Here is a 105,505-nt window from a genome sequence, read left to right on the forward strand (position 1 = left end):
CCACCGGGCGGGGTGTCGGCGCGCGATCATGGGGTATGGCCGTCGAGTACCGCAGATTCGCCCCGCCCGCGGCGGCGCGCGACCTCGTCGAGCACCTGTGGGTCGTGCGCCAGCCGGCGGGTGTCGTCACGCGCGAGGTGCTGCTGCCCGACGGCCACGGCCTCGCGCTCGTGACGCTCGGCGCGCGCGGGTCGCACGTCGACGCGCTCACCCGGCGCCGGACCGCCGACGGCCCGGGCGTCCGGGGGCCGTCGAGCCGCCCCGTCGTCCGTGAGCAGCCGGGACCGTCGGTCCGGCTCGGCGCCCAGCTCGGGCCGCTCGCGCTCGCGCGGCTGCGCGTGCACGTCGCGCCCGACGAGGTCGTCCCGCTCGACCGCGCCTTCGCGACGGCCGACGTCGCGGCCTGCCAGGCGGCGCTCGAGGCGGGTGACGACGCGCGCGCTGTCGAGCTGCTCGGCGCCGCGCTGGCCGGGGCGCTCGCGGCGACCGAGGAGCCCGCGGAGCTGACGCTGCTCGAGCCCGCGGTGCACGAGGCGCTCGCGTCGCGGGGTCTCGTCACCGTCGCCGACCTCGCACGGGCGGCGGAGCTGCCGGTCGGCACGCTGCACCGGTGGTCGGTCGAGCACCTCGGGCTCACGCCCGACGCGCTGCTCGCCGCGGTGCGGTTCTCCGCGTTCGTGCGCGACGCCGTCGGTCCCGGCCCGGTCCGCCCCGAGGACGCGCTCGGCGCGATCCGCTGGTACGTGCAGGCGGGCTACCCGCCGCGCGAGGTCGAGCGGTTCACCGGCTCGACGCCGCTCGAGCTGCGGCGCATCGAGCAGGGGATCGCGGCGGCGCTGGGGGCACCGGTCGCCGGATAGGGTTTCACCCCGTGAGCGAACCGATCAGGGTGGCCGTCCTGGGCGCGGCCGGACGCATGGGCTCGACCGTCGTCCGGGCCGTCGACGACGCGCCCGACCTCGAGCTGGCCGTCGCGCTCGACGCGGGCGGCGACCTGTCCGCGGTCGTCGACGCGGGCGCCCAGGTGGCCGTCGACTTCACCGTCCCGTCCGTGACCGAGGGGAACGTGCACGCGCTCGTCGACGCGGGCGTGCACGCCGTCGTCGGCACGACCGGCTGGGACGAGGCGTCGCTCGCACGGGTCCGCGACCACCTGGCCGACCGCCCGGGCGTCGGCGTGCTCGTCGCCCCGAACTTCGCGCTCGGCGCGGTGCTGGCCATGGCGTTCGCCGCGCGCGCCGCGCGCTGGTTCGAGTCCGCCGAGGTCGTCGAGCTGCACCACCCCGACAAGGTCGACGCACCGTCCGGCACCGCACGCCACACGGCCGCCGCGATCGCCGCGGCGCGCGCCGCCGCGGGACTAGGCCCGATGCCCGACGCGACCGCGCAGACGCTCGACGGTGCGCGCGGTGCCGACGTCGACGGCGTGCGCGTGCACGCGGTCCGGCTGCGCGGCCTCGTCGCGCACGAGGAGATCCTGCTGGGCAACGCGGGCGAGCAGCTGACGATCCGGCACGACTCGTTCGACCGCGTGAGCTTCATGCCCGGCGTGCTGCTCGGCGTCCGGCAGGTCGGCCGCCGGCCGGGGCTCACCGTCGGCCTCGAGCACCTGCTCGACCTCTGACCGTGGCCGAGCCCTCCCGCCGCCGGCGCACCGGGATCGCGGCCGCGGTCGCGATGACCGGGCTGCTCGCCCTCTACGTCTGGCTCGTCGCCGTGCGGGCGACCGCGCTCGTGACGAGCGGCGAACCCGTGGGGGTGGTGCTCGGGATCGCGTTCTGGGTGCTGCCGCTGCTCGTGATCGGCCTCGTCGCGCGCGAGTGGCGGCTCGCCGTCGACGTGCAGCGCATGGCCGACGAGCTCGCCGACGCCGACGAGCTGCCCGTCGACACGCTCCCGCGCTCGCCCGGCGGGCGGATCGACCGCGCCGCCGCGCGCGAGGCCTTCGAGGACGCACGTGCCGTCGTCGACGCCGCGCCGGAGGACTGGCGCTCGTGGTACCACCTCGCGTTCGCCTACGACGCGGCGGGGGACCGGCGGCGTGCGCGCGAGTCGCTGCGGACCGCGAGCCGGCTGCACCGCGCGGCCTGACGAGTCGTCGTCGGCCGCCGGTCAGATCGAGGCGGACCAGCGGCGCTCGACGACGATGCGCTCGGCCCCCTGCTCGTCGCGCGCGGGCGCGAGCTCACGCACCGCACCGTCCGCGCCGAGCCCGCACGACGCGAGGAACTGCTCGCGCGCGGTGTCGCCGTCGAGCACCCACGTGAGGACCTGGTCGGCGCCGTCCGCACGGAGCAGGTCGACGGCCGCGGCGAGCAGCCGCGACCCGTGCCCCTGCCGCTGCCGCAGCGGGTCGACCTCGAGCGCGAGCACGACGCCACCGGGCGCGGCGGTCGGGTCGTCGGCGGGCGCCGGCACCGGGGCGACGGAGGCGACGCCGACGACGGCGGGCCCGTCGCACGCCACCAGGACGTGGAAGCCGGTCGACGGCGGCGACGTGATCGCCGTCGACCAGCGGTCCCGCACGGCGCCCTCGTCGACGAGCGCGAGCGCGGCGCTGCCGAGGGTCTCGGCGTGAGCGAGCCGCCACGCCGCGACCTGCACGCGGGCGATGCGGCTCTCGTCGCCGGGGACGGCCGGCCGGACGGAGACGTCGGCGTTCACGCCGCACCTCCCGTAGCCGCCGGCACGCGCCGGGCGGTCGCGGCGGTCCGCGAGGTCGGGGCGCCGCACGGGCACGACCGGTGGTGCTGCACGGGTCCTCCGGGAGATCGGGCCGCCGGTGCGTGGCGACCGGCGGGGTCGGGCGAGGCTATCAACCGGGCGGGCCGGCCTCAGGGCATGCCGAGCGCGCGCAGGACCGCAGCGGTGACCGCGGCGAGCACGACGACCACGATGAACGGTGCACGCAGGGCGAGCGCGACCGCCGCGACGGCCAGCGCGGGGAGCCGCGCGTCGAGGACGATCGCGCGGCCCGTGGTGGCGGCCTGGACCGCGACGAGCGCGGACAGCAGCGCGACGGTGACGAGCGCGGCGGCACGGGCGACGCGCGGCTCGGCCAGCCAGTGCTCGGGCACGAGATGGCCGACGAGCTTGATGCCGAGGCAGACGAGACCCGCGGCGACGATCGCGACCCACAGCACGACGTCGCTCACGAGGCGGCTCCCTCGCGCGCGGGCGGGGCGTCCATGGGGTCGGGGGGCGCCGCGACGACGCCCACGACGATCGCGACCGCGGCCGCGAGCAGGACGGGCACCCCGGCCGGCACGAACGGCGTCGCGGCGAGCGCGACGAGGACCGCACCGACCGCGACGAGTCGCGCGAGGTGCGCCGACGGCCCGGTCAGGCGCGGCCAGACGAGCGCGAGGAACGCGGCGGCCGCGGCGGCGTCCAGCCCGTACCTCCGCGGGTCGCCGAGCGCGTCACCGAGCACGGCACCGACGAGCGTGAACGCGTTCCACAGGACGAACACGCCGACGCCCGTCCACCAGAACCCGGCGCGGGCCGCGGCCCGGCCGCGCTGCGCCGTGCCCACCGCCGTCGACTCGTCGATCGTGAGGTGCGCGGCGAGCAGGCGGCGCCAGCCGTGCACGCCGAGCAACGGTGCGACCTGCGGACCGTAGAGCCCGTTGCGCACGCCCAGCAGCCCTGCGGTCGCGATCGCGGCGCCCGCCGCGCCGCCCGCGCCGACGACGCCGATGAACGCGAACTGCGAGCCGCCGGAGAACATGAGGATGCTGAGGGCGGCCGTCTGAGGGAGGTTCAGCCCGGCCGCGACCGCGAGCGCGCCGAAGGACACGCCGTACAGGCCCGTCGCGACCGACACCGACACCGCCTGGCGGACGGCCGTCCGCGTCTCGTCGTCCCGTGCCACGCGCGCCACTGTCGCACACCGCGGGGTGCGGTCCGCGACGTGAGACGTCAGAGCGCCACGTACACCGGCTCGAGGTACTCCTCGAGGCCCGCCTCGCCGCCCTCGCGTCCCAGCCCCGACGACTTCACGCCGCCGAACGGGGCGCTCGCGTCCGAGACCATGCCGCGGTTCACGCCGAGCATCCCGGTCTCGAGGGCCTCCGCGAGCCGCATGACGCGTCCGACGTCGCGCGTGTACGCGTACGCGACCAGCCCGAACGGCGTGCCGTTGGCGAGCCGGACGCCGTCCTCCTCGGATCCGAACGTCACGACGGGTGCGACCGGGCCGAAGATCTCCTCGCGGACCAGCCGCGCGTCGGGGTCGACCCGGTCGACGACCGTCGGGGCGTAGAAGTACCCGGGCCGGTCCGGCCGCTCACCGCCGACGTGCACGCGCGCCCCGCCGTCGACGGCCTCGGCGACGACCTCCTCGACGCGGTCGACGGCCGACGCCTCGATGAGCGGCCCGACGGTCGTGCCGGGGTCGGCGCCGTGCCCGACGACGAGGTCGCCGAACGCGGCCGTCAGCCGTCGCGTGAACTCCTCCGCGACGCCCTCCTGCACGAGGAAGCGGTTGGCCGCGACGCACGTCTGCCCCGCGTTGCGCATCTTCGCCTGCACGGCACCCTCGACCGCCGCGTCCAGGTCGGCGTCGTCGAACACGAGGAACGGCGCGTTCCCCCCGAGCTCCATCGACGTGCGCAGGATGCGGTCCGCGGACGCCTTGAGCAGCGTCGCGCCGACCTCGGTCGAGCCGGTGAACGACAGCTTGCGCAGCCGCGGGTCGGCGAGCAGCGGGCCCGACACGGTCCGCGCGGACGAGGTGGGCACGACGTTGAGGACGCCCGTGGGCAGGTCGCGGGCGTCGAGCTCCTCCCGGACGATCTCCGCGACGAACGCCGTCGTCAGCGGCGTGAGCTGCGCGGGCTTCACGACGGCGGTGCAGCCCGCGGCGAGGGCGGGCGCGACCTTGCGCGCGATCATCGCGATCGGGAAGTTCCACGGCGCGATGAGCAGCGCGGGCCCGACGGGACGCCGCAGCACGAGCTGGTGGTGCGTGCCTGCGGGCGCACGCCGCGCGAGGCCGTCGACGCGCACCGCCTGCTCGGAGTACCACCGCACGTACTCCGCCGCGTACGCGACCTCCGCCCGCGACTCCGCGAGCGGCTTGCCGCCCTCCGCGGTGACGAGCGCCGCGACGTCCTCGGTCCGGCGCGTGAGGGTGTCGAAGACCGCGCGCAGCACGTCCGAGCGCACGCGCGGCGGTGCGGCGCGCCACTCCTCGAAGCAGTCGTCGGCGGCCGTGAGCGCGTCGAGCGCGTCCTGCTCGTCGCCGTCCGCCACGTCGAACAGCACCTCGGTCGTGGCGGGGTCGGCGACCTCGAACGTGCGCCCGGAGTGCGCGGGCCGCCAGGCGCCGCCGACGAGGACGCCCGTGGGGACGTGCGCGGCGACCGTGGGGGGCAGGTGGGAGGACGTCGTCGTCATCGGTCCAGTGTCGCCCGACGGCTGCGGGGGCACACCAGGAACGTGACGTCGGCCCTCGGGCGACCGACCGTCCGGTCGGCCCGTCGACCGGTCGGGAGGACGGGCACGGCCCGAACGGGTCGGTCGCACCGACCTAGCATGGCGGCCGTGAGCCTGAACCTGGTGTGGGCGCAGACCCCCGCGGGCGTCATCGGCGCGGACGGGCGCATCCCGTGGCACGTGCCCGAGGACCAGGCGCGGTTCCGCCGGCTCACGACCGGGCACGCGGTCGTCATGGGCCGCGCGACGTGGCAGTCGCTGCCCCCGCACGTCCGCCCGCTGCCCGGTCGCAGGAACGTCGTCCTGTCGCGGGACCCGGCGTTCACGGCGCCCGGGGCCGAGGTCGCGCGCTCGTTCGCGGACGCGCTCGCGCTCGTCGGCGACGCCGAGGCGTGGGTGATCGGTGGGCGCGCGGTGCTCGACGCCGCGGTGCCCGTCGCCGACCGTGCGGAGGTCACGCTCGTCGACCTCGACGTCCCCGGGGACGCGTACGCGCCGCGGCTCGACCCGGGGGAGTGGCGCGAGCAGGACCCCGAGGACACCACCGGAGACTGGCAGACGTCGGGCGTCGTCCGGTTCCGCTACCGCACGTGGGTGCGCCGCTGAGGGACGTCCGGGGCATGGTCCGGGCACCTGTGCAGGTCCGCCGGGCGGTACCGTGAGCGCATGACCCGCGCCGCCACGCCCGCCCGTCCGTTCGGGGCCGTGCTCACCGCGATGGTGACGCCGATGACCCCCGACGGTGCCGTCGACCTCGGTGCGGCGGTCACCCTCGCGAAGCGTCTGGTCGAGCAGGGCAACGACGGCCTCGTGCTCAACGGCACGACGGGCGAGGCACCGACCACGCACGCCCCCGAGAAGGCCGAGCTCGTGCAGGCCGTCGTCGAGGCCGTCGGCGAGGACGCGTTCGTGCTCGCGGGCGCGGGGTCCAACGACACCGCGCACGCCGTCCGGATGGCCGAGCAGGCCGCGGAGGCGGGCGCCCACGGGCTCCTCGTCGTCTCCCCGTACTACTCGCGCCCGTCGCAGGCCGGCCTCGTCGCGCACGTCACGGCGATCGTCGACGCCACCGACGTGCCCGTCATGCTCTACGACGTCCCCGGCCGCACCGGCGTGCGCTTCGCACCCGAGAGCATCGCCACCCTCGCCGCGCACGACCGCGTCGTCGCGATGAAGGACGCGTCCGGCGACGCGTTCACCGCCACGAAGGTGATCGAGCGCACCGGCCTCGCCTGGTACTCGGGCGACGACGGCGCGCTCCTCACGCTCCTCGCGGCGGGTGCCGTCGGCATCGTCAGCGTCTCCGGCCACGTCGCCGGGCCCCAGCTCGCGGCGGTCGTGCGCGCCTGGGACGCCGGCGACCACGCCGAGGCGCTGCGCCAGTTCCGTGCCGTGGTGCCCGCGATCGACGCCCTCAACGGCGCCGGCTTCCAGGGTGTCGCCGCCAAGGCCGCGTGCGAGATCCTCGGCCTCATCCCCACCCGCGCCACGCGGCTGCCGCTCGTGCCCGCGACCGACGACGAGGTCGACGCGATCCGGGACGGCCTGCGCGCCGCCGGGCTGCTCGACGTCGCGCTCCGCTGACCCAGGAGAGATTCTTTGAGCCACCCCCACCCCGAGCTCACCCTGCCCCCGGCGCTGCCCGACGGCGCGCTGCGCGTCGTCGCCCTTGGCGGGCTCGGCGAGGTCGGACGCAACATGGCCGTCCTCGAGTACGCCGGCCGGCTGCTCGTCATCGACTGCGGCGTCCTGTTCCCCGAGGACCACCAGCCCGGCGTCGACCTGATCCTCCCGGACTTCGACTACATCCGGGACCGGCTCGACGACATCGAGGCGATCGTCCTCACGCACGGCCACGAGGACCACATCGGCGCCGTCCCGTACCTGCTGCGGCTGCGTCGTGACATCCCGCTCCTCGGCTCCCAGCTGACCCTCGCGTTCGTCGAGGCGAAGCTCAAGGAGCACCGCATCCAGCCGTTCACGCTCGCGGTGCGCGAGGGCCAGACGGAGACGCTCGGCGTGTTCGAGTGCGAGTTCGTCGCGGTGAACCACTCGATCCCCGACGCGCTCGCTGTCGCCGTCCGCACCGGTGCCGGCACCGTGCTGCACACCGGCGACTTCAAGATGGACCAGCTCCCGCTCGACGGTCGCATCACCGACCTGCGCGCGTTCGCGCGGCTCGGCGAGCAGGGCGTGGACCTGTTCATGGTCGACTCGACCAACGCAGAGGTGCCCGGGTTCGTCGCGCAGGAGCGCGGCATCGGCCCGGTGCTCGACTCGGTGTTCGCCGACTCGACGAAGCGCATCATCGTCGCGTCGTTCGCGTCGCACGTGCACCGCGTCCAGCAGGTCCTCGACGCCGCCGTCGCGCACGGCCGGCGCGTCGCGCTCGTGGGCCGCTCGATGGTCCGCAACATGGCCATCGCGTCCGAGCTGGGCTACCTCACCGTCCCCGACGGCGTGCTGATCGACCTCAAGGCGGTCGACGACCTCCCGGACGACGAGGTCGTGCTCATGTGCACGGGCTCGCAGGGCGAGCCGATGGCGGCGCTGTCGCGCATCGCGAACAACGACCACAAGGTGTCCGTCGGCCCCGGCGACACGGTCATCCTCGCGTCGTCGCTCATCCCGGGGAACGAGAACGCGGTGTTCCGCGTCATCAACGGGCTGACCCGTCTCGGCGCGCGCGTCGTGCACTCGGGCAACGCGAAGGTGCACGTGTCGGGCCACGCGAGCGCCGGCGAGCTCCTGTACTGCTACAACATCCTCCGCCCGCGCAACGTCATGCCCGTGCACGGCGAGGTGCGGCACCTGGTCGCGAACGCCGCGCTCGCGGTGCAGACCGGCGTGCCCGCGGACCGCGTCGTGCTCGCGGAGGACGGTGTGGTCGTCGACCTCGTCGACGGCAAGGCGTCGGTCGTGGGCGCGGTGCCGTGCGGCTACGTGTACGTCGACGGCTCCAGCGTGGGCGGGATCACCGAGGCCGAGCTCAAGGACCGTCGGATCCTGGGCGACGAGGGCTTCATCTCGATCTTCGCGGTGGTCAGCTCGGCCGACGGCAAGGTGCTCGCGGGCCCGCAGATCCACGCGCGCGGCTTCGCCGAGCAGGACGAGGTGTTCGAGGACATCCTCCCGGAGCTCACGCGTGCGCTCGAGGAGGCCGCCGCGCAGGGCGCGGTGGACACGCACCAGCTGCAGCAGGTGATGCGTCGCGTCGTCGGGCGGTGGGTGTCGAACCGGCTCCGTCGCCGGCCGATGATCATCCCGGTGGTCGTGGAGGCGTAGCCGCGCCGACGGCCACGGTGGCCTCGCCCGCGGGCACGGCCTCGGTGGCCTTCTCGTCGCCCGGTCCTCGGCCCGACGTGCGGCGCGACGCCGCCGCCGAGCCGACGAGGATGAGCGCCGTCGCCACGACGACCGCGACCGTGAGCTGCTCGTCGAGCACGAGCGCGCCCAGCAGGACCGCGACGACCGGGTTGAGGTAGGCGACGAGCGTCGAGCGGGCGGCGCCGACCTCGGCGATGAGGCGGAAGAACAGGACGAACGCGAGCGCGGTGCACACGGCACCCAGGGCGACGAGCGACAGCACGGCGGGCGTCGACGGCCACGCGTGCGGCCCGGTCAGGGCCACGACCGGCGCGTACGCGAGGGCGGAGAGCGCGAGGCACGCCGTCGTCAGCGGGATCGCCGGGACGTCGCGCAGGTGGCGGTCGGCGATCATCGGCGCGATCGCGTAGCCGAGGGCGGCGAGCAGGACCTGCGCGACGGCCCACGGGTCGTCGGCGCCCGCGCCCGGGCCGAGCAGCAGGGCCACGCCGCCGAGCGCGACGAGCAGTCCCGCCCAGCGCACGAGCGCGACGTGCTCGTGCTGGACCACGCGGGCCACCACGACCGCGGCGATCGGGACGGTCGCGATGAGCAGCCCCGTGAGCGAGCTCGACAGCGTCCGCTCGGCGTTGGACAGCAGGATCCACGGCCCGACGATCTCGAGGACCGCGAACGCGACGACGGCCCGCCAGTGGCCGCGCAGCACGCGCAGCCCGCCGCCGCGCAGCGCGAACGGCACGAGGAGCAGCGCGCCCAGACCCGTCCGGACGAAGACGACCATGGCGGGGGTGACCTCGCCGACGGCGACCTTGATCAGCAGGTAGGGGACGCCCCAGATCACGCCCATGGCGACGAGCAGGAGCCAGCCCCGGCGGCTCACGAGCGGCCTCCGGCGGGGTGCGTGGACGTCATGGCGCCACGCTAGGACCGACCACCGACAGCGGTCGTCGTCATTCCTGCCGGAAAGCGGCGCGATGCTGCCGCGGGCTCGTGCGGAACCGCCGCGCGAAGTGCGCGCGCAGCGAGGCGGCCGAGCCGAACCCGGACCGGTGCGCCACGACCTCGACGGGCTCGTCACCCTGCTCCAGCAGGGCGCGGGCGCGCGCGAGCCGCTGCTCGAGGAGCCACGCCGACGGGCTCGTGCCGGTCCGGGCGCGGAACTGGCGCGTGAACGTCCGGCGCGACACGTGCGCGTGGGCGGCCCAGGTGTCGAGGTCGAGCGGCTCGTCGAGACGCTGGGTCGCCCACGCCATGGCACGCGCGACCGCGTCGGTGCCGTCGGCCGGCGCGACCGGCACGGGGACGAACTGCGCCTGCGACCCGTCGCGGTGGGGCGCCAGCACCAGCGAGCGCGCGACCTCGGCGGCGGCGTGCGCGCCGAGGTCGGTGCGCAGCACGTGCAGGCAGCAGTCGAGCGCCGCGGCGACGCCGGCGGACGTCACGACGTCGCCGAGGTCGGACCACAGCACGTCGGACCGGACGCGCACCGAGGGGTGGCGCTGCGCGAGCGTGTCCGCGGCGTGCCAGTGCGTCGCGGCCTCGCGGCCGTCGACGAGGCCCGCGGCGGCGACGAGGAAGGCGCCGAGGCAGAGGCCGACCACGCGTGCGCCGCGTGCGTGCGCGGCTCGGACGGCGTCGAGCAGCGCCGTGGGCGGCTCCCGTGCGGTGTCCCAGCTGGGCAGCACGACGAGGTCGGCGCCGCGGAGCAGGTCCAGGCCGTGCCGGACGGCCACGTCGTACCCCGCGTCGGTGCGGAGCGGGCCGGGTGAGACCGCGCAGACCTGCACGTCGTACGCCGTGCCGCGCAGCGGACGGGCGCCGAACACCGCGTGCGGCACGGCGAGGTGGAAGGGGCTGATGCCGTCGAACGCGACGACCCCCACGAGGCGTGTCACGCGCTGAGCGTAGTGGCCCGATCTTGGCGACAGGTGTCCTGCGGGCCACTTCTCGCCGACCCGCGGTCGCGGCAGGCTCGTCGGCATGACGACCACGCACCCCGACGACCACGACGACGTCCGCTCGACCACCCACGCCGCGGAGGCTGCGCACCCGACCCCGTCCGACGGCCGCTCGACCCCGGCGGCGCGCGTGGGTGCGACGTTCGTCGGTGGCCCGACGCTCCTGCTGCGGTACGCCGGGCTCGCCCTCCTGACGGACCCCACGTTCGACGACGCGCCCGCCGAGTACCCCGGCCCCGTGACGCTGCGCAAGCTCGTCGGCCCCGCGGTCCCGCCCGACGCGCTCGGCCCCGTCGACGTCGTGCTGCTGTCGCACGACCAGCACGCGGACAACCTCGACGTGCGCGGCCGTGCGCTGCTCGCCGACGTGCCCACGGTCCTGTCGACCCCCGAGGCGGCGGGCCGGCTGCCCGGCGTGCGGGGGCTCGAGCCCTGGGAGGCCACGGTCGTCGGCGACCGCGTCGAGGTCACCGCGGTGCCCGCGGTGCACGGCCCGCACGGCGGCGAGGCGCTCAGCGGACCGGTCACGGGATTCGTGCTGCGCGCGCCCGGGGAGCCCACCGTGTACGTCTCGGGGGACAACGCGCAGGTCGACGTCGTCGCGCAGGTCGCGGAGCGGTTCCCGGACGTCGGGCTCGCCGTGCTGTTCGTCGGCGGCGCGAACGTCGGGCGGTTCGGCGCCGAGCCGGTGACGCTCGACGCGCCCCGTGCGGTCGAGGCGATGCGGCTGCTCCCCGGTGCGCGCGTCGTCCCCGTGCACCACACCGACTGGGCCCACTTCGTCGACCCGCTCGACGCGTTCCTCGACGCGGCCGCGGACACCGGCGTGGCGGACCGCGTCACGGTGCTCGAGCGGGGCGTCCCGACGCTGGTCTGACGCGGTCAGGCGCGGTCGAGGCCGCGGAACTCGGCCAGGCGTGCGTGCTCGGCGTCGACGGCGCGGTGCACGTCGCGCGACCACGGCACCCACGGGTCGAGCTCGAGGCCGAGCCGGCGGCCGCGGGCGCGCGGGCGCCACGTCCCCACGACGTCACCGTCGACGACGACCGCGCCGGGGCGGCCCAGCACGGGCCACAGAGCGCGTCGTCGGGCGGGGTCCGGGACGAGGACCTCCCGGTCGCGCGACTGCAGGAAGAGGTCGTACGGGCCGAGCAGCCGGACGACCGGCTCGTCGAAGGGGGCGGCGTCGGTCAGCGCGTCGGCGTCCTCCGCGAGGACCGACCGCGTCGCTCCCTCGACCTCGACGTCGACCGTGTCCGCCGGCCAGCGCTCCCGCACGTCGGCGACGGGTGCGTCGAGGAACACCGCGACCTGCTTGGCGTCGGCGGGACCCAGGAGGTGGAGCACGAGGCGCACCGGGTCGAGCGCGTCCGTGCGGGCCGACCGCCCGCGCTCGACGCGGCCGACGCGCGACGCGGGCCACCCGGGGATGCGCCGCAGGACGGGCGGGGACGTGCCGGGCTCGAGCTCGAGCCCGCCGTGCAGCGCCGCGAGCCGGAACGTCATCTCCCACATGTGCGTGGCACGGCACGCGCGGCACCAGCGCACGTACGGCTCGGGCAGCTCCTGCGTCATGCGCGTCGAGACGGTCCCCTTGACCATGGGCTCCGAGACGACCGTGCGCATCGTCCGTGCGGCGTGGGCGAGGCCGTCGACCGGCCGGACGCCCGCCGCGCGCAAGGGCTTGGCGGCGTCGTAGATGCGCGAGGCGGCATCCGCGTCGGAGTAGGGACGCAGCGCGGCCTGGACGTCGCGCAACCGGTCCCGCGGGTACGCGTGCGGGGCACCGCGGAGCGACCAGACGAGCGCGAGGTCGTCCTGCGGCCAGGCGCGCGCCGACACCGGCACGCCACGGACGGCGAGCGCCCACAGTGCCCCGTCGGGTCCGGTGTCCTGCACGCCGAGGTCGAGCACGGCGGCGTCGGTCACGGCGCGCGTCGGGTCGACAGGCCGGTCGAGCTGCTGGACGCGCACGCGGTGGCGCAGCACCTGGTCGCGGCTGACGGACGGGACTCCCACGCCGTCACGCTCCCACACGGGTCCGACACCGACGCGCGGACGGGTGCGGCGGGACGGGGCGGGCCGGCTGGGCCGCGTCAGGCGTCCTGCAGGATCCCGGGGCCGGCGGCGCGCAGCACCGACGCGTAGCGCGTGGCGGCGGCGTCCGTGTCACCGGGCAGCAACCCGCCGAGCTCGAGGTCGACGAGCCCGTGCACGAGCGCCCAGAGGCCCTCCGCGGCGCGCACCGCGCGCGCGTCCGCGTCGGGTGCGCCCGCGTCGTGCAGGACGGCGTGCGCGGCGTCGCGGAGGACGCGGAAGGTCGCCGCCTGCGCGACGGGTGCGGCGGCGGGGTCGTCGTCGGCGCGCGTGCCGAACATCACGCGGTAGAAGTGCGGCTCGGCGAGCGCCCAGTCCCGGTAGGCGATCCCCAGGGCGAGCAGGTCGGCCGCCGGGTCGCCGGTGCGGGGGGCCGCGTCGAGCGACGCGGCGAACCGTGCCTCGGCCTCGGCGCGGACCGCGTGCAGCAGCGGCTCACGGCCGCCGAACAGCGAGTAGACGGCCGACGCCGACGTGCCCGCCGCGCGCGCGACGTCGCGGACGGTCACGGCGTCCGGCCCGCCGTGCGAGATCGCGCGCGAGGTCTCCTCGAGAAGGCGCGCGCGCAGCGCGTCGTCGTGCACGCGGGGACGGCCCATGCCGGGAGTCTACGGCTTGACGCGCGTTCCGGAACGATGTTCCATAACAGTGTTCGTAAAAACTGCGCCGCGGTCGGAGGGTGCCATCGTGATCGAGCTCAGCGACGCCGCGCGCGTCACCGCCGGGATCGTGGCGCTCACGATCGTCGCCATCGAGTCGGGCGGCTGGTTCCTGCTCCGCGTCGGCGGAGGGGCCGTCCCGGCCACGGACTTCCAGCGGTCGTTCTTCCGGGCCGGGCACGCGCACGCGGGCGTGCTCGTCACGCTCGGGCTGGTCTGCGTGCTGCTCGGGGAGGCGACGTCGCTCGACGGGTTCTGGCGCTGGCTCGCGCAGACGGGCGTCCTCGTCGCCGCGATCCTCATGCCCGCCGGCTTCTTCCTGTCCGCCGTCGGTGCGGGACGCACGAGGCCGAGCCGGCTCGTCGTGCTCCTGCCCGCGGGCGCGACCGTGCTCGCCGCGGGTGTGGTCACGCTCGGCGTGGGCCTGCTGACGGCCTGACGTCGGGCGCCGCCCCTGGCCGTCCCGACGCGCGCGAAGGGCCCCCGCGCGCACCTGGCCGGACACCCGTCCGTGCGACACGCGGCCGTGCCACCGGGAGGCCGTCGGCACCGCCCACTAGCGTGAGGACCATGGCGACCCGTACCCCCTCGTCCCGGACGCGCTCCGGCGCGTCCGGCGGCGCCTCGCGCCAGGGCCGCCCCGCGACACCGCGCGGCGGCTCGTCGCGACCCACCGGCCGCGGGCCCGCCCCGGCACCGAAGCGGCCGGCGCTCCCGCTGCGCATGCTCCGCGGCGTCTGGATGGGGTCCGCGCACCTCGTCGGCGGCGCCGCGCGCAAGGTGGGCCACGGTGCACGCGACCTCGACCCCGCGCACCGCCGTGACGGTCTCGCGTTCACGCTGCTCGGTCTCGCGATCGTCATCGCGGCGCGCGAGTGGTGGAGCCTGTCGGGCACCGCCGGCGACGTCGTGCACGCGGTCGTGGCCGGCACGTTCGGCACGGTCGGCGTCGTCGTGCCCGTCGTGCTGCTCGGCCTGTCCGTCCGACTCATGCGCCACCCCGACCGCGTGCAGGCGAACTCGCGCATCAGCATCGGCCTCACCGCGATCACGCTCGCGGTCTGCGGGCTCGTGCACATCGGTGCCGGGCTGCCCACGACGGACGACTTCGCCGCGCTGCGCAGCGCGGGCGGCATGGTCGGGTTCCTCGTCGGGACGCCGCTCGCGAGCCTCCTGACGTCGGGCGTCGCGGTCGCGCTGCTGCTGCTGCTCGCGTTCTTCGGCGTGCTGGTCGTCACCGCGACCCCGGTGCACCAGATCGTGCCGCGCCTGCGCGACCTCTACCACCGGCTCACGGGCGGTCACCACGACGCCGACGCCGAGGAGGACGACGACGCGCCGCTCGTCATCAACGCCGGTCACACCGCGCTGCCCGAGGTCGAGCCGCCGAAGAAGAAGACGCGCCTGCTCGGTCGCCGCAAGCGCGCGGACCACGCCGACGAGGCCGACCCCGACCGGCTCGACGCGTACGTGGGCGACGAGGCGTTCGAGCGTGCCGCGGTCGTCGAGGCGCTCGCGGGCGACGCCGAGCCCGCCCCCGTCACCGAGCCCACCGCGGTCGTCCCGGCCCCGCGGCCGCCGGCCGAGCTGCGCGCGCCCGAGCCGAAGGGCGTCCCGCGCGGCGAGCAGCCGATGCTCGAGGGCGACGTGCTCTACACGCTGCCGAGCGAGGACAGCCTCGCCAAGGGTGCGCCGCACAAGGTGCGCTCCGCCGCGAACGACCGTGTCGTCGAGTCGCTCACGACGGTGCTGGACCAGTTCGAGATCGACGCCAAGGTCACCGGCTTCACGCGCGGGCCGACGGTCACCCGCTACGAGGTCGAGCTCGGGCCTGCCGTCAAGGTCGAGCGCGTCACCGCGCTGAGCAAGAACATCGCGTACGCGGTCGCCAGCGCCGACGTGCGCATCCTGTCGCCGATCCCCGGCAAGTCCGCGATCGGCATCGAGATCCCCAACACCGACCGCGAGACCGTCTCGCTCGGCGACGTGCTGCGCTCGAGCGCCGCGAAGCGGTCCGAGCACCCGATGGTCATCGGCGTGGGCAAGGACGTCGAGGGCGGGTACGTCACCGCGAACCTCGCGAAGATGCCGCACCTGCTCGTCGCGGGCGCCACCGGCGCGGGCAAGTCGAGCTTCGTCAACTCGATGATCGTCTCGATCCTCATGCGCGCCACGCCCGACGAGGTCCGCATGGTGCTCGTCGACCCCAAGCGCGTCGAGCTCACGATCTACGAGGGCATCCCGCACCTCATCACGCCCATCATCACGAACCCCAAGAAGGCCGCCGAGGCGCTCGAGTGGGTCGTGCGCGAGATGGAGGCGCGGTACGACGACCTCGCGCTGTTCGGGTTCAAGCACGTCGACGACTTCAACGTCGCCGTCCGGGCCGGCAAGGTCAAGCCGCTGCCCGGCTCCGAGCGCAAGATCGCGCCGTACCCGTACCTGCTGGTGATCGTCGACGAGCTCGCCGACCTCATGATGGTCGCGCCGCGCGACGTCGAGGCGTCGATCCAGCGCATCACGCAGCTCGCGCGCGCCGCCGGCATCCACCTCGTGCTCGCCACGCAGCGCCCGTCGGTCGACGTCGTCACCGGTCTCATCAAGGCCAACGTGCCGTCGCGGCTCGCGTTCGCCACGAGCTCGCTCACCGACTCGCGCGTCGTGCTCGACCAGCCGGGCGCCGAGAAGCTCATCGGCCAGGGCGACGCGCTGTTCCTGCCCATGGGCGCCGCCAAGCCGATGCGCACGCAGGGCGCCTGGGTGTCCGAGTCGGAGATCCACGCGGTCGTCGAGCACGTCAAGAAGCAGCTCAAGCCCGTCTACCGCGAGGACGTCGCCGTCACCGCGGCCAAGAAGCAGGTCGACGAGGACATCGGCGACGACCTCGACCTGCTGCTGCAGGCCGCCGAGCTCGTCGTGACGTCGCAGTTCGGCTCGACGTCGATGCTGCAGCGCAAGCTGCGCGTCGGGTTCGCGAAGGCCGGGCGGCTCATGGACCTGCTCGAGTCGCGCGAGATCGTCGGGCCGTCCGAGGGGTCGAAGGCGCGCGAGGTGCTCGTCCAGCCCGACGACCTGCCCGGCACGCTCGCGATGCTCCGGGGCGAGCCGGGGGCCGAGGACGACGGCGCGCTGCCCGGCGACCCGCCCGTCGCGACCGACTACTTCGACGACGCCGAGGAGGACGACGCAGGACCCTGGTCCGGCGGCGGCCGATGAACCTGTCGGTGACCGACCCGCGGAGCCTGGTCTCCACGGTCATCGCCGTCGTCGCGATCGTCGCGCTGATCGCCGTCCTCGTCCTGCTCGCGCGCCAGCGTCGGCAGGTCCGCACCGCGAACCAGCTGCTCGAGCTCTCGCGCGAGCTGCGCCAGCGCTACGACGCGCTGCAGTCGGTCACCCGGGAGGGCGTGCTCGTCCAGTCGCTCTCCGGGCACGTGCTCGACATCTCCGAGCGGGCGGCGGCGATCCTCGGCGTCGACCCCGCCGCCGCGCTCGGGCGGCCCGTGACCGACCTGCCGCTCGTCCTCGTCAACGAGCAGGGGCTCTCGATGAACCCGGCCGCGGTCCTCGGGCACCGGGGCGTGGGCGCGCTCGGAGGCGCCGAGAGCGGCCCGGAGCTGGTCGGCGTCGCACTGCCCGACAGCGCGGGCACGCACGTGCGGATGGTCCAGGTCGCGAGCCGGCTCGTGCCCGCGGGCGACGGCGAGCACCCCGCGGTCCTCACGACGCTCGTCGACGTCACCGGTCGGCGCGAGGTCGAGGCCGCGCTGTCGCGCAGCGAGACGCAGTTCCGCGTCGCGATGGAGAACGCGCCCATCGGCATGGCGCTCGTCGACCTCGACTGGTGCGTCGTCGAGGCCAACTCGGCGCTCGCCGAGCTGCTGGGGACGCGTGTCGACGCGCTGCGCGGCTACCCCATGTCGGAGCTCGGTGAGCCCGAGGGCCGCGCGGCGGAGCGCGTCGAGGTCGACAAGCTGCTCGCGGGCGGTGCGCCCCGCTTCTCGCTCGAGCAGAAGTACGTGCGCGCCGACGGGCACGCCGTCTGGGTCGTGCTCGACGCGGCGCTCGTGCGGTCCGCGAGCGGGATGCCCGACCACTTCGTCGTGCAGGTGCGCGACTCGACCGAGTCGCGGCTCCAGGCGGAGATGCTCACGCACCGGGCGATGCACGACCCGCTCACCGGGCTCGCGAACCGCACGCTCATGCAGGAGGTGCTCCAGTCCGTGCTGGAGCAGCCCGGCGTCGTCGACCGTGTCGCCGTCATCGCGTGCGACCTCGACGGCTTCAAGCAGGTCAACGACCGGTACGGGCACGCGGCCGGCGACGAGCTGCTCGTGCACGTCGCGGGCGTCCTGCGAGCCGCGACCGCCCGGCGGGGGACCGTCGCCCGGCTGGGCGGCGACGAGTTCGTCGTCGTCGTGCAGGACACCGACGGTCCGAAGGCGGTGTTCGAGATCGCCGCCGCGATCCACGCGGGGCTCGTCGAGCCCGCGCGCGTCGCCCGGCGCCGCGTGCAGGTCGCCGCGAGCATCGGCATCGCGCTCGCCGACCCCGAGACCGTCGAGGGCGGTGCGCCCGCGCTGCTCGCCGCCGCCGACGCCGCGCTCTACCGCGCCAAGGCCGCCGGGCGCGGACGGACCGAGGTGTACGACGCGTCGATGAGCGCGACCTCGACGACCGGCGTGCACCGCGAGCTCGCCGACGCCATCGCCGGGCGCGAGCTCGTCGTGCACTACCAGCCGATCGTCGACCTCGCCGACATGCGCGTCGTCGGGTACGAGGCGCTCGTGCGCTGGCAGCACCCGCACCGCGGCCTGCTGCTGCCGGGGTCGTTCCTGTCGCTCGTGCAGGAGGCCGGGCTCTCGGTGCCGCTCGCGCAGTACGTCGCGACCTCCGTGGTCGACTTCGTCGCCCGCACGCGCGACCGGACGCGGTGGGTGTCCGTCAACGTGTCGGCCGACCAGCTCGGCGACGGCGAGTTCGCGACGACGCTGCTCGGCGAGATCTCGCGCCGCCGCGTCACACCCGGGCGGATCGTCGTCGAGCTCACCGAGTCCTCGCTCGTCGCGTCGAGCACGCGCATCCGGCACGAGCTCACGCAGCTGTCCGCCGCAGGCGTGCCGATCCTGCTCGACGACTTCGGCACCGGTGTCTCCCCGCTGTCCTACCTGCGCGACCTGCCCGTCGCCGGCGTCAAGCTCGACATGTCCTTCACGTCGGGCATCCCGGACGACCCGACCGCGGGCAAGGTCGCGCGCGCGCTCGGCGCGCTCGCCCGGGAGCTCGCGATGGTGACGATCGCCGAGGGCATCGAGCACGAGGAGCAGGCGCGCTACCTGCACCGCAACGGGTGGCGGTACGGGCAGGGGTGGCTCTTCGGCGGTGCGCAGCCCGCCGAGGCGACACGGACCTGAGTGGTCAGCCGCCGGTGCGCGGCACCACGACCGCGGCGGGTCCGGTCGAGGTGACCGGCGTCGTCCGCTCGGGCGCCTGCGGACCTGCGGCCGCCCGCACGCGCGCGGTGCGCTCGGCGACCTGCGCGGGGGACAGCGTCCCGGTGCCCTGCGGGACGTCGACGAGCGCGTGGACCCGGTGCCCGCCCCTGCGGTCGACCGTGACGGGGGTCCACTCGACGCCCGTGACCTCGACGGGCCCGGCGGCGACGCCGCGCGCGGGGTCCGCTCCGGTCGCCCGCAGGTGCGCGGTGAGCAGCAGGCCCGAGCTCGTCCCGGGCGCGCAGCACGCCTCGTCCTGGTTCGACAGGTAGTTGCCGAGGCCGTAGGCGACCCACATGCCCGCCCCGCGCGGACCGCCCGCGAGGCGCTCGACCGGCTGCGGCACGTGCGCGTGGTGCCCGATGACGAGGTCGACGACGCCCGAGTCGGCGAGCTCCTGGTCGATCGCGACCTGCTCGGCGGTCGGCTCGGTCCGGTACTCGACGCAGCAGTGGACGCTCGCGACGACGACGTCGGCCCCGGCGGCGCGCGCCGCGGTCGCGGCGGCGACGAGCGCGGGCACGTCGATCCGGTCGACCGACCAGGGCTTGTCCGCGTCGACCGGCATGCCGTTCGTGCCGTAGGTCGCGGCGAGGTTCGCGACGGTGACCGTGCGCCCGGCCCGCTCGAGCCGGTAGAGCTGCGGCTGCGCCTGCTCGGCCGCCGTGCGGGCGGTGCCGACGTGGCCGAGCCCCGCCGCGTCGAGCGCGTCGAGCGTGGCGGTCACCCCGGTGAAGCCGCGGTCGACGGCGTGGTTGGACGCGGTCGAGCAGCCGTCCCAGCCCTGCCCGCGCAGCGCCTGCGCGACCGACGCGGGGGAGCCGAACGTCGGGTAGCCGCTGGGGCGCGTCCCGGCCGGCGCCACCGGGACCTCGAGGTGGCACAGCGCGAGATCGGCGGGCTGGACCCACCGGTCGAGCTCGGCCAGCAGGGGCGCGAAGTCGTACCCGTCGGCGGTCCGCGCGGACGCGAGCACCGGGAGATGGGGGAGGACGTCGCCGGCGGCGACGAGGGTGAGCGCGACGTCGGGCTCTGCGGTCGGCGTCGGGACGGGCGGCGGTACGGGCGTCACGACGTCACCGGGCGACGCGCCCGCGGGTGTCGCCGTCACGCTCGGCGGCAGCTCGTGCCGCGCACCCGCGACGATCCCGCCCGCGGAGCGCGAGGACGCGACCGCCGCCGCACCCCCCACGCCGACCAGCACGCACGCGAGCGCGACCAGCGCGCCCACCGCGGGCGACCGGCGTCGTCCGGCGCGGGCGTGGCGGGTCACAGCGCGGACAGTAGCGGCGGGGCCCCGTCCGGAGGACACGCGTCACCCGGACGGTCGTGCGCGGTGCGCGTCGCAGTCCGAACTAGGCTGGGCGGGTGGTCGACGCCGTCCCCTCCGCCTGGAACCTGGCGAACGTGCTCACGGTGGCCCGCATCGTGCTCGTCCCCTTCTTCGCCTGGGCGCTCCTCGCCGACGGCGGCCACACCGTGACGGGCCGCCTGCTCGCGACGGGCATCTTCGTCGTCGCCGCCCTCACCGACCGGCTCGACGGCTGGCTCGCGCGCCGCTCGGGGAAGATCACCGACCTCGGCAAGCTGCTCGACCCGATCGCCGACAAGCTGCTCGTCGGCACCGCGCTCGTCCTGCTGTCGTGGCTCGGCGACCTGCCGTGGTGGGTCACGGTCGTGATCCTGGTCCGCGAGCTCGGCATCACGGCGATGCGCTTCTTCCTCCTGCGGTACGTCGTCCTGCCGGCGTCGCGCGGCGGCAAGCTCAAGACGGTCCTGCAGTCGGTGGCGATCGGCCTCTACCTCCTGCCGCTCGACCAGCTCCCGACGGCGGTCGAGGTGGTCGCCGCGATCACGATGGGCGCCGCGGTGCTCGTGACCGTCGCGACCGGGCTCGACTACGTGCGCACCGCCGTGCGCATCCGGCGCGCTGCCGCGGTGCCGCCCGCGGCGGGCGTGTAGGCGGCGCGGGTGACGGACCCGGAGCCTCGTGACGCGCAGGGCGGCGACGGCGTGCCCTCGGACGACGCGACGCCCCCTGCCGCCACGCCCGCCGGGTCGCGGGCGGCGGCGCTGCTCGACGCCGTCGGCGCGCGGGGGTGGACGCTCGCGGTCGCCGAGTCGCTCACGGGCGGTCTCGTGTGCGCGACGCTCGTCGAGGTGCCGGGGGCCTCGGCGGTCCTGCGGGGCGGCGTGGTCGCCTACGCGACGGACCTCAAGGGTGCGCTGCTGGGCGTCGACGCGACGCTGCTCGCCGAGCGCGGTGCGGTCGACCCGGACGTCGCGGCGGCCATGGCGACCGGGGTCCGTGCGCGGCTCGGCGCGGACGTCGGCCTCGCCACGACGGGCGTCGCCGGACCGACCCCGCAGGACGGCAAGGCGCCGGGCACGGTGCACGTCGCCGTCGCGACGCCGGCGGGCGTCACCGTGCGCTCGGTCCACCTCGACGGCGACAGGCCCGCGGTCCGGGCCGCCGCGGTCGACACCGTCGTCCGACTCGCGCTCGACGAGCTCGCCCGACACGCGTCCGGCCCGGGAACACCCGAGGCCCTCGGACCGTTGCACACCACGTGATGAGCACTCGACCCCCGGCCCGACGCACGCCCGCGCGCGCGGGAGGTGCGCGGTACGGTGGGAGTCTCCCGGCACAGACGAAGCCGGGGGCGGTGGTGACGGTCCCCCCGCGGGTACCGGCGCCGAGCGATGGGCCGGCACGCGACGCGAGAGGGGGAGCCCGGATGGTTGTGCTACGTCGAGAGATCGGCGACGTCCTGCGGGACGCTCGTCAGCGCCAGGGGCGCACCCTGCGTGAGGTGTCGTCCGCGGCCCGTGTCTCGCTGGGCTACCTCAGCGAGGTCGAGCGAGGGCAGAAGGAGGCGTCGTCGGAGCTGCTGAACAGCATCTGCGAGGCGCTGGACGTCCCGATGTCCCTCGTGCTGCGCGAGGTCAGCGACCGTGTCGCGGTGGCGGAGGGTCTGCTGATCCCCGACACCGTCCCGGCCGACCTCGCGGCGTCCGTCGGCGGCAGCGCCGACAACGGCTGGCAGCGCGGTCGAGCGGAGCTCGCCCCCATCGGGTGAGCCCTCGCCCGTCCGGGCGTCGCCAGGCTCACGGTCCGTGGACCCTGGTCCGCGGACCGTGCCATGTCTGCCGCTCCGCACCCGAGGCCGGCTCGAGGACGAGCCGCGTTGCGCCGCGCGGGTGACGCGTGCGTCCGGAGTGTGGTCACACCCGGGTGAAAACCCGCCCTCACGCCGTCGGGCGGGGGGCCTGGCACCGCGGGCAGTAGAAGACCGGCCGCTCCATCGGCGGCCGCTGCGCCGTGCCGCGCGCGATCGGGGTGCCGCACCGCACGCACGGTCGCTGCATCCGCCCGTGCACGCGCTCCTCGGGGCGGCCCGTCGCGACCGAGCGCTGCATGAGGCGGCGCGCCGTGGCGAGGACCCGCGCCGGGTCACCGACCTCGTCCGCCGGCGTCCACGGCCACGTCCGCTCCGCGAAGAGCGACTCCGCCATGAAGATCGTGCCGATGCCGGCCACGACCGTCTGGTCGAGCAGCACCTCCGCGACCGGCGTCCGTCCGCGCGCGGCCCACCGTCGCAGCGCCTCGGCCACGTCGAAGTCGTCGTCCAGCACGTCCGGGCCGAGGTGGCCGACGAGCGTGTGCTCGTCGCGCGTCGCGACGACGTCGAGCATCCCCAGCAACCGCCCGAGAGCCGTCCACCGGTCGGTCGCGAGCACCGCACGGATCTGCGGCGCGCGGGCCTGCGCCTGCGGCGTGCCCGTCGCCGCGACCCGCCACGTCCCGTCCATGCGCAGGTGCGTGTGCAGCGTACGGCCGTCGTCGAACCGGGTGAGCAGGTGCTTGCCGTACGGCGTCGTGCCGAGGACGGTCCGGCCGACGAGGTGCACCCCGGCAGCCGTCGGCCAGCGGAGCTCCGCACGCACGAGCGGCGAACCGACGAGCGCCGCGTCCAGGCGCGCGGCCGTGCGCCGCAGGACGTCACCCTCGGGCATGGGTCGCCCGTCGGCACCGCGACCGCGAGGTCCAGGCGCCCCGGTCGGGCAGCCCCGTCCGTGCGCCCGTCACGACTGTCCCCGCAGACGCAGCCCGCGCGGCCGTCACGACTGTCCCCGCAGACGCAGCCCGCGGGGCCGTCACGACTGTCCCCGCAGACGCAGGCCGCGTGGGGTCGGGGTGAAGCCGGCCGCGACGAGCGCCTGACCCACCGGCCCGTGCAGCGCGCCGTCGGCCAGCACCTCCGCACCGTCGAGCCGCGTGACCGTGAGCCGGCCCGTGTGGCGGTTCCGAACCGTCTCGGCGAGCCCGTGCGCCGCGGCCTCGAGGACGGCGCCGTCGGCGCTGAACGACAGGGCGGTGCGGCCGCCCCGCTCGAGGTACAGGACGAGCGCACCGTCGACGAGGACGACGAGCGCCCCCGCCTTGCGTCCCGGCCGGTGCCGCCCGGGCGTGGACGCGGGGGTCGGCCGCGTCGGGTCCGCCGGGCCCGGCGCGTCGCGGTCGACGTCGCCGCTCGGCCACGCGAGCGCGGCGCCGTAGGGGTTGGCCGGGTCGGTGGCGGCCAGCACGACGACGACCGGTCCCTCGCCCTCGGCGCGCAGGGGCGTGCCGTGCGGGTCCTCCGTCGCGTCGGCGGCGCGCTCGGCGGCCCGCTCGACCACCTGCGCGTCGACCCGGAGGCGGTCCACGGCGCCCGGGAGCGCGAACTGCGAGCCGCCGAGCCGCTCGACGAAGTACCCGCGGCGCACCTGGCCGCCGTTCTCGAGCGCCGTGAGCACGCGGTACACGTCCGCGAAGCGCGCGCCGAGCCCCTCCGACGGCGCGACGGCGCGCGTCAGCACGCCGTGCCGGTCGAGCAGCTGGGCGGCGGCCGCGTGCGCACGCAGCGTGGGGTCCGGCTCGCGCCCGGGCACGAGCGACCAGCGGCCGCCCGCAGCCGCGGCCGAGGCCGTGCCGACCCCGCCGGACGTCCCCGCGCCTCCCGCGGCGCCGGCCGGCCCGCCGTCCGCGGCGTACGCGCGCAGACCCGCCCGCAGGCCGAGCCGCGGACGCAGCGCACGACCGCGCGGCGACGGGGCGCGGGTGCGGTGCGCCGTCGTGCCGGTGCCGAGCCACGCGCGCAGCGGCGCGATGCTGTCGTTGGTGACGAGCCCGGCCCACACGAGGTCCCACAGCGCGGTCGCGACGTCGGTCGACGACGGCGGCGTCTCCTCGGGCGACGTGACGCGCACGCGCTCGACGAGCTGGTGCAGGAACCAGGCACCGCCGCCCGCGAGGGCCTCGAGCACGCCGTCGTGCAGCACCGTCGAGGTCGGGTCGTCGGCGTCGCGCTCGCGCGCGGGCGGCAGCGTCAGGTCGGCGACGGACGTCGGGTGCAGCGAGACGAGCCCGTCGTGCCCGGCGAGCGCGCCGTGCCCGGCCCACAGCACCTCGCCCGCGGCGGTCAGCTCGTCGAGCATCCCGGGGGCGTAGTCGGGGACGCGTGCGGGCAGGACGTGCGTCTCCCACGCCGACGCCGGCAGCACCGCACCAGCGAGCTGCTCGACGACACGCGCGACCCCGTCGACGCCGCGCAGCGACGCCGTCCCCGCGGTGCGTCCCGGCAGCCGCACGGGCTGCACGCCCTGCCAGCGCGGCAGGAAGACGCCGAGCGCCTGCGGGTCGACGGGCTCGACCTGGGCGCGCAGCGCGGCCAGCGACCGGCGCCGGAGCGTCCGCAGCACCTGCGCGTCGCAGAACTCGTCGCCCGTCCCGCCGAGCTCGTCGGGTCGCAGGCGCCCGTGCACGAGCACGCCCGTGCTCTCCATGCGTTGCAGCACGTCCGACACGACCGCCACGCCGAACCCGAACCGCGCCGCCGCCGAGGCCGCCGTGAACGGTCCCCGCGTGCGCGCGTGCCGGCGCAGCAGGTCACCCACCGGGTCGGGGACGAGCTCGGTGAACACCTCGGGCACGCCGACGGGCAGCGCGACACCGAGCGCGTCGCGCAGCCGCCCGGCGTCCTCGACCGCCGCCCACTGCTCCGCGCGCTCGGACGGCAGCCCGCCGAGCCGGACCCGGATCGCCCGCCGGGCGCGGGCCAGGTCGTCGAGCCACGCGGGCACGTCGCCCCGGTGGTCCTCGACGACGCGCTGCGCCGCCTCGTCGACCGTCAGCGGACCGTGCCGGCGCAGCACGTCGGCCAGACCCTCGAGCGACGACACCTGGCGGTCGGGCGCGGTGCCGGCGAGCTCCGCCTCGGTCCGGACGACCGCCGCGGGGTCCAGCAGGTCGGCGAGCTGCGACTCGCCGCCCTGCCCGAGGAGCTCCGCGAGGAGCGTGGGATCGAGCGTGAGCGCCGCCGCACGCCGCTCCGCGAGGGGCGCGTCGCCCTCGTACAGGAACTGCGCGGTGTAGCCGAACAGGAGCGCCTGCGCGAACGGCGACGGCTGCTGCGTCGTCACCTCGACCACGCGCACGCGCCCGTTGGCGACGTCGCGCATGAGCGTCGTGAGCGCCTCGGTGTCGAAGTCGTCCTGGAGGCACTCGCGCACCGCCTCGAGCAGGATCGGGAAGTCCGGGTACTGCGCCGCGACGGACAGCAGCTGGGCGGACCGCTGGCGCTGCTGCCACAGCGGCTGGCGGCGGTCAGGGCGGCGACGCGGGAGCAGCAGCGCGCGGCTCGCCGCCTCCCGGAACCGCGCGCCGAACATCGCCGACGAGCCGAGCTCGGAGCGGACGGTGTCGAGGACCTCGGCGGGGTCGACCAGCAGGTCGTCGAGGCCGACGGCCGGGCCGGCGTCCGCGTCGCCGCCGTCCGCCCACGCGTCGTCGCCGATCACGTCGGGCAACCGCAGGACGATGCCGTCGTCGGCGTGCATCGCGGCGGCGTCGACGCCGTACCGCTCGCGCAGCCGCGCCCCCACGACGATCGCCCAGGGCGCGTGCACGCGTGCGCCGTACGGGGAGTGCAGGACGACGCGCCAGTCGCCGATCTCGTCACGGAACCGCTCGACGACGAGCACGGTGTCGGTGGGCAGGTCGCCCGTCGCCGCGCGCTGCTCGCTCAGGTACGTCAGCAGGTTGTCGGCGGCCCACGGGTCGAGCCCGGCCGCCTCGACGCGCGCGCGTGCGGCGGGCTCGGGCAGGGTGCCGAGCTCGCGCACCCACGCGCCCATCGCGCGGCCGAGCTCCGCGGGCCGGCCCTGCGAGTCGCCCTTCCAGAACGGCAGCCGCCCGGGGACGCCCGGTGCGGGCGTCACGAGCACGCGGTCGGGCGTGATGTCGTCGATGCGCCACGTGCTCGACCCGAGCGTGAACGTGTCGCCGACGCGCGACTCGTAGACCATCTCCTCGTCGAGCTCGCCGACGCGCCGGCCGCCGCGGACGCGTCCGCCCGTGCGCTCGGCGTCGACCGGGACGTCGCTCGTCGTCGCACCGCTCGCGAGGAACACCCCGAACAGCCCGCGGTCGGGGATCGTGCCGCCGCTCGTCACGGCGAGCCGGAGCGAGCCGGGCCGGGCCGTGAGCGTGTCGGTCACGCGGTCCCACACGAGCCGCGGCCGCAGCTCGGCGAACTCCTCGCTCGGGTAGCGGCCCGCGAGCATGTCGAGGACGGCCCGCAGCGTCGCGTCGCCCAGCGTCGAGAAGGGCGCGGCACGGCGGACGACGGCGGCGAGGTCGTCGACGGACCAGTCCTCGGTCGCGACCATCGCGACGACCTGCTGCGCGAGCACGTCGAGCGGGTTGCGCGGCACGGACAGCGGCTCGAGCGTGCCGCCGCGCATCCGCTCGGCGGTGACCGCGGCCGGGACGAGCTCACCCCGGAACGTGGGGAACACGACGCCGCGCGACACCGCGCCGACCTGGTGGCCCGCGCGCCCGACGCGCTGCAGCCCGCTCGCCACCGACGGGGGAGCCCCGACCTGGACGACGAGGTCGACCGCGCCCATGTCGATGCCGAGCTCGAGCGAGCTCGTCGCGACGACCGCGGGCAGGCGGCCGGCCTTGAGCTCGGACTCGGTGCGGGTGCGCTCCGCGCGGCTCATCGAGCCGTGGTGCGCGCGCGCGAGGATCGTCTCCGCGGTGCGCGTGTCGACGCCGACCGCGGTCCCGGACTGCGCGGGGACGGCCGCAGGCCGCAGCGTGCCCGGGTCCGGCACGTCCTCGCCCTGCCGGGTGGCCCACACCTCGTTGATCCGGGCCGTCAGCCGTTCCGCGCCGCGCCGCGAGTTGGTGAACACGAGCGTCGAGCGGTGGTCCGCGACGAGGTCGACGACGCGCTCCTCGACGTGCGGCCAGATCGACGGGCGCGCGAGCGGGCGGTCGGCCTCGCCCGTGAGGTCGAGGTCGGGCAGCGGCGTGCCGGCGCCCGCCGCCGTCCCCAGCTCCGTAAGGTCGGGCACCGGGACGACGACGTCGACCTCGATCTGCTTGGTCGACGGCGGCTGCACGACGGTCACCGTGCGCCCACCCTGGGCCGCGGGCCGCGCACCGCCGAGGAACTCGGCGACGGTCTCGACCGGCCGCACGGTGGCCGACAGCCCGATCCGCTGGACCGGTCCCGGGCCGTCGGGACGGTCCAGGAGCGCGTCGAGCCGCTCGAGCGACAGCGCCAGGTGCGCGCCCCGCTTCGTGCCCGCGACGGCGTGGATCTCGTCGACGATGACCGTGCGGACGCCCGCCAGGCCCGACCGGGCCGCCGAGGTCAGGACGAGGTAGAGCGACTCGGGCGTCGTGATGAGGATGTCGGGCGGCTTGGTCGCGAACGCCCTGCGCTCGGCGGGCGGGGTGTCGCCCGTCCGGATGCCCACCGACACGTCGGGCAGCGTCCGACCGAGCCGCGCCGCCGCCTGCCGGATGCCGACGAGCGGGGACTGCAGGTTGCGCTCGACGTCCGTCGCGAGCGCCTTGAGCGGCGACACGTAGACGACGCGGCAGCGCGCGGCCGGGTCCTCGGGCGGCTCCTGCGTCAGCAGGCCGTCGAGCGCCCACAGGAACGCGGCGAGCGTCTTGCCGGAGCCCGTCGGCGCGACGACGAGCGCGTGCTCGCCGCCCGACACCGCCGTCCACGCCCCGGTCTGAGCGGCGGTGGGGTGCTCGAACGCGCCGGAGAACCACGCCTGCGTCGCGTCGGAGAACCGGGAGAGCACCACCGCGTCATCGTGCCAGGCGGCGCCCACACCCGCGCCCCGCGCGTCCCTCCGACGGTGTGGGCGGAGCGCGCGCGGGGTGGCAGGCTGTGGGCCGTGAGGTACCGCGAGTTCTGGGATCTGGTCGACGACGTCCTGGGCAGCGCCCAGGGTCGCGCGCTCGTGCGCGAGCTCGTCATCGGCGAGCTCGACCACCGGACCGCGCAGCAGGCGCTCGACGACGGCGAGGAGCCCCGGACCGTCTGGCACGCCCTGTGCGACGCGCTCGGCGTCCCCGACGCGGCCCGCTGGGGCAGCGACCCGCACCGCGCCGCCCCGCCGAGGCGCTGACCGCCCGATGCCCGCCGACGAGCGCCCCGACCGCCCGCCCCGCCGGTGGGTGCCGACGCTCGCCGACGTGGGCGACGTCCTGCTCGGGCTCGCGACCACGGCCCTCGGTCTCGGCGTCGCGATCGCGCTCGTCGACGGCGTCACCGCCGCGTCGCCGCTGGGCGTCGTGGTCGTCGCGCTCGCGGTCGCGGTCGGGGACCTCCTCCTGCGCGCGCCGCTGCGCTGGTTCGCGGCCGTGGCCGGCGCGATGGGTGCGCTCGTCGCCGGGCTCGTCGTGCAGGTGGCCGTGGCGTGGGTCGCGCTCGCGTACGCGCCCGGCATCGAGCTCGACTCGGCGTGGGCGACCGCCGCCGTCCTCGTCGTCACCGCGGTCGTCATGGCCGCCGCGCGCTGGGTCTGGGGCGCGAACGACAGCGACTACGTGATCGCCGACGTCCTGCGCCGCGCGCGCCGCCACGCCCGTCGCTCCGGTGCGGCTCCCGACGGTGCCCGGCAGGCCGGGCTCCTCGTCGTCCAGCTCGACGGCGTCGCCGAGCCCGTGCTCCAGCAGGCGATCGAGGCCGGGCTCGCGCCGACGATGCAGCGCTGGCTCACCGACGGCACGCACCGGCTCGAGCAGTGGTGGGCGCGCGTGCCGTCGACGACCCCGGCGAGCCAGGCCGGCCTGCTGCACGGCGACTCCACGCAGATCCCGGCGTTCCGCTGGTGGGACCGCGGGCTGGGACGGCTGGTCGTGACGAACCACCCCGTCGACGCCGCGCTCGTCGAGACGCGCCTCACGACGGGCAAGGGCCTGCTCGCGGGCGGCGGCACCGCGGTGTCGACCATGTTCTCCGGCGACGCCGCGTCGTCGTACGTGGTGATGAGCCGCACGCGCAGCCGCGGACCCGACGGCGAGCGTGCCGGGCTGGGTCCCGGGCCCTCGTTCCTGCGGTTCTTCGCGAGCCCGTTCGTCCTCGCGCGCGCCGTCAGCCTGTCGCTCGGGGAGATGGTCAAGGAGCTCTACCAGGCCCGACGCCAGCGCGTGCGCGACGTGCGCCCCCGCATCTCCCGTGGCGGCTGGTACGTCGTGCTGCGCGGTGTGACCAACGTCCTCATGCGCGACCTGTCGACGTCGCTCGTCGCGGAGGCGCTCATGCGGGGCGACCCGACGGTCTACGTCGACCTCGTCGACTACGACGAGATCGCGCACCACGCCGGCCCCACCCGGCCGGAGTCGATGCGCTCGCTCGAAGGGCTCGACCGGGTCCTGCGCACGCTCGAGGCCGTGTGCGCCGTCGCGCCGCGGAGCTACCGGATCGTCGTGCTCTCCGACCACGGGCAGGCGCTGGGGGCGACGTTCGAGGACGTCGAGGGCCGCAGCCTGCTCGACACGGTCCGGGCGCTCATGGCCGCACCCGCGGCGCCCGGCGTGCAGAGCGGCACGGGCGAGGACTGGGGTCCGCTCAACGCGCTGCTGACGTCGGCGTTCGGCGGCGGTCGGACGTCGACCGTCGTCGGCCCCGACGCGCGGGACCTGCGCGCGGCGCGGGAGGGGACCGCCACGGGCGACGTGCCCGAGGTCGTGGTCGTGGGGTCCGGCAACCTGGGGCTCGTCTGGTTCCCGCGCACGCAGCACCGGCTCGCGCTGGAGGACCTGCAGGAGCGGTGGCCGGGGCTCGTCGTCGGGCTGGCCGCGGTCCCGACCGTCGGCGTCGTCGTCGTCGACACCCGTGACCGGGGTCTCGTCGCGATCGGCGCGCGCGGGCTCGTGCTGCTGGAGCAGGACGACGCGGAGCCCGAGGGCGAGGACCCGCTCGCGCCCTACGGGCCGCGCGGACGGGCGGACCTCGTGCGCGCGGCGCGGCTCGCGCACTCGGGCGACCTCCTGCTCGTGTCCACCGTGTCCGACCGCGGGCACGTGCACGCGTTCGAGGGGCAGGTGGGGTCGCACGGTGGCATCGGAGGCGACCAGAACCGCGCCCTGCTGCTGCACCCGACGGACTGGCCCGTCGACGACGACCTGCGCGAGGACGTCGGCGCACGGCCGATGCTCGTCGGCGCCGAGGCCGTGCACGCGCAGCTCGTGCGGTGGGCGACCGCGGCGGGGCTGCGCCCGTGACGGCACCCGGCACGCTGCGGCTGCGCTGGCTCGGTCACGCCACGGTCGCGCTCGACGTCGACGGGGTGCGGATCCTCACCGACCCGCTGCTGCGGGGCAACGCGGGCCTGCTGCGGCGCCGCGGGGAGGCGCCCGACGCCGCGCACTGGGAGGGTGCCGCCGCCGTCCTCGTCTCGCACCTGCACCACGACCACGCCGAGCTCGGGTCGCTGCGCCTGCTGCCCGGCGCGCCCGTGCTGTCGGCCCCGGCAAACGCGCGCTGGTTGCGCGCGCACGGCGTCGACGGCGCGCTCGGGCTGCCCGACCACGTGTGGTGGTCCGTCCCGGGCTCGGACGTGCGGATCCAGCTCGCGCCGGCCGTGCACGCCGACCGGCCCATGCCGCACCGCCCGAACACCGCGCACGGCTTCCTCGTCGACGCGCCCTCGGGCCGCGTGTGGTTCGCGGGCGACACCGCACCCTTCGCCGCGATGGCCGACCTCCCGGCGCTGCTCGGCGGCCCCGTCGACCTCGCGCTCGTGCCCGTGGGCGGATGGGGTCCGCGCTTGTCCGGCGGCCACATGGACCCGTCGCAGGCCGCGCGTGCGTGCGCGGTCGTCGGCGCCCGGGCGGCCGTGCCGGTGCACTGGGGCACGCTGCACGCGCCGGTCTCGCGCCGCCTGCCGCCGGGGTGGATGGACCGCGCAGGGCCGGCGTTCGCGCACGCCGCGGTGCGGTACGCGCCGCGCTGCCGCGTGCACGTCCTGGCGCCGGGGGAGCAGGTCGAGGTCGTCGGGCACGCCGCGCAGGCCTGACCCTGCCGGGACGACGCGGCGTCGTGGGAGCCCGTCGGGACGACCCGGCGACACGCGCGGCGTGTCGGCTTCCGTCGAACACGTGTTCGGGTAGTGTCGACCGCGGGTGACACGGCCGAGCCGTCCACAGCCCCCGTCCGGCAGCGCCGGTCCACGGGCTGACGGGGGACGCGGCCGCATGTCGGTGGTCGGGCATAGCGTCACCCACGACGAAGACCAGCCCCCGCAGGCGCAGCCGGACGCTGCTCGAACGACGAGGTGGAACATGCCCGCACCCCAGGACCGCGAGAAGGCCCTCGAGGCCGCTCTCAGCCAGATCGACCGCCAGTTCGGCAAGGGCTCGGTCATGCGCCTCGGCGACGAGGGGCGCCCGCCGGTCGAGGTCATCCCGACCGGCTCGATCGCGCTCGACGTGGCGCTCGGCATCGGCGGCCTGCCGCGCGGCCGCATCATCGAGGTCTACGGGCCGGAGTCCTCCGGCAAGACGACCGTCGCGCTGCACGCCGTGGCGAACGCGCAGAAGGCCGGCGGCATCGCGGCGTTCATCGACGCCGAGCACGCGCTCGACCCCGAGTACGCCAAGAAGCTCGGCGTGGACACCGACGCGCTGCTCGTCTCGCAGCCGGACACCGGTGAGCAGGCGCTCGAGATCATGGACATGCTGATCCGCTCGGGCGCGATCGACATCATCGTCATCGACTCGGTCGCGGCGCTCGTGCCCAAGGCCGAGATCGAGGGGGAGATGGGCGACAGCCACGTCGGCCTCCAGGCCCGCCTCATGTCGCAGGCGCTGCGCAAGATCACCGGTGCGCTCAACGCGTCGGGCACGACGGCGATCTTCATCAACCAGCTGCGCGAGAAGATCGGCGTCTTCTTCGGCTCGCCCGAGACGACGACCGGTGGCAAGGCGCTCAAGTTCTACGCGTCCGTCCGCATGGACATCCGCCGCATCGAGACCCTCAAGGAGGGCACCGACGCCGTCGGCAACCGGACCCGCGTGAAGGTCGTCAAGAACAAGATGGCGCCGCCGTTCAAGCAGGCCGAGTTCGACATCCTGTACGGCGTCGGCATCTCCCGCGAGGGCAGCCTCATCGACCTCGGCGTCGAGCACGGCTTCGTCCGCAAGTCCGGTGCCTGGTACACGTACGAGGGCGACCAGCTCGGCCAGGGCAAGGAGAACGCCCGCAAGTTCCTCAAGGACAACCCCGACCTCGCGGACGAGATCGACAAGAAGATCAAGGAGAAGCTCGGCGTCGGGGCCCGGGTCGACGCGCCCGCGGACGCGCCGGCGCCGGTCGACTTCTGAGGCGCGGCTTGTCCCGCACGAGCACGGGTCACCGTCGGGGGCGCGGCAGCGAGCCGCCCCCGACGGGGTCCGCCGCACAGGACGCGGAGCCCGATCCCGAGTCGGTCGCTCGTGCCATCGCGCTCCGCATGCTGACCGGCGCGCCGCGCAGCCGAGCGCAGCTCGCGGAGGGCATGGCGCGACGTGACGTGCCCGAGGAGGTCGCCGAGCGCGTCCTCGATCGTTTCACCGAGGTGGGTCTCGTCGACGACGTCGCCTACGCGGAGACCCTCGTCCGGACGCGGCACGCCGAGCGTGGGCTGTCACGTCGGGCGCTCGCGGTCGAGCTGCGGCGCAAGGGGGTCGCGGACGAGGACGCGGAGCGCGCGCTCGAGCAGGTCGACGCGGACGACGAGGAAGAAGCCGCCCGACGCCTGGTGCGCCGCCGGCTGGCCTCGACCGTCGGGCTCGACGCCGCGACCCGCACGCGTCGGACGTTCGCGGCGCTCGGCCGCAAGGGCTACTCGCCGGGGCTCGTGTCGCGCCTCGTCCGGGAGGAGCTCGCGACCGAGGGCGTGGACCCCTCAGGGCTGGCAGAGCCCGACTTGGACTGATCTGCGCGCGGACGACCCCCGCACGAGCGAAGGCCCCCGCGACCCGATGTGGTCGCGGGGGCCTTCGTGGTCCCACGGGCTGCCGGAGGGGGCCCGTGGATCGCGCCGCGACGTCACGCGGAGGTGTGGGCCTCGCTGCTCGTGCCGATCTGCGCGGTGGACGCACCGTGCTGCACCTCGATGCGGCGCGGCTTCGCCTCCTCCGCGACGGGGATCGTCAGCGTGAGGACGCCGTCGGTGTAGGTCGCGCTGATGGAGTCGAGCGCCAGGCCGCGGCCCACCGTGAGCTGGCGGGCGTACGTGCCGACGGGCCGCTCCTTGGCGAGCCACTGCACGTCCTGCTCGGTGCGCGCCGACCGCTGCGCGCGGATGGTCAGCGTGCGGTCCTCGACGTTGACGTCGATCGTCCCCGGGTCGACTCCCGGCAGGTCGACGTGCAGCACGTAGTGGTCGCCCGAGCGGTACAGGTCCATCGGCATGGTCGCCGACGCGCGGTCCGCGGCGAACATCTGGCCGAGCATCCGGTCCATCTCCTGGAACGGGTCGAAACGGGTAGCCACGCCCCTCACCTCCTCGTCGTCGGGTCGCGGACCTCCCGCGACCCGGGTGCTTCCCGGCGACCTGCCGCCGGGTTCGGCTACATCTCCTGTGTTAGCACTCTCGGTGCGCGAGTGCCAGTCCTTCGGCGGCGCTGTTCGCGCTCGGAGAACACCGGTGACGCCGCGCGGCGGGGTACCAGATCGCTCGCGCCGGACGTGTCGGCGGCGAACGTGCAGCACGTGCGGCGCGCGGTGGGTGAGAATGTCGCCAGAGGTCGGGAGCGCGCGCCGCGGGCCCCGCACGACGGGAGGACACGTGGAGCCAGGTCCCATCGCCACGGTGATCGGGCTGCTCGGCGCGTGCCTGGTCGCCCTCATCCTCGTGCTCGTGGCCCGGCGGGAGGCCGCCGCTCAGCGCGCTCGCGCCGAGCAGGACGTGGCGAGCATCAAGGATGAGGCCCGTGCGCTCCTCGCCGACGCCGACCGCCGCGAGCGGCGGCTCGCGGAGCGCGAGCGTGCGCTCGCCTCGGACCGTGCGCAGGTCGAGGAGCTCGACCGCAAGGCGCGTGCCCGGGCGGAGGAGGCCGCCGACGCCCGGCAGGAGGCGGCGCGCCGGCTCGACGACGCCCAGCGGGAGGCGGACCGTCGCCTCGCCGCGGCCGAGCGCGAGGCGCAGGCCCGGCTGGCCGAGGCGGACGCGATCGCCGGACGGCGCGTCGTGGAGGCGGAACGCGACGCGCTCGCCGAGCTCGAGTCGACCAGCGGACTGACGCGCGAGGACGCGCTCGAGGAGCTGCGCCGTCGGCTCGTGGACCGGGCCGCGAACGACGCGGCCGCCCAGGTGCGGCGCACCGAGGCCCAGGCGCGCCGGACGGCGGAGGCGCGCGCCCGCCGGATCGTGACCACCGCGGTCCAGCGGACCGCGGTCGCGACCAGCGCGCAGGCCTCGACGACGTCGCTGGCGCTGCCGTCGGACGACATGAAGGGCCGCATCATCGGCAAGGAGGGGCGCAACATCCGCGCCTTCGAGGCGCTCACCGGCGTCAACGTGCTGGTCGACGAGCAGCCGGGCGCAGTCGTGCTCTCGTGCTTCGACCCCGAGCGCCGGGAGGTCGCCCAGGTCGCGCTCGAGGCGCTCATGGCCGACGGGCGCATCCACCCGCAGCGGATCGAGGCCGCGTACGCGGACGCGCTCGCGTCGGCCGACGAGCGCACCGACGCCGCGGGACACGACGCGGCGGAGCGTGCCGGCGTCGCCGGTCTGCACCCGGACCTCGTCCGGACCCTCGGGCGCCTGCGGCTGCGGACGTCCTACGGCCAGAACGTCCTCGAGCACCTGGTTGAGAGCGCGCTGCTCGCGGCGCAGCTCGCCGCGGAGACGGGCACCGACGTCGAGGTCGCGCGCCGCGGGGCGTTCCTGCACGACGTCGGCAAGGCGCTCACGGCCGAGGTACCCGGGACGCACGCGACCGTGGGCGCGGACCTCGCGCGGCGGCTGGGGGAGTCCGACGAGGTCGTGAACGCGATCGCGGCGCACCACGACGAGGTGCCGGCCCAGACAGTCGAGGCGGTGCTCGTGCAGGTCGCCGACGCGATCTCCGCCGCGCGGCCCGGGGCGCGGCGCGAGGAGCTCGACCAGTACGTCGAGCGCATGGACAAGCTCGAGCAGCTCGTGAGCGAGCACGACGGTGTCCGCCGCGCGCTCGTCATGTCGGCCGGGCACGAGGTGCGGGTCGTCGTGGAGCCGTCGGCGGTCGTCGACGCCGACCTGCCGCAGCTGGCCGTCCGGATCGCGCGCCACATCGAGCGCGACCTGGCCTACCCGGGCGAGATCAAGGTGACGGTCGTGCGCGAGACGCGCGCGAGCGCGACCGCCGGCTGAGCAGCGCCGGGAACGTCTGGCGCGCGCCGCGACGAGGCGGCTCGCGTGCGGCACGGTTCTCACGCGGCACGGTTCTCACGCGGCACCGTTCTCACGCGGCGCGGTGCGCACGCGTCCCGTGCGCACGCGGTGCGGTGCGTACACGGCGCGATGCGCGTGCCGCGCGATGCTCGTGTGGCGCGCGTGACGAGGCTCGTCCCGTCGCCGCCGAGAGGATCCGGCAGCGCAGGGCGGCGTCGACCGTCGGCGTCCGTCGCTGCGCTTCGCCGTCAGCGGCCCGTCGAGACGACGAGGCTCGGTGCCTCGGCGCGCGCGCGCCCCGCGGTGCGCCGTCCGACGCGCCCCGCGAGCAGCCCGGCGAGCCGGGTGAGCGCGTAGTTGATGACGATGAAGATCAGGGCGGCGACGACGAGCGACTGCAGGATGTTGCCCTGGCTCGAGCCGAGCCGCCGGGCCGCGTCGAGCAGCTCGGGGTACGTGATGATGTAGCCGAGCGCGGTGTCCTTGAGGATGACGACGAGCTGGCTCGCGATGGCCGGGAGCATCGCGATGAGCGCCTGCGGCACTTCTACGAGTCGCAGCGACTGGCCGCGCCCGAGCCCGACGGCGAGTGCGGCCTCGCGCTGGCCGCGCGGGAGGCTGTGCACGCCGGAGCGCACGAGCTCGGCGAACACCGACCCGTTGTACAGCGTGAGCGCGAGGACGACCGCGACGAGGGGGAGGTCGCTCGGCTCGAAGAACCGCAGCTGCGCGAGCCCGAGCCAGAAGAAGATCATCATGAGCAGGACCGGTACGGCGCGGAAGAACTCCACCACCGTGCCGCACACCGCGCGGACCCAGGCTGCCGCGGACAGGCGTCCGAGGCCGAACACGAGCCCGAACACCGCGGACGTCACGATGGCGATGCCGGCCGCGCGCAGCGTCCCCACCAGGCCCGGCAGCAGGTAGTCCACCCACGGGTCCGGCGTGAGGAAGACGGTCCACAGGCTCGGCTCGAGCTGCCCGTTGGCACCGAGCCGCGCGAGAGCCCACACCCCGATCGCGATGACGACGAGCGTCGCGGCGACGTTGATCCACACCATGCGCCGTCGGGTGCGCGGCCCCGCCGCGTCGAACAGGACGGTCTCGTTCACCGTGCCACCGCCCATCGGCGCGAGAGGGAGGTCGTCGCGAGCCCGAGGGGTACGACGATGATGACGAAGCCGAGCGCGAACGTGAAGAAGATCAGCAGGATGACGTCGGGCCGGAACTCGATCATCGTCTTCATGAGGCCGGACGCCTCGGCCACGGAGCCGGCTGCGGCGACCGTGGAGTTCTTGGTGAGCGCGATGAGGACGTTGCCGAGCGGTGCGACGGCCCCCCGGAACGCCTGCGGGAGGATCACGAGCCGCGCGGCGGCACCGAAGCCGAGCCCGATCGCGCGTGCGGCCTCCGCCTGCCCGACCGGCACGGTGTTGACCCCGGAGCGCAGCGCCTCGCAGACGAACGCCGCGTGGTAGACCGCGAGCCCGAGCACCGCGAGGCGGAAGAAGTTGGTCTGGAAGTCCTGCGAGAGCTGGATGCCGAGCTGCCCCCAGAGCCCGAGCACGCAGAACACGATGATGATCGTGAGCGGCGTGTTCCGCAGGAGCGTCACGTAGGTCGAGCCGGCCCACCGCAGGCTGGGGACCGGGGAGATCCGCATGACCGCGAGCGCGGTGCCGAGCACCAGGGCGAGCACACCCGCGAAGAAGGTCAGCTGGATGTTCACCCAGAAGGCGCCGACCACGTCGAACTCGCTGAAGAGCGACGTGAACTGCGCCCAGGTGCCGTCGTCCACCGGCACTCCTCTCGTCCAGGGGGTCTCCGGGGCGGGGGCGTGCGGCCCCGGAGCGATGCGGCCGGGTGGTCCGCGCGACGTCGCCGCGCGGACCACCCGGTGTCACGGTCAGGCGCAGGCGGCCTGCGCCGGCGGGTTGAGGTCGGCGTTGTACTCGAAGCCGGACGCGCCGACGTTCTTGTCGAGGAGCTCCTCCCACGTGCCGTCGTCGATCATCGCGGTGATGGCCTCGTTGATCGCCTCGCACTTGTCGGAGTCCATCGGCAGGCCGACGCCGTAGTTCTCCTCGGAGAACGGGTTGCCGACGACCTTGACCTTGCCCTCGTTGGCGGGGACGGCGGCGAGGCCGGCGAGGATGATGTCGTCGGTCGTGACCGCGTCGACCTGGCCCGCGGTGAGCGCGGTGACACACTCGGCGTAGCCGGGCTGCTCGAGCAGGTTGGTGCCCGCCGCGTACTCGTCCTTGATGCGCTGCGCGCTCGTCGAGCCCGTGACGGAGCAGAGGTTCTTGCCCTCGAGGTCCTCTGGTCCGGTGATGGAGTCGTCGTCCGCCGCGACGAGCAGGTCCTGCCCGGCGACGAAGTACGGACCGGCGAAGGAGACGACCTCCTTGCGCTTGTCGGTGATCGAGTACGTCGCGAAGATCATGTCGACCTGGCCGGTCTGCAGCAGGTTCTCGCGCTGCGCGGACGGGGCCTGGACCCACTCGATCTGGTCCTCGGAGTAGCCGAGCGCCTCGGCGACGGTCCGGGCGACGTCGACGTCGAACCCGGTGTAGTCCGACCCGTCCTTGAAGCCGAGCCCGGGCTGGTCGAACTTGATGCCGATCCGGATCGTGCCCTCGGCGCCGCCGGTCGTCTCGGTCGAGTCGCCGGTGGCGCCGGCGTCGGTGTCGTCGTCACCACCGCCGCTGGAACAGGCGGCGAGCGTGAGCGTGGCGGCGGCCGCGAGTGCGACCAGTCGTCGTGCGCGCATGGTGGTCCCCTTCTTCTGCGTGGACGTGCGGTGTGTCGGTCAGAGGGTCGGATCGTGTCCGGGTGGAGGTCGGGGGCGGGGTTCGGCTCGGTGCGGTCAGTGCGTGAGGATCTTCGACAGGAAGTCGCGGGCGCGGGCGCTCGTGGGCGCGGTGAAGAACGTCTCGGGGTCGGCCTGCTCGACGATCTGGCCACCGTCCATGAAGACGACGCGGTGCGCGGCACGGCGCGCGAACCCCATCTCGTGCGTGACGACGAGCATCGTCATGCCCTCGCGTGCGAGGCCGACCATGACGTCGAGGACCTCGTTGATCATCTCCGGGTCGAGCGCGGACGTCGGCTCGTCGAACAGCATGACCTTGGGGTCCATCGCGAGCGCACGCGCGATCGCGACGCGCTGCTGCTGTCCGCCTGACAGCTGGGCGGGGAGCTTCTGCGCCTGGTTCGCGACGCCGACGCGGTCGAGCAGCTCCATCGCGCGCGCGCTCGCGACCGACTTCTTGACGCCCTTGGCGCGCGTCGGGCCGAGCGTGACGTTCTCGAGCACAGTCTTGTGCGCGAAGAGGTTGAACGACTGGAACACCATGCCGACGTCGGCGCGCAGACGCGCGAGGTCGCGGCCCTCGGCGGGCAGCTCCTTGCCGTCGATCGTGATGGTGCCCGAGTCGATCGTCTCGAGCCGGTTGATCGTGCGGCACAGCGTCGACTTGCCGCTGCCCGACGGCCCGATGACGACGACGACCTCACCGCGGCGCACGGTCAGGTCGACGGACTGCAGCACGTGCAGGGGACCGAAGTGCTTGTCGACGCCGGTCAGGACGACGAGCGGGTCCCCGACGGGGCGGTCGGCGGCGGTGGGGGACGGTTCCGTCGCGAGGTCAGCCATTCGACGACGCTAGAGGGCACACGTCCGATCTGGCCACCCGTGGGGGTCACGGTTGTGCAACACCGCAGTCAAGTGCGCTGGCCGAGGGCTGCTGGACGGCGGTCCGCGACGGGCGGCCGCCGCCCTGCCGACGCGGGCCGGCACGGCGGTGCTGGGCGCGTGTCCGGCGGGTCGTACCCTTGTCGGTGATGTCCACGACCCTGCCCGCCCCGACGCCGCTCGCCCCCGAGGTCACCGGCGCGTCGCCGCGCACCTACCTCGTCAAGACGCTCGGCTGCCAGATGAACGTGCACGACTCGGAGCACATGGCGGGCATGCTCGAGCAGGCCGGGTACGTCCCGGCGACGGCGGAGGACGCCGCGGCGGAGGACGCCGACGTCATCGTCATCAACACGTGCGCGGTGCGGGAGAACGCGGCCGACAAGCTCTACGGCAACCTCGGTCGCCTCGCGGGCACCAAGCGCGCGCGCCCGGGCATGCAGATCGCCGTGGGCGGCTGCCTCGCGCAGAAGGACCGCGCCGGGATCGTCGAGCGCGCTCCGTGGGTCGACGTCGTGTTCGGCACGCACAACCTCGACGTGCTGCCCGTCCTGCTCGAGCGCGCGCGGCACAACGAGCGCGCCGAGGTCGAGATCGCGGAGTCGCTGCAGGTCTTCCCGTCGACGCTGCCGACCCGCCGCGAGTCCGCCTACGCGGGCTGGGTGTCGATCAGCGTCGGCTGCAACAACACGTGCACGTTCTGCATCGTCCCGCACCTGCGAGGCAAGGAGCGTGACCGACGGCCCGGCGAGATCCTCGCCGAGGTCGAGGCGCTCGTGCAGCAGGGCGCGATCGAGGTCACGCTGCTCGGGCAGAACGTCAACTCCTACGGCGTGGAGTTCGGTGACCGGGGTGCGTTCGCGAAGCTGCTGCGCGCCGCCGGCGCGATCGAGGGCCTGGAGCGGCTGCGCTTCACGTCGCCCCACCCGGCCGCGTTCACGGACGACGTCATCGACGCGATGGCCGCGACGCCGACCGTCATGCCGCAGCTCCACATGCCGCTGCAGTCCGGGTCCGACCGCATCCTGCGCGCGATGCGCCGCTCGTACCGCTCGGAGAAGTTCCTCGGCATCCTCGACCGCGTGCGCGCCGCGATGCCGCACGCCGCGATCACGACCGACATCATCGTGGGCTTCCCGGGCGAGACCGAGGAGGACTTCGCGGAGACGCTGCGCGTCGTCGAGGCCTCCCGCTTCGCGTCCGCGTTCACGTTCCAGTACTCGCCGCGTCCCGGCACGCCCGCCGCCGACCTGCCCGACCAGCTGCCGAAGGCCGTCGTGCAGGAGCGCTACGAGCGGCTGGTCGCGCTGCAGGAGCGCATCTCCCTCGAGGAGAACCAGGCGCAGGTCGGCCGCACCCTCGACGTGCTCATGGCCGAGGGCGAGGGACGCAAGGACGGCACGACCGAGCGTCGCTCCGGCCGGGCCGAGGACAACCGGCTCGTCCACCTCGCGCTGCCCGCGGGGCTCGCGCCGCAGGACGCCCCGCGACCCGGCGACGTCGTGACGGTGACCGTGACCCACGGCGCCCCGCACCACCTCGTCGCCGACTCGGGCGCGACGGGCGGCACGTTCGCGGTGCGCCGGACGCGCGCGGGCGACGCGTGGGAGGCCCGACAGGCCGGCGGTGACGCGCACGACCACGGGGGGTCCGGGGCGGCCTGCGGGACGGGTGCACCGGCTCCGGCGGGTCCCGTCGTGCTCGGGCTGCCGACGATCGGCCTGCGCGGCTGAGCTCCCGCGCGGTCGCTCCACGACGGGCGGTCAGTTGTCCGGCAGGTCCGGCGGGGGAGCGTCGTCGCGCGGCAGCAGGCCCTCGAGCGACGCGAACATCTGCACGCCGGTGCCGAGCCCGCACGCGACGAGCTGCGCGAGCTGCAGGTCCGTGACGCCGGGCTCGAAGTCGGCGGACACCTCGCTGTAGAGCGCGATGACCCCGTCCTCCTCGCGCAGGTACGCCTTGGGCCAGATCCGCTCACGGTTCCAGTCGTTGACCGCGAGGCCCACGGCCGCACGCTGCTCGAGCGCGAACGTGCGGTGCCAGCGCCCACGCACCTGGAGGATCTCCTGGTGCTCGCCGAGCATGAGGAACCAGAACCGGCTGCCGTCCCACGTCCCGGTGAGGTCGCCGTCCTCGTCGACGACGAACCGGTACCCGCGGCCGAGCAGGTAGTCGCCGATCCGGTCCCGTGTCAGGGGGCGCGGCGGCTCGTCGTCGGCCGACGGTCGCTTGGTGGGCTTGGGCAGCCCGCCGAGGACCCGCAGCAGCCAGCCGGGTCCGCTCATCGTGCCTCCTGCCTCATGGTGCGACCCCCGCGGGGTCGGGATAGCGCTCGTCGAGCGCGTCGAAGAACATGCTGCCGGTCGACAGCCCGCAGAACAGCATCTGGCTCAGCTGGGCGTCGGTCGCGCCGTGCTCGAGGTCGGTCGCGACCTCGGAGACGACGTGCACGCGCCCGTTGTCCCGCACCCGGACGTACGCCTTGGGCCAGATCCGGTCGGCGTTCCACTCGTTGCACAGGTCGAGCACCTCCTCGAGGCGCTCGATCGCGATCTCGCGGTGCCACTGCCCGCGGACCTGCAGGATCTCCGCCTTCTCGCCGAAGAGGAAGAAGTAGAACAGCCGGCCGCGCCACAGGCCGCCCAGGTCGCCGTCGTTGTCGACGAAGTAGCTGAACTGGTTCTGCGTCATCCACGCCGCGATCCGCGCGGGCGTCACGGCCGTGGGGACGTCCTCGGCGGGCTCGGCGACGCCCAGCTCGCGGGCCAGCAGCGCGGCGACGCGTTCGTGCAGCTCGTCGTCCGTGGGCTCCGGCGCGACGACGTCGCGCGAGGCGTGACGAACCGGCCGCTGGCGGCGCGCGAGCCAACGGCGGGCACGGTCGGCGAACGGTGCCATGCGGACGACCCTACCCGCGCCCGCCGACGCCGCGCGGTCACGGGCCGCGGTCGTCCGTCCGCCACCCGATACGGTCGGGGGCATGCTCGTCGCCGCGGCCCTGGTGCCCGACACCGCCCTCCTGGTCCCGGGGGTCTCCGGCCGCCACGACGCTCTTCCCGGGCTCCGCGACGCGGCGCTCGCCGCGGTCGCCCACGCCGTGGCGGGGGCCGCGTCGGTCGTCGTCGTCGCACCCGCGCGGCAGGCCGCCGAGCCGACCGGGACGCTGCGCGGCTCGCTCACCGCGGTCGGCGTCCCCGACGCGCTGCTCGGCTGGCCCGTGCCGGAGGTCGTCGTCGGCGACGCGGGTCCCGCGGTCGTGCCCGCGGTCGCGTCCGCCGTGGCCCTGCACCTGCTCGCGCGCGCCGGGTGGGACGGACCCGTGCGCGTCGTCGAGGTCGAGCGCGACCCCGCCGCCGCCGGGTCCGCCGCGGCGCTGGCCGCACGCGGTGCCGCGCTCGTCGCCGGGGCCGGGGGACCGCTCGCGCTGGTCGTCGTCGGGTCGGGCAGCGGTCGCCACGGTCCTGACGCCCCGCTGGCCGACGACGAGCGCGCGCTGGCGCTCGACGCGTCGCTCACGGCCGACCTCGCGCGAGCGGACCGGGCCGCGCGCGAGCGGATCGCGTCCCTCGACGCCGGGCTCGCGTCGGCGCTCGCCGTCTCCGGCTGGGCGTCGTGGCAGGTGCTGCTCGGCGCTGTCGGGACTCAGCACGTGGGGGCGACGCTCCTCGCCGAGGACGTGTCGCTCGGTGCGCACCACGTCGCCGCGCTGTGGCGGGTGACCGACACCCCGTCCGGGGCCGCGCCGACCGGCGTCCCGACCGCCGTCTCCGCGGCCGGCGCTGACTCGACCGGTGCCGCCGGGGTCGCCGACCCGTCGACGGGCACGGCGCCGTGAGCCTGGTCGTCGCGGTGGTCGGACCCACCGCCACGGGCAAGTCCGACCTGGGCATCGCGCTCGCGCTCGCGCTCGGCGGGGAGGTCGTCAACACCGACGCGATGCAGCTCTACCGCGGCATGGACATCGGCACGGCGAAGGTCCCCGTCGACGAGCGCCGCGGCGTCCCGCACCACCTCCTCGACGTGCTCGAGCCGTCCCAGGACGCGACCGTCGCGGATTACCAGCAGCGGGCACGCGCGACGCTGACCGACCTCGACGCGCGGGGTGCGCGCGCGGTCGCGGTCGGCGGGTCCGGCCTCTACGTGCGCGCGCTGCTGGACCACATGGAGTTCCCCGGCACGGACCCCGAGCTGCGCGCCCGGCTGGAGGAGCGCGTCGAGCGCGAGGGGTCGCGCGCGCTGCACGCCGAGCTCGCGGCCGCGGACCCGGTCGCCGCCGAGGGCATCGGACCGCGCAACGCGCGCCGGGTCGTGCGCGCGCTCGAGGTCATCGCGCTCACCGGCCATCCTTACTCGGCGTCGCTGCCCCAGCACGTCTACGAGGTGCCGGCCGTCCAGATCGGGCTCGACTGCGACCGGCCGACGCTCGACGCGCGCGTCGCCGGCCGCGTCGACCGCATGTGGGCCGCGGGTCTGGTGGCCGAGGTCGAGGACCTGCTCGCGCGCGGTCTCGGCCGGACCGCGTCGCGCGCCGTGGGGTACGCGGAGGTCGCGGCGATGCTGCGCGGCGAGCTCACGGAGCAGGAGGCCCGCGACGCGACGACCGCGGGCACGCGGCGGCTCGCCCGCAAGCAGATGGGCTGGTTCGGCCGCGACCCGCGCGTGCACTGGCTCGACGCGCAGGACCCGGACCTCGTCGAGCGTGCCCTCGACCTCGTCGCCCGGGCCGACGCCGGCACGCTCGGACCGGCCACCGACGACCCCGCACCGCGCCGTAGTCTGGGGTCATGACGACCGTCCCCGTGTCCGCCGACGCGCCCGCCGACCTGCCCCTCGCGGTCGGGCTCCCGGTGACCAAGGGCCACGGTACGCAGAACGACTTCGTGCTCGTCGACGACCGCGACGGCCTGCTCGACCTCACGGCGCCGCTCGTACGCGAGCTCGCCGACCGCCGCGCCGGGCTCGGTGGCGACGGTGTCATCCGTCTCGTCGCGAGCCGGCTGCTGCCCGAGGGTGCCGCGGTGCTCGCCGAGGACCCGGCCGCGACCTGGTTCATGGACTACCGCAACGCCGACGGCTCGGTCGCCGAGATGTGCGGCAACGGCGTGCGCGTCTTCGCGGCTTTCGCCCAGCGCCTCGGCCTGTGGGACGCCGAGGACGAGCTCGTCCTCGGCACGCGGGCCGGCGTGCGCCGCGTGCGCCGCGTGCCGGTGCCGGCCGGTCTCGACGACGACGTCTGGTACGCGGTCGACATGGGCCGCTGGTCGGTCCCCGGCGGCGACGAGGCCGTGCAGGCCGGTTTCGACGCGCAGGTGCACGTCCCGGGCCTCGACGACGTCCGCCCCGCGCTGTCGCTCGACGTCGGCAACCCGCACACGGTCCTCGCGCTCGCGGGCCCCGACGAGCTCGCCGCCGCGGACCTCACGCGTCCGCCCGAGGTCCGGCCCGTGCCGCCGCACGGCACCAACGTCGAGCTCGTCGTGCCGCTCACCGAGGACCGCGCCGCCGACGGCACCCTCGTCGGGCACGTCGCGATGCGCGTGCACGAGCGTGGTGTGGGGGAGACGCGGTCGTGCGGCACGGGCGCGTGCGCGGCTGCGATGGCCGTCCGCACCTGGGCCGGCGCGGGCGCGCCCGACGTCTGGCTCGTGGACGTGCCCGGCGGGACCGTGCGCGTCACCGCGCTCGCGGACGGACACGTCGAGCTCGCCGGACCGGCCGTCCTCGTCGCGACCGCGACGGTCGACCTCGCCGCCGTCGCGGGGGCCACGGGTCGATGACCGAGGCCGCGCGGACGACGCACGGCCCGGGGGACGCGCCGGCGACGGGCGTCGCCCCGGCCCTCCGCGGTCCGCGGGTCGCGCCGTCGTCGGACGTCACGCTGACCTCCGACGACCTGGGCGGTGCACCCCTCGGCGCGCGCGCCACGGTCGTGCAGTTCTCCAGCACGTTCTGCGTGCCGTGCCGACGCACCCGCCAGGTCGTGGAGCACGCGCTGCGCACGGAGGGCGGCGTGACGCACGTCGACCTCGACGTCGCGGACCACCTCGCGCTGGGCGAGCGGCTCGCGATCACCTCGACGCCCACCGTCCTGGTCCTCGACGCGACCGGACGCGTCCGTCGGCGCGCCTCCGGGGTGCCGTCGCTCGCTCAGCTCCGCGCGGCGGTCGCCGACGCGTCGGCCGCGCCGGCTCCCGAGGTCGCCTCCTCCTGACGGGCGGGACGGCCGGCCCAGGGGTGCCCCGCGTCCGCCTCAGGAGTCCCGCACGACGAGGACCCGGAAGCCCTTCGCGCTCGCGGCCCGCTCGACCACGACCCCGTCACCGAGCGTCGCGGCGAGCCAGCGCTGCAACGAGTCGGCACCGAGGTTCTTCCCGACGACGAGGTGGGCGTCGCCGCCCGCGGCACGCCGTGGCAGCCAGCGCAGCAGGAGCTCGTGCAGCGCGTCCTTGCCGACGCGGATCGGCGGGTTGGACCGGATCGTCGCGAACCGCACGTCGTCGGGGACGTCGTCGGGCAGGGCCGCCACGACGTTGCCGAGGCCGAGCGTCGCGGCGTTGCGCCGGACCAGGTCGAGCGCCCGCTCGTTGACGTCGACGGCCCACACGCGCGCGTCGGGCGACTCGAGCGCGAGCGACAGCGCGACGGGACCCCAGCCGCAGCCGAGGTCGAGCAGGTCGCCGGTCGCCGGCGGTGGCGGGGCCGCCCGCAGCAGGACCTGCGTGCCGTGGTCGACGTGGTCGGGGGAGAAGACGCCGCCCGCCGTCTGCACCTGCACCGGTCGCCCGGCGAGCTCGACGGTCAGCGTGCGCAGGTCCGCCGGGGACGCGGGCTGCGCGGTGAAGTAGTGCTCCTGCCCGCTCACGGGGCGACCCTACCGGGCAGCGCTCGGCCCGCAGCGAAATGGATCGCACGCCGGGGAAGCGCGTGCGACCCTGGAAGAGCAGCCGACGAAGCCGATCCGAGAGGAACCGCGTGAACGACCCGCAGCACACCACCCACGAGACCGAGGCGTACGAGCCTCGCTCCGTGCAGGACGTCGCCGATGACGTCGTCGCGCGTGTGCTCGCCCGGGCCGGCACCGCGCTGCAGGACGGCGGCACCGTCCACTCCACGTACGACGGGGACCAGCTCGACCTCGAGGAGCGCACGTCGCTGCGCCGGGTCGCGGCCCTGTCCACCGAGCTCGAGGACGTCACCGAGGTCGAGTACCGCCAGCTCCGCCTGGAGAAGGTCGTGCTCGTCGGCGTCTGGGGCACGGGCACCGCGGAGGACGCCGAGGTCTCGCTGCGCGAGCTCGCGGCCCTCGCCGAGACAGCCGGGTCGCAGGTCCTCGACGGCGTGATCCAGCGTCGCCGCACACCCGACCCGGGCACGTACCTCGGGTCGGGCAAGGCCGCCGAGCTCGCGATGCTCGTCGCGTCGGTCGGCGCGGACACCGTCGTCGTCGACGGGGAGCTCGCCCCGTCCCAGCGGCGCGCGCTCGAGGACATCGTGCGGGTCAAGGTCGTCGACCGGACCGCGCTGATCCTCGACATCTTCGCCCAGCACGCCAAGTCCCGGGAGGGCAAGGCGCAGGTCGAGCTCGCGCAGCTCGAGTACCTGCTCCCGCGCCTGCGCGGGTGGGGCGAGTCGATGTCCCGGCAGGCCGGTGGCCAGGTCGGCGGCGCCGGCGCGGGCATGGGCTCGCGTGGTCCCGGTGAGACGAAGATCGAGCTCGACCGCCGGCGGATCCGCAACCGGATGGCCAAGCTGCGCCGCGAGATCGCCGCGATGGAGCCGGCGCGCCTCACCAAGCGCGCGTCGCGCCGCAAGAACGCGATCCCGTCGGTCGCCATCGCCGGGTACACGAACGCGGGCAAGTCGTCGCTGCTCAACCGGCTGACCAACGCCGGCGTCCTCGTCGAGAACGCGCTGTTCGCGACGCTGGACCCGACGGTCCGGCGCGCCGAGACCACCGACGGCCGCGTCTACACGCTGGCCGACACCGTCGGGTTCGTGCGGGCGCTCCCGCACCAGCTCGTCGAGGCGTTCCGGTCGACGCTCGAGGAGGTCGCCGACGCGGACCTCATCCTGCACGTCGTCGACGCGTCCCACCCGGACCCGGAGGGGCAGATCGCGGCCGTGCGGCACGTGTTCGCCGACATCCCGGGCGCCATGGACGTGCCGGAGATCGTCGTCCTCAACAAGGCGGACCGCGCGTCCGACGAGGCGATCACCCGGCTCCGGTCGCGCGAGGTGCACTCGGTCGTCGTCTCGGCCCACACGGGCGAGGGGATCGCGGAGCTCCAGGCGCTCATCGCCGACCAGCTCCCGCGGCCCGGTGTGGCCGTCGACGTCGTGGTCCCGTACGACCGTGGCGACCTGGTCAGCCGGGTGCACGAGCACGGTGACATCGACCACGAGGAGCACACGGCGCAGGGCACCGCGCTGCGCGCCCGCGTCGACTCGCAGCTCGCGTCCGAGCTCAACGCCGCGGCGGTCCGGACCGCCTGACCGGAGCCGTGGGTGACCGCGACTACGCTGTCGCGGTGCCCGATGCGGAACCGACGGTCGACGACCTCCTGGACCTCGCCGTCGGCGCCCTCGGCGGCGCCCGCCGCGACGGTCAGCACACGATGGCGCAGGCCGTCGCACGGTCGCTCGAGACGGGCGAGCACCTGCTCGTGCAGGCGGGGACCGGCACCGGCAAGTCGCTCGGGTACCTCGTCCCCGCCGTCCGGCACGCGGTCCTCGCGGACGAGCACGTCGTCGTCTCGACCGCGACGCTCGCGCTGCAGCGGCAGGTCGTCACGCGCGACCTGCCGCTCGTCGCGGACGCGCTCGCGCCGCGGCTCCCGCGCAAGCCGCACATCGCGCTCCTCAAGGGCTGGCACAACTACCTCTGCGTGCACAAGGTCGCGGGCGGCTACCCGGAGGACGAGCCGGGCACGCTGTTCGACCTCGGCGACCACGCGGGCGCCGCCGACCACCCTGCACCCGCCGGCGCCGGGCGGCGCGACGGCAGCGAGTCGCTCGGCGAGCAGGTCCTGCGGCTGCGCGAGTGGGCCGAGGAGACCGACACGGGCGACCGCGACGACCTCGTCCCGGGCGTGACCGACCGCGCGTGGCGGCAGGTGTCCGTGACGTCGCTCGAGTGCCTCGGAACGCGCTGCCCGATGATCGAGGAGTGCTTCCCCGAGCGCGCACGCGCGTCGGCGCGGGAGGCCGACGTCGTCGTGACGAACCACGCGATGCTCGGGATCGCCGCGTCGGGCTCGCCCGGGGTCCTGCCGGAGCACGACGTGCTCGTCGTCGACGAGGCCCACGAGCTCACGGACCGCGTGACCGCGCAGGCGACGTCGGACCTGTCGTTCGCGACGGTCGACCATGCCGCGCGTCTCGCACGGCGGCACGGGGGAGTGCCGACGACCGACCTCGACGCGGCCGCGCAGGCGCTCGCGGCGGTGCTCGTCGAGCTCCCCGAGGGACGGTTCCCCGACGGCCTGCCCGACGCCGCACGCGACGCGGTCGCCGCGGTCCGCGACGCGTCGCGCACGCTGCTGAGCGCGCTCAAGCCCGACTCGACGGCCGGCCGGCCGGCGGCCCCCGACGGCGGGCTCAAGATGGCGGCGTCGGCGATGCTCGCGCTCTTCGAGGTGGCCGACCGCATGGCCGCCGACCCGGAGGACAACCGGCACACCGTGCTGTGGTGCGCGCGCGGCGAGGACCGGCGCGGGGGCGTCCTGACACGCCTGCACGCCGCGCCGCTCGCCGTGAACGGGCTGATCCGCACCAACCTGCTGGCGGGGCGCACGGGCGTGCTGACGTCGGCGACGCTGTCGCTCGGCGGCTCCTTCGACCCGGTCGCGCGCTCCGTGGGCCTCGAGGTGCGGCCCGACGCCGAGCCGGTGGGGCCGTCGCGGCTGCCGGGTTCGCCCGGGGACGACGACGCCGCGGCGACGCCGGCGGACGACGGAACGCGCACCGCTGTCGACGAGGCGGGTCCGCTCACGTGGCACGGCCTCGACGTCGGCAGCCCGTTCGACTACGCCCGGCAGGGGATCCTGTACGTCGCGCGCCGCCTCCCGCCGCCGGGCCGCGAGCCCGCGACCGACGCGCAGCTCGACGAGATCGAGGCGCTCGTGCGCGCCGCGGGCGGTCGCACGCTGGGGCTGTTCTCGTCGCGCCGGGCCGCCACCGCGGCCGCGCTCGCGATGCGCGAGCGTCTCGACGTGCCCGTGCTGCTGCAGGGCGACGACCAGCTCCCGACGCTCGTGGCGCAGTTCGCGGCCGACGAGCCCACCTGCCTCTTCGGGACCCTGTCGCTGTGGCAGGGCGTCGACGTGCCGGGCCCGGCGTGCCGCCTCGTCCTCATCGACCGGATCCCGTTCCCGCGCCCGGACGACCCCGTGCGCTCGGCCCGGACCGAGGCGGTCGCGGCCGCCGGCGGCAACGGCTTCATGTCGGTGTCGGCGACGCACGCCGCGCTCCTGCTCGCCCAGGGCGCCGGACGGCTCGTGCGGACCACGGAGGACCGCGGCGTCGTGGCGGTCCTCGACCCGCGGCTCGTCACGGCCCGCTACGGCGAGTTCCTCGCGCGGTCGCTGCCGGGCTTCTGGCGGACGACCGAACGCGACGTGGCCGTGTCCGCCCTGCGCCGCCTCACCGGGTCGGACTAGCCTCGGAACTGCGCCGACGTGCGGTGCCGGGGGTTCGACCGGCACCGACGCGCACCCCGACCGACCCGGGCCCGGGCGGTCGCACGACGACGCCGGAGAGACCGATGACCGAGACCCCTGACCTCGACGACGCCGTGACGCCGCACGTCCCGCGTCGCCGCACGTCCAAGCTGGCGATCGTGGGGGCGGGTGCCGTCGGCTCGACGATGGCGTACGCCGCGCTCATGCGCGGCGCGGCCCGGACCGTCGCGCTCTACGACATCAACAAGGCCAAGGTGCAGGCCGAGGCCCTCGACCTGGGCCACGGCATCCAGTTCATGCCGATGGCACAGGTCGTGGGGTCCGACGACATCGCCGTGTGCGCCGACGCCGACGTCGTGATGTTCACCGCGGGCGCGAAGCAGAAGCCCGGGCAGACGCGCCTCGACCTGGCCGAGGCGACGATCTCGCTGGTCCGCAAGGTGCTCCCGGCGGTCGTGGAGGTCGCGCCCGACGCGACCTACGTCATGGTCACCAACCCGGTCGACGTCGTGACGTACGCGTCGCTGCGGATCTCCGGCCTCCCGCCGTCGCGCCTGTTCGGCTCCGGCACCGTGCTCGACTCGTCGCGGCTGCGCTACCTCATCGCGCGCGAGACCGGTGTCGCGGTGCAGAACGTGCACGCCTACGTCGCCGGCGAGCACGGCGACAGCGAGCTGCCGCTGTGGAGCTCCGCGAGCATCGGGGCGGTGCCGCTGCTGGAGTGGAACGGGCTCGGCGGTCGGGGCGGCGCGCTCACGTCGGAGGTGCGCGAGCGGATCGCGCGCGAGGTCGTCGACTCCGCGTACCAGATCATCGAGGGCAAGGGCGCCACCAACTACGCCGTCGCGCTCGCCGGCTCCCGGATCATCGAGGCCGTCCTCAACGACGAGTCGCGCATCCTGCCGGTCTCGTCGCTGCTCGACGACTACTACGGCATCTCGGACGTGTGCCTCTCCGTGCCCGCCGTCGTCGGCGCGAAGGGCGTCGAGGACCGGCTCGCCGTGCCGATGTCCGCCGACGAGCTCGCCGGCCTGCGCCGCTCCGCCGAGGCCGTCAAGGACGTCGCGCGCCAGTTCGGCTTCTGACCTGCGGACGCTGACCCGCGACCACCTCACGGCGTCGCGGCGCGCAGCGGGCGCGCGGACGCCGTGAGGTGGTGACGCGACGGGTTGCGCGGGCGCCCGCCCGCGCAACCCCCCGGGTCCGGTGACCGTCAGTGCGAGCGCAGCGCGCGGATGAGCTCCGCCTTGCGCATGCGCGACCGTCCCTCGATGCCGACGTCTGCCGCCTTCTTGCGCAGGTCGTCGACGGTCCAGTCGTCGTAGTCGCCCGACCTGCCGCCCTTGCGTCCGACGGAGGACCGTGACGAGCCGGCGGCGGCGTTGGCGATGCGCGCCGACTTCTCCTTGCTGTTGCCCTCGTCGCGCAGCCGCTCGTAGAGCTTCGCGTCCTTCACGCTGGGTCCGGGGTCCCGCATGCGTCCGGGCATCGTTCCTCCTCGGTCGAGGCCGGGGGCGTCGTCCTCACCCCGGACCAGCGTCGCCCGCACCTCGCGGAGTCGCACGCGCAGCGGCGCGGAGCCGAGGCGCCCGCGCGCTCCGACTCGTCGCGCCGGCGACCTCGCGGCCGCGCTCCGGGCCTGACCGCTCCGGCGGTCGGCGGGTGTGCGCCCTTCGGTGGGCCGTCGGCGTCAGAGGCTGCGCAGGACGGAGACCACCCGGCCGAGGATGGTCGCCTCGTCGCCGACGATGGGCGCGTAGGCGGTGTTGTGCGGCATGAGCCACACGTGCCCGTCCGCGCGGCGCAGGGTCTTGACGGTCGCCTCGCCGTCGATCATCGCGGCGACGATCTCGCCGTTCTCGGCGACCGGCTGCCGGCGCACGACGACCCAGTCGCCGTCGCAGATGGCCGCGTCGATCATCGAGTCGCCCGCGACGCGGAGCAGGAAGAGCTCACCGTCGCCCACGAGCTGGCGGGGCAGCGGGAAGACGTCCTCCACGACCTGCTCGGCGAGGATCGGCCCGCCGGCGGCGATGCGACCGACCACCGGCACGTACGAGGGGCTCGGGACCCGCTCGTCCTCCGTGCCTACCGGGGCCGAGAACGGCGTGCGGGTGCCGTCGGGCGCGGTCCACGTCGACACGCCCCGGGAGTCGTCCGGGTGGACGACCTCGATCGCGCGCGGGCGGTTCGGGTCGCGCCGCAGGTAGCCCTTGCGCTCGAGCGCGGTGAGCTGGTGCTTGACGCTGGACGGGCTCGTGAGGCCGACCGCCTCGCCGATCTCGCGCATGCTCGGCGGGTACCCGCGCGACTCCACCGACGCGCGGATGGTGTCGAGGACGAGCCGCTGTCGTGCGGTGAGGCCGTCCGGGCCGTCCGGCCCGTCGGGGAGGGCGTGGACGCTCGCCACCCGGTCCCGTGTGCCGGTCGTGGTGTCCCCGCTCGTGCTCACTGCAGCCCTCCTGACGTCGTCGGCCGGTCGCCGCCTGCTCGGTGCGGACGTGCGCACCCCTGCTGACGTGCCGCGGGACTGCCGGTCGGGGGCGATGTCAGTGGTCGGTGGTGCGCTTGTCCTGCGCGGCCAGCCTAGGGAGTGCGAGCAGCGAGATCAAACATCTGTTCGATCTTCTCTGGACGCGTGTCGCACCCTGGTGGTAGACATCGTACAGACGTTCGACGAACAGGCGTTCGAACACGACGGAGCGGAGAGACGACATGAGCGCTGCGGTGCTGTCGCCGGCGCGGCCGGGAGCGGTGCGTCCGGACCTGCGGGTCGTGCGGTCGTCGGCGGTCCCGGTGTCGCGCGGTGCGCGGCGCGGCGAGCCCGCCGTCGCCCGCGGGCGAGACGGGTCGGGCTCCGCGCGCGACGACCGGCTCGTCGCGGGATCCCGTCCTGCGCCCCTCGTGCTGACCGCGCGCGGTCGCCTGGTCGTCGTGGTGCTGGGCCTCCTGCTCGCGATCGGGGTCTCGGCGATCGCGGCGAAGGCGACGGCCGACGGTCCGTCGAGCTCGGCGGTCGAGGTCACGCGGCACGTCGTCCTCGAGGGCGAGACGATGTGGGGCCTGGCTGCCCAGGTCGCGAGCCCGGGTGAGGACGTCCGGGACGTCGTGCTCGAGCTCGTCCGTCTCAACGACCTGCCGAGCGCAGGCCTCATGGCGGGCCAGGAGATCCTGCTGCCCCGCTCGTGAGCCGGGCCGTGCCCGTGGGGAAGGCGGGCACCGCGGTGCCGGGCACCGTCGCGCGACACGGCATCGCGCGGACCGAGGTAGGTCGGTCCGAGGCCCGGGACGCGAGCGTCCCGACGGAGGCGGCCGCGAGCAGCGGCCGCCTCCGTGCGTGGTCCGGGCACGCACCCGGAGTGGGCGGGCGACGTACCTCGCGCCGAGCGACGCGGTCGGACGAGTGGTGGAGAGCATGTGCCTTGCGACGCCGTGGGGCGGTGTCCTAGCGTCGCCGGGACGAGGACGAGCGGGGCAGGCGCCTCGCTGCCCCTGACAGCGAGGAGACATCGCGGTGCACTGCCCGTTCTGCCGACACCCGGACTCCCGCGTCGTCGACTCCCGCACGTCGGACGACGGCGCGTCGATCCGTCGCCGGCGCCAGTGCCCGCAGTGCAACCGCCGGTTCACGACGGTCGAGACCGCGAGCCTCTCCGTGGTCAAGCGCTCCGGCGTCACCGAGCCGTTCAGCCGCGAGAAGATCGCGAACGGCGTCCGCAAGGCCTGCCAGGGACGCCCCGTGAGCGAGGACGACCTCGCACTGCTCGCGCAGCGCGTCGAGGAGACGCTGCGGGCGTCCGGCTCGGCGGAGATCGACGCCTACGAGATCGGGCTCGCGATCCTGGGACCGCTGCGCGAGCTCGACGAGGTGGCCTACCTCCGGTTCGCGAGCGTGTACCAGGCGTTCGACTCGCTCGAGGACTTCGAGGCGGCCATCACGGTGCTGCGCGCGGACCGCGAGGGGCGGGTCGGCGACGACGACCGGGGCGCCGACGCGATCGCCTCCGGTGCGGACCCGGCCACGCCGGCCCCGACCGCCTGAGCTCACGTCCCGTCCGCGCGATGCGCGCGCTGCCTCGCCCGATCCGGAGGGCCGGCGGTTGCCCCCCGACGGTCGCCCCGGTCGACGCGGTCCGCAGCCGACGCGGTCCGGCGTCGGGTCGCACGCCGCACGCGAGCGAGGCACCGCTGCTCGTCACGTAGGTTCGTCCGGTGACGCCTGACGACCTCCCCCTGCTCTCCGTCCCCTCCGCTCCCGCCGTGCTGCCCGACGGGTCCGCCGCGATCGTCGCGGTGACGCACCCCGACCTCGAGACCGACGAGTACGCGGGCCAGCTCTGGCTCGTCCCGCTCGGCTCGGAGGCGGCGCCGGGGCGGCTGACGCGAGGGCACCGCGACACGTCGCCCGACGTGTCGCCCGACGGCCGCTGGGTGGCGTTCTGCCGTGCGGAGCCGAAGGGCAGGCCCCAGCTGTACGTCGTCGAGGCGACGGGCGGCGAGCCCGTGCGCCTGACGGACGCGCCGCTGGGGGTGTCCGCACCCCGGTTCTCGCCGGACGGCCGCCGCGTCGCGTACCTCGCGCGCGTCCCCGAGGACGGCCGCTACGTGGCGGGTGGCGACCCCGCGGCAGAGCCCGCCCGCCACATCACGTCGTTCCGGTACCGCGGCGACGGCGTCGGGTTCGAACGGGACAAGCGTCAGCACGTCTTCGTCGTCGACGTGCCGTTCACCGCCGACGTGCCGGCGCAGCTCGACGCGACGTCGCAGGTCCCGGACGCCACGGCCCTCACGCGCGGTGACGCGGAGGTGCGCGGGGCGCGGTGGCTCCCGTCGGGCGACGCGCTGGTCGCGGTCGTGGCACGGCATGCCGCGCGCGAGGAGGACCTGCGGCGGGACGCGGTTCTGGTGCCGGCGGGTTCGTCGGCGACGGACGTCCTCGACCTCGTGCCCGTGACGGACGCGGACCGGGGGAGCGCGCTGGCTGTCGAGGTCGCCGTACCGTCGACGGACGGCGCGTCGGTGTGGCTCCTCGCGTCCGACCTCGGTGACTCCGGCCGCGACTTCGTCGCCGCCCACCTCGGGCTGTTCCGCGTCGGTCTGCCGGTCGCCGGGGAGGCGCCGACGGCTCCGACCCGCCTGACCGACGCCGACTCCGTCGACCTCGACCTCGGCGTGCTCGCGGAGTCGCCCGACGGTCCGCTCGTGGGCGTCCAGCACCGCGGTGCAGTGCACCTCGCCCGCGTCGGGGCGGACGGCTCGCTGGTCACGCTCCTCGGAGGGCGGCACGTGGTGTCGGGTGCGGCCGTCGCCGCGGGAGCCCCGTCGTCCGCGGTCGTCACGGCGGCAAGCCCCACGTCGGCGGGGGACGTCCTGACCGTCCCGCTCGGCGAGGAAGGCGCCGTCACGTCGCGCACGGACCTGTCGTCGCGCCTGCGGGCGACCGGGCTGCGCGAGCCGCGCGAGCTGGAGACGTCCGCCCCGGACGGCTACCCGGTGCACGGCTGGGTCGTCACGCCGGACCCGGAGCGGCACGGTACGGGCCCGTACCCGACGATCCTCATGATCCACGGCGGGCCGCACGCGCAGTACACGCACGCGGTGTTCGACGAGGTGCAGGTGCTCGCCGCCGCGGGGTGGGCGGTCGTGCTGGGCAACCCGCGCGGCTCGTCGGGCTACGGGCGCGCGCACGGGCGGGCGATCCACCGCGCGTTCGGGACCGTCGACACGGACGACGTGCTCGCGCTCCTCGAGGCGGCGTCGGCGCTGCCCGAGATCGACGGGGAGCGTGTCGGCGTCATGGGCGGGTCCTACGGCGGCTACCTGACGGCGTGGCTGACCACGCGGACCGACCGGTTCGCGGCGGCCATCGTCGAGCGCGGGTTCCTCGACCCGGTGAGCTTCGTCGGGTCGAGCGACATCGGGTGGTTCTTCGGGCTCGAGTACCTGGGCGACGCCGGCGACGACGACGGAGCGCGTGCGGTCGCCGCGCAGTCGCCGATGGCGCACGTGGGCGAGGTCCGGACGCCGACGCTCGTGATCCACTCGGAGCAGGACTGGCGGTGCCCGGTCGAGCAGGGTCAGCGGTGGTTCGTCGAGCTGCGCCGCCGCGGCGTCGAGGCGGAGCTCCTGCTGTTCCCGGGCGAGGGGCACGAGCTCACGCGGTCGGGACGCCCGCGCCACCGCCAGCAGCGGTTCGAGCACGTGCTCGCGTGGTGGTCCCGGCACCTGCCGGCGTCCTGAGCGTCCCTGAGCGTCCCTGAGCGTCCCTGAGCGCCCGGGGCGGCGTCAGCGGTCGCTCGACCGCGGCCCCCACAGGTTGATGCCCGCGTCCACGGCGTGCGCGTCCACCGCGGCGATCTCGTCGTCGTCGAGCGGGGCCGCGGTCGCGGCGGCGAGGTTGTCGTCGAGCTGCTCGACGGTCCGGGCGCCCACGAGGACGGACGTGACGCGGGGGTCGCGCAGGACCCAGGCGAGCGCGAGCTGCGGCAGCGTCCGACCACCGGCGCGTGCGACGCCGTCGAGCGCCCGGACGTGGTCGAGCACCTCGTCGGTGAGCCACTCGGGGCGGAGCGGACCGCCCCGGGCGGCCCTCGAGTCGGGGGGCACGCCGTCGAGGTACCGGGACGTGAGCATGCCCTGAGCGAGCGGGGAGAACGCGACGACGGCCATGCCGGCGTCGGCGGCGACGTCGAGCAGCGACCGCCCGTCGGTCCCGGGCGTCTCGACCCACCGGTTGAGGATCGAGTAGGCGGGCTGGTGCACCGCGAGGCGCACGCCGAGGCGCTCGGCGACCGCGAGCGCCTCGGTCGTGCGGTCGGCGGAGTACGACGAGATGCCGACGTGCACCGCCTTGCCGGCGCGCACCGCGGCGGCGAGCGCACCGATCGTCTCCTCGAGCGGCGTCGCGGGGTCGTAGCGGTGGCTGTAGAACACGTCGACGGCGTCCACGCCGAGCCGGCGGAGCGACTCGTCGAGCGACGCCCGGAGGTACTTCGCCGACCCGTGCTCGCCGTAGGGGCCGGGCCACGCGCGGTAGCCGGCCTTCGTCGTGACGACGAGCTCGTCGCGGTGACCGCGCAGGTCGGTCGCGAGCAGGCGCCCGACGGTCTCCTCCGCGGCGAACGGCGGCGGGCCGTAGTTGTTCGCGAGGTCGAGGTGGACGACCCCGCGGTCGACGGCGTGCAGGACCACCTCGCGCTGCTGCGCGAACGGGCGCGCGTCGCCGAAGTTCTGCCAGAGCCCGAGCGAGACGACCGGCAACGACAGGCCGCCGACGCGCCGGTGCGGCAAGGGCGGGGGAGCGCTCACGGCCCGACCGTACCCCGGGCGGGCGAGGGCCAGGCGCAGCACCTCGCTCGTCCTGGACCTCCTCGACGCTCGCGCAGGTCGGTGCGGAAACGGGTGGCGCTGCCGGGCCCCGTCCGCGAGGCTGGACCGACGCGCCCCCCGCGGGTGCGCCGACGGACCGAGAACGACCGAGGAGACGCCGATGAGCAACGACAGCGCGAAGCCGGCAGCGGAGGCGGTGAGCGAGGACGCCAAGGCGAAGTTCCGGGAGGCGCTCGACCGCAAGAAGGCGGCGCAGCACCGGACGGCCGCGGGCTCCACGAACACCGGACAGGTCCACGGGTCGGAGACGACGGGACCGGCCCAGCGCCGCTTCCAGCGCAAGTCCGGCTCGTCCTGAGCCTCAGCTCCCGCACGACGTAGGGCCCCGTCGACGACCGACGGGGCCCTTCGTCGTGCAGGGGGTCGGCCGCGAGGCCCGCCCGCCGGCGCGTCAGGACAGCAGGCGCAGGCGCACGCTCTCGGGTCGCGACGACAGCGCGTCGACGACGGCCTGGTCGACCGCCGAGCCGGCGTCGGTGACCACGTAGCCGAGGTCGCCGCGCGTCGCGAGGAGCTGGCCCTCGATGTTGACGCCGTGCTCGGCGAGCGTGGCGTTCACCGCGGCGAGGACCCCCGGCACGTTGCGGTGCAGGTAGGCGAGCCGGTGCACGCCCGGGGGCTGGTCGAGCGCGAGGTTCGGGACGTTGACGCTGAGCGTCGTCGAGCCCGTCGACAGGTAGTCGCGCACCTTGTTCGACACGAACTGCCCGATCGCCTCCTGCGCCTCCTCGGTCGAGCCGCCCGTGTGCGGCGTGAGGATGACGTTGGGCAGGCCGCGCAGCTCGGAGTCGAACGGGTCGCCCTTGCGCTTGGGCTCGACCGGGAAGACGTCCACGGCGGCACCGCTCACGTGGCCCGACACGATCGCGTCGCGCAGCGCGGAGTAGTCGACGACGAAACCGCGCGAGAGGTTGAGGAACACCGAGCCGGGGCGCATGCGCGCGAACTGCTTGGCGCCGAACAGGCCCGCGTTGCCGCTGCGGCCGTCGACGTGCAGCGTCACGATGTCGGCAGCCTCGAGGAGCTCGTCGAGCGTGTCCATCCGGCGCGCGTTGCCGAGCGCGAGCTTCTCGGCGGTGTCGTAGAAGACGACGGACATGCCGAGGTTCTCGGCGAGCACCGACAGCTGGGTGCCGATGTTGCCGTAGCCGATGATGCCGAGCGTGCGGCCGCGGACCTCGTGCGCGCCGGTCGCGGACTTGTTCCACACGCCGTCGTGCATGGCCTTGTCGAACTCGGTGAGGCGGCGGGTCAGCGCGATGATCTCGGAGATCGCGATCTCGACGACCGAGCGCGTGTTCGAGAACGGCGCGTTGAACGTCGCGACGCCGCGCGACGCGGCCGCGGCGAGGTCGATCTGGTTGGTCCCGATGCAGTACGCGCCGATGGCGACGAGGTCTGACGCCTGCTCGAGCACCGCGGACGTGACGTGCGTCTTGGAGCGGATGCCGAGGAGCTGGACCCCCTCCAGGGCCTCGACGAGCTCGTGCTCGTCGAGCGCACCCGTGCGGGTGGTCACGTCGTAGCCGGCGGACTCGAGGATCGAGCGCGCCTGCGGGTGGAGGTTCTCGAGCAGCAGGGCCTTGGGCACGCCCCTATGGTGCGCCCGGTCCGGCCCGCGACCCAAGACGGTCCGGTCCTCGGACACGCTCCGCCCGGCGGCGGCGACGCGTCAGCGCGTCGTCCACCCGGCGGGCAGCGCGGTGCTGTGCAGCACGCGCAGCGCGCGCGTCGGCCGGGTCATCGCGACGTACAGGTCGCCTGCCGACGCGGCGAGGACGTCGGCGGGCTCCACGAGCACGACCACGTCGAACTCCAGGCCCTTCGCCTCGCGCGGCGTCAGCAGGACGAGCGGTGCGTCGAGGTCGGCGCTCGACGCGCCGGCGCCCAGCACCGCGGGGGTCCCGGCGTCGCGCAGCGCCTCGTGCACGCGGGTCAGGTGCGCGGGCGTCCCGACGACCGCGACGCGGCCGGCGCCCGAGGCGTCGCTCACCTCGGTGACCGCCTTCTCCGCGTACCGGGCGGCCGACGCGCCGAGGGCGTCGGACCCGACGCCCTCCACGACAAGCGCGTCGGGCACGTCACGCGCGGACGTCAGCGGGCTGACGGGCAGGCCCGCGGCGACGGCGACGCGACGCGCGGTGTCCGCGACGACGGCCGGCGTCCGGTAGTTGACGGTGAGCTCCGCGAGCCGCCACGACGAGCGCAGCACGGGGTCGAGCATGCGCGCCCAGTCGCGCGCACCCGCGGCGGCCGTCGTCTGCGCGACGTCGCCCACGATCGTGAGCGAGCGCGTCGGGACGCGGCGCAGCAGCGCGCGCCAGGCCATCGCGGACAGCTCCTGCGCCTCGTCGACGACGACGTGCCCGTAGGTCCAGCTCCGGTCGGCCGCCGCGCGTTCCGCCGTGGTCAGCGCGGGCCCCGACGACGCGAACCGGTCGGCGAGCATCTCCGCCGAGACGAGCGCACCGCTCCCGGTGGACTCGAGCACCTGGCGGGCGTACTCGAGCTCCGACTGGCGCCGCTCCGCGGCGGCCCTGGCCTGCGCGCGAGCGGCCTGGTCGTCCTCGCCGAGCAGCTCCGCGGCCTCGTCGAGCAGCGGCACGTCGGCTGGCGTCCACGGCGCGTCGGGGTCGCGCGCGAGCAGCCGGCGCTGCGCGGGGGACATCTGCGGTGCCGCGGACTCGAGCCGCCACGGCTTGGCCCACAGGTCCGCGAGGAGCTTCTCCGGCGTCAGGGGCATCCACGCGAGGTTGAGCGCGATGCGGATCTCGCGCGTGGTGCGCAGCTCCTCGAGGATCTCGCCCCGCTCGTCGGCCGGGATCTCGCCGCCGAGCTGCTGGACGTACTGCTCGGCGAGCCGCGCGAGCATGTCGCGCACGAAGCCGACGCGCGCGAGGTTGTGCGGCCGATGGTTGCGGCGAGCGCGCGCGATCGCGGACGCGACGTCCTGGGGGCGCACCACGATCGTCCGCCCGTCGACGCGCACGGTCGTCGGCTCGGCGGGCACGCGCTGCCGGTCGCGCACGGCGCGTGCGACGACCGAGGCCATGACCGCGCGCCCCTTGAGCTCGGCGACCGCCTCCGGCTCCGTCCCCGTCGCGACGAGCCCCGGCACGAGCTCGGCGACGGTCGTCGTGACCACGCCGGTCTCGCCGAGCGCCGGGAGCACCTGGTCGATGTAGCGCAGGAAGGTCCGGCTCGGACCGACCAGCAGGACGCCCGAGCGCTCGAGGACGCGCCGGTGCGCGTAGAGCAGGTAGGCGGCACGGTGCAGCGCGACCGCCGTCTTGCCCGTGCCCGGGCCGCCCTGCACGACGAGCGCGCCGTGCAGCTCGTCGCGGATGATGCGGTCCTGCTCGGCCTGGATGGTCGCGACGATGTCGCCCATCCGGCCCGTGCGCCCGGCCGCGAGCCCGGCGAGCAGCGCGCCCTCGCCCGACAGGCCCGACAGGCGCGCGTCGTCACCGTCGGCGAGGAGGTCGAGGTCGAGCACCTCGTCCTCGACGCCCGTGACCGTGCGTCCGCGCGTGACGACGTGCCGCCGGCGGACCACGCCGTCGGGCTGGGCCGCGGTGGCCCGGTAGAACGGCTGCGCGGCGGGTGCGCGCCAGTCGGTGAGCAGCGGAGACTGCTCCTCGTCGGTCAGCCCGATGCGACCGACGTAGCGCCGCACGCCGTCCTCGAGGTCGAGCCGGCCGAACACGAGGCGCTCCTCGACGGCCTCGAGCTGCGCGACGCGGTCCTCGTAGAGCGTCGCGAAGGCGTCGCGCTCGCTGCGGTTCTGCGGCGAGCCCGACGGTCCCGACCGGCGGACCCGGGCGAGGCGGTCGCGCGTCTGCGCCCGCAGGTCGTCGAGCCGCGCGTAGAGCCCGTCGACCGTCCGCTGCTCGGCGGCGAGCTCTGCCTCGATACCTGCCACGTGCGCGATCCTCCGTCCGCGGAACGGTGCTCCGCTCGAACCTGCCGCTCGTTCACCCGGTCGGGTCGACCGGCGCCGAAAGCGGCCGTCCATTATCCGCCACGACCGCGCCGCCTCGCACCGCCCCGCACGCCACGGCTCGCGAACCTGCGACGACGCGGGACGCGCGAGGGCGTCGCGGGGCCTAGGCTTCCCCCAGCCCGACGAGAGGAGAGCCGTGACCCACGCGACGACCGCGGGCGACGACGCCCGCGGCACCGCCACGCCCGGTCCCGTCGGCTCCCGCGACGGTGTGGTCCGGATCCTCCTGGTCGAGGACGACGACGGCGACGCGCTCCTCGTGCGGGAGCACCTGAGCGACGCCGGCCTCCCGGTGGACCTCGTGTGGGTGCGCTCCCTCGACGAGGCGCTCGAGCACCTCGACGTCGACTGCGTGCTGCTCGACCTGGGCCTGCCCGACGCCATGGGCATCGGCGCGCTCGAGCGGCTGCTCGGCGCCGGTGCCCCCGCGGTCGTCGTCCTGACCGGTCTGTCGGGCTCCGACGCGGGCGTACAGGCGGTCGCGGCGGGCGCGCAGGACTACCTGGTCAAGGGCGAGGTCGACGGCGAGCTGCTCTCGCGCTCGGTGCGGTACGCGGTCCAGCGCCGCCGGCTCGAGGAGACCGACCGCGCGCTGTACCGCAGCCTGGTCCGCGCGGAGGAGACCACGCGCCTCGAGCGCGCGCTGCTGCCCACCCCGGCCGTCCGGGACGAGGGGCTCGAGGTCCGGGTGGGCTACCGCGCGGGGCGCGACGGCCTGCTCGGCGGCGACTTCTACGACGTGGTCGAGCTGCCCGACGGGCGGGTCCTCGCCCTCGTCGGTGACGTGTGCGGCCACGGTCCGGACGAGGCGGCGCTGGGCGCGACCCTGCGCACGGCCTGGCGGACGCTCGTGCTGGCCGGGACCCCGGCGGGGGAGATCCTCGGTCTCCTGGAGCGCGTGCTCGCGTTCGAGCGCGCGCGTCCGGAGGTGTTCACCACCGCCACCATGGTCGTCGTCTCCGCGGACCGCACGAGCGCCGACCTGTACCAGGCCGGGCACCCCGTGCCGTTCCTGCTCGGCCCGCCGTCGGCGCTCCTGCCCACGCAGCGGCGCGGTCGGGCGCTCGGCATCCCCGTGCCGGGCGGGTGGGAGCCGGAGCGGCTCGCGCTCGACGGCACCTGGCGGATCCTCATGTACACCGACGGGCTGCTCGAGGCCACCGTGCACGGCGGCCCCGAGCGCGTCGGCAAGGCCGGCCTGCTCGCCGTCGTCGACCGGGTCCTCGCCGCGGAGCGACCGACCGTCGCGCGTGCGGACGACGCCGACCCGGTCGACGTCGTCGAGCGTGTGCTGCACGAGGTCCGCGAGCTGCACGGGGGCGACCTCGTCGACGACGCCGCCGTGGTCCTGCTCGGGTGGGGTGCATGAGCGCACCCGTCACGACCCCCGTCCGGGGGCGGGTGACGCTGCGGCGCCGCCTGCTCTCGCTGCTCGTCACGGCCGGCGTCGTCCTGGCCCTCGTCGTCGTCGGCGCGACGTTCGTCCTGTCGCGCGTGGTCGAACGGCAGGAAGCGGTCACGCAGACCTACTTCGAGGCGATCACGCAGGCCGACGGCGCCTACATCCAGCTCGTCGACGCCGAGACGTCGGTGCGCGGCTACGCCCTGACGGGCGACGACGTGACGCTCGAGCCCTATCAGCGCGCGCTCGAGGACGACCTCTCCTTCCGGGTGCTCGCGGAGCGGGAGAGCGCTCGCGGCGCGGACGCCGAGCTCGTGGCGGCCGCCCGGGCCGCGGCGGAGGCCGGGGCGCGGTGGAACGAGGAGTTCGCCCAGCCGGTCATGGCGCACGTCGCCTCCGAGGGCACCTCCGCGGTCACCACGGAGGAGATCGAGGCCGGCCGCGAGCTGTTCGACGACGCGCGCGCCAAGGCGGAGACGTACATCACGCTGCTGCGCGACCGGCGCCAGGACGCCGTCGACGAGCTCTCGCACTGGATGCTCGTCGCCGCCCTGTCCGTCGTGCTGCTCGTCGTCGCGGCCGTCGGCGTCGGCGTCGCCCTCTGGGTCGCGCTGCGCCGGTGGGTCCTCGAGCCGCTCGGCGACCTCGCGGCCGACGCGCGGGCCGTCGCGTCCGGTGACCTCGCGCACCCGGTCGACGCGACCGGGCCGGGAGAGATCGCCGACCTCGCGGACGACGTGGAGCGCATGCGCGTCGCGCTCGTCACCGAGGTCCGCGCGGTCGAGCGGTCGCGCGCGGAGATCACCGACGCGCACGACCAGCTGACCGCCCAGGCCGAGGAGCTGCGCCGGTCGAACCGGGACCTCGAGCAGTTCGCCTACGTCGCGTCGCACGACCTGCAGGAGCCGCTGCGCAAGGTCGCGAGCTTCACGCAGCTGCTCCAGAAGCGCTACGGCGGCCAGCTCGACGAGCGCGCCGACCAGTACATCGACTTCGCGGTCGACGGCGCCAAGCGCATGCAGCGGCTGATCAACGACCTGCTGGGCTTCTCGCGCGTCGGCCGGCACGGCGGCGAGGTGAGCGACGTGCACCTGGAGGCGGCGCTCGCGGAGGCGATCGACAACCTCGAGGAGCGCATCGCCGAGACGGGCGCGGTCGTCACCCACGACCCGCTCCCGACCGTGCGCGGGGAGGAGGCGCTGCTCGTCCAGCTCTTCCAGAACGTCGTCGGCAACGCCGTGAAGTTCCGCCACCCCGACCGCGTCCCGCACGTGCACCTCGGCGCGCGTCTCGTCGGCGACGAGTGGCAGCTCGAGTGCCGCGACAACGGCATCGGCATCGACGCGCAGTACGCCGAGCGGGTCTTCGTGATCTTCCAGCGGCTGCACGCGAAGGACGTCTACGAGGGCACCGGGATCGGGCTCGCGCTGTGCAAGAAGATCGTCGAGTTCCACGGCGGGCGGATCTGGATCGAGCCGTCGCAGGACGTCGGGACCCGTATCCTCTGGACGTTGCCCGCACCGGCGACCGACACCTCTACCGTCTGAACGGAGCTCCCGTGCCCTCCAGCACCAAGGTCATCGACGTCCTTCTCGTCGAGGACGACCCGGGCGACGTCCTGATGACGCGCGAGGCCTTCGAGCACAACAAGGTCCGCAACCGCCTGTGGGTCGTGGCGGACGGCGTGAGCGCGATGGAGTTCCTGCGCAAGGAGGGCGAGCACGTCGAGGCGCCCACGCCCGACCTGATCCTGCTCGACCTGAACCTCCCGCGGATGGACGGCCGCGAGGTGCTGCAGGCGCTCAAGGCCGACGAGTCCCTGCGCTCGATCCCTGTCGTCGTGCTGACGACGTCGGAGGCGGAGGAGGACGTCGTCCGCAGCTACTCGCTGCACGCCAACGCCTACGTCACCAAGCCCGTCGACTTCGACCGGTTCATCGACGTCGTCCGTCAGATCGACGAGTTCTTCGTCGAGGTCGTGCGTCTGCCCGGTCGCTGAGTCGCTGAGCGGCGGGAAGACTTCCGGCCCTCCGGGCGTTGTGGCGGGCGTACCCACCCGTGGCGGGTGGGCGGTCTGAGGAAGGCGAACGCCCACGATGTTGGACCCCAGCGAGATCTACGACGTCGACCCGCAGGCGGCTGCGGCGCTCGAGGAGCGCGCCCGGGAGGGCTCGGGCCCCGTCCTGGTGCACGCGGTGCGCGGGTTCGTCGACGCCGGCAGCGCGGGGCAGCTCGTCGCCGAGCACCTCACGGAGGAGCTGGGCTCGACGCGCCTCGTCACCTTCGACGTCGACCAGCTGCTCGACTACCGCTCGCGCCGGCCGGTGATGACGTTCGACTCCACGACGTGGAGCGACTACGCCGACCCTGAGCTCGTCGTCGACGTGCTCGAGGACGCGGCGGGCGTCCCGTTCCTGCTGCTGCACGGCTCCGAGCCCGACGTGCAGTGGGAGCGGTACGTCGCGGCCGTGCGGCAGATCGTCGAGCGCTTCGACGTACCGCTGACGATCGGCGTGCACGGCGTGCCCATGGGCATCCCGCACACGCGCCCGATCTCGGTGACGGCGCACGCGACGCGGCCCGACCTGGTCGCGGACCACGCGTCGTGGTTCGGCCGGGTGCAGGTGCCAGCGAGCGCGAGCGCGCTCCTCGAGCTGCGCCTCGGGCAGTCCGGGCACGACGCCATGGGCTTCGCGGTGCACGTCCCGCACTACCTGGCGCAGTCGTCCTACCCGCAGGCGAGCGTCGCGGCGCTCGAGGGGATCGAGCGCGCGACGGGCCTGGACCTGCGCGTCGCCGCCCTGACGGACGCGGCGAAGGACGCCGAGCGGGAGATCGAGCGCCAGGTCGCGGGCTCCGAGGAGGTCTCGACGGTCGTGCGCGCGCTCGAGGAGCAGTACGACGCGTTCGCGCGCAGCATCGGTCGCACGAGCCTGCTCGCGGGCACGACGGACCTGCCGACGGCGGAGGAGCTCGGCGCGGAGTTCGAGCGCTTCCTCGCCGAGCAGGGCGGTGACGAGGCGCGCTGAGCGCCGACCGCGACCGTTCCGCGACCGGATGTTTACCGGATCGTTGTCGAGTCGCACCGTGCGCGTGCCCGAAACCGTGGCGTGGCGTAGGTCACCGTGCGAGGATGCACACGTTGCAGTGACGTACTCGTTTGACCGGCGCCGGCCCGCTCACCTGGGCTTCGGTACCTTCCAGCCCTCGGCTGGTCCACCCGGTGCAGGACGTGAGGCATTGCGGCACGGCTCGGGCAGAGGGTCTGGGCCGTCACCGGTTGGACAGAAGGAAACGGTCATGGCACAGGGTGCTGTCAAGTGGTTCAACGCCGAGAAGGGCTACGGCTTCATCGCGCAGGACGGCGGCGGCGCTGACGTCTTCGTCCACTACTCCGCGATCGACACGCAGGGCTACCGCTCGCTCGACGAGGGCCAGCGCGTCGAGTTCGAGATCACGCAGGGCGACAAGGGCCCGCAGGCGGAGCACGTCCGCCCGCTCTGAGCCCGCCCGCGCGCCGCACGCGCGCTCCGCACGGTTCCCACAGGGCCGCACCTCACGGGGTGCGGCCCTGTGCGTCGTCCGGGTCCCGCAGGACGCCGGCGCCGCCCGTGAACGCGACGACCTCGTCGCCGTGCAGCAGACGCGCGGGGGCGGGCAGGCTGCGCACCGCGCGCGCGAGCGCGGGGGAGGCGAGCAGCTCCGGGTCGTCCGTCGCGGCGAGCACCACGTTGCCGTAGCCGCGACCGCGCAGCAGACCCGGCTCGGCGACGACCGCGACGTCGTCGAAGACGTCGGCGAGCGTGGCCGCCTCCGAGCGTGCGTCGGCGAGCGGCGGCCGGTCGGCGCAGTTGACGAGGTACACCCCGCCGGGCCGCAGGACACGTGCGACGTCTGCGGCGACCTCGCGCGTGCGGACGTGCGGCGGGGTCGTGTCGCCGGAGAAGACGTCGCGCACGACGACGTCGGCCGAGCCGTCGGCGAGGCGCGCGAGCTGCTCGCGGGCGTCGCCCGCCCGGATGCGCAGCGCAGGCGCGCGCGGCAGGTCGAACCAGCCCCGCACGAGCTCCGGCAGCGCGGTGTCCAGCTCGACCGCGAGCTGCTGCGAGCCGGGCCGCTCGGCGTCGATCGCGCGCGCGAGCGCGCAGCCCGCGGCGCCGAGGTGCACGACCGACAGCGGCGAGCCCGGGGGGCCGACGCGCTCGAGGACCGCGGCCATCTGCTGCATGTACTCGAACACGAGGCGCGACGGGTCGGCGACGTCCAGGTACGAGCTCGGCACGCCGTTGACGAGCACCGTGACGCCGTCGGGGTCGTCCGGGTCGCGCTCGAGCTCCACCGTCCCCGTGGGGATCGCGACGGGCCCCGTCGGCCACGGGGTCCGCGCCGCAGCCCGCCCGGGGCGTGTGGGTCCCCGGTGCGATCCTGAGGGTCGACGTGAGGTGCGGTCGGGCATGCGGCCACCGTACGGCGTTGACGGGATCGAACAGGTGTTCGATACTGGAGGGGAGGAGGCGCGATGGACACCACGACCGTAGGCACGGGCACGCAGGGGCACGGCGCTGTCGTGCAGCGACTCGACGCGGCACGCACCGCGCCGCGCGCTGCCGAGCTCCTCTCCCGGGCCGACGCCGAGCTCCTCGCCGCCCAGTTCTCCTCCGAGGCGTGGGAGCAGTTCTCGCACGCGCACCTCGCCGCCCTGCGGGCCGGTGCCGCGGTCATCGCGTCGCGCGGTCGCCCGGCGGGTCGTCGCGCGCTGCGGACGGTGTGGGAGATCCTCGACGTCGTGGCCCCCGAGCTGACGTCCTGGAGCGGGTACTTCGCCGGCGCCGCGGCGCTGCGGTCCGCGGTCGACGCCGGCCGTTTCGACGCGGTCAGCCCCGGGCGCGCGGAAGAGGCGGTGTGCGCCGCCGAGGACTTCGTCGACGCCGCACGCGCACTCGTCGAGGCTTCGTCGCCGGCGCTGTCGTCCGTGCCACGCATGCTCGCGGTGACCGCGTCGTGAGCCGAGGCCCACGAGCCGCGGCGGCCCGGCGCGACTGGGGCAGCGAGGAGGACGGCTGCTCGATCCTCCACGTCGACATGGACGCGTTCTTCGCGTCGGTCGAGCTCGCCCGGCGGCCGCAGCTGCGCGGGCTCCCGGTGATCGTCGGGGGTGCGCAAAGGGGCGTCGTCCTCGCGGCGACGTACGAGGCGAGGGCCTTCGGCGTCCACTCCGCGATGCCCATGACCGCGGCGCTGCGCCTGTGCCCGCAGGCGGTCGTCGTGCCGCCCGACCACTCGGCCTACCGCGACGTGTCGCAGGGCGTCATGCGGATCCTGCACGACGTGACCGCGCTCGTGGAGCAGGTGAGCGTCGACGAGGCGTTCCTCGACGTCGCCGGTGCACGGCGCCGGCTCGGCGCGCCCTCGACCATCGCCGCGTCGATCCGCCGCCGCGTCCAGGCCGAGTTCGGCATCACGTGCTCGGTCGGGATCGCCGCCACCAAGTTCGTCGCGAAGCTCGCGTCGGGGCACGCGAAGCCCGACGGTGTCCTGCTCGTGCCGCGGGCGGCGACGCTCGAGTTCCTGCGCGTGCTGCCGGTCGGCGCGCTGTGGGGCGTGGGCGAGCGAACCGAGGCCGCGCTCGCGCGGTGGGGGATCCGCACGGTTGCGGAGCTCGCCGACAGCGACGTCACGACCGTGCAGCGTGCCGTCGGCAAGGTGGCCGGTGCGCACCTGTTCGACCTGTCGTGGGGGAGGGATCCCCGGCCCGTGCAGCCGCACCGCGAGGAGAAGTCGGTCGGCGCGGAGGAGACGTTCGTCGAGGACGTCGCGGACCTCGGGGTCGTGCAGGCCAAGGTGCTCGAGCTCGCGGACCGCTGCGCGGTCCGCCTGCGGCAGAAGGCGTTCGTGGCACGGACCGTGACGGTGAAGCTCCGCACGTCCGACTTCCGGACCCTCACCCGGTCGCGCACGCTCACGACGCCGAGCGACGTCGGTCGCGAGCTGTACCTCGTCGCACGCGAGCTCGTCGCCGGCGCCGACCTCGGTGGTCTGCCCGTCCGGCTCGTCGGGGTCCGGGCGGAGGGCCTCGAGCCTGTCGCGGCGACCGTCCGTCAGCCGACCCTCGAGGAGGCCGTCGCCGAGCCGACGCCCGACCGACGCGACGCTGAACGGGTGATGGACGAGGTGCGTGCACGGTTCGGGGCGGCTGCCATCAGGACGGGCGTCCATTCATCCGACCCCGACGCGCGCTCGACTACCACCTTCGTTCCCGCGGATCTATCCTGAACCCGTCACGGATCCACAGCCCAACGGGGGTCGGAATGCCTCTCTCCGAGTACGAGCAGCGCGTACTTGAGCAGATGGAGCGCCAGCTCACCTCTGACGACCCGCGCTTGGCCAACACGCTCACGCAGCGTGGCCGCCGGCCCGTCAGTCGGTATCTCATCGCCGGCGCCGGCGCAGCCGTCGGTCTGCTCCTGCTCGTGCTCGGTGCCGCCGGCAGTCTGCCCCTGCTGGGCGTCGTCGGCTTCGTCGTGATGTTCGCGGGCGTCGCGTTCGCGTTCGCCGACCCGCACCGCAGCTCGCGCCGCCACGGTCCGCAGGGCGTCGTGCAGGCGGACGGCGCCGTCCGCCGCGCACCGCAGGCCCGCAAGAGCGGCTTCATGTCGCGGCTCGAGGAGCGCTGGGACCGCCGCCGGGGACAGCAGGGCCGCTGAGCCTCCTCGACGGTCCGCGCGGTCGGCCGTCGGCTGCACCGTGACGGTGCGGCGCCGCGAGGACGCGGTCGCTCTCCGTCGGCACGCGCCCTCGGCGACGCACGCCTCGCGCCCGCGCCCCGCTCCTGAGACTCACCGCTGGGCTCCTGAGACGCGCCGCTGACCCGTCGCCGCCCAGCGCGGCTCGGTGCACCACGGCCGTCGAGCCGGTCCACGCCGGCGGCCGACGTGCAGCGGTGTCACCGTTCGCACTCATCGGAGCCGCCCGCCGAGCAGGACGCGCGCACCGCCCTGCCGCGAACGCCGACCCGGCCGTGTCGAACCGACCCGCCGCTGCCGAGCAGGGAGCCGGTCATGCCACCCGGTCTGCGGGCCGGGCTCGCGAGGGACTCAGCCCGACGATCGGGTCGCGCCCGCGAGCGGCCGGGAGCCGCCGGTGAGCGCCGACCCGACTCCCTCGACGATCTCGTCCGTCCAGCGCACGAGCTGCTCGGGGTCCACGTCCTCCGGCACGGGCGCGTAGCGCTGCCGCTCGACGGTCCGGGCGAGCGAGCGCAGGGCGCCCGCCGTGGCGTCGTCGAGGTCCACCCCCGCGGTCTCGCGCACCTGCTCGTGGACCGCGGCGACCGCGTCCCGCGGGGTCGTCGCGTCCGACCAGGAGACGCCCTTCGCGGCGAGCCGGCGCCGGGTGCGCAGCCAGGCGCGCTCGGGCGTCTCGTCGGCACGCGTGCGCGTCCGGCGACGGACGAGCGACAGGCCGACGACGACCAGCGCGAGGACGATCCCGCCGATGACGCCGATGCGCGTCCAGCTCTCGCCGGCCTCCTCGGGCTGGGTCTGGGTGGAGGGAGCCGGGGCCGTCGTGGCCGGGCCCGTCGGTGCGGCGGCGGCTGACGGGATCGCCTCGTCGGGCTGGCTCGCCGGAGCGTTCACGCCGGTGAACGGGTCGCTCCAGACGGGCGGTGCGCCCGACTGCACGGCGGGGGTCGGCTCGAACCGCACCCAGCCGAAGTCGGCGAAGTACAGCTCCGGCCACGCGTGCGACTTGCGCCCGGTGACGACGTACTGGCCGTCGCCGGTCGCGTCGCCCGGGAGGAAGCCGACGCCGACGCGCGCGGGGATGCCGAGCGCGCGGGCCATGAGCGCCATCGACGTCGCGAACTGCACGCAGTACCCGCGGCGGGACTGCAGGAAGTCCCAGACGGCGTCCTCGGTGCGTGCGGGCGCGATGCGCGTGTCGTAGGTGAAGTTGGTGGCGGCGCGGAAGTACGACTGCAGCGCCATGGCCTGCTCGTAGGGCGTCTCGGCGTCCTCGGTGATCTCTCGGGCCAGGTCCTGGATCTGCTCGCGGTGCTCGGTGGCCGGGACCTCGAGTGACGCCCCGCCGTCGTCGGGTGTCCCGATGGTGGCGTCCGCCAGGTCGTCCGGCATGAGGTCGGGCACCTCGACGAGCATGGAGTAGCGCATGCCGTCGAAGGTGCTGCGCCGGCCCACGACCTCGTCGCGGAGCTCGTCGTAGCTCCACGGTCCCTCGACGGTGACGGTGCGGGGGAAGGTGCTGACGGGCAGGCGCCGCTCGCGCAGGGCCCCGACCTCGACGTCGACCGCGGCGAGCGTGCCGCGTCCGGCGTCGGGGGTGTCACCGCGCAGCAGCGGGTCGGACGCGAGCAGCCGGCCGGGCTCCCACGTCGCGAGGTCGAGGGCGTCGTCACGCTGCCACTCGCGGCCGTCGAAGGTCGTGAGGGTGAACGCGCGGAACGGGCCGACCACGCGCGCGGTGACCGTGACGCCGTCCTCGGTCGCCTCGGGGACCGGGATCTCGAGGCTGTCGGCGGCGTCGTCGCCGGGTTCGGTGGTCGCCTCGGCGGCGACCTCCTCCGGCGGGACGACGGTGTAGCGCAGCACGACCTGGCCGGATCGCGTACCGAGGCTCTCCCGCAGGTCGAGGTTGTCCGACAGCTGGAGCGGGCCGACGGGGCCGTTGCCGAACGTCGGCAGCGCGAGGGACGCCCACCCGGGGAGCGCGGCGACGACGGGTCCGGCGACGAGCGCGAGGACGACCACCGCGGCCGCGCCGGCGAGCGCCCCGCCGGCGCGGCGGGCACGGTCGCTGCGCGCGGTGGTCGGTGTCGCGCTGAGCGCGAGCAGCAGCAGGTAGGCGAGCCCCGTCCAGGCGACGGCCCAGCTGCTCGCGGGGAAGCCGAGCACGACCGTGGGGGCCCACAGGGCGACCAGGGGGATCCCGGCCAGGGCGGGGATGCCGATCCCGACGGCGACGAGGTCGGTCACCAGGAGCACGGCGACGGCGCCGACGACCACGAGGAGCTCGGCCGGGCGCACGCCGGCCATGGGGACGAGGGAGGCGTTGATCACGGCGACGCCCTCGCGCGCCGTCGCGAGCGTCCGGTCGAGCGAGCCGAGGTCGGGGAGCACCTGGATGCGGCCCGGGGGAGCGCCGTACCGGACGAGCACGCCGGCGGCGAGGACGACGGTCCCGACGAGCGTCGGCGCCCACCACGACCGCGTGACCGCCCGCGTGCCCGCGACGACCCCGGCGACGAGCAGGACGGCGACCCACGTGACGGTGAGCCACCGTCCGGGCTCGATCAGGTGGGACAGCGCGGTCCCGGCCGCGCACGTGGCGACGGCGCACAGGCCGGTCGCGAGCAGGCTGCGCGGCCCGCGCGGGAAGCGTGCGGGTGCGGCGTTCACCGGGCGCTCCCGAGCAGGCGCAGCCAGCAGGCGACGATGTCCTCGCCCGGGGTGACCGAGCACGCGCGCCAGCCGGCGCGGCGCAGCGCGTGCACGGTGTGCTGAGCCTCGCGCTCGTGCGCCGGGGAGGCGCCGTCGGCGCGCACCACGGCCCAGCCCTGGGCGTTGTCCGCGACGTGCGCGAGCGCGGCGCGGGCGCTCGCCCCGAGCGGGCCGAGGACAGCGAGCACGATCTCCCCTCCCGCGTCGGTCGTCTCGAGCAGGTGCGCCGCGCCGAGCAGGTGGCCCTCGGCCTCGTCCACGGTGCGCGGCGCCTCGAGGTCGACCGTGGAGTCGAGCAGCGCGGAGCGGGCGGTGGGTCCCGTGCGTGCCTGGTGGAACGCGGACGGTGTGCCGGCGCGACCGCCGACGAGCCGGACGGGGTGGCCGCCGTCGAGCATCGCGAGCGCCATCGACGCGGCGAGCGAGATCGTCCACTCGAGCGCCGTGAGCTTGGCGGGCAGGTCGAGCAGGACCGACACGGGGCGCATGCCCGCGCGCTCGTCGGAGCGCACCATGAGGGCGCCGCGCCGCGCGCTGCTGCGCCAGTGCACGCGGCGCAGGTCGTCGCCCTCCCGGTAGTCGCGCAGCGACGCGTCGTCCGTCGAGGGCGTGCGCGCGCCGAGCGCCACGCGGTCCGGCTCGCCGACGAGCACGTCGGACGCCGTGGGCAGCGGCACGACCGCGGGCCACACGACGACCTCCGCGTGGTCCCCGAGCGTCGCGCTCGAGCGGGCCACGCCGAACGGGTCGCCGCGCGTCACGACGAGCGGGCCCAGCTGCCACCGGCCGCGACGCCCGGCGTCCACCTGGTAGGAGACGGTGACCTGCTGCGGCGAGCGCTGGACGCGCGCGCGCAGCGGGCGCCCGCCGGACAGCTCGGTCGCGGCCTGCTCGGAGAACTTGAGGCCCGCGAGGCGGACGCGTGCCGACGGGTCGGACGCCTTGATGCGGACGTCGACGCGCGCGTGCTCGCCCGCGTGCACGGGGTTGGGCTGCACGTCACGCGCGACCGCGAGGCGGTGCCGGCCGCGGCCGGGGTCGAGCATGCCGACGACGACGCACGCGCCGACGACGAGCAGCACGACGAGGGTCCCGATGCGCACGAGGTCGACGGCCCCGAGCCCGACGCCGAGGAGCCCGAGGGCGACCCCGCCGAGCCCGAGCACCCAGCCGCGACGGGTGGGCCGCAGGCCCATCAGCCGATGGCGCGTCGGGCGCGCGAGGCGGTCGCGGTCAGCGCCGCGGACACCGGGAGCGGGGTGCGCTCGACGATGTCGGCGACGATGTCGCTCGTGCTGCGCCCGGAGAGCCGGGACTCGGTGCTGGGCAGGAGCCGGTGCGCGAGCACGGGCTCGGCGAGCTGCTGGACGTCGTCGGGCAGGACGTGGTCGCGCCCCTCCATCGCGGCGACCGACTTCGCGGCGCGCAGCAGCTGGATCGCGGCACGGGGCGACGCTCCGAGCCGCAGCCCGTGGTCCTGGCGCGTCGCGGTGACGAGGTCGACGACGTACCGCTTGACGGCGGGCGCGGCGAAGAGCCGGCGCGTGGTGCCGATGAGCCGGGCGACGCTCGCCGCGTCGGTGACGGGACGCAGCTGGTCGAGCGGGTCGGACGTCTCCTGCAGGTCGAGCATGTCGAGCTCGGACTCGACGCTCGGGTACCCGACCGTGAGCCGCGCCATGAAGCGGTCGCGCTGCGCCTCCGGCAGCGGGTAGGTGCCCTCCATCTCGACGGGGTTCTGCGTCGCGACGACGAGGAACGGCCGGGGGAGCGGGTAGGTGCGGCCGTCGACGGTCGCCTGCGCCTCCTGCATGCACTCCAGGAGCGCGGACTGCGTCTTGGGCGAGGCGCGGTTGATCTCGTCGCCGATGACGACGTGGGCGAAGACCGGGCCCGGGCGGAACTCGAACTCGTGCGTCTGGGTCCGGAAGATGTTGACGCCGGTGAGGTCGCTGGGCAGCAGGTCCGGGGTGAACTGGATGCGGCCCACGGGGCAGTCGATCGTGCGGGCCACGGCCTTGGCGAGCGTGGTCTTGCCGACGCCCGGCACGTCCTCGAGGAGGATGTGCCCCTCCGCGAGCAGCACGGCGATCGTGGTGCGGACGAGGTCCGGACGCCCGGTCACGACGGACTCGACGCCGGCGCGCATCCGGCCGGTGGTGTCGACGACGTCGTCGAGCTCGCTCGACGACGGCACGGCCTGCAGCATGACGCCTCCCTTGGCGGAACTGTGACGAGCCTAAAGGAATCGGGCCCGCGCTGACCTGGAGTCCTCCCCCCACTTCCCTCCACCGGCGGGCGAAACCTCTGCGGCCGGCGCGGGAGGCTGCGGCGAATCGTGGCGTTCCGTCCGATGGGCCCCGTTCTCGTGTCGACGGCGACACGCCCCGGACGGGTGAACACGCGATTCCGCTCCACTTCCCTCCACCCCGTCTGACCTGCATCTTCACGGGTCCCGACGGGTGAATTCACGCGTCTTTCCGGTGGCGGGTGGAGGGAAGTGGAGTACCGTGGAGGCACGTGGTGAGGCGGGGAGAACCCGCGACAGGGACCGGGAGGGAGGCGTGGTGACGCATGACTCGTCGACCGGCCTCTTCGGGTCCTTCGCGCCCTTCCTCGGGACGTACACGCCGCGTCTGGACGACAAGGGCCGGCTCATCCTCCCGGCCAAGTTCCGGGGCCAGCTCGCGCCGGGGCTCGTCATGACGCGGGGCCAGGAGCGCTGCCTGTTCCTGCTGCCGATGGACGAGTTCCGCCGCATGCACGACCAGCTGCGGCAGGCGCCCGTCACGAGCAAGCAGGCGCGTGACTACCTGCGCGTGTTCCTGTCGGGGGCCAGCGACGAGCTGCCCGACAAGCAGGGCCGCATCTCGATCCCGCCGGTGCTGCGCAAGTACGCCGGGCTGGACCGGGACGTCGCCGTCATCGGTGCGGGCACCCGCGTCGAGATCTGGGACCTGCAGGCGTGGGAGACGTACCTCGCCGAGCAGGAGGCCGGCTACGCCGACACGGCGGAGGAGGTCTTCCCGAACGGGCCGTTCTGAGCACCACGGCCCACGTCCCCGCCCCGCCTGTCCCGCGAACCCCTCGCTCCGCCCGTCGAGACCTCCCCCCGTCCGCTCTGGCGCACTTCCCCGGTGCCAGAGGGTCGGTGGGGGATCTGGCCGGACGGCGGAGGGACCGTCCGACCACCACCCACCCCCCAGACCTGGGGACACCCGTACCCGCACACCGGCGCACCGGAAGGAGGCAGCAGCGATGGACGAGCGACGCGACGACGCCGCCACCCGGCACACGCCGGTCCTGCTCCAGCGCTGCCTCGACCTGCTCGCGCCCGCGCTCGCGGCGGACGGTGCCGTGATGGTCGACTCGACGCTCGGCATGGGCGGGCACACCGAGGGCGTGCTGCGCGCGTTCCCGCACGTCCGTGTCGTCGGCATCGACCGCGACCCGCAGGCGCTCGACCTCGCGGGCCGTCGGCTCGCGCCGTTCGGCGAGAGGTTCACCGCCGTGCACGCGGTGTACGACGAGATCGGCGACGTGCTCGACGACCTCGGCCTCGCGCACGTGCAGGGCGTCCTGATGGACCTCGGCGTCTCGTCGCTGCAGCTCGACGAGCGCGAGCGCGGATTCTCCTACGCGCACGACGCGCCGCTCGACATGCGCATGGACGCCACGCGCGGCCTCACCGCGGCGGACGTCGTGAACACGTACGAGGAGCGCGAGATCGCGCGCGTCCTGCGCGAGTACGGCGAGGAGCGATTCGCGCCGCGCATCGCCCGCTCGATCGTCCGGGCGCGGGAGAAGGCGCCGCTGGCCCGCACCGGCGAGCTCGTCGACCTGGTCCGCGCGAGCATCCCCGCGGCGACACGCAAGACGGGCGGTCACCCGGCCAAGCGCACGTTCCAGGCGCTGCGCATCGAGGTGAACGGCGAGCTCGAGGTGCTCGAGCGGGCGCTCCCGGCGTCGGTCGAGGCCCTCGCGGTCGGCGGGCGCATCGTCGTCGAGGCGTACCACTCGCTCGAGGACCGGCTCGTCAAGCGGACCTTCGCCGCGGGTGCGACGTCCAGCGCGCCGCCGGACCTGCCCGTCGAGCCCGAGACCCACGCGCCGTACCTGCGGCTCGTCACGCGCGGTGCGGAGGAGGCCGACGAGGCCGAGCTCGCCGCGAACCCCCGCTCGCAGTCCGTGCGCCTGCGCGCCGCCGAGCGGATCCGACCGACCCCCGACCACCTCCGTGGTGGCACCCCTGGCAGGAGGGCAGCATGAGCGCAGAGGCGACGGCGCGGGTCAGCGCCGCCCGGGCATACCCGGCGGCACGGCCGCAGCCCGCACCCGCACCCCGGCTGCGGCTCGTCCGGGCGCCGCAGACGGCTCGCACGCGCGTGCCGTTCGTGCTGGCCTGCATGGCGGTGCTCACGCTCGCGCTCGCGTCGGCGCTGCTGCTCAACACGCAGATGGCGCAGGGCGCCTACGAGAAGTACGGCCTGACGAACGAGCTGGGCCGGCTCAACCAGGACGCGAAGGACCTGCAGGCGCAGCTCGACCAGAAGGCGTCGCCCGCACAGCTCGCCGCCGCGGCGCGCGCGCTGGGCATGGTCCCCGCGGACGGCACCGGCTGGGTCCGCGTCGCCGACGGCACCGTCCAGGGGTCGCCGGCGCCGGCCGCAGCAGGCGGATGACGACCCACGTCGGCGGGTCGCCGCGGCTCCAGCCGCGGCGCCCGCAGACTGGGGGCATGCCACCGCACCGCACCGCGAACGCGCCTGCGCGCGGCGGCTCGTCGCGGCAGGGTGCGCCGCGCGCGACGGCCCAGCCCCGGACGATCGACGTCGTCCCGCGTCCCCGGACGGGGACCGGTGCCCCGCGCCGTGGCGGCGGCGCGCCGGTGCGCGGAGGCGGCGGAGGGCGACCGCCCCGGAACGTGCGCACGGGAGCACGGGCGCGGATGGCGTTCCTCACGGTCGTCGTGCTGCTCGTGCTCTCGGTCTTCACCGGGCGGCTCGTGTGGGTGCAGGGCATCCGTGGCGACGCGATCGCCGCCGAGGCCCGCGCCAAGCGCATGTCCTCGATCGAGGTGCTCGGTGCGCGCGGTGAGATCACCGACGCCGAGGGGCGCCCGCTGGCGATGTCGGTCGAGCGGTACGACATCTCGGTCAACCAGCGTCAGGTCGGGGAGTACAAGAGCACCGGCACGCCCGAGGTGCCCGACGGCGCCGTCGGCGTCGCGGAGCGGCTGGCGCCGATCCTCGGCAAGAGCCCCGCGGAGCTCGGCGGCATGCTCGTGGGCGACCGGCAGTTCCGCTACCTCGCCAAGGACGTCGAGCCGACGGTCGCGCGCGAGATCCGCGCCCTGCGGCTGCCCGGCATCCAGGTCGACAAGGTCGCCGCACGCGTCTACCCGAACGGCGACCTCGCCGGGAACATCATCGGGTTCGTCAACTCCAGCGGCGTCGGGCTCGAGGGCCTCGAGCGCTCGCTCGACGACCGTCTCGCGGGCTCGCCGGGCGAGGAGGTCTACGAGCGCGGGCGCAAGGGGCAGCCGATCCCGGGCGGGTACTCGGCGGGCTCGCCCGCGCAGCAGGGCGACTCGGTCCAGCTGACGATCCTGTCCGACCTCCAGTTCAAGGCGCAGGAGGCACTGGCGGCGGCGGTCGCCTCGACCGGTGCCGACTCCGGCACGGTCGTGGTGATGGACACCCAGACCGGCGCGATCCTCGCGCTGGCCGACTCCGGCTCGGTCGACCCCAACGACCCCGGGGCGAGCACGGGCGGCTCGCTCGCGAGCTCCGTGTCCGACGTGTTCGAGCCCGGCTCGACGGGCAAGGTCATCACGATGGCCGCGGCGCTCGACGCGGGCCTGGTCACGCCGCTCTCGCAGTTCGAGGTGCCGTACACGTACACCACGGAGAACGGCGAGACGTTCAAGGACTCGCACGAGCACGGCCTGCTGCGGCTCACGACGACGGGCGTGCTCGCGGAGTCGTCGAACACCGGCACGGTGATGATCGGCCAGAACCTGTCGCAGCAGACCCGGCACGACTACCTCACGAAGTTCGGCTTCGGGTCGCGCACGGGCATCGAGCTGCCGGGGGAGTCGCCGGGCATCCTGCGCTCCTGGGAGACGTGGGACAGCTGGGACCGCCGCTCCAAGCTCGCGGTCCTGTTCGGCCAGGCGGTGTCCGTCACGGCGATCCAGGCCACCCAGGTGTTCGCCACGATCGCCAACGGCGGCGTCCGCGTCCAGCCGCACATCATCAAGGGCTGGACCGCGGCCGACGGCACCTACACGCCGCAGCCCGCGGCCGCGACCACCCAGGTCGTCTCGCCCCAGACCGCCGCCACCGTGCTCACGATGATGGAGAGCGTGGTCGACGACGGCACCGGTGGGAGCGCCGCGATCCCGGGCTACCGGGTCGCCGGCAAGACGGGTACCGCGCAGAACTGGGTCAAGGGGCACCAGGGCATCACGGCGTCGTTCATCGGCGTCGCGCCCGTCGACTCGCCGCGTATCGCGGTGAGCGTGATCCTGCACAACCCGCGCACGTCGATCTACGGCGGCACGGTCGCCGCGCCCGTCTTCCGCGACGTCGCCGGGTTCGCCCTCGGGGAGCTCGGCGTCCCGCCGTCGGGCAGCCAGCCGCAGCTGTTCCCGACGACGTGGTGAGCGTGCTCACGACGGCCCCGGTCGCGGCGTGGTGGGGGTCCGCCCGGGGTAGATTCTCCCCATGACGTCCCCGGCCCGGATGCGCCCCCAGCATCCCGCGACCCACCGGGTGACCGACCTCGCCGCTGCGTTCGCCCTGGTCGCCGACGCGCTGGATCCCGAGCTCACCGCCACCGGCGTGACCGTGTCGAGCGCCGACGTCGCGCCCGGCGACCTGTTCGTCGCCGTCCCCGGCCTCAAGGTGCACGGTGCCGCGTTTGCCGCGCAGGCGGTCGACGCGGGTGCGGTCGCGGTCGTCACGGACGACGCGGGAGCGGCGCTGGTCGCCGAGGCCGGACTCACCGTCCCCGTGCTGCGCACCGCCGACCCGCGCGCGCTGTCGGGTCCGCTCGCCGCGCGCGTGCACGGCCACCCCGGCCAGGACCTCGTGACCGTCGGCGTGACCGGGACGAACGGCAAGACGACCACGACGTACTTCGTCGACGCCGCGCTGCGTGCCCAGCACCGTGTGACCGCCGTGCTCGGCACGGTCGAGCTGCGCGTCGGGGACGACGCGATCGAGAGCCCGCGCACGACCGTCGAGGCGCCCGCGCTGCAGGCGATCCTCGCGCTGGCACGCGAGCAGGGCGCCGGTGCGGTCGCGATGGAGGTGTCGTCGCACGCCCTCGCGCTCGGCCGCGTGCGCGGCCTGACGTTCGACGTGGTCGGCTTCTCCAACCTGCAGCGCGACCACCTGGACTTCCACGGCGACATGGAGGGCTACTTCCGCGACAAGGCGCGGCTCTTCGCGCCCGAGCAGGCCCGCCGGGGTGTCGTGGTCGTCGACGACGAGTGGGGGCGCCGCCTCGCGCGGACCGCGCCGATCCCGGTCGAGACGGTCGCGACCCACGTCGACGACCCGCACGGCGCGGACGCCGACTGGGCCGTGGTGGCTGCCGACATCGGTCTGGACGGGGTCGGCTCGTCGTTCGTCCTGCGCGGGCCGGACGGCACCGAGCACGCGGCCGCGAGCCCGCTGCCCGGGCTGGTCAACGTGTCGAACGCGGCTCTCGCGATCGTCCTGGCCCACGCGGCCGGGGTCGACCTCGCGGTCGCGGTCGACGCGGTCGCGCACGCGCACGAGATCCCCGGTCGCATGGAGCGCGTGATCGAGCGGGGCGACGGCTGGCCGCTGTGCCTCGTCGACTACGCGCACACGCCCGACGCGCTCGTCCTCGCGCTCGAGGCCGTCCGCCCGATCACCCCGGGCCGCCTGATCCTCGTCTTCGGCTCGGACGGAGACCGTGACCAGGGCAAGCGCCCGATCATGGGCCAGATCGCCGCCCGGCTCGCCGACGTGCTCGTCGTCACCGACGAGAACCCCCGCTCGGAGGACCCGGCCACCATCCGCGCCGCGATCCTCGAGGGCGTGCGCGCCGAGCGCCCGTCCGGTGCCGACGTGCACGAGGCGACGAGCCGCGCCCAGGCCATCCGCGACGCCCTCGCCCTGGCGACCGACCAGGACACCGTGATCGTCACGGGCAAGGGCCACGAACCCACACAGGAGATCGCCGGCGTGTTCCACCGGTACAACGACCGCGACGTCTACCTCGCGGCCAAGGCCGAGCGCTCGCCCGCACGGGCGGAGCAGCACGCGTGATCGCCCTCACGGCGGCCGAGATCGCGGCCGCGACCGGCGGAGTGCTGCGCCCCGACGTCGACCCCGCGCTCGTCGTGGCGGGTCCCGTGGTCGTCGACTCGCGCGAGGTCGAGCCGGGTGGGCTGTTCGTCGCCCTGCCCGGCGAGCACGTCGACGGGCACGACTACGCGGCGGCCGCCGTCGCCGCCGGTGCGGTGCTCGTGCTCGCCGCGCGCGACGTCGAGGGCTCGGACGGGACGCCGCTGCCGGTGGTCCTCGTCCCGGACGTCGAGCGCGCGCTCGGCGACCTCGCCCGCGAGGTCCTCGTGCGGCTGCGCGCTGCGTCGCTCGAGCCCGGGTCGCCCGGCCTGCGCGTCGTGGGCATCACGGGCTCGGTCGGCAAGACCACGACGAAGGACCTGCTCGCGCAGCTGTGCGGCAGCGCGGGCCCGACGATCGCGCCCGTGCGCTCGTTCAACAACGAGATCGGCCTGCCGCTCACGGTGCTCAAGGCCGACGAGTCGACGCGGTTCCTCGTCCTCGAGATGGGCGCGAGCGGGATCGGCCACCTCACCTACCTCACCGACATCGCGCCGCCCGACGTCGCGGTCGTGCTCGTCGTCGGGCAGGCGCACCTCGGCGGCTTCGGTGGCATCGAGGCGGTGGCCCGCGCCAAGAGCGAGATCGTGCAGGGCCTCGTGCCCGACGGCGTCGCCGTGCTCAACGCCGACGACCTGCGCGTCATGGCGATGGCGGAGCTCGCACCCGGCGACGTCGTGACGTTCGGCGCGTCGGCCGGCGCCGACGTGCGGGCGCGCGACGTCGTGGTCGACCGGACCGGGCGCGCGCGGTTCACGCTCGAGGCGCGCGACGGCGACGGCGCGAGGCGTGCCGTCCCCGTCGAGCTCCGGCTGGTCGGCGAGCACCACGTCCACAACGCCCTCGCCGCGGCGACCGCGGGGCTGGCCGTCGGCCTGACCCTCGACGAGGTCGCCGCCGGGCTCGGTGCCGCGGACGCGCTCAGCCCGCACCGCATGCACGTCGTCGAGCGCCCCGACGGCGTGACCGTCGTGGACGACTCGTACAACGCGAACCCGGACTCGATGCGCGCGGCGCTCAAGGCGCTCGCCGTGCTCGCGGGCCGGGACCGGCGCTCGATCGCCGTCCTCGGCGAGATGCTCGAGCTCGGCGACGAGCACCGCGAGGCGCACGACGCGATCGGGCGGCTCGTCGTGAGGCTCAACATCGGGCTCACGCTCGTCGTGGGGGAGGGTGCGCGCGCGATCCGCGACGGCGCGAACCACGAGGGCTCGTGGGGCGACGAGGTGCTGCTCGCGGACGACGTCGAGGCCGCCGCGCAGTTCCTCGAGGGCGAGCTGCGGCCCGGTGACGTCGTGCTCGTGAAGTCGTCGTACGGGTCCGGCCTGTGGCAGCTCGGCGACCTGCTCACCGGCGAGGTCGCGCGGTGATCGCGGTCCTCATCGCCGGTGGGCTCTCGATGCTCATCGCGCTCCTCGGCACGCCGCTGTTCATCCGGTTCCTCGTCGCGCGGCAGTACGGCCAGTTCATCCGGCAGGACGGTCCGACCGCGCACTTCACGAAGCGCGGGACCCCGACGATGGGCGGCGTCGTCATCATCGGCGCGACGCTGCTCGGGTTCGCCGGCGCGCAGCTGGCGACCGGCACGCTGCCGTCGGCGTCCGCGGTGCTCGTGCTGTTCCTCATGACGGGTCTCGGCGTCGTCGGGTTCCTCGACGACTACATCAAGATCTCGCGGCAGCGCAGCCTCGGCCTCAAGGCGCGCTGGAAGGTCGTGGGGCAGGGGCTCGTCGGCGTCGTCTTCTCGGTCGCCGCGCTGCAGTTCCCGAACGAGAAGTTCCGCACGCCGGCGTCCACGCACATCTCCTTCATCCGGGACACGAACATCGACCTGGCCTTCGCGGGTGCGACGGTCGGGCTCATCCTCTTCGTCGTCTGGGCGAACTTCCTCATCACCGCGTGGTCGAACGCGGTGAACCTCACCGACGGCCTGGACGGGCTCGCGACGGGCGTCTCGCTGATCGTGTTCGGCGCCTACGTCGTGGTCGGCGTCTGGCAGAACAACCAGAGCTGCCAGAACCTCCTCACGGCCGGCCCGAGCTGCTACGAGACGCGCGACCCGATGTCGCTCGCGGTCGTCGCCGCGGCGATCACGGGCGCGTGCTTCGGGTTCCTCTGGTGGAACGCGAGCCCGGCGAAGATCTTCATGGGCGACACCGGGTCGCTGGCGCTCGGCGGCGCGCTCGCCGGCCTGTCGATCCTGTCCCGCACCGAGATCCTCGCGGCGATCATCGGCGGTCTGTTCGTGGTGATCGTGCTCTCCGACGTCATCCAGATCGGCTTCTTCCGGCTGACCGGGAAACGCGTCTTCAAGATGGCGCCGCTGCACCACCACTTCGAGCTGTCCGGGTGGGGCGAGGTCACGATCGTCATCCGGTTCTGGCTCATCGCCGGCCTGTTCGTCGCGCTGGGCGTCGGCATCTTCTACGCCGAGTGGGTGGCCGGCTAGGTGGCGCTCCCCGACCTGGAGGGCGCGCGCGTCGTCGTCGCCGGCATGGGCGTGTCCGGCCGCGCGGCGGCCGAGGTCCTGGCGTCGCGCGGCGCTCGCGTCGTGCCCGTCGACGACGCTGCCGACGACGTCCTGTCCACCGACGAGCTGCTCGCGGGCGACGTGCTCGACCGCACCGACCTCGTCGTCGCGTCGCCCGGGCTCGCGCCCCGCCACCCGCTCCTGCGCGCCGCGGCCGAGCGCGCGGTGCCGGTGTGGAGCGAGGTCGAGCTCGCGTGGCAGGTGCGCGTCGCCGCGGCGGGCGGCGCCCCCGCGCCGTGGCTCGCCGTCACGGGCACCAACGGCAAGACGACGACCGTCGGCATGCTCGAGTCGATCCTGCAGGCGGCCGGTCGGACCACCGCGGCCGTCGGCAACGTCGGCACGCCGGTCGTGCTCGCGGCGACCGACCCGAGCCTGGACGTGCTCGCCGTCGAGCTCTCGAGCTTCCAGCTGCACCACACGTGGTCCATGTCGGCGCAGGCCGCCGCGGTGCTCAACGTCGCACCCGACCACCTCGACTGGCACGGCACGCTCGACGCGTACGCCGCCGCGAAGGGGCGCATCTACGAGCGGGCGCAGGTCGCGTGCGTCTACAACGTCGCCGACCCCGTGACCGAGCACCTCGTGCGCGAGGCCGACGTCGTCGACGGCTGCGTCGCGGTGGGCTTCACGACGGGCACGCCCAGCGTCGGGCAGGTCGGGCTCGTCGAGGACGTGCTCGTCGACCGCGGTTTCGCACGGCTGCGGCACACGCACGCCGCCGAGCTCGGCACGCTCGCCGACCTGCACCGGCTCGCGGGTCCCGACGGTGCGGTCCCGCCGCACGTCGTCGCGGACGCGCTCGCCGCGGGCGCGCTCGCGCTCGCGCACGGCATCGAGCCGCAGGCCGTGCGCGACGGGCTGCGCGCGTACGCGCCCGGCGCGCACCGGATCGCGCCCGTCGCCGTGGTCGACGGCGTCGCGTACGTCGACGACTCCAAGGCCACCAACGCGCACGCCGCGGCCGCGTCGCTCGCGTCGTTCGCGCCGGGCAGCGTGGTCTGGGTCGCGGGTGGGCTCGCGAAGGGCGCGACGTTCGACGAGCTGGTCGCGAGCCGTCGCGACCGCCTGCGCGGCGTCGTGCTCATCGGCGCCGACCGCGCCCCGCTGCGCGACGCGCTCGCCCGACACGCACCGGACGTCCCGGTCGTCGAGGTCGAGCCCGGTGACACTGGGGCGGTGATGACCCTCGCCGTGCACGAGGCCCGACGGCTCGCGTCGGGCGCGACACCCGACGCCGTCACCGTGCTGCTCGCGCCCGCGTGCGCGTCGATGGACCAGTTCGCGTCGTACGCGGAGCGGGGCGACCGGTTCGCCGACGCGGTGCGCGCGCTGCGCGAGGAGGGGTGACGCGATGGCCGACACCGCCACCGCGCCCACGACGGCCGAGCCGCGCGGCTCGGCGCTCGGGCAGTGGAACTCCGCCGTCACGAGCTACTACGTGCTGCTCGGCACGACCACCCTGCTGCTCGTCATCGGCCTCGTCATGGTCCTGTCGAGCTCGAGCGTCGAGTCGCTCGACGAGGGGAACTCGCCGTACGCGGTGTTCCTCGACCAGGCGAAGTTCGCGCTGATCGGCCTGCCCGCGCTGGTCGTCCTGTCGCGCGTCCCCGTGCGCGTCATGAAGGCCCTCGCGTGGCCCGTGCTCGGCGGCGCGATCGTGTTCCAGCTGCTCGTCTTCGTCCCGGGGCTCGGCTGCGGCGAGGGCGGCAACCGGAACTGGGTGTGCGTCGGCGGCATGTCCGCGCAGCCGTCCGAGGCCATCAAGCTCGCGCTCGCGGTGTGGCTCGGCGCCGTGCTCGCGCGCAAGCTGCCGCTGCTCCACGAGTGGAAGCACGCGCTCGTCCCGGTCGTCCCGATCGCCGGGCTCGCGGTGCTCGTGGTCCTCGCCGGCCACGACCTCGGCACCGCCCTCGTGCTGCTCATGCTCGTCGCGGGCGCGCTGTTCGTCGCCGGGGTCCCGCTGCGCATGTTCGGTCTCGCCGCCGTCGCGGGCGGCGCGGTCGCGTTCCTGCTGACCGTCACGAGCGAGAACCGCACGGACCGCATCACGTCGTGGCTGTCGACCGAGGGCTGCGACACCAGCAGCGCCTGCTACCAGACGCTGCACGGCGGCTGGGGCCTCGCGAGCGGCGGCTGGGGCGGCCTCGGGCTGGGGGAGAGCCGCGAGAAGTGGTCCTACCTGCCCGCGGCGCACAACGACTTCATCTTCGCGATCATCGGTGAGGAGCTGGGACTGATCGGCACGCTGCTCGTCCTCGGCCTGTTCGGCCTCATGGCGCTGGCGATGGTGCGCATCATCCGCCGCCACCCCGACCCCTTCGTCCAGATCACGACGGGCGCGGTGCTGTGCTGGATCATCGGCCAGGCGTTCGTCAACGTCGCGGTGGTCATCGGCCTGGCCCCCGTCATCGGCCTGCCGCTGCCGCTCGTGTCCGCCGGCGGGTCGGCGCTCATCATGACGATGGCCGCGCTCGGCGTCGTCATCTCGTTCGCGCGCTCCGAGCCGGGCGCGGCCGAGGCGCTCGCGGCGCGGCCCAGCGTCGTGCGTCGCTCGCTCGCCGTGATCGGGCGGTCCCGTGGCTGACGCGACACCCGGTGCCGTCCTGCTCGCGGGCGGCGGCACCGCGGGACACGTGAACCCCCTGCTCGCCGTCGCCGACGCGGTCGCGGCCCGCCGCCCGGGCGTCGTCCTGCGCGTCCTCGGCACGGCCGAGGGCCTCGAGTCGACGCTCGTGCCGCAGCACGGGCTCACGCTCGACGTCGTGCCGCGCGTCCCGCTCCCGCGCCGCCCCACGCCCGACTACCTGCGCCTGCCGACGCGCCTGCGCGCGGCCGTCGACGCGGCCGGTGCGGCGATCGACGCGATCGGCGCGGACGTCGTCGTCGGCTTCGGCGGCTACGTCGCGACGCCCGCGTACCTCGCGGCGCGTCGGCGCGGCGTCCCGGTCGTCGTGCACGAGCAGAACGCGCGTCCCGGCCTCGCGAACCGCCTCGGTGCGCGCTGGGCGGCCGACGTCGCGGTGACGTTCCCCGGGACCGCGTTGCCCCGCGCCCAGGTCACCGGGCTGCCGCTGCGGGCCGCCGTCGCCGAGCTGGTCGCCGCGCGCGCCGCCGACGCGGCCGGGTCGCGCCGGTCCGCCGCCGACGTGCTGGGCCTCGACCCCGACCTGCCGACGCTGCTGGTGTCGGGAGGGTCGCTCGGTGCGGTCTCCGTCAACACCGCGGTCTCGGGTGCGGCCGCCGACCTGCTCGCGGGCGGCGCGCAGGTGCTGCACCTGACCGGACGTGGCAAGGCGGACGCGGTCCGGTCGGCGATCGAGGGCGTCCCGGGCGCGGAGCGGTACCAGGTGCGCGAGTACCTCGCCGACATGCACCTCGCGCTCGCCGTCGCGGACCTCGCGGTCGGCCGCTCGGGCGCCGGCACGGTGTGCGAGCTCGCGGCGCTCGGCATCCCCGCGGTGTACGTGCCCCTGCCGGTCGGCAACGGCGAGCAGCGGCTCAACGCGGCGCCGGTCGTCGCGGCGGGCGGCGGTCTGCTGGTCGACGACGACGCGCTCACGTCCGCGTGGGTGAGCACGCACGTCCCGCGGCTGCTCGTCGGCGACGACGCCCACGCGACGCGTGAGCGCATGGCCGCGGCCGCGGCGTCGGTCGGCGTGCGCGACGCCGCGGACCGGGTCGCCGCGCTCGTCGAGCGCCACCTGCCGGGAGGGGCCGCGTGACCGTGACGGTGGCGGACCTCGGGCGTGTGCACCTGATCGGCGTCGGGGGTGCGGGCATGTCTGCGATCGCCGCGCTGCTCGCCGCGCGCGGCCTGCGCGTGAGCGGCTCCGACGCGGCCGACGGGCCCGCGCTGCCGGGGCTGCGCGCCGCGGGCGTGGCGGTGCACGTGGGCCACGACGCCGCGTTCGTCGCGGACGTCGACACGGTCGTGGTGTCGTCGGCCGTCCGCGAGTCCAACCCGGAGCTCGCCGCGGCCCGCGCCGCAGGGCTGCGCATCCTGCACCGCTCGGAGGCGCTCGCCGCGCTCATGGCGGACCGCGACGCGGTCGCGGTCGCGGGCGCGCACGGCAAGACGACGACGTCGGCGATGGTCGCGACCGCGCTCCTGCACGCCGGCGCCGACCCGTCGTTCGCGATCGGCGGCACGGTCCTCACCTCCGACGGCGCGCTCGGCGGCAGCCGCGACGGGAGCGGCCCGGGTTTCGTGGCCGAGGCCGACGAGTCCGACGGGTCCTTCCTCGCCTACGAGCCGCTCGTGGCGGTCGTGACGAACGTCGAGCCGGACCACCTCGACCACTACGGCTCGCGTGAGGCGTTCGAGGACGCGTTCGTCGCGTTCGCGGGACGCGTCCGCCCGGGTGGCGTGCTCGTGGCGTGCGCCGACGACGAGGGCGCGGCGCGGCTCGTCGCGACGGTTGCGCAGCCGCTCGCCGACGCCTCGGTCACGGTCGTGACGTACGGCCGGTCGGACGCGGCCGACGTGCGGGTCGGTGACCTGCGTCCGGTGGACGACGGCTGGGCCGTCGAGCTGGCGACGGACGCGGTGACCGTCACCGTCCACCTCGCGGTGCCGGGCGAGCACAACGCGCTCAACGCGGCGGCCGCCTGGGCGGCGACCCGCGCGCTCGGCGTGGACCCGCTCGACGCGGCACGCGCGCTCGGGGAGTTCCGCGGCACGGGCCGCCGCTTCGAGGACCGCGGGACGGTGGCCGGGGTGCGCGTCGTCGACGACTACGCCCATCACCCCACGGAGGTGGCCGCGATCCTGCGGGCCGCCCGGTCGGTCGTGGGCGACGGGCGCGTCCTCGTGCTGTTCCAGCCGCACCTGTTCTCCCGCACGCGCACCTTCGCGCGCGAGTTCGGCGCGGCCCTCGACCTGGCGGACGTCGTCGTGGTGACGGACGTGTACGCGGCGCGGGAGGACCCCGACCCGAGCGTGACGGGCGGGCTCCTCGTCGAGCACGTGCCGACCGCCGGGCGGGCCACCTTCGTCCCGGACCGCCTCGACGCCGCGCGCGCGATCGCGCGGGCCGCGCGTCCCGGCGACCTGCTGATGACCGTCGGTGCCGGCGACGTGACGGCCCTCGTGCCGGTCGTGCTGGAGACGCTGCGGACCCTGCCCTCGCCGGGAGGGGGACGGTCGTGAGCCCGTCGCGCCCGCCGAAGCCGCGCGTGGCGCCGCCGGCGCGGCCGCGCGCGGTGCCGGCGCCGCGGCCGGACGACCAGGCCGACGCGTCCCGCCCGGCGACCACCGGACGTGCCGACGGTGCCGCAGGCCCGGCGACCGGGGCGTCCGCCGCGGGGGGAGCGGGACGGCCGCGCCGCGCCGGGAGTCCGACGCGGGACGCGGGCGCGACGCGACCGACGAGCTCGGCCCGGGCCTCCGGCACGCCGCGCGCCGCGCGCACCGCGCCGGTGACCGGCAGCACGGACGCCGTGCCGTCCGCCACCGGGGACGCTCCCACGACGTTCGGACGTGCCGTCACGACGTACACCGCAGGCGGCCGCGGCCTCACGGGCCGGGGCGGTCCGGTGTCCCCGCCCGTGGTGTCCTCCAGCTCGGCCGCGCGCTTCGAGGAGCGGGCACGTGCCAGACGGTCGCGCTCGCGCCGGAAGGTCGCGGCGGTCGCCGGGGGAGCGGTCGCGGCCGGTGCGCTCGGCTGGCTGCTGCTGCTGTCGCCCGTGCTCGCGCTCGACCCGCAGGACGTCCGCGTCGAGGGGGCGGGGACGGTCGTCGCGGTCGACCAGGTCCTCGACGTCGTGGACGCGCACACCGGGACGCCGCTGCCGCGGCTCGACACCGTGCGGCTGCGCGACGAGGTCCTCGAGGTGCCGGGCGTCCGGGAGGCGCGCGTCACGCGCGGCTGGCCGCACGGGCTGCTCGTGGTCCTCGTCGCGCGCGAGCCGGTGGCGGCGGTCCCCGAGCCGGAGCAGGGCGGCTTCGCGCTGCTGGACATGGAGGGCGTGCAGGTCGGCCGGGTCGACGCCGCGCCGGACGGGCTGCCCGTCGTCGACGTGCCGGTCGGTGACGCCCGGACGCTGTCCGCGGTGCTCACGGTGCTCGAGCAGCTGCCCGCCGAGCTTCTCGCCCAGGTGCAGGGCGTCTCGGCGCGGACGCAGGACACGGTGACGATGCAGCTGCGCGACGGCGTGCGCGTGGACTGGGGCTCGGCGGCGGAGACGCCCCTCAAGATCGCGGTGCTCTCGACGCTGCGGTCGTCGGGGGCCGCCGCGGGGGCGACGGTGATCGACGTGTCGGCGCCGCGGCTGCCGATCACACGCTGACCGGGACCCGGGCGAGCGGGGTCCCCGTGCGTGCGGGTGCCGGCCGCCGGCAGCGAGCGGCGCTGTCCGGAGGCGCCGTCCCCGGGAAGCGGAGGTCGCCGGCCGGGTCGTCGCGAGGCACCCGGCGCGCCCGTCCAGAACCCGTGGCGCGACACGCGGCGTGGTGCGTTGAACACGACGCGTGCGGCACCTAGCGTCACGCACTGACAACGCACCTGACATAACTCTAACCCTCAACCTGAACCTGAAGGTTGAACCTCGACCGCGGCGTGTCGCGGTCGGACCCTCGCGGGCAGCACCCCGCGACCGGCTCGGAACGAGAGGCACCCACCGTGGCAGCTCCGCAGAACTACCTGGCGGTCATCAAGGTCGTCGGCATCGGCGGCGGCGGCGTCAACGCCGTGAACCGCATGATCGAGGTCGGCCTCAAGGGTGTCGAGTTCATCGCCGTCAACACCGACGCCCAGGCCCTGCTCATGTCCGACGCCGACGTCAAGCTCGACGTCGGCCGTGAGCTGACGCGCGGCCTCGGTGCCGGCGCGGACCCCGAGGTCGGCAAGAAGGCCGCCGAGGACCACGCCGAGGAGATCGAGGACGTCCTGCGCGGCGCCGACATGGTCTTCGTCACGGCGGGCGAGGGCGGCGGCACCGGCACCGGCGGCGCGCCGGTCGTGGCCCGCATCGCGCGCTCGCTCGGCGCCCTGACGATCGGCGTCGTCACGCGCCCGTTCACCTTCGAGGGGCGTCGCCGCTCGGTGCAGGCCGACACGGGCATCGAGGCCCTGCGTGCCGAGGTCGACACGCTCATCGTCATCCCGAACGACCGGCTGCTGTCGATCTCCGACCGCAACGTGTCCGTGCTCGACGCGTTCCACTCCGCCGACCAGGTGCTGCTGTCCGGCGTGCAGGGCATCACCGACCTCATCACGACCCCGGGCCTCATCAACCTCGACTTCGCCGACGTAAAGTCCGTCATGCAGGGTGCGGGCTCGGCGCTCATGGGCATCGGGTTCGCACGCGGCGAGGACCGTGCGGTGCAGGCCGCCGAGATGGCGATCTCGTCGCCCCTGCTCGAGGCGAGCATCGACGGTGCGCACGGCGTCCTGCTCTCGATCCAGGGCGGCTCGGACCTCGGCCTGTTCGAGATCAACGAGGCCGCGCGCCTCGTGCAGGAGGCCGCGCACCCCGAGGCGAACATCATCTTCGGCGCGGTCATCGACGACGCCCTGGGCGACGAGGTCCGCGTGACCGTCATCGCGGCTGGCTTCGACGGCGGCGGCCCGGTCGTGCGCCGCGACTCGCGCGCTCTGGGCCAGGTCAGCGGCGCGTCGGTCCGGACGGTGCCCGCGGCCCCGACGGTCCCCACGCCGCGCCCGGTCGTCGACCCGGAGGACGAGGTCCTGCCGGTCGGTGCGTACGGCCAGTCGCGGACGGTACGCCCGGCGCAGCAGCCCGAGGTCCCGGCGTTCCTGTCGACCGAGGCGGAGCCCACGCCGATCACGGGCGCGCTCGAGGTGCCGCGCATCTTCACCGAGGACGCGCCGCGCCGGGAGCGCGAGGAGCTCGACGTCCCCGACTTCCTCAAGTAAGCGGTGCCGGGCGGGCTCGCCGTGCTCGCCGTGGACCTCGGCCCGGGCGTCCGGGCCGGGTTCACGACGCGGACCGGCGGCGTGAGCCGGGTGCCGTACGACGCGCTCAACCTGGGTGCCGGCGTCGCGGACGAGCCGTCCGACGTCGCGCGCAACCGCGGCCTCGTCGCGGGCTGGGTCGGGGCGCCCGTCGCGTTCGGCACGCAGGTGCACGGGCGCGCGGTCGCGGTCGTGCGCACCCCGGCCGACGCGGACGACCTGCTCGCCTCGGTCGGGGAGGTCGACGCGCTCGTCGGCGCGGGCCCGGGCGTCGCGGTGGGCGTCCTCGTCGCGGACTGCGTGCCCGTGCTCCTCGCCGACGCGGAGGCCGGTCTGGTCGCGGCGGTGCACGCGGGCCGCCGCGGGCTCGTCGCGGGTGTCGTCGAGGCGGCCGTCGACGCGCTGGTCGCCGAGGGCGCCCAGCCGGACCGTCTGCGCGCCGCCGTCGGCCCCTGCATCGCGGGGCGCTCCTACGAGGTGCCGGCGGACCTGCGCGACGAGGTGGCCGCGGCCGTGCCGGAGACCGCGGCGACCACGTCGTGGGGGACGCCCGCGCTCGACCTGCCCGCCGGTGTCGCGGCGGTGCTGCGCCGGACCGGGGTGCGCGACGTGGCGCGCGCCGACCGCGACACGTACACGGACGCGGACCTCTTCTCTTTCCGGCGCGACGGCACGACGGGGCGGTTCGCCGGGGTCGTCCGGGCTCCGGGCTGACCAGCACCGCGACCCGATCGGGCGAGACCGGCGCGTCGCGGGCGTGTCGCGGTGGCGGTGCGCGAGCCCGTTGCTAGCGTGACCGTCGGAGGGAGCCCGTCGCTCCCGGTGCCGGCATCCCCGGTCCCGGACGGCGGTACCGGGAAAGGCCGGAGAGATCCGGGGAGGGAGCCCAAGGCGATGGCCGGAGCGCTGCGCAAGACGATGCTGTACCTCGGTCTGGCCGACGACCGGTCCGAGCACGAGGAGTACCTCGAGGACCTCGACGGAGGGGACGTCGCCGTGGAGCACGAGTACGAGGCCCAGGTCACGCCGCTGCACCGCCCGGTGCCGCGCACGCCCGCCCCGGCGCCCGCGCCGGCGCCGGTCGCGCACGACCTGCGCCGCATCACCACGATCCACCCGCGCTCGTACAACGACGCGCGCAAGATCGGCGAGGCGTTCCGCGAGGGCACGCCGGTGATCATGAACCTGACGGACATGGACGACGCGGACGCCAAGCGTCTCGTCGACTTCTCCGCGGGCCTCATCTTCGGCCTGCACGGCGCGATCGAGCGCGTGACGAGCAAGGTGTTCCTGCTCTCGCCCGCGCACGTCGAGGTCGCCGGGGACGCCGCGTCCACGGAGCAGCAGGCCGGCCGGTCCGGCTTCTACAACCAGAGCTGACGTGCGCCTGATCTTCAGCCTCCTGTACCTGGTCGTCCTCGCGTTCTTCCTGCTGCTGCTCGTGCGGCTGGTGCTGGACTGGGTGCAGTTCTTCGCGCGCGACTGGCGCCCGCGAGGTGTCGCGCTCGTCATCGCCGAGGCCACCTACACGGTGACCGACCCGCCGCTGAAGGCGCTGCGACGGGTCCTCCCGCCGGTCGGGATCGGCTCGATCCGGCTCGACCTGGCCTTCTTCGTGCTGGTGCTCGCGTGCTCGCTGCTGATGGCGGTGCTGGGCAACCTGGCCGCATGACGGTGCGCCCCACGACCCTCGTCCGGACCGTGTCCACGCCCGGTCCTGACGTGTGTCGGGGGACGTGCCCCCGCTGCAATCTCCGCTACGGTGGCCCGAGGCGGTCGGTCGACCGCCACGGCCCGACCGAGCTCGACCGACAGAGGTGACGACGATGGCACTGCTGACCGCAGACGACGTCCTGAACAAGAAGTTCCAGGCGACGAAGTTCCGCGAGGGGTACGACCAGGACGAGGTCGACGACTTCCTGGACGAGGTCGTCAACACGCTGCGCGAGCTCCAGAACGAGAACGAGGACCTCAAGACCAAGCTCGCCGCGGCCGAGCGTCGGATCGCCGAGCTCAGCCGTGCCGGTGCGCAGCAGGCCGCGCCGGCCCCGAAGCCCGAGCCCGTCCCCGAGCTGCAGAAGCCGCAGCCCGCCCCCGTGGTTGCCCCCGTCGCGCCGGTCGCCCCGCAGCGTCCGAGCGAGCCCGAGTCCGCCACCGGCATGCTGGCGCTCGCGCAGAAGCTGCACGACGACTACGTGCGCAGCGGCCAGGAGGAGAGCGACCGGCTCATCGGCGAGGCGAAGACGCAGGCGAACCGCATCGTGCGCGAGGCGGAGGAGACGTCGCAGCGCACGCTGGGCCAGCTCGAGCAGGAGCGCTCGCTCCTCGAGCGCAAGATCGACGAGCTGCGCGTGTTCGAGCGCGACTACCGGACGCGTCTCAAGAGCTACCTCGAGAACCTGCTGGGCGACCTCGACAACCGCGGCAACGCGCTCCCGCCTCGCTCGGGCCAGGTGCAGCCCGTGGGGGACGGTCAGAACATCTGATCCGGTGACGGCGCCGGGCCGCGTCGTCACAGGTCAGCGCAGTACTCGCACGACTCACCACGCCGGGGATTCACCCGGCGTGGTGTGTTGTCTCCGGACGTATCCACGCATAAAGTCGCGGGACTTGACGACTTGGGGGGGACCAGGACGTGGCAATCAACGACGCACTGAGCGACGTCGCCGTAGCGGCCGACACGAAGGATCTGGACGAGCGCGTGAAGCAGTTCCCCGTCCGCGACGGCGAGACGCCCTGGACGGCGGACGAGGTCAAGGAGGTCGCCGACGAGCTGACCTCGGACATCGACCGCCTGACGGGCGAGCTGGCCGCCGCCGACGCAGAGCTGTCCGACCTGCTCCGCAACTCCGGCGACGGCGCCGGCGACGACCAGGCCGACTCGGGTTCGTCCGCGCTCGAGCGCGAGCAGGAGCTCACGCTCGTCAACAACACGCGGGACCTGCTCGCGCAGACGCAGCGCGCGCTCGGCCGGATCTCGGCGGGCACGTTCGGCACGTGCGAGTCGTGCGGCAAGGCGATCGGCAAGGCGCGCGTGCAGGCGTTCCCGCGCGCGACGCTGTGCGTGGAGTGCAAGCAGCGGGAGGAGCGTCGCTGACGCGCCCGTAGACTCCTGCGGTGCCTTCCACGACTCCCGGACCTGACGCGTCCGCGACCACGCCTGCGCGCCGCCGGCGGCTCGTGACGACGCTCGTCGTCCTCGCGGCCGCCGTCCTGCTCGTCGACCAGCTCACGAAGCGGTGGGCGCTCGCGTCGCTCGAGGAGGGTGTGCGGCACGACCTCGTCGGCGACCTGCTGGGGTTGCAGCTCGTGTTCAACCCGGGCGCCGCGCTGGGCATCGCGACCGGCATGACGTGGGTCCTCACGGTCGTCGCGACCGTCGTCGTCGTGGTCGTCGTGCGCGCGTCGCGCAGGATCGGGTCGGCGACGTGGGCCGTCGCGCTCGGCCTGCTGCTGGGCGGCGCGCTGGGCAACCTCGTGGACCGGTTCACGCGTGAGCCCGCGTTCGCGCGCGGCGAGGTCGTCGACTTCATCGCGTACGCGAACTGGTTCGTCGGCAACGTGGCCGACATCGCGATCGTCGTCGCGGCGGGCCTCATCGTCCTGCTCGCGGCGCGCGGGGTGCACCTCGACGGGACGCGCGACGGCGACGCAGCACCCGCCGCTGATGCCGCACCCGACGGCGACGCGGCTCCCGGCGGCGTGGTCGCCCCCGACCGCGACGTCGCCCCCGACGGCGACACGGCGGCCGCGGAGCTCGACGACGAGCCGACGACCGGCGGCGCGACGGGCGACGCCGGCCCGGTCACGCGCACCGACTCCCCGGCGGAGCGACCCGGTGCCTGAGGTCCGCGCGTTGCCCGTGCCCGACGGGCTCGCGGGCGAGCGGGTCGACGCCGCGCTGTCCCGCATGCTCGGCCTGTCGCGCACGCGCGCCGCGGAGATCGCCGCCGCCGGTGGCGTGCGCGTCGACGGCCGGTCGGTCGGCAAGTCGGACCGCCTCGTGGCCGGTGGCTGGCTCGAGGTCGAGATCCCCGACCCGCAGGGCCCGGCGGCGCCCGCGGTCGTCCCGGAGCCGGTCCCGGGCATGCGGATCGTGCACGACGACGACGAGGTCGTGGTCGTCGACAAGCCCGTCGGCGTCGCCGCGCACCCGTCTCCCGGCTGGACCGGCCCGACGGTCGTCGGTGCGCTGGCGGCAGCGGGGTACCGGATCTCGACGTCGGGGGCCGCCGAGCGGCAGGGCGTCGTGCACCGGCTGGACGTCGGCACGTCGGGCCTCATGGTGGTCGCGAAGAGCGAGCGCGCGTACACGGTGCTCAAGCGCGCGTTCAAGGAGCGCACGGTCGAGAAGGTGTACCACGCACTCGTCCAGGGGCACCCCGAGCCCACGACGGGCACGATCGACGCGCCGATCGGGCGGCACCCGTCGGCGGACTGGAAGTTCGCGGTGGTCGCGGACGGCAAGCCGTCCGTCACGCACTACGAGGTCCTGGAGATGCTCCCGTCGGCGTCGCTCGTCGAGGTGCACCTCGAGACGGGCCGCACGCACCAGATCCGCGTGCACTTCGCGGCGCTGCGGCACCCGTGCGTCGGCGACCTGACGTACGGCGCGGACCCGACGCTCGCGGCGCGGACGGGGCTGTCGCGGCAGTGGCTGCACGCGGTCCGGCTGGGCTTCGAGCACCCCGCGACGGGGGACTGGCTCGAGGTCACGAGCACCTACCCGGACGACCTCGCGCACGCGCTCGAGACGCTCGGCGCGGGCTACCGCTGACCGTCCGCGCGACCGGTCCTGGACCGCGCGCGGCGCGTCCGCGGTGACCCGTCCGGCGTGTCGCGCACGCCACCTCCGACACGGTCCCGGGGCGTCCGGAGGTGTCGGTGGGGACACCTAGGATGGCCCGCATGGCATCTGCTGGAGGCTCCGACTTCGTCCACCTCCACGTGCACACCGAGTACTCGATGCTCGACGGCGCGGCCCGTCTGACGGAGCTCTTCGCGGAGGTCGAGCGGCAGGGCCAGACGGCGATCGCGACCACGGACCACGGGTACCTGTTCGGTGCGTTCGACTTCTGGTCGAAGGGCACGGCGGCGGGGATCAAGCCGATCATCGGCGTCGAGGCGTACGTCACGCCGGGCACGAGCCGGTTCGACCAGACGCGAGTGCGCTTCGGCCAGCAGGGCCAGGAGGCGGACGACGTCTCGGCGCGCGGTGCGTACACGCACATGACGATGCTCGCGCGCAACAACGAGGGTCTGCACAACCTGTTCCGGGCGTCGTCGCTCGCGTCGCTCGAGGGTCAGATGGGCAAGTGGCCCCGGATGGACCGCGACCTGCTGGAGACGTACGGCAAGGGCCTGATCGCGACGTCGGGCTGCCCGTCGGGGGAGATCCAGACCCGTCTGCGCCTGGGCCAGTGGGACGAGGCTGTCCGCGTCGCCGGCGAGCTGCAGGACATCTTCGGCAAGGAGTTCTTCTACGTCGAGCTGATGGACCACGGGATCGAGATCGAGACCCGGGTCCTCAAGGACCTGCTGCGCCTGTCGGAGACCATCGGAGCACCGCTCGTCGCGACGAACGACCTGCACTACACGCGGCAGGAGGACTCCGCGTCGCAGGAGGCGCTGCTCGCGATCAACTCGGGCTCGACGCTGTCGGACCCGGACCGGTTCAAGTTCGACGGCGACGGCTACTACGTGAAGTCCGCGGCGGAGATGCGGCGCATCTGGGCGGAGCTGCCCGAGGCGTGCGACAACACGCTGCGCATCGCGGAGCAGTGCGAGGTCTCGTTCAACACGTCGGCGAACTACATGCCGAACTACCCGGTCCCGGCGGGCGAGGACGAGACGAGCTGGTTCGTCAAGGAGGTCGAGAAGGGCCTCCACCACCGGTACCCCGGCGGCATCCCGGACGACGTGCGCAAGCAGGCGGCGTACGAGACCGAGGTCATCACGCAGATGGGCTTCCCGGGGTACTTCCTCGTGGTCGCCGACTTCATCAACTGGGCGAAGGACCACGGCATCCGCGTCGGGCCGGGGCGTGGTTCGGGTGCGGGCTCGATGGCCGCCTACGCGATGAAGATCACCGACCTCGACCCGCTGCAGCACGGTCTGATCTTCGAGCGGTTCCTCAACCCCGACCGCGTCTCGATGCCCGACTTCGACGTCGACTTCGACGAGCGTCGGCGCGGCGAGGTCATCAAGTACGTGACGGAGAAGTACGGCGAGGACCGCGTCGCGCAGATCGTCACGTACGGCACCATCAAGGCCAAGCAGGCCCTCAAGGACTCCGCGCGGCTGCTCGGGATGCCGTTCGCGATGGGGGAGAAGCTCACCAAGGCGATGCCGCCCGCGATCATGGGCAAGGACATCAGCCTCACGGGCATCTTCGACCCGGCCGACAAGCGGTACCACGAGGCCGAGGAGTTCCGTCAGGTCCACGCCGCCGACCCGGACGCGCAGCGCGTCGTCGAGCTCGCGAAGGGCATCGAGGGGCTGAAGCGGCAGTGGGGCGTGCACGCGGCGGGCGTCATCATGTCGAGCGACCCGCTCATCGACATCATCCCGATCATGCGGCGCCCGCAGGACGGCGCGGTCATCACGCAGTTCGACTACCCCACCTGTGAGGGCCTCGGCCTGATCAAGATGGACTTCCTCGGGCTGCGGAACCTCACGATCCTCGACGACGCGCTCGACAACATCGTCGCGAACGGCAAGGACCCGGTCGTGCTCGAGGAGCTCGAGCTCACCGACCGCAAGACGTACGAGATGCTCGGCCGCGGCGACACGCTGGGCGTGTTCCAGCTCGACGGCGGCGGCATGCGGACCCTGCTGCGGCTCATGCGCCCCGACAACTTCGAGGACATCTCCGCAGTCGGCGCCCTGTACCGCCCGGGTCCGATGGGCGCGAACTCGCACACCAACTACGCGCTGCGCAAGAACGGCGCGCAGGAGGTCACGCCGATCCACCCCGAGCTGGCCGAGCCGCTCGAGGACATCCTCGGCACGACGTACGGCCTGATCGTGTACCAGGAGCAGGTCATGGCGATCGCGCAGCGCGTCGCCGGGTACTCGCTCGGTCAGGCCGACATCCTGCGCCGCGCGATGGGCAAGAAGAAGAAGTCCGAGCTGGACAAGCAGTTCGAGGGCTTCTCGGCGGGCATGCAGGAGCGCGGCTTCTCGATGGCCGCCGTGCAGACGCTGTGGGACATCCTGCTGCCGTTCTCGGACTACGCGTTCAACAAGGCGCACTCGGCCGCGTACGGCGTGGTGTCGTACTGGACCGCTTACCTCAAGGCGAACTACCCGGTCGAGTACATGGCCGCGCTGCTCACGTCCGTCAAGGACGACAAGGACAAGTCGGCGCTGTACCTCGGCGAGTGCCGGCACATGGGCATCACGGTCCTGCCGCCCGACGTGAACTCGTCGTCCGCGAACTTCACGGCCGTGGGCGCGGACATCCGGTTCGGCCTCACCGCGGTGCGCAACGTGGGTGCGAACGTCGTCGACGCGATCGTGCGGACCCGCGAGGAGAAGGGCGCGTTCACGTCCTTCACCGACTTCCTCGAGAAGGTGCCGGCGGTCGTCTGCAACAAGCGGACCATCGAGTCGCTCATCAAGGCGGGCGCGTTCGACTCGCTCGGGCACCCGCGTCGTGCGCTGCTGCTCGTGCACGAGCAGGCGGTCGACTCGGTCATCGGCGTCAAGCGCAAGGAGGCGGAGGGCCAGTTCGACCTGTTCGCCGACCTCACGGGCGGTGACGACGCCGGTCCGGGCTTCGCGGTCGCGATCCCCGACCTGCCGGACTGGGACAAGAAGCAGCGCCTCGCGTTCGAGCGGGAGATGCTCGGCCTCTACGTGTCCGACCACCCGCTGTCCGGCATCGAGCACGTGCTCGCGGCCTCGGCGGACGTGTCCATCGCGACGCTGCTCGCGGACGAGGCGCGGCCCGACGGGTCGACCGTCGTGATCGCGGGCCTCATCACGTCGCTCCAGCGCAAGATGTCGAAGCAGGGCAACCCGTGGGCCGCGGTGACGATCGAGGACATGGAGGGGTCCGTCGAGATCATGTTCTTCGGCGAGACGTACCTCGCGTACTCGACGGTGCTCGCGGAGGACGCGGTCGTCGTCGTCAAGGGCCGGGTGCGGCGCCGTGACGAGTCGATGTCCCTGCAGGCGATGGAGGTGTCGCTGCCCGACGTGTCGCAGGTCGCGGACGCGCCGGTGGTCGTCTCGCTCGCGGTCGCGCGCTGCACGCAGCCGCTGGTCGAGCGCCTGCGCGAGGTCCTGTCGACGCACCCGGGGATCACCGAGGTGCACCTGCGGCTGACGAGCCCGGGCCGGGCGACGGTGATGCGCCTGGGTGACGGGCTGCGCGTCGAGCGGTCGCCGTCGCTGTTCGGCGACCTCAAGGCGCTGCTCGGCCCGAGCTGCCTGTCGACCTGATGTCCGCGAGTCCTGTATAGCGCTTGCGTCATATAACTAGCCGTGGAAATATCGTCGACGTGGACGTGATGGACGCACTCGGCGACCCCGTGCGGCGACGGCTCGTCGAGCTGCTCGCCTCGGGCGCGCGCAGCGCCGGCGACCTCGCCGACGCGGTCGGCGCGGAGTTCGGCATCAGCCAGCCTGCGACGTCGCGGCACCTACGGGTGCTGCGGGAGGCCGGCGTGGTCGAGTCGCGCGCGCAGGGCCCGGTCCGGCTCTACTCCGTGCGCCCGGAGCCCCTCGCCGAGGTCGAGCGGTGGGCACGCGACGTGCGGAGCTACTGGGAGCCGCGTCTCGACGCGCTGGGCACCGAGGTCGCGCGCGGGAAGCGCGAGCGTCGACGTGCGTCCGCCGACCCGGCAGGCCCGCCGGACGACGAGCACGGGAGGAACCCATGACCGAGAGCACCGACGTGCGGGGCGTGCTGACGCAGACGCCCGCCGGCACCACCGTGCGCTTCGAGCGGCGCTACGCCACGGACGTCGACGACCTGTGGACGTGCCTGACGGAACCGGGACGCGTCGCCCGCTGGCTCGGCCCGCTGTACGGCGACCTGCGCGTCGGCGGCGCGTACGAGCTGCGGATGGGGGACGACGTGCCGGACGCGGACCAGAACGCGACCGGCGAGGTGCTGGTCTGCGACCGTCCGCACCGGCTCGAGGTCACGTGGGTCTTCCCCGACGAGACCTCGACGCTCGTCACGGCGGAGCTGCGTGCCGACGGGGACGGGACGGTCCTCGTCCTGGAGCACCGGGACCTGCAGGAAGCGGCCGCGCGCGGGTACGGCGGCGGGTGGCACGCGTGCCTCGACCAGCTCGAGGACCACGTCGCGGGACGGCCCGTGCGCGCGTGGCAGGACCTGTTCGACGCCGCGCTGCCGCTCTACCGGGAGGTCTGACCCGCCCCCGGCCGCGGGTCGCGGGTCGCCGTCTCAGCGCCCAGCGGTCAGCCGACCGTGGCGCTGACCACGCCCGTCGGCAGGTCCACGTCGACGCGGTCGCCGCGCACGAGCTGCCGGCCGCGACGGGACTCGGGCTCGCCGTTCACGGTCACCGCGCCGTCGTCGAGGAGCTCGCGCGCCTGCGCGCCCGTCTCGGCGAGGTCGGCGAGCTTGAGGAACTGGCCGAGGCGGATCGAGTCGTCGGCGATGGGCACCTGCGTCATGGCAGCAGTCTGCCCCGCCGACGCACGCGACCGGAGCGTGGGCGCACCGGAAAGGGGAGGCGTCCGCTCGTAGACTCGTGGCCGTGATCACCCGAATCGACCTGCGCGGTCGCGTGCTGTCCCGTCGTGAGCTCCTGCAGGAGCTGCCTCGCGCGGAGGTCGACGTCGAGCACGCCGCGGAGGCGGTCGCACCGATCATCGCCGCCGTGCGCGAGCGCGGCGCGGCCGAGCTCCGCGACCTCGCCGAGCGGTTCGACGGCGTCCGTCCCCAGCACGTCCGCGTCCCCGCCGCGACGGTCGCCGCCGCGGTCGACCGGCTCGACCCGCGGGTGCGGGCCGCGCTCGAGGAGACCATCCGCCGCGTGCGCCAGGTGCACCGCGCACAGCGTCCTGCCGACTTCACGGTCGAGGTCGCGCCGGGCGCGACGGTCCGTCAGCGCTGGCTGCCGGTGCGCCGGGTCGGCCTGTACGTGCCGGGCGGGCTCGCGGTGTACCCGTCGTCGGTCGTGATGAACGTGGTCGCGGCGCAGGAGGCCGGTGTCGGCTCGCTCGCGGTCGCGTCCCCGCCGCAGAAGGACGAGGGCGGGCTGCCCGACCCGGTCGTCCTCGCGACGTGCGCGCTGCTCGGGGTCGACGAGGTGTACGCCGTGGGCGGCGCGCAGGCGGTCGCGATGTTCGCGTACGGAGCCGCGGGCTCGCAGGAGGAGGACGGCGCGACGCTGTGCGAGCCGGTCGACGTCATCACGGGTCCCGGCAACGTGTACGTCGCCGCCGCGAAGCGGCTCGTCCGGGGCGTCGTCGGCATCGACGCGGAGGCCGGCCCGACCGAGATCGCGATCCTCGCGGACGGCACGGCCGACGCCAACCACGTCGCCGCCGACCTCGTGTCGCAGGCCGAGCACGACCCGCTGGCCGCCGCAGTCCTCGTGACGCCGTCGGTCGAGCTCGCGGGCTCGGTCGAGGCGAAGCTCGTCGACCGGGTCGACGCGACCCGGCACCGCGAGCGCGTGACCACCGCCCTCAACGGCACGCAGTCGGCGATCGTCCTGGTCGACGACCTCGACGCGGGCCTCGACGTCGTCAACGCGTACGGCGCCGAGCACCTCGAGATCCAGGCGGTCGGCGCGGCCGCGCTCGCGGACCGCGTGACGAGCGCGGGCGCGATCTTCGTCGGCCCCTACTCCCCGGTGTCGCTGGGCGACTACATGGCGGGGTCGAACCACGTGCTGCCCACGGGCGGCTGCGCGCACTTCGCGAGCGGGCTCGGGGTGCACTCCTTCGTGCGCGCGGTGCAGGTCGTCGAGTACGACGCCGACGCGCTCGAGGAGGTCGCGGACCGGATCGTGGCGCTCGCCGACGCCGAGGGTCTGCCGGCGCACGGCGAGGCGGTCCGGGCGCGCTTCTGACGCGGCGCGACCAGCCGACGGCCGGCAGCCCGACGGCGCCGGCCGTCGCCGTCGGTGCCGTCAGGAGCCGTCGCGCGCGACGTCGAGCACGACCCGCCCGTCGACCCTGCCCTGCTCGAGCTCGTGCAGGACGGCGTTGACGTCGGAGAGCGGCCTCACGGTGAACGTCGGGCTGACCTTGCCGCGTGCGAAGAAGTCGAGCGCCTCCGCCATGTCGACCCGCGTCCCGACGATCGACCCGCGGACGGTCAGCCCGCGCAGGACGGTCGAGACGATGTCGAGCGGGAAGGCCGCGGGCGGCAGCCCGACGAGCACGACGGTGCCGCCGGGGCGCAGCGACCCGACGGCCTGCGGGAACGCGCGCGCGTCGACCGCGGTCACGAGCGCGCCGTGCACGCCGCCGGTGAGCTGCTGGACGTGCGCGACGGGGTCGTCGACGTCGCGGACGTTCACGCCGACCTCGGCGCCGTGCTTGAGCGCGAGGTCGAGCTTGGTGTCGTCGACGTCGACCGCGACGACGCGGCGTCCCATCGCGACCGCGTACTGCACCGCGAGGTGGCCGAGGCCGCCGATGCCGGAGACGAGCACCCACTCGCCGGGCCGCGTGTCGGTGACCTTGAGGCCCTTGTAGACGGTGACGCCCGCGCACAGCACGGGGGCAGCGGCTGCGGGGTCGACGCCCGGCGGGACGATGGGGCAGTAGCGGGAGTCGACGAGCATGTGCTCGGCGAACGACCCGTCGATGCTGTACCCGCTGTTGCGCTGCTGCGCGCACAGCGTCTCGCGGCCGGACACGCAGTAGGCGCACGCGCCGCACGCGGTCGCGAGCCACGCGTTGCCGACCCGGTCGCCGACCGCGACGCGGGTCACGCCCTCCCCGACGGCGACGACGGTCCCGACGCCCTCGTGCCCCGGGACGAACGGCGGCACGGGCTTGACCGGCCAGTCGCCGCGCGCCGCGTGCACGTCGGTGTGGCACACGCCGGAGTACTCGACCCGCACGAGCGCCTGGAACGGTCCCGGTTCAGGGATCGCGACCTCCGTGACGTCCAGGTCACGGGTGAACGAGCGGACCACGGCCGCCTGCATCGTGCGCATCAGCGTCCTCCTCGACGGTGCGCGGTGCCCGGGGGTGCGAGCACCGGGGGGTGCACGTGTGACGTGCCACCGCTTCGACGCTAGGTCGCGGGCCGCGGGCGCGGTGAGGACGTTCGTCCCCGTCCCGCGGACGTCGCGCCAGGCGCGCGGCGGACGATCCCTAGAATCGGCAGCGTGACCGCCGACCTCGCCCGCCCCGCGCTGCCGCTGCGCCCCGAGCTCGCCGGGCTGGCGCCGTACGGCGCGCCCCAGCTCGACGTGCCGGTGCTGCTCAACGTCAACGAGAACCCGTACGCGCCGTCGGACGCGGTCGTCGAGGACGTCGCGCGGGCAGTGGCGGACGCGACGCGCACGCTCAACCGCTACCCGGACCGCGACTTCGGCGCCCTGCGGCAGGACCTCGCGGACTACCTCGCGGTCGAGTCGGGCGTGCGTGTCGCGCCCGAGCAGGTGTGGGCGGCCAACGGGTCGAACGAGATCATGCTGCACGTGCTGCAGGCGTTCGGCGGTCCGGGCCGCACCGCGCTGTCCTTCGCCCCCACGTACTCCATGTACCCGGAGTACGCGCGCGACACGTCGACGGCCTGGATCGAGGGGCGACGCGAGGAGGACTTCAGCCTCGACCCCGACGCGGCTCGCGCCGCGATCGCGCAGCACGCGCCGTCGGTCGTGCTGCTGGCCAGCCCGAACAACCCGACGGGCACCGCGCTGCCGGCGTCGACCGTGCTCGCGGTCCTCGACGCCGCGGCCCGCGTCCCCGGTGGGTGCGTCGTCGTCGTCGACGAGGCGTACGGCGAGTTCCGCCGGCGGGGGACGCCGTCCGCGCTCGAGCTGCTCGACGGCCACCCGCACCTCGCCGTCAGCCGGACCATGTCGAAGGCGTTCGGCCTCGCGGGCGCGCGCGTCGGCTACCTCGCCGCGTCGACCGCGTTCGTCGACGCCCTGCGCGTCGTGCGGCTGCCGTACCACCTGTCGGCGGTGACGCAGGCCGTCGCACGGGCGGCCCTGCGTCACGCGCCCGAGCTCATGGCGCAGGTCGGCGCGCTCCGCGACGAGCGCGACGCCCTCGTCGTGTGGTTGCGCGAGCGCGGGCTGCGCGTCGCGGACTCCGACGCCAACTTCGTCCTGTTCGGCACGTTCGACGACCGGCGGGCCGTCTGGCAAGGTCTGCTCGACCGCGGCGTCCTCATCCGCGAGGTCGGGCCGCAGGGCTGGCTGCGGGTGTCGGTCGGCACCCCGCAGGAGACGGCGGCGTTCCAGGACGCCCTGACGCAGGTCGCGGGACTGACCGCGACCGGCAGCGAGGAGGACCGGTGAGCACCAGCACGACCGCGGGCGCACGCACCGCGCGCGTCGAGCGCACGACGAGCGAGTCGAGCGTCGTCGTCGAGCTCGACCTCGACGGGACGGGCCGCACCGAGATCTCGACGACGGTGCCGTTCTACGACCACATGCTCACCGCGCTCGGCAAGCACTCGCTCATCGACCTCACCGTCCGCGCGACCGGCGACACGCACATCGACGCGCACCACACGGTCGAGGACGTCGCGATCACCCTCGGCGAGGCGCTGCGTCAGGCGCTCGGCGACAAGCGGGGCATCTCCCGCTACGGCGACGCGACCGTCCCGCTCGACGAGGCGCTCGCGCAGGCCGTCGTCGACGTGTCCGGCCGCCCGTACCTCGTCCACTCGGGCGAGCCCGAGGGGCAGGAGTACCACCTCATCGGCGGGCACTTCACCGGCTCCCTGACACGGCACGTGCTCGAGTCCATCGCGCACCACGCCGCCTTCAGCATCCACGTCCGCGTGCTCGCGGGCCGCGACCCGCACCACATCGTCGAGGCGCAGTTCAAGGCCCTGGCGCGTGCGCTGCGGTTCGCGGTCGCGCTCGACCCGCGCGTGGACGGCATCCCGTCGACGAAGGGCGCGCTGTGACCGACCAGCCCACCGACGGCCGGACGCCCGACGAGCCGGACGACGTCGTCGTCCCCGACGACCTGTCGTCGCTGCTCGACGGACCTGCCGGCGCCTCGGTCCCGGACGACGCCTCGTCGCTGCTCGACGCCAGCGCAGGCCCGGCCCTGCCCGACGACGAGTCGGCGCTCCTTCGTGACGACGCGGACGAGCCGTCGCCGACGGACGACGCGCTCGCGGGTGACGGAGCGGGTGCTGCGGACGCGGCTGACGGTGCGG

At 74.9% G+C, this 105,505-nt stretch carries 95 protein-coding genes and 1 pseudogene; 66 read left to right on the forward strand and 30 right to left on the reverse strand.

The window, feature by feature from the left end; translation table 11 throughout:
- The 3 genes from OMK64_RS06760 to OMK64_RS06770 all read left to right on the forward strand — a co-directional run.
- Positions 1–860, forward strand: an 860-nt coding sequence (locus OMK64_RS06760; protein ID WP_272727318.1) for a hypothetical protein, incomplete at its 5' end; no start/stop codon positions are given.
- Positions 861–871: 11 nt separating this feature from the next.
- Positions 872–1,624: a 4-hydroxy-tetrahydrodipicolinate reductase gene (gene dapB / locus OMK64_RS06765; RefSeq protein WP_272727319.1), complete on the forward strand. Its 753-nt coding sequence runs from the start codon at positions 872–874 to the stop codon at positions 1,622–1,624.
- A 53-nt stretch (positions 1,625–1,677) separates the two neighbouring features.
- Positions 1,678–2,091 (forward strand): hypothetical protein, encoded by a 414-nt coding sequence (locus OMK64_RS06770; protein ID WP_272727401.1) that lies wholly within the window; start codon positions 1,678–1,680, stop codon positions 2,089–2,091.
- A 21-nt stretch (positions 2,092–2,112) separates the two neighbouring features.
- Here the strand turns inward: OMK64_RS06770 and OMK64_RS06775 are convergent, their stop codons facing one another.
- From OMK64_RS06775 to OMK64_RS06790, 4 genes are all read right to left on the reverse strand, one after another.
- Positions 2,113–2,664: a GNAT family N-acetyltransferase gene (locus tag OMK64_RS06775; RefSeq protein ID WP_272727320.1), complete on the reverse strand. Its 552-nt coding sequence runs from the start codon at positions 2,662–2,664 to the stop codon at positions 2,113–2,115.
- 170 nt (positions 2,665–2,834) lie between these two features.
- Positions 2,835–3,155: an AzlD domain-containing protein gene (locus OMK64_RS06780; protein ID WP_272727321.1), complete on the reverse strand. Its 321-nt coding sequence runs from the start codon at positions 3,153–3,155 to the stop codon at positions 2,835–2,837.
- The gene (locus OMK64_RS06785; RefSeq protein ID WP_272727322.1) at positions 3,152–3,874 is read right to left on the reverse strand and encodes an AzlC family ABC transporter permease; all 723 of its coding nucleotides are present in this window, start codon (positions 3,872–3,874) and stop codon (positions 3,152–3,154) included. Before OMK64_RS06785 ends, OMK64_RS06780 begins: the two co-directional genes overlap by 4 nt.
- Before the next feature lie 47 nt (positions 3,875–3,921).
- On the reverse strand, positions 3,922–5,400 hold the full coding sequence (locus tag OMK64_RS06790; protein ID WP_272727323.1) for an NAD-dependent succinate-semialdehyde dehydrogenase: 1,479 nt from the start codon (positions 5,398–5,400) through the stop codon (positions 3,922–3,924).
- A 138-nt stretch (positions 5,401–5,538) separates the two neighbouring features.
- Between OMK64_RS06790 and OMK64_RS06795 the strand changes: the two genes are divergently transcribed.
- The 3 genes from OMK64_RS06795 to OMK64_RS06805 are packed head-to-tail and all read left to right on the forward strand — an operon-like array spanning position 5,539 to position 8,724.
- On the forward strand, positions 5,539–6,045 hold the full coding sequence (locus tag OMK64_RS06795; protein WP_276595682.1) for a dihydrofolate reductase: 507 nt from the start codon (positions 5,539–5,541) through the stop codon (positions 6,043–6,045).
- Positions 6,046–6,105: 60 nt separating this feature from the next.
- On the forward strand, positions 6,106–7,023 hold the full coding sequence (gene dapA, locus OMK64_RS06800) for a 4-hydroxy-tetrahydrodipicolinate synthase (RefSeq protein WP_272727325.1): 918 nt from the start codon (positions 6,106–6,108) through the stop codon (positions 7,021–7,023).
- A gap of 15 nt (positions 7,024–7,038) precedes the next feature.
- Entirely contained in the window at positions 7,039–8,724 is a 1,686-nt protein-coding gene (locus tag OMK64_RS06805; protein ID WP_272727326.1) for a ribonuclease J, read from the forward strand.
- Here the strand turns inward: OMK64_RS06805 and OMK64_RS06810 are convergent.
- Both OMK64_RS06810 and OMK64_RS06815 read right to left on the reverse strand, forming a co-directional pair.
- Positions 8,699–9,646: a DMT family transporter gene (locus tag OMK64_RS06810; protein WP_272727327.1), complete on the reverse strand. Its 948-nt coding sequence runs from the start codon at positions 9,644–9,646 to the stop codon at positions 8,699–8,701. The two genes, OMK64_RS06805 and OMK64_RS06810, sit on opposite strands and share 26 nt — an antisense overlap.
- Before the next feature lie 70 nt (positions 9,647–9,716).
- The gene (locus OMK64_RS06815; protein WP_272727328.1) at positions 9,717–10,661 is read right to left on the reverse strand and encodes a GlxA family transcriptional regulator; all 945 of its coding nucleotides are present in this window, start codon (positions 10,659–10,661) and stop codon (positions 9,717–9,719) included.
- 85 nt (positions 10,662–10,746) lie between these two features.
- Between OMK64_RS06815 and OMK64_RS06820 the strand changes: the two genes are divergently transcribed.
- Positions 10,747–11,601: an MBL fold metallo-hydrolase gene (locus OMK64_RS06820; RefSeq protein ID WP_272727329.1), complete on the forward strand. Its 855-nt coding sequence runs from the start codon at positions 10,747–10,749 to the stop codon at positions 11,599–11,601.
- 5 nt (positions 11,602–11,606) lie between these two features.
- On the opposite strand, the gene OMK64_RS06825 is transcribed toward OMK64_RS06820, so the two are convergent.
- Both OMK64_RS06825 and OMK64_RS06830 read right to left on the reverse strand, forming a co-directional pair.
- Positions 11,607–12,743: a DNA glycosylase AlkZ-like family protein gene (locus OMK64_RS06825; protein WP_272727330.1), complete on the reverse strand. Its 1,137-nt coding sequence runs from the start codon at positions 12,741–12,743 to the stop codon at positions 11,607–11,609.
- A 77-nt stretch (positions 12,744–12,820) separates the two neighbouring features.
- Positions 12,821–13,420, reverse strand: a complete 600-nt coding sequence (locus OMK64_RS06830; protein WP_272727331.1) for a TetR/AcrR family transcriptional regulator — start codon at positions 13,418–13,420, stop codon at positions 12,821–12,823.
- 88 nt (positions 13,421–13,508) lie between these two features.
- On the opposite strand from OMK64_RS06830, the gene OMK64_RS06835 reads away from it, so the two are divergent.
- From OMK64_RS06835 to OMK64_RS06845, 3 genes are all read left to right on the forward strand, one after another.
- A complete protein-coding gene (locus tag OMK64_RS06835; RefSeq protein WP_272727332.1) occupies positions 13,509–13,919 on the forward strand; it encodes a hypothetical protein in 411 nt (136 codons plus the stop codon).
- Positions 13,920–14,050: 131 nt separating this feature from the next.
- Positions 14,051–16,696 (forward strand): DNA translocase FtsK, encoded by a 2,646-nt coding sequence (locus tag OMK64_RS06840; protein ID WP_272727333.1) that lies wholly within the window; start codon positions 14,051–14,053, stop codon positions 16,694–16,696.
- Between the two features lie 8 nt (positions 16,697–16,704).
- A complete protein-coding gene (locus OMK64_RS06845) occupies positions 16,705–18,894 on the forward strand; it encodes an EAL domain-containing protein (protein WP_272727334.1) in 2,190 nt (729 codons plus the stop codon).
- 4 nt (positions 18,895–18,898) lie between these two features.
- On the opposite strand, the gene OMK64_RS06850 is transcribed toward OMK64_RS06845, so the two are convergent.
- A complete protein-coding gene (locus OMK64_RS06850) occupies positions 18,899–20,248 on the reverse strand; it encodes a CapA family protein (protein ID WP_272727335.1) in 1,350 nt (449 codons plus the stop codon).
- Between the two features lie 95 nt (positions 20,249–20,343).
- On the opposite strand from OMK64_RS06850, the gene pgsA reads away from it, so the two are divergent.
- The 3 genes from pgsA (at position 20,344) to OMK64_RS06865 (ending at position 22,055) form a co-directional block, all read left to right on the forward strand.
- Positions 20,344–20,937: a CDP-diacylglycerol--glycerol-3-phosphate 3-phosphatidyltransferase gene (gene pgsA, locus OMK64_RS06855; protein WP_272727336.1), complete on the forward strand. Its 594-nt coding sequence runs from the start codon at positions 20,344–20,346 to the stop codon at positions 20,935–20,937.
- Positions 20,938–20,988: 51 nt separating this feature from the next.
- The gene (locus tag OMK64_RS06860; protein ID WP_374694069.1) at positions 20,989–21,549 is read left to right on the forward strand and encodes a CinA family protein; all 561 of its coding nucleotides are present in this window, start codon (positions 20,989–20,991) and stop codon (positions 21,547–21,549) included.
- A 164-nt stretch (positions 21,550–21,713) separates the two neighbouring features.
- Positions 21,714–22,055, forward strand: a complete 342-nt coding sequence (locus OMK64_RS06865) for a helix-turn-helix domain-containing protein (protein WP_124344347.1) — start codon at positions 21,714–21,716, stop codon at positions 22,053–22,055.
- A 169-nt stretch (positions 22,056–22,224) separates the two neighbouring features.
- On the opposite strand, the gene OMK64_RS06870 is transcribed toward OMK64_RS06865, so the two are convergent.
- Positions 22,225–22,992 (reverse strand): Fpg/Nei family DNA glycosylase, encoded by a 768-nt coding sequence (locus OMK64_RS06870; RefSeq protein ID WP_272727337.1) that lies wholly within the window; start codon positions 22,990–22,992, stop codon positions 22,225–22,227.
- A 141-nt stretch (positions 22,993–23,133) separates the two neighbouring features.
- Positions 23,134–28,131 (reverse strand): ATP-dependent helicase, encoded by a 4,998-nt coding sequence (locus OMK64_RS06875; protein ID WP_272727338.1) that lies wholly within the window; start codon positions 28,129–28,131, stop codon positions 23,134–23,136.
- A 93-nt stretch (positions 28,132–28,224) separates the two neighbouring features.
- Here OMK64_RS06875 and OMK64_RS06880 point away from each other — a divergent pair, with 93 nt between their 5' ends.
- The 5 genes from OMK64_RS06880 to OMK64_RS06900 all read left to right on the forward strand — a co-directional run bounded on the left by OMK64_RS06880 (position 28,225) and on the right by OMK64_RS06900 (position 33,252).
- The gene (locus tag OMK64_RS06880) at positions 28,225–28,458 is read left to right on the forward strand and encodes a DUF3046 domain-containing protein (RefSeq protein WP_272727339.1); all 234 of its coding nucleotides are present in this window, start codon (positions 28,225–28,227) and stop codon (positions 28,456–28,458) included.
- Between the two features lie 7 nt (positions 28,459–28,465).
- On the forward strand, positions 28,466–30,559 hold the full coding sequence (locus tag OMK64_RS06885) for an alkaline phosphatase family protein (RefSeq protein WP_272727340.1): 2,094 nt from the start codon (positions 28,466–28,468) through the stop codon (positions 30,557–30,559).
- A complete protein-coding gene (locus OMK64_RS06890) occupies positions 30,556–31,353 on the forward strand; it encodes an MBL fold metallo-hydrolase (protein ID WP_272727341.1) in 798 nt (265 codons plus the stop codon). The genes OMK64_RS06885 and OMK64_RS06890 overlap by 4 nt, the downstream gene beginning before the upstream one ends.
- Before the next feature lie 265 nt (positions 31,354–31,618).
- On the forward strand, positions 31,619–32,659 hold the full coding sequence (recA, locus tag OMK64_RS06895) for a recombinase RecA (RefSeq protein ID WP_272727342.1): 1,041 nt from the start codon (positions 31,619–31,621) through the stop codon (positions 32,657–32,659).
- Between the two features lie 8 nt (positions 32,660–32,667).
- Positions 32,668–33,252: a regulatory protein RecX gene (locus OMK64_RS06900; RefSeq protein WP_374694066.1), complete on the forward strand. Its 585-nt coding sequence runs from the start codon at positions 32,668–32,670 to the stop codon at positions 33,250–33,252.
- Positions 33,253–33,365: 113 nt separating this feature from the next.
- On the opposite strand, the gene OMK64_RS06905 is transcribed toward OMK64_RS06900, so the two are convergent.
- On the reverse strand, positions 33,366–33,812 hold the full coding sequence (locus tag OMK64_RS06905) for an Hsp20/alpha crystallin family protein (RefSeq protein WP_272727344.1): 447 nt from the start codon (positions 33,810–33,812) through the stop codon (positions 33,366–33,368).
- 295 nt (positions 33,813–34,107) lie between these two features.
- Between OMK64_RS06905 and rny the strand changes: the two genes are divergently transcribed.
- Positions 34,108–35,673 carry a ribonuclease Y gene (rny, locus tag OMK64_RS06910; RefSeq protein WP_272727345.1) on the forward strand — a complete coding sequence of 522 codons (1,566 nt, stop codon included), beginning with the start codon at positions 34,108–34,110 and terminating at the stop codon, positions 35,671–35,673.
- Positions 35,674–35,942: 269 nt separating this feature from the next.
- On the opposite strand, the gene OMK64_RS06915 is transcribed toward rny, so the two are convergent.
- The 4 genes from OMK64_RS06915 to OMK64_RS06930 form a co-directional block, all read right to left on the reverse strand.
- Positions 35,943–36,806: an amino acid ABC transporter permease gene (locus OMK64_RS06915; protein ID WP_272727346.1), complete on the reverse strand. Its 864-nt coding sequence runs from the start codon at positions 36,804–36,806 to the stop codon at positions 35,943–35,945.
- The gene (locus OMK64_RS06920) at positions 36,803–37,492 is read right to left on the reverse strand and encodes an amino acid ABC transporter permease (RefSeq protein ID WP_272727347.1); all 690 of its coding nucleotides are present in this window, start codon (positions 37,490–37,492) and stop codon (positions 36,803–36,805) included. The genes OMK64_RS06915 and OMK64_RS06920 overlap by 4 nt, the downstream gene beginning before the upstream one ends.
- Before the next feature lie 108 nt (positions 37,493–37,600).
- Positions 37,601–38,467 carry a glutamate ABC transporter substrate-binding protein gene (locus OMK64_RS06925; protein WP_272727348.1) on the reverse strand — a complete coding sequence of 289 codons (867 nt, stop codon included), beginning with the start codon at positions 38,465–38,467 and terminating at the stop codon, positions 37,601–37,603.
- 96 nt (positions 38,468–38,563) lie between these two features.
- Positions 38,564–39,352 carry an amino acid ABC transporter ATP-binding protein gene (locus tag OMK64_RS06930; RefSeq protein WP_272727349.1) on the reverse strand — a complete coding sequence of 263 codons (789 nt, stop codon included), beginning with the start codon at positions 39,350–39,352 and terminating at the stop codon, positions 38,564–38,566.
- A 188-nt stretch (positions 39,353–39,540) separates the two neighbouring features.
- Between OMK64_RS06930 and miaB the strand changes: the two genes are divergently transcribed.
- Complete coding sequence (miaB, locus tag OMK64_RS06935) at positions 39,541–41,124, forward strand: tRNA (N6-isopentenyl adenosine(37)-C2)-methylthiotransferase MiaB (protein WP_272727350.1); 1,584 nt, start codon at positions 39,541–39,543, stop codon at positions 41,122–41,124.
- A gap of 30 nt (positions 41,125–41,154) precedes the next feature.
- Here miaB and OMK64_RS06940 read toward each other — a convergent pair whose 3' ends face one another.
- Positions 41,155–41,676, reverse strand: coding sequence for a type III secretion system chaperone family protein (locus OMK64_RS06940; protein WP_272727351.1), 522 nt, complete (start codon positions 41,674–41,676; stop codon positions 41,155–41,157).
- Between the two features lie 13 nt (positions 41,677–41,689).
- Positions 41,690–42,289 (reverse strand): type III secretion system chaperone family protein, encoded by a 600-nt coding sequence (locus tag OMK64_RS06945; protein WP_272727352.1) that lies wholly within the window; start codon positions 42,287–42,289, stop codon positions 41,690–41,692.
- Positions 42,290–42,371: 82 nt separating this feature from the next.
- Between OMK64_RS06945 and OMK64_RS06950 the strand changes: the two genes are divergently transcribed.
- The 4 genes from OMK64_RS06950 to OMK64_RS06965 are packed head-to-tail and all read left to right on the forward strand — an operon-like array spanning position 42,372 to position 45,602.
- On the forward strand, positions 42,372–43,226 hold the full coding sequence (locus OMK64_RS06950; protein ID WP_272727353.1) for a class III extradiol ring-cleavage dioxygenase family protein: 855 nt from the start codon (positions 42,372–42,374) through the stop codon (positions 43,224–43,226).
- Complete coding sequence (gene miaA, locus OMK64_RS06955) at positions 43,223–44,179, forward strand: tRNA (adenosine(37)-N6)-dimethylallyltransferase MiaA (protein ID WP_272727354.1); 957 nt, start codon at positions 43,223–43,225, stop codon at positions 44,177–44,179. Before OMK64_RS06950 ends, miaA begins: the two co-directional genes overlap by 4 nt.
- Positions 44,176–45,168, forward strand: a complete 993-nt coding sequence (gene dapF / locus OMK64_RS06960; RefSeq protein WP_272727355.1) for a diaminopimelate epimerase — start codon at positions 44,176–44,178, stop codon at positions 45,166–45,168. The genes miaA and dapF overlap by 4 nt, the downstream gene beginning before the upstream one ends.
- A complete protein-coding gene (locus OMK64_RS06965) occupies positions 45,165–45,602 on the forward strand; it encodes a TlpA family protein disulfide reductase (RefSeq protein WP_272727356.1) in 438 nt (145 codons plus the stop codon). The genes dapF and OMK64_RS06965 overlap by 4 nt, the downstream gene beginning before the upstream one ends.
- A 39-nt stretch (positions 45,603–45,641) precedes the next feature.
- Here the strand turns inward: OMK64_RS06965 and OMK64_RS06970 are convergent, their stop codons facing one another.
- Positions 45,642–46,253 carry a class I SAM-dependent methyltransferase gene (locus OMK64_RS06970; RefSeq protein WP_272727357.1) on the reverse strand — a complete coding sequence of 204 codons (612 nt, stop codon included), beginning with the start codon at positions 46,251–46,253 and terminating at the stop codon, positions 45,642–45,644.
- Positions 46,254–46,363: 110 nt separating this feature from the next.
- On the opposite strand from OMK64_RS06970, the gene hflX reads away from it, so the two are divergent.
- From hflX to OMK64_RS06985, 3 genes are all read left to right on the forward strand, one after another.
- Positions 46,364–47,884 (forward strand): GTPase HflX, encoded by a 1,521-nt coding sequence (hflX, locus tag OMK64_RS06975; RefSeq protein WP_272727358.1) that lies wholly within the window; start codon positions 46,364–46,366, stop codon positions 47,882–47,884.
- Positions 47,885–47,919: 35 nt separating this feature from the next.
- A complete protein-coding gene (locus tag OMK64_RS06980; protein WP_272727359.1) occupies positions 47,920–50,049 on the forward strand; it encodes an ATP-dependent DNA helicase in 2,130 nt (709 codons plus the stop codon).
- Between the two features lie 104 nt (positions 50,050–50,153).
- Positions 50,154–51,155, forward strand: a complete 1,002-nt coding sequence (locus tag OMK64_RS06985) for an L-lactate dehydrogenase (RefSeq protein WP_272727360.1) — start codon at positions 50,154–50,156, stop codon at positions 51,153–51,155.
- A 128-nt stretch (positions 51,156–51,283) separates the two neighbouring features.
- Here the strand turns inward: OMK64_RS06985 and OMK64_RS06990 are convergent, their stop codons facing one another.
- On the reverse strand, positions 51,284–51,559 hold the full coding sequence (locus OMK64_RS06990) for a DUF7218 family protein (RefSeq protein ID WP_272727361.1): 276 nt from the start codon (positions 51,557–51,559) through the stop codon (positions 51,284–51,286).
- Positions 51,560–51,760: 201 nt separating this feature from the next.
- On the reverse strand, positions 51,761–52,480 hold the full coding sequence (gene lexA, locus OMK64_RS06995) for a transcriptional repressor LexA (protein ID WP_272727403.1): 720 nt from the start codon (positions 52,478–52,480) through the stop codon (positions 51,761–51,763).
- A 305-nt stretch (positions 52,481–52,785) separates the two neighbouring features.
- On the opposite strand from lexA, the gene OMK64_RS07000 reads away from it, so the two are divergent.
- The 3 genes from OMK64_RS07000 (at position 52,786) to OMK64_RS07010 (ending at position 56,310) form a co-directional block, all read left to right on the forward strand.
- Positions 52,786–53,259, forward strand: a complete 474-nt coding sequence (locus OMK64_RS07000; RefSeq protein ID WP_272727362.1) for a LysM peptidoglycan-binding domain-containing protein — start codon at positions 52,786–52,788, stop codon at positions 53,257–53,259.
- A gap of 325 nt (positions 53,260–53,584) precedes the next feature.
- Positions 53,585–54,112: a transcriptional regulator NrdR gene (gene nrdR / locus OMK64_RS07005; protein ID WP_272727363.1), complete on the forward strand. Its 528-nt coding sequence runs from the start codon at positions 53,585–53,587 to the stop codon at positions 54,110–54,112.
- 170 nt (positions 54,113–54,282) lie between these two features.
- A complete protein-coding gene (locus OMK64_RS07010; RefSeq protein ID WP_272727364.1) occupies positions 54,283–56,310 on the forward strand; it encodes a S9 family peptidase in 2,028 nt (675 codons plus the stop codon).
- A 45-nt stretch (positions 56,311–56,355) separates the two neighbouring features.
- Here OMK64_RS07010 and OMK64_RS07015 read toward each other — a convergent pair whose 3' ends face one another.
- Complete coding sequence (locus OMK64_RS07015) at positions 56,356–57,378, reverse strand: aldo/keto reductase (RefSeq protein ID WP_272727365.1); 1,023 nt, start codon at positions 57,376–57,378, stop codon at positions 56,356–56,358.
- A gap of 181 nt (positions 57,379–57,559) precedes the next feature.
- Between OMK64_RS07015 and OMK64_RS07020 the strand changes: the two genes are divergently transcribed.
- Positions 57,560–57,757 carry a DUF5302 domain-containing protein gene (locus OMK64_RS07020; RefSeq protein ID WP_168679370.1) on the forward strand — a complete coding sequence of 66 codons (198 nt, stop codon included), beginning with the start codon at positions 57,560–57,562 and terminating at the stop codon, positions 57,755–57,757.
- A gap of 93 nt (positions 57,758–57,850) precedes the next feature.
- On the opposite strand, the gene serA is transcribed toward OMK64_RS07020, so the two are convergent.
- Positions 57,851–59,050 carry a phosphoglycerate dehydrogenase gene (serA, locus tag OMK64_RS07025; RefSeq protein ID WP_272727366.1) on the reverse strand — a complete coding sequence of 400 codons (1,200 nt, stop codon included), beginning with the start codon at positions 59,048–59,050 and terminating at the stop codon, positions 57,851–57,853.
- Between the two features lie 81 nt (positions 59,051–59,131).
- Positions 59,132–61,381 carry a HelD family protein gene (locus OMK64_RS07030; RefSeq protein WP_272727367.1) on the reverse strand — a complete coding sequence of 750 codons (2,250 nt, stop codon included), beginning with the start codon at positions 61,379–61,381 and terminating at the stop codon, positions 59,132–59,134.
- Between the two features lie 217 nt (positions 61,382–61,598).
- Between OMK64_RS07030 and OMK64_RS07035 the strand changes: the two genes are divergently transcribed.
- From OMK64_RS07035 to OMK64_RS07055, 5 genes are all read left to right on the forward strand, one after another.
- Complete coding sequence (locus tag OMK64_RS07035) at positions 61,599–62,831, forward strand: PP2C family protein-serine/threonine phosphatase (protein WP_308201776.1); 1,233 nt, start codon at positions 61,599–61,601, stop codon at positions 62,829–62,831.
- Positions 62,828–64,411, forward strand: coding sequence for a sensor histidine kinase (locus tag OMK64_RS07040; protein ID WP_272727368.1), 1,584 nt, complete (start codon positions 62,828–62,830; stop codon positions 64,409–64,411). The genes OMK64_RS07035 and OMK64_RS07040 overlap by 4 nt, the downstream gene beginning before the upstream one ends.
- Positions 64,412–64,422: 11 nt before the next feature.
- Entirely contained in the window at positions 64,423–64,863 is a 441-nt protein-coding gene (locus OMK64_RS07045) for a response regulator (protein WP_272727369.1), read from the forward strand.
- Between the two features lie 97 nt (positions 64,864–64,960).
- On the forward strand, positions 64,961–65,893 hold the full coding sequence (locus OMK64_RS07050; RefSeq protein WP_272727370.1) for a proteasome assembly chaperone family protein: 933 nt from the start codon (positions 64,961–64,963) through the stop codon (positions 65,891–65,893).
- Between the two features lie 271 nt (positions 65,894–66,164).
- Entirely contained in the window at positions 66,165–66,368 is a 204-nt protein-coding gene (locus OMK64_RS07055; RefSeq protein WP_013770758.1) for a cold-shock protein, read from the forward strand.
- Positions 66,369–66,420: 52 nt separating this feature from the next.
- Here the strand turns inward: OMK64_RS07055 and OMK64_RS07060 are convergent, their stop codons facing one another.
- Entirely contained in the window at positions 66,421–67,320 is a 900-nt protein-coding gene (locus OMK64_RS07060; RefSeq protein WP_276595689.1) for a spermidine synthase, read from the reverse strand.
- A gap of 63 nt (positions 67,321–67,383) precedes the next feature.
- Here OMK64_RS07060 and OMK64_RS07065 point away from each other — a divergent pair, with 63 nt between their 5' ends.
- Genes OMK64_RS07065 through OMK64_RS07075 form a run of 3 tightly spaced genes read left to right on the forward strand, consistent with a single transcriptional unit; the run spans position 67,384 to position 69,568 of the window.
- Positions 67,384–67,869, forward strand: coding sequence for an SAV_6107 family HEPN domain-containing protein (locus OMK64_RS07065; protein WP_272727372.1), 486 nt, complete (start codon positions 67,384–67,386; stop codon positions 67,867–67,869).
- Positions 67,866–69,137, forward strand: coding sequence for a DNA polymerase IV (gene dinB / locus OMK64_RS07070; RefSeq protein WP_272727373.1), 1,272 nt, complete (start codon positions 67,866–67,868; stop codon positions 69,135–69,137). The genes OMK64_RS07065 and dinB overlap by 4 nt, the downstream gene beginning before the upstream one ends.
- 35 nt (positions 69,138–69,172) lie before the next feature.
- Complete coding sequence (locus OMK64_RS07075) at positions 69,173–69,568, forward strand: SCO2097 family morphological protein (RefSeq protein ID WP_272727374.1); 396 nt, start codon at positions 69,173–69,175, stop codon at positions 69,566–69,568.
- Positions 69,569–69,958: 390 nt separating this feature from the next.
- On the opposite strand, the gene OMK64_RS07080 is transcribed toward OMK64_RS07075, so the two are convergent.
- The 3 genes from OMK64_RS07080 to OMK64_RS07090 are packed head-to-tail and all read right to left on the reverse strand — an operon-like array spanning position 69,959 to position 74,531.
- Entirely contained in the window at positions 69,959–72,280 is a 2,322-nt protein-coding gene (locus OMK64_RS07080; protein ID WP_272727375.1) for a transglutaminase TgpA family protein, read from the reverse strand.
- The gene (locus OMK64_RS07085) at positions 72,277–73,518 is read right to left on the reverse strand and encodes a DUF58 domain-containing protein (protein ID WP_272727376.1); all 1,242 of its coding nucleotides are present in this window, start codon (positions 73,516–73,518) and stop codon (positions 72,277–72,279) included. The genes OMK64_RS07080 and OMK64_RS07085 overlap by 4 nt, the downstream gene beginning before the upstream one ends.
- Positions 73,518–74,531, reverse strand: coding sequence for an AAA family ATPase (locus OMK64_RS07090; protein ID WP_272727377.1), 1,014 nt, complete (start codon positions 74,529–74,531; stop codon positions 73,518–73,520). Before OMK64_RS07090 ends, OMK64_RS07085 begins: the two co-directional genes overlap by 1 nt.
- A gap of 358 nt (positions 74,532–74,889) precedes the next feature.
- On the opposite strand from OMK64_RS07090, the gene mraZ reads away from it, so the two are divergent.
- The 23 genes from mraZ (at position 74,890) to OMK64_RS07205 (ending at position 100,543) form a co-directional block, all read left to right on the forward strand.
- Entirely contained in the window at positions 74,890–75,366 is a 477-nt protein-coding gene (gene mraZ / locus OMK64_RS07095; protein ID WP_124342229.1) for a division/cell wall cluster transcriptional repressor MraZ, read from the forward strand.
- Positions 75,367–75,580: 214 nt separating this feature from the next.
- Entirely contained in the window at positions 75,581–76,591 is a 1,011-nt protein-coding gene (gene rsmH, locus OMK64_RS07100) for a 16S rRNA (cytosine(1402)-N(4))-methyltransferase RsmH (RefSeq protein ID WP_272727378.1), read from the forward strand.
- Positions 76,588–77,004 (forward strand): cell division protein FtsL, encoded by a 417-nt coding sequence (gene ftsL / locus OMK64_RS07105; RefSeq protein WP_272727379.1) that lies wholly within the window; start codon positions 76,588–76,590, stop codon positions 77,002–77,004. Before rsmH ends, ftsL begins: the two co-directional genes overlap by 4 nt.
- 266 nt (positions 77,005–77,270) lie before the next feature.
- Complete coding sequence (locus OMK64_RS07110; protein ID WP_272727380.1) at positions 77,271–78,989, forward strand: peptidoglycan D,D-transpeptidase FtsI family protein; 1,719 nt, start codon at positions 77,271–77,273, stop codon at positions 78,987–78,989.
- Positions 78,990–79,050: 61 nt separating this feature from the next.
- Entirely contained in the window at positions 79,051–80,628 is a 1,578-nt protein-coding gene (locus OMK64_RS07115; RefSeq protein WP_272727381.1) for a UDP-N-acetylmuramoyl-L-alanyl-D-glutamate--2,6-diaminopimelate ligase, read from the forward strand.
- Entirely contained in the window at positions 80,625–82,076 is a 1,452-nt protein-coding gene (locus OMK64_RS07120; protein ID WP_272727382.1) for a UDP-N-acetylmuramoyl-tripeptide--D-alanyl-D-alanine ligase, read from the forward strand. Before OMK64_RS07115 ends, OMK64_RS07120 begins: the two co-directional genes overlap by 4 nt.
- Complete coding sequence (mraY, locus tag OMK64_RS07125) at positions 82,073–83,155, forward strand: phospho-N-acetylmuramoyl-pentapeptide-transferase (protein WP_272727383.1); 1,083 nt, start codon at positions 82,073–82,075, stop codon at positions 83,153–83,155. Before OMK64_RS07120 ends, mraY begins: the two co-directional genes overlap by 4 nt.
- A gap of 45 nt (positions 83,156–83,200) precedes the next feature.
- Complete coding sequence (gene murD / locus OMK64_RS07130; protein WP_374694070.1) at positions 83,201–84,586, forward strand: UDP-N-acetylmuramoyl-L-alanine--D-glutamate ligase; 1,386 nt, start codon at positions 83,201–83,203, stop codon at positions 84,584–84,586.
- A gap of 4 nt (positions 84,587–84,590) precedes the next feature.
- The gene (ftsW, locus tag OMK64_RS07135; RefSeq protein WP_272727385.1) at positions 84,591–85,823 is read left to right on the forward strand and encodes a putative lipid II flippase FtsW; all 1,233 of its coding nucleotides are present in this window, start codon (positions 84,591–84,593) and stop codon (positions 85,821–85,823) included.
- On the forward strand, positions 85,816–86,961 hold the full coding sequence (gene murG / locus OMK64_RS07140) for an undecaprenyldiphospho-muramoylpentapeptide beta-N-acetylglucosaminyltransferase (protein ID WP_272727386.1): 1,146 nt from the start codon (positions 85,816–85,818) through the stop codon (positions 86,959–86,961). Before ftsW ends, murG begins: the two co-directional genes overlap by 8 nt.
- Positions 86,958–88,388: a UDP-N-acetylmuramate--L-alanine ligase gene (gene murC / locus OMK64_RS07145; protein WP_374694067.1), complete on the forward strand. Its 1,431-nt coding sequence runs from the start codon at positions 86,958–86,960 to the stop codon at positions 88,386–88,388. Before murG ends, murC begins: the two co-directional genes overlap by 4 nt.
- A 290-nt stretch (positions 88,389–88,678) precedes the next feature.
- Positions 88,679–89,527: a cell division protein FtsQ/DivIB gene (locus OMK64_RS07150; protein WP_272727387.1), complete on the forward strand. Its 849-nt coding sequence runs from the start codon at positions 88,679–88,681 to the stop codon at positions 89,525–89,527.
- A 332-nt stretch (positions 89,528–89,859) separates the two neighbouring features.
- Positions 89,860–91,116: a cell division protein FtsZ gene (ftsZ, locus tag OMK64_RS07155; RefSeq protein WP_272727388.1), complete on the forward strand. Its 1,257-nt coding sequence runs from the start codon at positions 89,860–89,862 to the stop codon at positions 91,114–91,116.
- 3 nt (positions 91,117–91,119) lie between these two features.
- Positions 91,120–91,869 carry a peptidoglycan editing factor PgeF gene (gene pgeF / locus OMK64_RS07160; RefSeq protein WP_272727389.1) on the forward strand — a complete coding sequence of 250 codons (750 nt, stop codon included), beginning with the start codon at positions 91,120–91,122 and terminating at the stop codon, positions 91,867–91,869.
- 180 nt (positions 91,870–92,049) lie between these two features.
- Positions 92,050–92,535 (forward strand): cell division protein SepF, encoded by a 486-nt coding sequence (locus OMK64_RS07165; RefSeq protein ID WP_272727390.1) that lies wholly within the window; start codon positions 92,050–92,052, stop codon positions 92,533–92,535.
- Between the two features lies 1 nt (position 92,536).
- The gene (locus tag OMK64_RS07170) at positions 92,537–92,827 is read left to right on the forward strand and encodes a YggT family protein (RefSeq protein WP_272727391.1); all 291 of its coding nucleotides are present in this window, start codon (positions 92,537–92,539) and stop codon (positions 92,825–92,827) included.
- A 154-nt stretch (positions 92,828–92,981) separates the two neighbouring features.
- Complete coding sequence (locus OMK64_RS07175; RefSeq protein ID WP_272727392.1) at positions 92,982–93,641, forward strand: DivIVA domain-containing protein; 660 nt, start codon at positions 92,982–92,984, stop codon at positions 93,639–93,641.
- 149 nt (positions 93,642–93,790) lie between these two features.
- Positions 93,791–94,252: a TraR/DksA family transcriptional regulator gene (locus OMK64_RS07180; RefSeq protein ID WP_374694068.1), complete on the forward strand. Its 462-nt coding sequence runs from the start codon at positions 93,791–93,793 to the stop codon at positions 94,250–94,252.
- Positions 94,253–94,272: 20 nt separating this feature from the next.
- Positions 94,273–95,001 (forward strand): signal peptidase II, encoded by a 729-nt coding sequence (locus OMK64_RS07185; RefSeq protein ID WP_308201777.1) that lies wholly within the window; start codon positions 94,273–94,275, stop codon positions 94,999–95,001.
- Entirely contained in the window at positions 94,994–95,932 is a 939-nt protein-coding gene (locus OMK64_RS07190) for an RluA family pseudouridine synthase (protein WP_272727393.1), read from the forward strand. The genes OMK64_RS07185 and OMK64_RS07190 overlap by 8 nt, the downstream gene beginning before the upstream one ends.
- Before the next feature lie 131 nt (positions 95,933–96,063).
- Positions 96,064–99,603, forward strand: a complete 3,540-nt coding sequence (dnaE, locus tag OMK64_RS07195) for a DNA polymerase III subunit alpha (RefSeq protein ID WP_272727394.1) — start codon at positions 96,064–96,066, stop codon at positions 99,601–99,603.
- A 68-nt stretch (positions 99,604–99,671) separates the two neighbouring features.
- Positions 99,672–100,043 carry an ArsR/SmtB family transcription factor gene (locus tag OMK64_RS07200; protein ID WP_272727395.1) on the forward strand — a complete coding sequence of 124 codons (372 nt, stop codon included), beginning with the start codon at positions 99,672–99,674 and terminating at the stop codon, positions 100,041–100,043.
- Positions 100,040–100,543 (forward strand): SRPBCC family protein, encoded by a 504-nt coding sequence (locus tag OMK64_RS07205; RefSeq protein ID WP_272727396.1) that lies wholly within the window; start codon positions 100,040–100,042, stop codon positions 100,541–100,543. The genes OMK64_RS07200 and OMK64_RS07205 overlap by 4 nt, the downstream gene beginning before the upstream one ends.
- Before the next feature lie 47 nt (positions 100,544–100,590).
- Here the strand turns inward: OMK64_RS07205 and OMK64_RS07210 are convergent, their stop codons facing one another.
- Entirely contained in the window at positions 100,591–100,809 is a 219-nt protein-coding gene (locus OMK64_RS07210; protein ID WP_162351753.1) for an RNA-binding S4 domain-containing protein, read from the reverse strand.
- Positions 100,810–100,892: 83 nt separating this feature from the next.
- Between OMK64_RS07210 and hisD the strand changes: the two genes are divergently transcribed.
- Complete coding sequence (gene hisD / locus OMK64_RS07215) at positions 100,893–102,215, forward strand: histidinol dehydrogenase (protein ID WP_272727397.1); 1,323 nt, start codon at positions 100,893–100,895, stop codon at positions 102,213–102,215.
- Positions 102,216–102,275: 60 nt separating this feature from the next.
- Here hisD and adhP read toward each other — a convergent pair whose 3' ends face one another.
- A complete protein-coding gene (gene adhP / locus OMK64_RS07220) occupies positions 102,276–103,313 on the reverse strand; it encodes an alcohol dehydrogenase AdhP (protein ID WP_272727398.1) in 1,038 nt (345 codons plus the stop codon).
- Positions 103,314–103,487: 174 nt separating this feature from the next.
- Between adhP and OMK64_RS07225 the strand changes: the two genes are divergently transcribed.
- The 3 genes and pseudogenes from OMK64_RS07225 to OMK64_RS07235 form a co-directional block, all read left to right on the forward strand.
- Entirely contained in the window at positions 103,488–104,630 is a 1,143-nt protein-coding gene (locus tag OMK64_RS07225) for a histidinol-phosphate transaminase (protein ID WP_272727399.1), read from the forward strand.
- On the forward strand, positions 104,627–105,247 hold the full coding sequence (hisB, locus tag OMK64_RS07230) for an imidazoleglycerol-phosphate dehydratase HisB (protein ID WP_272727400.1): 621 nt from the start codon (positions 104,627–104,629) through the stop codon (positions 105,245–105,247). The genes OMK64_RS07225 and hisB overlap by 4 nt, the downstream gene beginning before the upstream one ends.
- Positions 105,244–105,505: pseudogene (locus tag OMK64_RS07235) on the forward strand (hypothetical protein); the annotation flags it as partial. The gene hisB and the pseudogene OMK64_RS07235, both read left to right, overlap by 4 nt.

This window comes from Cellulomonas fimi, from assembly GCF_028527925.1.
In the GTDB taxonomy this organism is placed as follows: Bacteria; Actinomycetota; Actinomycetes; order Actinomycetales; family Cellulomonadaceae; genus Cellulomonas; species Cellulomonas fimi_C.

Excerpts from the sequence above, each read along its gene's own strand:
- OMK64_RS06770 (WP_272727401.1), top strand. The coding sequence starts at position 1,678 with ATGACCGGGCTGCTCGCCCTCTACGTCTGGCTCGTCGCCGTGCGGGCG.
- OMK64_RS06790 (WP_272727323.1), bottom strand. The coding sequence starts at position 5,400 with ATGACGACGACGTCCTCCCACCTGCCCCCCACGGTCGCCGCGCACGTC.
- OMK64_RS06795 (WP_276595682.1), top strand. The coding sequence starts at position 5,539 with ATGGCGGCCGTGAGCCTGAACCTGGTGTGGGCGCAGACCCCCGCGGGC.
- dapA (WP_272727325.1), top strand. The coding sequence starts at position 6,106 with ATGACCCGCGCCGCCACGCCCGCCCGTCCGTTCGGGGCCGTGCTCACC.
- OMK64_RS06820 (WP_272727329.1), top strand. The coding sequence starts at position 10,747 with ATGACGACCACGCACCCCGACGACCACGACGACGTCCGCTCGACCACC.
- OMK64_RS06830 (WP_272727331.1), bottom strand. The coding sequence starts at position 13,420 with ATGGGCCGTCCCCGCGTGCACGACGACGCGCTGCGCGCGCGCCTTCTC.
- OMK64_RS06840 (WP_272727333.1), top strand. The coding sequence starts at position 14,051 with ATGGCGACCCGTACCCCCTCGTCCCGGACGCGCTCCGGCGCGTCCGGC.
- OMK64_RS06865 (WP_124344347.1), top strand. The coding sequence starts at position 21,714 with ATGGTTGTGCTACGTCGAGAGATCGGCGACGTCCTGCGGGACGCTCGT.
- OMK64_RS06870 (WP_272727337.1), bottom strand. The coding sequence starts at position 22,992 with ATGCCCGAGGGTGACGTCCTGCGGCGCACGGCCGCGCGCCTGGACGCG.
- OMK64_RS06885 (WP_272727340.1), top strand. The coding sequence starts at position 28,466 with ATGCCCGCCGACGAGCGCCCCGACCGCCCGCCCCGCCGGTGGGTGCCG.
- recA (WP_272727342.1), top strand. The coding sequence starts at position 31,619 with ATGCCCGCACCCCAGGACCGCGAGAAGGCCCTCGAGGCCGCTCTCAGC.
- OMK64_RS06925 (WP_272727348.1), bottom strand. The coding sequence starts at position 38,467 with ATGCGCGCACGACGACTGGTCGCACTCGCGGCCGCCGCCACGCTCACG.
- OMK64_RS06930 (WP_272727349.1), bottom strand. The coding sequence starts at position 39,352 with ATGGCTGACCTCGCGACGGAACCGTCCCCCACCGCCGCCGACCGCCCC.
- miaB (WP_272727350.1), top strand. The coding sequence starts at position 39,541 with ATGTCCACGACCCTGCCCGCCCCGACGCCGCTCGCCCCCGAGGTCACC.
- OMK64_RS06940 (WP_272727351.1), bottom strand. The coding sequence starts at position 41,676 with ATGAGCGGACCCGGCTGGCTGCTGCGGGTCCTCGGCGGGCTGCCCAAG.
- OMK64_RS06945 (WP_272727352.1), bottom strand. The coding sequence starts at position 42,289 with ATGGCACCGTTCGCCGACCGTGCCCGCCGTTGGCTCGCGCGCCGCCAG.
- OMK64_RS06950 (WP_272727353.1), top strand. The coding sequence starts at position 42,372 with ATGCTCGTCGCCGCGGCCCTGGTGCCCGACACCGCCCTCCTGGTCCCG.
- dapF (WP_272727355.1), top strand. The coding sequence starts at position 44,176 with ATGACGACCGTCCCCGTGTCCGCCGACGCGCCCGCCGACCTGCCCCTC.
- OMK64_RS06965 (WP_272727356.1), top strand. The coding sequence starts at position 45,165 with ATGACCGAGGCCGCGCGGACGACGCACGGCCCGGGGGACGCGCCGGCG.
- OMK64_RS06985 (WP_272727360.1), top strand. The coding sequence starts at position 50,154 with ATGACCGAGACCCCTGACCTCGACGACGCCGTGACGCCGCACGTCCCG.
- OMK64_RS06990 (WP_272727361.1), bottom strand. The coding sequence starts at position 51,559 with ATGCCCGGACGCATGCGGGACCCCGGACCCAGCGTGAAGGACGCGAAG.
- OMK64_RS07000 (WP_272727362.1), top strand. The coding sequence starts at position 52,786 with ATGAGCGCTGCGGTGCTGTCGCCGGCGCGGCCGGGAGCGGTGCGTCCG.
- OMK64_RS07020 (WP_168679370.1), top strand. The coding sequence starts at position 57,560 with ATGAGCAACGACAGCGCGAAGCCGGCAGCGGAGGCGGTGAGCGAGGAC.
- OMK64_RS07040 (WP_272727368.1), top strand. The coding sequence starts at position 62,828 with ATGAGCGCACCCGTCACGACCCCCGTCCGGGGGCGGGTGACGCTGCGG.
- OMK64_RS07050 (WP_272727370.1), top strand. The coding sequence starts at position 64,961 with ATGTTGGACCCCAGCGAGATCTACGACGTCGACCCGCAGGCGGCTGCG.
- OMK64_RS07055 (WP_013770758.1), top strand. The coding sequence starts at position 66,165 with ATGGCACAGGGTGCTGTCAAGTGGTTCAACGCCGAGAAGGGCTACGGC.
- OMK64_RS07060 (WP_276595689.1), bottom strand. The coding sequence starts at position 67,320 with ATGCCCGACCGCACCTCACGTCGACCCTCAGGATCGCACCGGGGACCC.
- OMK64_RS07065 (WP_272727372.1), top strand. The coding sequence starts at position 67,384 with ATGGACACCACGACCGTAGGCACGGGCACGCAGGGGCACGGCGCTGTC.
- OMK64_RS07075 (WP_272727374.1), top strand. The coding sequence starts at position 69,173 with ATGCCTCTCTCCGAGTACGAGCAGCGCGTACTTGAGCAGATGGAGCGC.
- OMK64_RS07085 (WP_272727376.1), bottom strand. The coding sequence starts at position 73,518 with ATGGGCCTGCGGCCCACCCGTCGCGGCTGGGTGCTCGGGCTCGGCGGG.
- OMK64_RS07090 (WP_272727377.1), bottom strand. The coding sequence starts at position 74,531 with ATGCTGCAGGCCGTGCCGTCGTCGAGCGAGCTCGACGACGTCGTCGAC.
- rsmH (WP_272727378.1), top strand. The coding sequence starts at position 75,581 with ATGGACGAGCGACGCGACGACGCCGCCACCCGGCACACGCCGGTCCTG.
- ftsL (WP_272727379.1), top strand. The coding sequence starts at position 76,588 with ATGAGCGCAGAGGCGACGGCGCGGGTCAGCGCCGCCCGGGCATACCCG.
- OMK64_RS07110 (WP_272727380.1), top strand. The coding sequence starts at position 77,271 with ATGGCGTTCCTCACGGTCGTCGTGCTGCTCGTGCTCTCGGTCTTCACC.
- OMK64_RS07115 (WP_272727381.1), top strand. The coding sequence starts at position 79,051 with ATGACGTCCCCGGCCCGGATGCGCCCCCAGCATCCCGCGACCCACCGG.
- murD (WP_374694070.1), top strand. The coding sequence starts at position 83,201 with ATGGGCGTGTCCGGCCGCGCGGCGGCCGAGGTCCTGGCGTCGCGCGGC.
- ftsW (WP_272727385.1), top strand. The coding sequence starts at position 84,591 with ATGGCCGACACCGCCACCGCGCCCACGACGGCCGAGCCGCGCGGCTCG.
- OMK64_RS07165 (WP_272727390.1), top strand. The coding sequence starts at position 92,050 with ATGGCCGGAGCGCTGCGCAAGACGATGCTGTACCTCGGTCTGGCCGAC.
- OMK64_RS07175 (WP_272727392.1), top strand. The coding sequence starts at position 92,982 with ATGGCACTGCTGACCGCAGACGACGTCCTGAACAAGAAGTTCCAGGCG.
- dnaE (WP_272727394.1), top strand. The coding sequence starts at position 96,064 with ATGGCATCTGCTGGAGGCTCCGACTTCGTCCACCTCCACGTGCACACC.
- OMK64_RS07200 (WP_272727395.1), top strand. The coding sequence starts at position 99,672 with ATGGACGCACTCGGCGACCCCGTGCGGCGACGGCTCGTCGAGCTGCTC.
- OMK64_RS07205 (WP_272727396.1), top strand. The coding sequence starts at position 100,040 with ATGACCGAGAGCACCGACGTGCGGGGCGTGCTGACGCAGACGCCCGCC.
- OMK64_RS07210 (WP_162351753.1), bottom strand. The coding sequence starts at position 100,809 with ATGACGCAGGTGCCCATCGCCGACGACTCGATCCGCCTCGGCCAGTTC.
- adhP (WP_272727398.1), bottom strand. The coding sequence starts at position 103,313 with ATGCGCACGATGCAGGCGGCCGTGGTCCGCTCGTTCACCCGTGACCTG.